100 protein-coding genes and 1 riboswitch (1 of these 101 running past the window's edge) are annotated in these 115,343 nt (G+C 39.2%); of the genes, 6 read left to right on the top strand and 94 right to left on the bottom strand.

Annotated features, from left to right (window positions below; genetic code table 11):
• Both ffh and ylxM read right to left on the bottom strand, forming a co-directional pair.
• A protein-coding gene (gene ffh, locus DW000_RS07130) for a signal recognition particle protein (protein WP_024060991.1) crosses the window boundary here: on the bottom strand, positions 1–359 show its 5' end (the start). The gene continues 994 nt to the left of window position 1, outside the view; the window shows 359 of its 1,353 coding nt (coding positions 1–359); it begins with the start codon at positions 357–359; its stop codon lies beyond the left edge, outside the window.
• Entirely contained in the window at positions 349–684 is a 336-nt protein-coding gene (gene ylxM, locus DW000_RS07125; RefSeq protein WP_004695559.1) for a YlxM family DNA-binding protein, read from the bottom strand. The genes ffh and ylxM overlap by 11 nt, the downstream gene beginning before the upstream one ends.
• A gap of 327 nt (positions 685–1,011) precedes the next feature.
• On the opposite strand from ylxM, the gene DW000_RS07120 reads away from it, so the two are divergent.
• Positions 1,012–2,337, top strand: a complete 1,326-nt coding sequence (locus tag DW000_RS07120; protein ID WP_060919895.1) for an FAD-containing oxidoreductase — start codon at positions 1,012–1,014, stop codon at positions 2,335–2,337.
• A 188-nt stretch (positions 2,338–2,525) separates the two neighbouring features.
• On the opposite strand, the gene DW000_RS07115 is transcribed toward DW000_RS07120, so the two are convergent.
• Both DW000_RS07115 and DW000_RS07110 read right to left on the bottom strand, forming a co-directional pair.
• Positions 2,526–3,053, bottom strand: a complete 528-nt coding sequence (locus tag DW000_RS07115; protein WP_008603416.1) for an ECF transporter S component — start codon at positions 3,051–3,053, stop codon at positions 2,526–2,528.
• Between the two features lie 207 nt (positions 3,054–3,260).
• Positions 3,261–5,435 carry a heavy metal translocating P-type ATPase gene (locus tag DW000_RS07110; RefSeq protein WP_120055757.1) on the bottom strand — a complete coding sequence of 725 codons (2,175 nt, stop codon included), beginning with the start codon at positions 5,433–5,435 and terminating at the stop codon, positions 3,261–3,263.
• 411 nt (positions 5,436–5,846) lie between these two features.
• Here DW000_RS07110 and DW000_RS07105 point away from each other — a divergent pair, with 411 nt between their 5' ends.
• A complete protein-coding gene (locus tag DW000_RS07105) occupies positions 5,847–6,500 on the top strand; it encodes a YigZ family protein (RefSeq protein WP_120055755.1) in 654 nt (217 codons plus the stop codon).
• Between the two features lie 23 nt (positions 6,501–6,523).
• Here DW000_RS07105 and DW000_RS07100 read toward each other — a convergent pair whose 3' ends face one another.
• Entirely contained in the window at positions 6,524–6,709 is a 186-nt protein-coding gene (locus tag DW000_RS07100; protein WP_004695548.1) for a hypothetical protein, read from the bottom strand.
• A gap of 195 nt (positions 6,710–6,904) precedes the next feature.
• Between DW000_RS07100 and DW000_RS07095 the strand changes: the two genes are divergently transcribed.
• On the top strand, positions 6,905–7,795 hold the full coding sequence (locus tag DW000_RS07095) for a LysR family transcriptional regulator (RefSeq protein ID WP_004695545.1): 891 nt from the start codon (positions 6,905–6,907) through the stop codon (positions 7,793–7,795).
• 188 nt (positions 7,796–7,983) lie between these two features.
• Here DW000_RS07095 and DW000_RS07090 read toward each other — a convergent pair whose 3' ends face one another.
• The 61 genes from DW000_RS07090 to DW000_RS06790 all read right to left on the bottom strand — a co-directional run bounded on the left by DW000_RS07090 (position 7,984) and on the right by DW000_RS06790 (position 81,623).
• Positions 7,984–8,934, bottom strand: a complete 951-nt coding sequence (locus DW000_RS07090) for a dihydroorotate dehydrogenase (RefSeq protein ID WP_008715749.1) — start codon at positions 8,932–8,934, stop codon at positions 7,984–7,986.
• Entirely contained in the window at positions 8,934–9,701 is a 768-nt protein-coding gene (locus tag DW000_RS07085; RefSeq protein WP_008715751.1) for a dihydroorotate dehydrogenase electron transfer subunit, read from the bottom strand. Before DW000_RS07085 ends, DW000_RS07090 begins: the two co-directional genes overlap by 1 nt.
• Positions 9,702–9,705: 4 nt before the next feature.
• Positions 9,706–12,906, bottom strand: a complete 3,201-nt coding sequence (gene carB / locus DW000_RS07080; protein ID WP_120055753.1) for a carbamoyl-phosphate synthase large subunit — start codon at positions 12,904–12,906, stop codon at positions 9,706–9,708.
• A 1-nt stretch (position 12,907) separates the two neighbouring features.
• The gene (carA, locus tag DW000_RS07075) at positions 12,908–13,975 is read right to left on the bottom strand and encodes a glutamine-hydrolyzing carbamoyl-phosphate synthase small subunit (RefSeq protein WP_120055751.1); all 1,068 of its coding nucleotides are present in this window, start codon (positions 13,973–13,975) and stop codon (positions 12,908–12,910) included.
• Positions 13,975–15,261, bottom strand: a complete 1,287-nt coding sequence (locus tag DW000_RS07070) for a dihydroorotase (protein ID WP_004695537.1) — start codon at positions 15,259–15,261, stop codon at positions 13,975–13,977. The genes carA and DW000_RS07070 overlap by 1 nt, the downstream gene beginning before the upstream one ends.
• Positions 15,245–16,195 (bottom strand): aspartate carbamoyltransferase catalytic subunit, encoded by a 951-nt coding sequence (locus tag DW000_RS07065; protein ID WP_004695535.1) that lies wholly within the window; start codon positions 16,193–16,195, stop codon positions 15,245–15,247. The genes DW000_RS07070 and DW000_RS07065 overlap by 17 nt, the downstream gene beginning before the upstream one ends.
• Before the next feature lie 352 nt (positions 16,196–16,547).
• Positions 16,548–19,595: an ATPase gene (locus DW000_RS07060; protein ID WP_120055749.1), complete on the bottom strand. Its 3,048-nt coding sequence runs from the start codon at positions 19,593–19,595 to the stop codon at positions 16,548–16,550.
• A 12-nt stretch (positions 19,596–19,607) separates the two neighbouring features.
• Positions 19,608–20,555: a DNA-binding protein WhiA gene (whiA, locus tag DW000_RS07055; RefSeq protein ID WP_120055747.1), complete on the bottom strand. Its 948-nt coding sequence runs from the start codon at positions 20,553–20,555 to the stop codon at positions 19,608–19,610.
• Positions 20,556–20,570: 15 nt separating this feature from the next.
• Positions 20,571–21,920, bottom strand: a complete 1,350-nt coding sequence (locus tag DW000_RS07050; protein WP_120055745.1) for a gluconeogenesis factor YvcK family protein — start codon at positions 21,918–21,920, stop codon at positions 20,571–20,573.
• A 12-nt stretch (positions 21,921–21,932) separates the two neighbouring features.
• Positions 21,933–22,847, bottom strand: coding sequence for an RNase adapter RapZ (rapZ, locus tag DW000_RS07045; protein WP_004695526.1), 915 nt, complete (start codon positions 22,845–22,847; stop codon positions 21,933–21,935).
• A gap of 12 nt (positions 22,848–22,859) precedes the next feature.
• Positions 22,860–23,672, bottom strand: coding sequence for a Cof-type HAD-IIB family hydrolase (locus DW000_RS07040; protein ID WP_004698428.1), 813 nt, complete (start codon positions 23,670–23,672; stop codon positions 22,860–22,862).
• Positions 23,673–23,958: 286 nt separating this feature from the next.
• Positions 23,959–25,200: a putative porin gene (locus DW000_RS07035; RefSeq protein WP_004698453.1), complete on the bottom strand. Its 1,242-nt coding sequence runs from the start codon at positions 25,198–25,200 to the stop codon at positions 23,959–23,961.
• 622 nt (positions 25,201–25,822) lie between these two features.
• Positions 25,823–27,103, bottom strand: a complete 1,281-nt coding sequence (locus DW000_RS07030; RefSeq protein WP_120055743.1) for an S-layer homology domain-containing protein — start codon at positions 27,101–27,103, stop codon at positions 25,823–25,825.
• 578 nt (positions 27,104–27,681) lie between these two features.
• A complete protein-coding gene (lepB, locus tag DW000_RS07025) occupies positions 27,682–28,266 on the bottom strand; it encodes a signal peptidase I (RefSeq protein WP_024061006.1) in 585 nt (194 codons plus the stop codon).
• Between the two features lie 9 nt (positions 28,267–28,275).
• Positions 28,276–29,145: a YitT family protein gene (locus tag DW000_RS07020; RefSeq protein ID WP_004695514.1), complete on the bottom strand. Its 870-nt coding sequence runs from the start codon at positions 29,143–29,145 to the stop codon at positions 28,276–28,278.
• Positions 29,135–29,662 carry a hypothetical protein gene (locus DW000_RS07015; protein ID WP_105087076.1) on the bottom strand — a complete coding sequence of 176 codons (528 nt, stop codon included), beginning with the start codon at positions 29,660–29,662 and terminating at the stop codon, positions 29,135–29,137. Before DW000_RS07015 ends, DW000_RS07020 begins: the two co-directional genes overlap by 11 nt.
• A 117-nt stretch (positions 29,663–29,779) precedes the next feature.
• Positions 29,780–30,994 (bottom strand): DUF3084 domain-containing protein, encoded by a 1,215-nt coding sequence (locus DW000_RS07010; protein ID WP_004695510.1) that lies wholly within the window; start codon positions 30,992–30,994, stop codon positions 29,780–29,782.
• A gap of 33 nt (positions 30,995–31,027) precedes the next feature.
• A complete protein-coding gene (locus DW000_RS07005; RefSeq protein ID WP_105087056.1) occupies positions 31,028–32,119 on the bottom strand; it encodes an LptF/LptG family permease in 1,092 nt (363 codons plus the stop codon).
• A gap of 8 nt (positions 32,120–32,127) precedes the next feature.
• Positions 32,128–32,847, bottom strand: coding sequence for an LPS export ABC transporter ATP-binding protein (gene lptB / locus DW000_RS07000; protein WP_120055741.1), 720 nt, complete (start codon positions 32,845–32,847; stop codon positions 32,128–32,130).
• A 9-nt stretch (positions 32,848–32,856) separates the two neighbouring features.
• Positions 32,857–33,579, bottom strand: coding sequence for an LptA/OstA family protein (locus DW000_RS06995; RefSeq protein ID WP_004695505.1), 723 nt, complete (start codon positions 33,577–33,579; stop codon positions 32,857–32,859).
• Between the two features lie 12 nt (positions 33,580–33,591).
• The gene (lptC, locus tag DW000_RS06990; RefSeq protein WP_021147890.1) at positions 33,592–34,128 is read right to left on the bottom strand and encodes an LPS export ABC transporter periplasmic protein LptC; all 537 of its coding nucleotides are present in this window, start codon (positions 34,126–34,128) and stop codon (positions 33,592–33,594) included.
• A complete protein-coding gene (locus DW000_RS06985) occupies positions 34,115–35,047 on the bottom strand; it encodes a lysophospholipid acyltransferase family protein (protein WP_004695502.1) in 933 nt (310 codons plus the stop codon). Before DW000_RS06985 ends, lptC begins: the two co-directional genes overlap by 14 nt.
• Positions 35,048–35,061: 14 nt before the next feature.
• Positions 35,062–35,583 (bottom strand): HAD hydrolase family protein, encoded by a 522-nt coding sequence (locus tag DW000_RS06980; RefSeq protein WP_120055739.1) that lies wholly within the window; start codon positions 35,581–35,583, stop codon positions 35,062–35,064.
• Positions 35,583–36,554, bottom strand: coding sequence for a KpsF/GutQ family sugar-phosphate isomerase (locus DW000_RS06975; RefSeq protein WP_004695498.1), 972 nt, complete (start codon positions 36,552–36,554; stop codon positions 35,583–35,585). Before DW000_RS06975 ends, DW000_RS06980 begins: the two co-directional genes overlap by 1 nt.
• Before the next feature lie 11 nt (positions 36,555–36,565).
• Positions 36,566–37,384 carry a 3-deoxy-8-phosphooctulonate synthase gene (kdsA, locus tag DW000_RS06970; protein ID WP_004695496.1) on the bottom strand — a complete coding sequence of 273 codons (819 nt, stop codon included), beginning with the start codon at positions 37,382–37,384 and terminating at the stop codon, positions 36,566–36,568.
• A complete protein-coding gene (kdsB, locus tag DW000_RS06965; protein WP_120055738.1) occupies positions 37,385–38,116 on the bottom strand; it encodes a 3-deoxy-manno-octulosonate cytidylyltransferase in 732 nt (243 codons plus the stop codon).
• Between the two features lie 44 nt (positions 38,117–38,160).
• The gene (gene lpxK, locus DW000_RS06960; RefSeq protein WP_120055736.1) at positions 38,161–39,273 is read right to left on the bottom strand and encodes a tetraacyldisaccharide 4'-kinase; all 1,113 of its coding nucleotides are present in this window, start codon (positions 39,271–39,273) and stop codon (positions 38,161–38,163) included.
• Between the two features lie 54 nt (positions 39,274–39,327).
• Positions 39,328–40,632 carry a 3-deoxy-D-manno-octulosonic acid transferase gene (locus DW000_RS06955; RefSeq protein WP_118091616.1) on the bottom strand — a complete coding sequence of 435 codons (1,305 nt, stop codon included), beginning with the start codon at positions 40,630–40,632 and terminating at the stop codon, positions 39,328–39,330.
• Positions 40,633–40,634: 2 nt separating this feature from the next.
• Positions 40,635–42,365 (bottom strand): ABC transporter ATP-binding protein, encoded by a 1,731-nt coding sequence (locus tag DW000_RS06950; protein WP_024061012.1) that lies wholly within the window; start codon positions 42,363–42,365, stop codon positions 40,635–40,637.
• A complete protein-coding gene (gene lpxB / locus DW000_RS06945; RefSeq protein WP_021147885.1) occupies positions 42,358–43,500 on the bottom strand; it encodes a lipid-A-disaccharide synthase in 1,143 nt (380 codons plus the stop codon). The genes DW000_RS06950 and lpxB overlap by 8 nt, the downstream gene beginning before the upstream one ends.
• Entirely contained in the window at positions 43,500–44,336 is an 837-nt protein-coding gene (gene lpxI / locus DW000_RS06940) for a UDP-2,3-diacylglucosamine diphosphatase LpxI (RefSeq protein ID WP_004695483.1), read from the bottom strand. Before lpxI ends, lpxB begins: the two co-directional genes overlap by 1 nt.
• A 330-nt stretch (positions 44,337–44,666) precedes the next feature.
• Positions 44,667–45,479, bottom strand: coding sequence for an acyl-ACP--UDP-N-acetylglucosamine O-acyltransferase (lpxA, locus tag DW000_RS06935; protein WP_004695481.1), 813 nt, complete (start codon positions 45,477–45,479; stop codon positions 44,667–44,669).
• 20 nt (positions 45,480–45,499) lie between these two features.
• Positions 45,500–45,925: a 3-hydroxyacyl-ACP dehydratase FabZ gene (gene fabZ, locus DW000_RS06930; RefSeq protein ID WP_004695477.1), complete on the bottom strand. Its 426-nt coding sequence runs from the start codon at positions 45,923–45,925 to the stop codon at positions 45,500–45,502.
• Positions 45,922–46,761 (bottom strand): UDP-3-O-acyl-N-acetylglucosamine deacetylase, encoded by an 840-nt coding sequence (gene lpxC / locus DW000_RS06925; RefSeq protein WP_120055734.1) that lies wholly within the window; start codon positions 46,759–46,761, stop codon positions 45,922–45,924. The genes fabZ and lpxC overlap by 4 nt, the downstream gene beginning before the upstream one ends.
• 263 nt (positions 46,762–47,024) lie before the next feature.
• The gene (locus tag DW000_RS06920; RefSeq protein ID WP_120055732.1) at positions 47,025–47,927 is read right to left on the bottom strand and encodes a lysophospholipid acyltransferase family protein; all 903 of its coding nucleotides are present in this window, start codon (positions 47,925–47,927) and stop codon (positions 47,025–47,027) included.
• A gap of 6 nt (positions 47,928–47,933) precedes the next feature.
• Positions 47,934–48,965 (bottom strand): UDP-3-O-(3-hydroxymyristoyl)glucosamine N-acyltransferase, encoded by a 1,032-nt coding sequence (lpxD, locus tag DW000_RS06915; RefSeq protein WP_004695469.1) that lies wholly within the window; start codon positions 48,963–48,965, stop codon positions 47,934–47,936.
• A gap of 31 nt (positions 48,966–48,996) precedes the next feature.
• Positions 48,997–49,524, bottom strand: coding sequence for an OmpH family outer membrane protein (locus DW000_RS06910; RefSeq protein ID WP_004695467.1), 528 nt, complete (start codon positions 49,522–49,524; stop codon positions 48,997–48,999).
• 11 nt (positions 49,525–49,535) lie between these two features.
• Entirely contained in the window at positions 49,536–50,507 is a 972-nt protein-coding gene (locus DW000_RS06905) for a hypothetical protein (RefSeq protein ID WP_004695466.1), read from the bottom strand.
• A 29-nt stretch (positions 50,508–50,536) separates the two neighbouring features.
• The gene (locus DW000_RS06900; protein WP_004695463.1) at positions 50,537–51,025 is read right to left on the bottom strand and encodes an OmpH family outer membrane protein; all 489 of its coding nucleotides are present in this window, start codon (positions 51,023–51,025) and stop codon (positions 50,537–50,539) included.
• Positions 51,026–51,131: 106 nt separating this feature from the next.
• A complete protein-coding gene (locus DW000_RS06895; RefSeq protein WP_038125908.1) occupies positions 51,132–53,300 on the bottom strand; it encodes a BamA/TamA family outer membrane protein in 2,169 nt (722 codons plus the stop codon).
• A 176-nt stretch (positions 53,301–53,476) separates the two neighbouring features.
• Positions 53,477–57,766 carry a translocation/assembly module TamB domain-containing protein gene (locus DW000_RS06890; protein ID WP_038125909.1) on the bottom strand — a complete coding sequence of 1,430 codons (4,290 nt, stop codon included), beginning with the start codon at positions 57,764–57,766 and terminating at the stop codon, positions 53,477–53,479.
• A gap of 179 nt (positions 57,767–57,945) precedes the next feature.
• A complete protein-coding gene (locus DW000_RS06885; protein ID WP_038125910.1) occupies positions 57,946–59,406 on the bottom strand; it encodes a TolC family protein in 1,461 nt (486 codons plus the stop codon).
• Positions 59,407–59,448: 42 nt separating this feature from the next.
• Positions 59,449–60,708, bottom strand: a complete 1,260-nt coding sequence (locus DW000_RS06880; RefSeq protein WP_008603460.1) for an MlaD family protein — start codon at positions 60,706–60,708, stop codon at positions 59,449–59,451.
• Positions 60,708–61,466, bottom strand: a complete 759-nt coding sequence (locus tag DW000_RS06875) for an ABC transporter ATP-binding protein (RefSeq protein WP_004695454.1) — start codon at positions 61,464–61,466, stop codon at positions 60,708–60,710. The genes DW000_RS06880 and DW000_RS06875 overlap by 1 nt, the downstream gene beginning before the upstream one ends.
• 21 nt (positions 61,467–61,487) lie before the next feature.
• Complete coding sequence (locus DW000_RS06870) at positions 61,488–62,249, bottom strand: ABC transporter permease (protein WP_004695453.1); 762 nt, start codon at positions 62,247–62,249, stop codon at positions 61,488–61,490.
• Positions 62,250–62,279: 30 nt separating this feature from the next.
• On the bottom strand, positions 62,280–64,262 hold the full coding sequence (locus tag DW000_RS06865) for a SpoIVB peptidase S55 domain-containing protein (RefSeq protein WP_008715799.1): 1,983 nt from the start codon (positions 64,260–64,262) through the stop codon (positions 62,280–62,282).
• Positions 64,263–64,274: 12 nt separating this feature from the next.
• A complete protein-coding gene (locus DW000_RS06860) occupies positions 64,275–64,559 on the bottom strand; it encodes a biotin/lipoyl-containing protein (protein ID WP_004695449.1) in 285 nt (94 codons plus the stop codon).
• Positions 64,560–64,647: 88 nt separating this feature from the next.
• Positions 64,648–65,988: a phosphodiester glycosidase family protein gene (locus DW000_RS06855; protein WP_008715801.1), complete on the bottom strand. Its 1,341-nt coding sequence runs from the start codon at positions 65,986–65,988 to the stop codon at positions 64,648–64,650.
• A gap of 227 nt (positions 65,989–66,215) precedes the next feature.
• On the bottom strand, positions 66,216–67,601 hold the full coding sequence (locus DW000_RS06850; RefSeq protein WP_038125913.1) for a rod shape-determining protein: 1,386 nt from the start codon (positions 67,599–67,601) through the stop codon (positions 66,216–66,218).
• Positions 67,582–68,847, bottom strand: a complete 1,266-nt coding sequence (murA, locus tag DW000_RS06845) for a UDP-N-acetylglucosamine 1-carboxyvinyltransferase (RefSeq protein ID WP_004695444.1) — start codon at positions 68,845–68,847, stop codon at positions 67,582–67,584. Before murA ends, DW000_RS06850 begins: the two co-directional genes overlap by 20 nt.
• 201 nt (positions 68,848–69,048) lie before the next feature.
• On the bottom strand, positions 69,049–70,011 hold the full coding sequence (gene glpX, locus DW000_RS06840) for a class II fructose-bisphosphatase (RefSeq protein ID WP_004695442.1): 963 nt from the start codon (positions 70,009–70,011) through the stop codon (positions 69,049–69,051).
• A gap of 59 nt (positions 70,012–70,070) precedes the next feature.
• Positions 70,071–70,715 carry a fructose-6-phosphate aldolase gene (fsa, locus tag DW000_RS06835; RefSeq protein WP_008715804.1) on the bottom strand — a complete coding sequence of 215 codons (645 nt, stop codon included), beginning with the start codon at positions 70,713–70,715 and terminating at the stop codon, positions 70,071–70,073.
• A 13-nt stretch (positions 70,716–70,728) separates the two neighbouring features.
• Positions 70,729–72,009, bottom strand: a complete 1,281-nt coding sequence (gene serS / locus DW000_RS06830) for a serine--tRNA ligase (RefSeq protein ID WP_008715806.1) — start codon at positions 72,007–72,009, stop codon at positions 70,729–70,731.
• A 125-nt stretch (positions 72,010–72,134) separates the two neighbouring features.
• Positions 72,135–73,088 carry a cation diffusion facilitator family transporter gene (locus tag DW000_RS06825; protein WP_004695437.1) on the bottom strand — a complete coding sequence of 318 codons (954 nt, stop codon included), beginning with the start codon at positions 73,086–73,088 and terminating at the stop codon, positions 72,135–72,137.
• A 242-nt stretch (positions 73,089–73,330) separates the two neighbouring features.
• Positions 73,331–74,611 carry a guanine deaminase gene (guaD, locus tag DW000_RS06820; protein ID WP_120055730.1) on the bottom strand — a complete coding sequence of 427 codons (1,281 nt, stop codon included), beginning with the start codon at positions 74,609–74,611 and terminating at the stop codon, positions 73,331–73,333.
• 101 nt (positions 74,612–74,712) lie between these two features.
• Positions 74,713–76,056, bottom strand: a complete 1,344-nt coding sequence (locus DW000_RS06815) for an NCS2 family permease (RefSeq protein WP_120055728.1) — start codon at positions 76,054–76,056, stop codon at positions 74,713–74,715.
• 61 nt (positions 76,057–76,117) lie between these two features.
• Positions 76,118–76,216: riboswitch (purine riboswitch) on the bottom strand.
• 430 nt (positions 76,217–76,646) lie between these two features.
• Positions 76,647–78,164, bottom strand: a complete 1,518-nt coding sequence (lysS, locus tag DW000_RS06810) for a lysine--tRNA ligase (protein WP_120055726.1) — start codon at positions 78,162–78,164, stop codon at positions 76,647–76,649.
• 29 nt (positions 78,165–78,193) lie between these two features.
• The gene (greA, locus tag DW000_RS06805) at positions 78,194–78,667 is read right to left on the bottom strand and encodes a transcription elongation factor GreA (protein WP_004695428.1); all 474 of its coding nucleotides are present in this window, start codon (positions 78,665–78,667) and stop codon (positions 78,194–78,196) included.
• A 123-nt stretch (positions 78,668–78,790) separates the two neighbouring features.
• Complete coding sequence (gene dusB / locus DW000_RS06800; protein WP_120055724.1) at positions 78,791–79,777, bottom strand: tRNA dihydrouridine synthase DusB; 987 nt, start codon at positions 79,775–79,777, stop codon at positions 78,791–78,793.
• Between the two features lie 94 nt (positions 79,778–79,871).
• On the bottom strand, positions 79,872–80,639 hold the full coding sequence (locus DW000_RS06795) for a type III pantothenate kinase (protein ID WP_004695423.1): 768 nt from the start codon (positions 80,637–80,639) through the stop codon (positions 79,872–79,874).
• 9 nt (positions 80,640–80,648) lie between these two features.
• Positions 80,649–81,623: a biotin--[acetyl-CoA-carboxylase] ligase gene (locus DW000_RS06790; RefSeq protein WP_120055722.1), complete on the bottom strand. Its 975-nt coding sequence runs from the start codon at positions 81,621–81,623 to the stop codon at positions 80,649–80,651.
• A 172-nt stretch (positions 81,624–81,795) separates the two neighbouring features.
• Here DW000_RS06790 and DW000_RS06785 point away from each other — a divergent pair, with 172 nt between their 5' ends.
• On the top strand, positions 81,796–83,139 hold the full coding sequence (locus DW000_RS06785; protein WP_004695419.1) for a threonine/serine exporter family protein: 1,344 nt from the start codon (positions 81,796–81,798) through the stop codon (positions 83,137–83,139).
• Between the two features lie 53 nt (positions 83,140–83,192).
• Here DW000_RS06785 and ftsH read toward each other — a convergent pair whose 3' ends face one another.
• From ftsH to DW000_RS06680, 21 genes are all read right to left on the bottom strand, one after another.
• Positions 83,193–85,121 (bottom strand): ATP-dependent zinc metalloprotease FtsH, encoded by a 1,929-nt coding sequence (gene ftsH, locus DW000_RS06780; protein ID WP_004695418.1) that lies wholly within the window; start codon positions 85,119–85,121, stop codon positions 83,193–83,195.
• 88 nt (positions 85,122–85,209) lie between these two features.
• Entirely contained in the window at positions 85,210–85,755 is a 546-nt protein-coding gene (gene hpt, locus DW000_RS06775; RefSeq protein WP_004698467.1) for a hypoxanthine phosphoribosyltransferase, read from the bottom strand.
• A gap of 23 nt (positions 85,756–85,778) precedes the next feature.
• The gene (gene tilS / locus DW000_RS06770; protein ID WP_120055720.1) at positions 85,779–86,777 is read right to left on the bottom strand and encodes a tRNA lysidine(34) synthetase TilS; all 999 of its coding nucleotides are present in this window, start codon (positions 86,775–86,777) and stop codon (positions 85,779–85,781) included.
• Positions 86,746–87,642: a phosphatase gene (locus DW000_RS06765; protein ID WP_120055718.1), complete on the bottom strand. Its 897-nt coding sequence runs from the start codon at positions 87,640–87,642 to the stop codon at positions 86,746–86,748. The genes tilS and DW000_RS06765 overlap by 32 nt, the downstream gene beginning before the upstream one ends.
• A 97-nt stretch (positions 87,643–87,739) precedes the next feature.
• Positions 87,740–88,141, bottom strand: a complete 402-nt coding sequence (locus DW000_RS06760; RefSeq protein WP_004695410.1) for a S1 RNA-binding domain-containing protein — start codon at positions 88,139–88,141, stop codon at positions 87,740–87,742.
• Between the two features lie 69 nt (positions 88,142–88,210).
• Positions 88,211–88,543, bottom strand: coding sequence for a septum formation initiator family protein (locus DW000_RS06755; RefSeq protein ID WP_004698500.1), 333 nt, complete (start codon positions 88,541–88,543; stop codon positions 88,211–88,213).
• 177 nt (positions 88,544–88,720) lie between these two features.
• Positions 88,721–89,668: an L-lactate dehydrogenase gene (locus DW000_RS06750; protein WP_120055716.1), complete on the bottom strand. Its 948-nt coding sequence runs from the start codon at positions 89,666–89,668 to the stop codon at positions 88,721–88,723.
• A 94-nt stretch (positions 89,669–89,762) separates the two neighbouring features.
• Entirely contained in the window at positions 89,763–90,578 is an 816-nt protein-coding gene (locus DW000_RS06745) for a hypothetical protein (RefSeq protein ID WP_024060959.1), read from the bottom strand.
• A gap of 101 nt (positions 90,579–90,679) precedes the next feature.
• Positions 90,680–91,150 carry a 2-amino-4-hydroxy-6-hydroxymethyldihydropteridine diphosphokinase gene (gene folK / locus DW000_RS06740; protein ID WP_004698513.1) on the bottom strand — a complete coding sequence of 157 codons (471 nt, stop codon included), beginning with the start codon at positions 91,148–91,150 and terminating at the stop codon, positions 90,680–90,682.
• Positions 91,150–91,512, bottom strand: coding sequence for a dihydroneopterin aldolase (gene folB / locus DW000_RS06735; RefSeq protein ID WP_004698484.1), 363 nt, complete (start codon positions 91,510–91,512; stop codon positions 91,150–91,152). Before folB ends, folK begins: the two co-directional genes overlap by 1 nt.
• Positions 91,512–92,345: a dihydropteroate synthase gene (gene folP / locus DW000_RS06730; protein WP_120055714.1), complete on the bottom strand. Its 834-nt coding sequence runs from the start codon at positions 92,343–92,345 to the stop codon at positions 91,512–91,514. The genes folB and folP overlap by 1 nt, the downstream gene beginning before the upstream one ends.
• The gene (gene folE, locus DW000_RS06725) at positions 92,338–92,907 is read right to left on the bottom strand and encodes a GTP cyclohydrolase I (protein ID WP_120055712.1); all 570 of its coding nucleotides are present in this window, start codon (positions 92,905–92,907) and stop codon (positions 92,338–92,340) included. The genes folP and folE overlap by 8 nt, the downstream gene beginning before the upstream one ends.
• An 8-nt stretch (positions 92,908–92,915) precedes the next feature.
• Positions 92,916–94,472, bottom strand: a complete 1,557-nt coding sequence (locus tag DW000_RS06720; RefSeq protein ID WP_120055710.1) for an ABC-F family ATP-binding cassette domain-containing protein — start codon at positions 94,470–94,472, stop codon at positions 92,916–92,918.
• Positions 94,473–94,582: 110 nt separating this feature from the next.
• A complete protein-coding gene (locus DW000_RS06715; RefSeq protein ID WP_008603490.1) occupies positions 94,583–95,722 on the bottom strand; it encodes an amidohydrolase in 1,140 nt (379 codons plus the stop codon).
• Positions 95,723–95,848: 126 nt separating this feature from the next.
• Positions 95,849–96,787 (bottom strand): LD-carboxypeptidase, encoded by a 939-nt coding sequence (locus tag DW000_RS06710; protein WP_120055708.1) that lies wholly within the window; start codon positions 96,785–96,787, stop codon positions 95,849–95,851.
• 121 nt (positions 96,788–96,908) lie between these two features.
• A complete protein-coding gene (locus tag DW000_RS06705) occupies positions 96,909–98,510 on the bottom strand; it encodes a peptide ABC transporter substrate-binding protein (RefSeq protein WP_120055706.1) in 1,602 nt (533 codons plus the stop codon).
• Positions 98,507–99,325, bottom strand: coding sequence for a serine hydrolase (locus tag DW000_RS06700; protein ID WP_004695383.1), 819 nt, complete (start codon positions 99,323–99,325; stop codon positions 98,507–98,509). Before DW000_RS06700 ends, DW000_RS06705 begins: the two co-directional genes overlap by 4 nt.
• A gap of 12 nt (positions 99,326–99,337) precedes the next feature.
• Positions 99,338–100,285, bottom strand: coding sequence for an oligopeptide/dipeptide ABC transporter ATP-binding protein (locus DW000_RS06695; protein ID WP_004695381.1), 948 nt, complete (start codon positions 100,283–100,285; stop codon positions 99,338–99,340).
• Positions 100,285–101,265, bottom strand: a complete 981-nt coding sequence (locus DW000_RS06690) for an ABC transporter ATP-binding protein (RefSeq protein WP_008603495.1) — start codon at positions 101,263–101,265, stop codon at positions 100,285–100,287. Before DW000_RS06690 ends, DW000_RS06695 begins: the two co-directional genes overlap by 1 nt.
• The gene (locus DW000_RS06685; RefSeq protein ID WP_008603497.1) at positions 101,265–102,164 is read right to left on the bottom strand and encodes an ABC transporter permease; all 900 of its coding nucleotides are present in this window, start codon (positions 102,162–102,164) and stop codon (positions 101,265–101,267) included. The genes DW000_RS06690 and DW000_RS06685 overlap by 1 nt, the downstream gene beginning before the upstream one ends.
• A complete protein-coding gene (locus DW000_RS06680) occupies positions 102,157–103,089 on the bottom strand; it encodes an ABC transporter permease (RefSeq protein WP_004695374.1) in 933 nt (310 codons plus the stop codon). Before DW000_RS06680 ends, DW000_RS06685 begins: the two co-directional genes overlap by 8 nt.
• A 135-nt stretch (positions 103,090–103,224) precedes the next feature.
• Between DW000_RS06680 and DW000_RS06675 the strand changes: the two genes are divergently transcribed.
• Both DW000_RS06675 and DW000_RS06670 read left to right on the top strand, forming a co-directional pair.
• Positions 103,225–104,058, top strand: a complete 834-nt coding sequence (locus tag DW000_RS06675) for a pyridoxamine kinase (protein WP_021147854.1) — start codon at positions 103,225–103,227, stop codon at positions 104,056–104,058.
• A 21-nt stretch (positions 104,059–104,079) separates the two neighbouring features.
• Entirely contained in the window at positions 104,080–104,664 is a 585-nt protein-coding gene (locus DW000_RS06670; protein WP_004695370.1) for a DUF805 domain-containing protein, read from the top strand.
• A 129-nt stretch (positions 104,665–104,793) separates the two neighbouring features.
• On the opposite strand, the gene DW000_RS06665 is transcribed toward DW000_RS06670, so the two are convergent.
• The 7 genes from DW000_RS06665 to DW000_RS06635 all read right to left on the bottom strand — a co-directional run bounded on the left by DW000_RS06665 (position 104,794) and on the right by DW000_RS06635 (position 114,521).
• Positions 104,794–105,963, bottom strand: coding sequence for a hypothetical protein (locus DW000_RS06665; RefSeq protein ID WP_004695368.1), 1,170 nt, complete (start codon positions 105,961–105,963; stop codon positions 104,794–104,796).
• Positions 105,964–106,235: 272 nt separating this feature from the next.
• The gene (gene cydD, locus DW000_RS06660; protein WP_120055704.1) at positions 106,236–109,823 is read right to left on the bottom strand and encodes a thiol reductant ABC exporter subunit CydD; all 3,588 of its coding nucleotides are present in this window, start codon (positions 109,821–109,823) and stop codon (positions 106,236–106,238) included.
• A 200-nt stretch (positions 109,824–110,023) separates the two neighbouring features.
• A complete protein-coding gene (cydB, locus tag DW000_RS06655; protein ID WP_004695365.1) occupies positions 110,024–111,043 on the bottom strand; it encodes a cytochrome d ubiquinol oxidase subunit II in 1,020 nt (339 codons plus the stop codon).
• On the bottom strand, positions 111,034–112,422 hold the full coding sequence (locus tag DW000_RS06650; protein ID WP_120055702.1) for a cytochrome ubiquinol oxidase subunit I: 1,389 nt from the start codon (positions 112,420–112,422) through the stop codon (positions 111,034–111,036). Before DW000_RS06650 ends, cydB begins: the two co-directional genes overlap by 10 nt.
• Positions 112,423–112,506: 84 nt before the next feature.
• Positions 112,507–112,938, bottom strand: a complete 432-nt coding sequence (locus DW000_RS06645) for an Rrf2 family transcriptional regulator (RefSeq protein WP_004695360.1) — start codon at positions 112,936–112,938, stop codon at positions 112,507–112,509.
• Positions 112,939–113,157: 219 nt separating this feature from the next.
• Positions 113,158–113,652 (bottom strand): MogA/MoaB family molybdenum cofactor biosynthesis protein, encoded by a 495-nt coding sequence (locus tag DW000_RS06640; protein WP_120055700.1) that lies wholly within the window; start codon positions 113,650–113,652, stop codon positions 113,158–113,160.
• An 8-nt stretch (positions 113,653–113,660) separates the two neighbouring features.
• Positions 113,661–114,521 carry a polysaccharide deacetylase family protein gene (locus DW000_RS06635; protein WP_120055698.1) on the bottom strand — a complete coding sequence of 287 codons (861 nt, stop codon included), beginning with the start codon at positions 114,519–114,521 and terminating at the stop codon, positions 113,661–113,663.
• Positions 114,522–115,343 lie beyond the last annotated feature (822 nt).

The raw sequence follows: 115,343 nt of genomic DNA, 5'->3' as shown, positions 1-115,343 counted from the left end.
TTACCAGCTGTTGTAGTCTTACCAGCGCCTTGTAAACCAACGAGCATAATAATTGTTGGTGGCTTGCTAGAAATCATGATACGACTTTGCGTACCACCCAAGAGAGCCGTTAACTCATCATTTACGATTTTAATAACCGTTTGGGCTGGATTCAAGGACCCGAACACCTCTTCACCAAGGGCCTTTTCCTTAATGGACTTAACAAAGTCCTTTGCTACCATAAAGTTAACGTCCGCTTCTAATAAAGCTGTACGTACCTGACGCAACGCAAGATTGACATCATCTTCTGTAATTTTGCCCTTCCCTTTTAAGGATTGAAAGGCTTCTTGCAGTTTTTCTGACAAGCTATCAAATGCCATAATATCCCTCCATTTGCGCCAATACTTGTTGCACCTTGGTTTCGGCTAACACCTCTTTAGGCAATGTTGCTTTCAACTGTGAAAGCAAGCCTTCCCGTTGTTCATATTGTGCCACCAAGTGCAATTTAGATTCGTAATCATTTAAAATGTGTCGAGCACGCTGTAAGTTATCGTGTACAGCCTGTCGTGATACGCCTAATTCCTCAGCAATCTCGCCAAGGGACATATCATCTTCGTGGTGAAGTTGTAAGGACATGCGTTGCTTGTCCGTCAACAATGGCCCATAGAAATCTAAGAGCAAACTGATGAGTACTCGTTCTTCCATTTCGCCACCTCCATCACTGTCAAGTCATATTACTTTACATATACTACCGTACATAAAGAAATGTGTCAAGTAGAAATACTTAACACACTTAATTTATTGCTATAATACATATAAATCACAGTTATACAAGCTATCTCATCCCCTTAAATGAACCAAAAACCATAAACTAATTAACTACCTTAACATAATCATTCTAGACAAATTTAATTCATAATCAATGATAATTATTTCTAATTTCTAATTTCTAATTTCTACTTTTATATCTATAATAATATGCTATAATATCAATATCTAATATTTTCAATATAAAAAAACAGGAGGTATTATATGAATACCAAACAATATGACATTATCGTCTTAGGTTTCGGCAAGGCTGGTAAAACATTAGCCGCAAAATTTGGCTCTATGGGCAAATCCGTAGCCATGATTGAAGAAAATCCACTAATGTACGGTGGTACATGTATTAATATCGCATGTATCCCTACTAAGACGATGATCATTGCCGCATCAAAAGGCTTATCATACGATCAAGTATTAAACCAACGTGAAGTTGTTACATCTCGCTTACGCAATAAAAACTTCGGTATGTTAGATACAAATGAACATGTCGATGTCTATACTGGGCATGGTGCATTTATTAGCAATAAAGAAATCGCCGTTACCGCTGGCGAGGATAAGATTATATTATCTGCTGACACTATCGTTATAAACACTGGTGCTGTAGCGATTAAACCTAATATTTCTGGCATTGATACGGCTATAGGTTTCTATAATAGTACAGAAATTCAACAATTACCTACTCAACCTAGTACATTAGGTGTTATCGGCGCTGGTCCTATCGGTCTTGAATTTGCCAGCCTATATGCAAAACTTGGTGCTAAGGTAACTGTATTCAACATCGAATCTAGCATCTTAAAACGCGAAGAACCTATCGTTCAAGAACTAGCTAACGAGTACTTAACTGAACAAGGCATTACCATTCTTAATAATGTAACATTAGAATCTGTATCCAATGATGGAGACAAACCAGTTATCACCGCTAATAATCAAAACTACACTTTTGATGCTGTTCTATACGCTACAGGTCGCAAAGCCAATACGGCTAATATTGGTTTAGAACATACGGACATCGCTACTAACGAACGCGGTGCTATTGTAGTTAATGATACTTGTGAAAGCTCCGTCCCTGGTGTATACGCAGTCGGTGATGTAAACGGTGGTCCTCAATTCACATATATATCTCTTGATGACTTCCGTATCGTATTTGGCGCACTTACTGGTAACAGCCAGTATACCTTAAAAGATCGTAAAAATATTCCTTATACTACCTTCTTAACACCTCCACTTTCTCGTGTAGGTCTTACAGAAGAAGATGCAATCAACCAAGGATATACGGTTAAAACGAAAGAAATGCTCGTAGCTACCATGCCTAGAGCACATGTAAACGACTATTTAAAAGGCGCCTTTAAAATTGTTGTGGATGCGGATAACGACTTAATCCTGGGCGCTACACTCTATTCCCAAGGCGCAGAAGAATTGATTAACTTAATTAAAATGGCTATGGATAATAACATTCCATATACATATTTCAAAAATCAAATCTTCACACACCCTACAATGGCAGAAAACTTAAACGACCTTTGTAATTTCTAATAATTTAATAGCTAATACAATCACTAATTATAAAATAATAACCTAACCAAAAAGCCTTTAGACGCTAAACTAATTTAGCAACTAAAGGCTTTTGTATTTATCGATATGATAGTTTATTTATCAATGTATCAGATTATTATAGCTTTTTTAGCAGTGCCTAACTAAAACATGCTAAGACATTGTAGCAATTAATTTTTAGTAAACAATCTGCGCACTATCGTTTGTAATTTAGGGGTTAATACAATAGCAACCACAATTCCTGCGGCACTTGTAATCAAAGAGTATTGAATTTTACTAGCCGCCACGACCGCACTTTCAAGAACGAACCACCACGCAAGGAAGTAGCCAAAAGCGGTCCAAACAGCACCAATAATAAGGGCTACTAAAATACGACCAAAGGATGCAGTTGGTTTTGTAATAGAGGGTGGCAAATAGCCTGCAGTCATACCACCTACGATAAGTCCTGCAATTCCTTTAATAAAGAAAGAGAATACGATGTACTGTGTATGACCACCAAAGAGATCAAATAGTGCAGATCCAATTGCCGCACCCAAGCCTCCATATAATCCACCAAAAAGTATAGATGTTGTAAAGAGTGCAGCCGATCCTAAATGAACCATAGCGCCACCTGGTATTTCAATGCGAATTGTAGTAGCCACTGCACATAACGCGGCAATAAAACCAATATAGACAATGTCTCGAGTACTTAATTTCATAATCATGAACCTCTCTTTTAAATCAATTACTATATTCAGTATAACAAATCATAAGCCGTCTAAAAACACCATTATCGTAGGAATTAAATATTCATTTCACGTCTCAATATAAGATATAAATATATACTTAACTATATGTCTGTAGATATAATAAAGCACCTATACCTCTGTATAGGTGCTTTATAGTATTCAATTATATGTATAATCTTAAATTTTAGCTCGTTTCAAACGAAGTGAATTACTTACAACTGTAACAGAGCTAAATGCCATCGCTGTACCAGCAATCATAGGATTTAACGCACCAATAGCGGCCAAAGGAATGCCAATACAGTTAAAGATCAATGCCCAAAATAGGTTTTGTTTAATATTGGTCATTGTCTTACGGCTGAGTCGTACTGCTTGTACCAAGGTATGTAAATCATTTCGTACAAGGACGATGTCGGCTGCTTCTACCGCAATATCTGTACCACTGCCAATAGCAAAACCAATATCTGCCGTAACGAGAGCAGGAGCATCATTGATACCGTCACCAACCATCCCCACTACAAGACCTTTATCTTGTAATTCTTTTACCTTACTAGCCTTGTCTTGAGGCAATACTTCAGCTATAACATGAGTAATACCTGCTTGCTTAGCAATATATTGAGCAGTTCGACGATTATCACCTGTAAGCATCCATACATCAATACCTTGAGCATGTAACTCTTTTACAACCTCAATAGTTTCTGGACGTAATTCGTCTTCTACAGCCCACAAAGCACTAACAACGCCATCTACAGCTAGAACAGATACGGAAGCACCTTGTTCTTCAAATTGTAAAATATCTTCTTGAACCGCTGTTAAATCATAACCTAGTTCATTCATCCAACGACTGTGCCCAAGTTGTACGGATACGCCTTGGTATGCACCTTGTAACCCTTTACCTGGTACATCAGCAAAACTTTCAAGTTCAACAGCTTTACCTTTATAGCCATGATCTTCACCATAGTAAACCATGGCCTTTGCAATCGGATGAGATGTACCACTTTCAAGAGCCATCATAATAGACATATTAGTACTTTCATCACCATTATAATTTTTGAAAGCCGTCACATCCAATACACCCTGTGTAAGGGTACCGGTTTTATCCATAACAATGGCATCGAGTTTACCCGCTTTTTCAAGATATTCTGCACTCTTGATGAGCACACCGTGTTCCGCACCAAGGCCAGACCCAACCATGATAGATGTTGGTGTAGCAAGGCCAAGCGCACAAGGACATGCGATAACCAGTACCGCTGTTGCATTAATGAGAGCAACGTTAATAGAATCTCCCATAATGAAGTACCACACAAGACCTGTCAAAACAGCAAGGCCAATAACGGTCGGTACAAAATATTGAGCCACGATATCTGCAATACGTTGAATACTAGCCTTGGAGGTTTGTGCCTCTTCTACAACCTTGATAATTTGAGACAACATCGTATCGGAACCGATACGCTTGGCTTCCATGGTAAAAGCACCACTTAGGTTTATAGTAGCACCAATAACTTCAGAACCAACTTGTTTTTCTACCGGTAAGCTTTCACCGGTCAGCATAGCCTCATCTACTGTGGAATATCCCTCAGTAATCGTGCCATCAACGGGGATCTTTTCACCTGCACGAACTTGTAAAATATCACCGGCTACCACCTTAGATGTAGGGATATCAATAAATTCTCCATCACGCAACACATGAGCCGTTGCAGGTTGTAAGGCAATCAATTTTTGAAGTGCTTCGGAGGTACGGCCTTTTGCAATCTCTTCTAAGAGTTTACCAAGAAGGATAAAGGTAATGAGCCACGCAGAGGTTTCAAAATATATTCCATGAGGGCCTAATTCAGGGTGAAATTGCCAGTTATAGATACTGAATAGATAAGCTACCGTCGTGCCCATTACTACGAGTACATCCATCGTAAGCGCCCCATTTTTCACTGCACTCCAGGCGCTCTTATAGAACATGAGACCAGGACCAAACTGAGCAATAGTAGCAAGAACAAACTCTACCCATACAGGCAATGCCTGAATACCAAATCGATGTAAGGTCATATTAATCATCATCGGTACCGCCATACAAGCAGCAATAATAAGTCGTATAATATGAGGTTTTAAGTTAACCTTTTCTATTTCTTGCTTTGTTTCGTCTGCTTCTGCAGCACCAAAGCCGATATTCGTAATGGCATCAATTATCTGTTGTGAATCTACAGCAGCCCCGTCTTTATATTCAACGCTCCCCTTTCGAGTTAAGAGGTTAACCTTAACAGATTCTACGCCATCAAGTTTAGAAACAACATTTTCAACACGTTTTACACAGGCTGCACAGTGCATACCTGTAATATCAAATTCTTGTTTTTTTACGCTCATATTCACAGGCCTTTCTACTCTGTAGATACATATATCTTATCTTACAACTTACTATATTATTACAAATCCGTACTATATTTTGTATCTATATACTTAAATATACGTCTAAACATCGGTCTATAAAAATGATATATACCTTATTGTAAATAAAATAGCCATAAACAGGTTCACTAAGAATATTTAATATACTCTAAAACTTCAATATTGAACATATTTCATGAGTAACTACTCATATATCTATATTTAATAATAACATAAATTCTCATTACGTCAATATCCTACCAAATATAGAGGGTTATTTCATTTTTACAAGGGAATTAACCTCTTTTACCTATACATAGCCTTCATAAATAGATTATAATAAAGTGATGATGAATAAACATAAACTTTGATTCCAAAGGAGGTGAATATATGTCTGAATCAATAAGCCCTACGGTGGAATTTATTTCTCTAGCAAAAGAATTTCGCCATGAATATGTTGTTGAAAAATCACGGTTTATAACAACTGTATATCCTTGCAAGACTAAAGAGGAAGCCCAAACCTTTATAAGCCGCATCAATAAAGAATTCTGGGATGCGCGCCATAACTGTACAGCCTATGCATTAGGCCCACAGCAAGAACAACAACGATCTTCCGATAATGGAGAACCATCAGGTACAGCAGGTAAACCAATGCTAGAAGTACTCAAAAAGACTGGCATTACCAATGTAGCCGTCGTCGTAACGCGTTATTTTGGAGGTATTAAATTGGGCGCTGGTGGCTTGATTCGGGCCTATTCACACTCTGTTGCGGAAACCTTACGTCTTGCCCCTAAAGAACTACATACAACACGAACCCGAGTACAAGCAAAGATTGACTATTCGCTGTATGGAGCAGTAGAAAGATATTTACAGGACGAAAATTTACATTATGAAGCAAGCTTTGGTGAATATGTAGACATTACAATTCTAATACCACCTACTGATGTAGAGCGCATACAAAAAGCGCTCCAAGACATAAGTCATGGAGCTGCTACTTGTACTGTATTAGATTCTATTGAGGTGGTACTACCACTAGATAACTAATCTAGTTAGTAGATTCCAAACTTTTAATTGCCGTTATTAACTAAACCGGCTATGCCTTGACCGAGTTCACGACGTTTTTCCTTAGTCATAGGATAAGGCCATACTCGTTCTAATTGTTTTTTCCGGCTAATTTTATTACGAGCCGTCATTAATCTACGTGCTTCCCAATTACGAATTGCTTGACCTAAGGTTCTTTTTACCACGCCCATAGTAGTACCTACTTTCTTAACTCTTGTTGTATATCAAAATTTGTGATAAGTATAGAAAGATATTTTAAAACTCAATTTACTTTCTATTACTTTGTTGAATTTAGTATATATAGCATTTTATTAAATGTGAAATGACCGTTACTTAGTTCGTTATAATTTTTATTTATCATATTATGTGTATAATAGGGAGATTCTATGGATACATCTTACTACCACAATTTTATTACCCTTGTTCAAACGGGCAATATGACACAGGCCGCAGAGATTCTTCATATTACACAACCAGCGTTAAGTAAGCAGTTGAAATATTTAGAGGCTGAATTTGGGGCTCAATTAATCAACATTAAACGCGGCCAACGAGGATCAAACTTGCAATTAACAGATGCTGGTAAAATCTTCTACGAAAAAGCACAACAACTCTGCTCTATTGAAGAATCTACATATAATGCTGTACAACAATTGAATTCACGCATTGAAGGTACTTTACGTATTGCGACGTCTGCATCTCGTTCAACGCCAATCGTACAGCAATATTTACCAGCTTTTTCCATGAAATATCCATCTGTCCATTTTGAAATTTATGAAGGACTTATGACAAATGTAGTGACCCAACTCATCAACGGTAGCGCCGAATTAGGTATCGCCAATATTCAAATGGTAGATATCGATAAATTCGATATCCTGCTTACCCAAGAAGAGCATTTATACGCTATTTTCCGTCGTGATGTATTCTGGACAGATCGTGAGCATGATACCATCACGTGGGAAGACATAAAAAAATGTCCTCTATCCCTTTCTGGTGGCTCTGTTCGAATGATTATGCAATCTAGCTTAACAGATATGGAGCAACTTAATGCGGTAGCTATAACTACAACAAAAAGCTCAGCTATTGAGTGGGCCTCTTCTGGTCGTACAGTTTCTTTAGTCCCAATGGACGCTAAGGAACTCATTAATCATCGCAAAATGGCCCGCATCAAATTGCCAGAATTCTCGGGGGATTTCAAAAAAGCTTTTATCACACTTAAAGGCCATGCACTTTCCCCAGTAGCACAGCAATTTATTGACTTTTACAAAGCCTATGTATAATCATATTTGTACATACTATTACCATACTATGACATTAACAGCTCATATGATTGGTACCTATTTGATTATAGATGCCAATACAATACATAAGAAAAGACCTAGTACAATTTGTACTAGGTCTTTTTGTATCAGATCTTACATTACGGCAATGCTTATGGTTGCTTAAGTTCACCGTAGATATGATTTTATTAAGCTTGATGAACAGCACCTACAATATCAGTGATGCTGTTAAGATTATATTGTTCTACATATTCGCTCATTTCACGGGTAATACGTGAAATTGCTGTTGGATCTACCATCGTAGCTGTACCAACTTGAACGGCTTGCGCCCCTGCCATCATAAATTCGATAGCATCTGTGCCAGTCATGATACCACCAAGACCAATAATAGGAATAGTTACCCCTTTATAAACTTGATGAACCATGCGAAGAGCCACAGGCTTTACGGCTGGGCCTGATAATCCACCGTAAGTATTACCCAATACAGGCTTACGACGGTGAATATCTATAGCCATGCCCAACAAGGTATTAATTAGACTTACCCCATTGCCACCGCCTGCTTCAACGGCTTTTGCGATTTCTACAATGTCTGTTACATTTGGTGAAAGCTTAACGATAACAGGTTTATCCGTTACCTTACGAACCGCTTTAGTTACTGATTCAACGACCTTTGGATCTACACCAAAGGCCATGCCTTCACATTCTACATTTGGGCAAGATACGTTTACTTCTAATCCTGCAATACCATCTACAGATAACGTCTCTGCCATCCAAGTAAACTCATCAATTGTGCCCGCAGACATATTGGCTAATAAAGGTACATCATATTTCTTAATATCCGGCAGAATTTCTTTAACAAAATGTTCAGCCCCAGGATTTTCAAGGCCAATACAGTTCAATACGCCAGATGGTGTTTCTGCAATGCGAGTACCAGGATTGCCATGACGACCTTTAGGTGTTAATCCTTTTACAGAAATAGCACCTACTTCATTACTAAGGTCTAAATAACCAGCATACTCAGGGCCATTACCAAAGGTACCAGATGCAGCGATAATAGGATTTTTCATCTTAATCCCGCAGTAATCGATGGCGAGCTTTGGATTAGGCGTAACGGTGTTATTTAAATCGCGTTCACGCATTAAAAGAACACCTCCTCAGCTGGGAATACAGGACCATCTTTACAAACTTTATAACGTTTGCCACCGGCACCATCACAAGCGCAACCTAAGCAACCGCCCGTACCACATCCCATGCGCTCTTCTAAAGATACTTGGCATGGCACATTGAGTTCTTTAGCCACTTGTGCTACGCCTTTCATCATAGGCATAGGACCACAAGTCATAACAGAGGTAAACGAATTAGCATTAATTAGGTCAGGCATGATTGCTGTAGGGAAGCCTTTTGTACCTACGCTACCATCATCAGTAGTGATGTGGACTTGAACAGGCGTATCTTTAAATAAATCAGCCCAGAAGGTTTCGCTTTCATTTCTAAAACCAAGAATAACTTGTGCTTCTTCATCTTTTTGCAAATGGGATGCGATACATAGCATCGGTGCAATACCAACGCCACCGCCAACGAGAAGCATATTATTAGATGTTACAAACGGTTCGCCCAAAGGACCTAAACAATCTAATGTATCACCAGGCACGAGACGTGTCATAATTTCAGTCCCCTTGCCTACGACGCGATACAAAAGGGTAATCGTACCCTTTCGGGCATCAAATCCAGCATAGCTAATAGGGCGGCGCAACAATGGTGCCGTAGAATCCGCTACGCGAACATTACAAAACTGTCCTACCTTTGCTTCTGCTGCTTGTTTTGGTGCGTGAACATCCATAATCCACACATCAGAGCCTATTTGCTCATTGCGAACGACTTCGCCCTGTTCTACATAGCCACTCATGATTTTACTCCAATTCAAAATCTTGTAATGCTTCTACAGTGTAGTTCGCATCATCTTTACGATTCGCCACAACACGCAATACTTCCCGTGCTGTATCGAGACTTGTTAAGCATGGTGTACCCATTTCTACAGCAAGACGACGCAATTGGAAGCCTTCGCGTTCAGGTCGTTTACCTGCAGTCAATGTATTAAGTACAAGATCGACTTTGTCTTGACGAATGTGGTCAGCACAGTTATCATCGCCTTCAGAGATTTTGTTAACTACCTTGCAGTCAACGCCATGTTCCTTGAAGTATTTACCAGTACCACCAGTTGCTTCAATGTGATAACCCAAATCAATAAAGCCTTTTGCTAATTGACTAGCTTCCTCTTTATCGCGGTCTGCAACAGTCATAAGGATTGTACCATCCTCTGGGATACGCATGTTGGCACCATTGATAGCTTTGAATAAAGCTTCAGAATATGTGCGACCAATCCCCATAACCTCACCAGTAGACTTCATTTCAGGTCCAAGAGCGATTTCTACAAGGCCCATTTTAGAGAAGGAGAATACAGGTGCTTTTACAGCTACATATGGTTTATTAGGTACAAGACCAAGTGGTAAGCTTAAGTCTTTTAAGCTTTCACCAAGGGCAATGCGTGTTGCACATTCTACCATATTGATACCTGTAACCTTAGAAATGAATGGTACAGTACGGCTAGAACGAGGGTTAACTTCGATAACGTTAAGTTCACCATCAGCCACGATATATTGAATATTAAGTACACCTTTAACATTAAGGCCTACTGCAATACGACGTGTATAATCAACGATTTGATCAATCAATTCTTGGCTCAAATGTTGAGCTGGATAAACAGCCATGGAGTCACCAGAGTGAACACCGGCGCGTTCGATTTGTTCCATAATACCAGGGATACATACATCGGTACCGTCAGAAATAGCGTCAACCTCTACCTCCATACCAACCATGTAACGGTCGATAAGAACAGGATGCTCCTTAGATGCTACTACGGCTTCCTTCATGTATACATCAAGCTCTTTATCGTTGTATACGATTTCCATCGCACGACCGCCCAATACATAAGAAGGGCGAACGATTAACGGGTATTTCAACTTTTTAGCTGCTTCTTGTGCTTCTTCATCAGAGGTTACCAAAGCACCTACTGGGCGAGGGATACCAAGCTTCGCCAACAATTCATCAAAGCGTTCACGGTCTTCCGCCATATCGATGCTATCTACGGATGTACCGAGGATTTTGACGCCACGTTCTGCCAATGGGCCTGCCAAATTGATAGCCGTTTGACCACCAAATTGAGCAATGACGCCAGCTGGCTGTTCTTTATTGATAATTTCCATTACATCGTCCACAGTCAATGGCTCAAAGTATAAAGAGTCAGAAATATCAAAGTCAGTAGACACTGTTTCTGGGTTGTTATTAATCATAATAGATTGATAACCCGCTTTACGAAGGGCCCATGAGGAATGTACGGAGCAGTAATCGAACTCTACGCCTTGACCAATACGAATCGGGCCAGAACCAAGTACCACTACGGATTTTTCGCCTAGTGGTTTAACTTCGTCTTCTTGTGCATAAGCACTGTAATAGTACGGTGTTTTAGATTCAAATTCAGCCGCACATGTATCTACGTATTTATATGTTGGAAGAATATTCCATTCTTTACGTTTTGCACGAACATCTTCTACAGTTGTATTAGCATAACGAGCGATAACAGAATCAGTGAAGGAATAACGTTTTGCTTTGCGCAATACATCCTCTGTTAAACCTTGCTCAGCCAATGCTTTTTCCACAGTAACAATGTTTTTGATTTTTTCAATAAAGAATGTATCAATTTTTGTAATATAGTGGATTTTTTCTACACTGATTCCCTTGCGAAGTGCTTCTGCTACAACATAGATACGTTCATCATCTACTAAATGTAAACGTTCGATCAATTGTTCCATAGACTCATGAGCGATTTTCTTAAGCTCAATATGGTCTAAACCAATTTCCAAGGAACGAATTGCTTTAAGTAAGGAGCCTTCCAAAGAACGGTCAATAGCCATAACTTCGCCAGTGGCTTTCATTTGTGTGCCCAAGGTACGATCTGCCAAGTTGAATTTTTCAAAAGGCCAGCGTGGGAACTTAGTTACTACATAGTCAAGAGTCGGCTCAAAGCATGCTTTAGTTTCACCGGTTACAGCATTTGTAATTTGATCCAATGTCATGCCTACTGCAATTTTTGCTGCTACCTTCGCAATTGGGTACCCAGTTGCTTTAGATGCCAATGCAGAGGAACGAGATACGCGAGGGTTTACTTCGATAACAATATATTCGTTGCTATTTGGATTCAAAGCGTATTGTACGTTACAACCGCCTTCGATTTTTAAATAACGGATAATCTCTACAGATGCGGTACGCAGCATTTGGTATTGAATATCGTTCAAGGTTTGGCTTGGTGCCACAACGATAGAATCCCCAGTATGCACACCAACAGGGTCAATATTTTCCATATTACATACGATGATGCAGTTATCTGCACTATCGCGCATTACTTCGTATTCAATCTCTTTCCAGCCTGCAACGGAACGTTCTGCTAGAATTTGGTGAATTGGTGAAAGTTTCAAACCACGACGTGTGATTTCATACATTTCATCTTCATTATGGGCAATACCTCCACCAGTACCGCCTAATGTGTATGCAGGACGGATGATAATAGGATACCCAATACGATTAGCAAAGGCTACTGCTTCTTCAAGATCGTTAAAGATATCGGATTCAGGAACCGGTTGGTTGATTTCCTTCATCGCTTCTTTGAAAAGCTCACGGTCTTCCGCTTGTTTAATGGCTTCAAGAGTTGTACCAAGAAGTTTTACACCATATTCTTCTAATACGCCAGCTTCAGACAATTGTACCGCCATATTAAGACCTACTTGACCACCTAATGTAGCCAACAAGCCCCAAGGGCGTTCTTTTTTTATAACTTCTGTTACGAATTCAAGACTAATCGGTTCTACATATACGCGGTCTGCAATATCTGTATCAGTCATAATAGTAGCAGGGTTGGAGTTAACCAATACTACTTTATAACCCTCTTCTCGAAGGGAACGGCATGCTTGTGTACCAGCATAATCAAACTCTGCAGCTTGACCGATAATAATTGGACCAGAACCAATTACAAGTACTTTTTTTGCTTCTGAGGTCATATTATTTTCCCTTTCTCATTAAGTCTTCAAATTCGTCAAATAAATATAGGTTATCAGTAGGTCCTGGGGATGCTTCTGGATGGTATTGTACGGAGAAGATTGGCAATTCTTTATGACGCATACCTTCTACGGTACCATCATTTACACTACGATGTGTAATTTCTACGAAATCTGGCAAAGAAGTATCATCTACCGCATAACCATGGTTTTGAGATGTAATATATACCCGACCAGTACGTAAATCTTGTACAGGATGGTTAGAACCACGGTGACCAAATTTCAATTTGAATGTGGTACCACCATAAGCTTGTGCCAATACTTGATGCCCCATACAGATGCCAAAGATTGGTTTCTTACCAAACATTTTCTTTACTTCTTCTACTGCATAGCCAAGATCTTGAGGGTCTCCAGGGCCATTAGATAAAAAAATACCATCTGGATTTGCTGCCAACACATCTTCAGCCTTAGCATCTGCAGGAAATACAGTAAGACGACAGCCTGCAGCTTCTAGAGAGCGAAGGATATTTTCCTTTACACCATAATCCATTACCGCTACGTGGAATTCAGCATTTTTATCGCCACGCATACCTTGCCATTTTGTAGTTACACGCATAACTTGATCTGTTGGCAAGTCTTGTTTAAACAATTTTTGAATATCCTCCATAGGGTAATCAGAGCATACGAGTACGCCCTTCATTACACCATGGTTACGAAGAACACGTGTAATCGCACGTGTATCTACATCATAAAGGCAAGGGATGCCGTGCAAACGAAGATACTCACTAAATAACCCCTCATTTTGCCAGTTAGATGGAAAGTCACATAGTTCACCTACAATAAAACCTTTACAATATGGCTTAGGACCTTGAGTGATAGAATTTAAAGTACCATAATTACCAATTAAAGGATAGGTTAATGTAATAATTTGATCCGCATAGGATGGGTCAGTCAAGATTTCTTGATACCCGGTCATACCTGTGTTAAATACAACTTCACCTACCGTTGGGGCGCCACCTAATAAGGAACCTTCAAACACGGAACCATCTTCAAGAACTAACTTGCCTTTCATTATAAGACTACGCCCTCCTTCATAACAATTTTGCCATCAACTACTGTAAGTTTAGCTTTACCTGTAACAGTCATACCATCAAATGGGCTAACTTTACCTTTTGTATAGAATTTATTTCGATCTACTGTCCATTCTTCAGTCGTGGAGAATACGGTAATATCTGCTGGCTTGCCAACTTCAAGAACACCTGCATCAAGGTGCATCAACTCAGCTGGTCGAGTACTCATATAGTACACAACTTGATCGATGCTTAGTTTATCAGGACCATATGCATTGGTAATAACCGCCGCCAAAGATGTTTCGAGGCCACTGAAACCATTTGGTGCACAGCAGAATTCATGGTCTTTTTCTTCATATGCATGTGGTGCATGGTCTGTAATAATCGCATCGATTGTACCATCTTTCAAGCCTTCTAATAATGCTTGGCGATGATCTTCAGAGCGAATTGGAGGAGCCATTTTGAATGCTGGGTTATATTCGCGTAGGTATTCATCTGTGAAAGATAAATGTTGGCTTGTAACTTCACATGTTACATTAAGGCCTTTAGCCTTCGCACGGCGCACCATATCTACAGTATTTTTACTACTTACGTGGGCGATATGGATATGACCACCTGTCATTTCAGATAACAAGATATCACGAGCAACAGCCAAATCTTCAGCTACTGCAGGACGACCAATAACACCTAATTCATAAGAAACGATACCTTCATGCATATGGCCATTTTTAGTCAATGTAATATCTTCTGCATGGTCGATAACCATCTTATTAAACATGGAGGAGTATTCTAAGGCACGACGCATAAATGCAGCATTTTCTACATAGTGACCATCATCGGAGAAAGCGACTACACCAGCTTCTGCCATATCGCCCATTTCAGCAAGTTCCTTACCTTCAAGACCTTTGGATACAGCACCAATAAATTCTACTTTCACAACGCCAGTGAGTTCAGCCTGTTTTTGTAAACCTCTTACAAGTGCAGCATTATCTACAACTGGGTTAGTATTAGCCATAGTGACAACACGTGTGAAACCACCTGCAGCAGCCGCTTGTGTACCAGAGTGGAAATCTTCTTTAGCTTCTTGGCCTGGTTCACGCAAATGTGTGTGAATATCGATAAGGCCAGGTGCTACGATAAGCCCTGTTGCATCATAAACTTCAGCACCTTCAGCACTCAAGTTTTGACCGATGGCTGCAATTTTACCATCTTTTACGAGAACATCTGCTACTTCGTTTTGTTTTTTTGCCGGATTAACTACCGTACCATTTTTAATAAGCAAGCTCACTACCGTCACCTCCGATAATAGTTAAGTACAATACAGCCATACGTACAGCTACGCCATTACGTACCTGTTCTTGAATTACGGATTGATCAGAATATGCTACATCTGGTGCAATTTCAAGGCCGCGGTTCATAGGACCTGGATGCATTACCATTACATCATCTTTAGCTAATTTTAATACATCATTGTTAATACCAAAGATACGAGCATATTCTCTATTTGTAGGATACAATGCAGAATGAATGCGTTCTAATTGAATGCGAAGTACGTTAACTACATCTGCATCAGCCACTGCTTCACGAATATCATGGTGTACGGTAACACCTAATTTTTCAAATTCTGGATATACCATTGTACGAGGACCAGCTAGATGTACATCAGCCCCCATTTTTGTAAGGCCATAAATGTTGGAGCGTGCTACGCGACTATGCATTATATCCCCAAGGATAACCACCTTTAGGCCTTCAATAGATTTCTTTTTCTCTAAGATAGAATACATATCTAGTAATGCTTGTGTTGGATGCTCATGAGCGCCATCGCCTGCGTTAATGATAATAGGATCTACGGCTTTCGTAGCATATAAAGGTGCACCTTCTGCGCTGTGTCGCATTACGATAGCATCTGTGCCCATGTAGGACATAGTTAACAATGTATCGCGGAAGCTTTCACCTTTACCCATGGAAGATCCACTAGGAGAAAGATTGATCACGTCAGCCCCTAAGTATTTGCCGGCTAACTCAAAGGAACTACGGGTACGAGTACTTGGCTCCATAAAAAGGTTAATAATGGATTTCCCCTTTAAAAGTGGAACCTTCTTGTCATCAGAAAGAACAATCTTCTTCATTTTCTTTGCCACATCTAAAATCAATTTGATTTCTTCAGGTGACACATTTTGCAAACCCAATAAATCTTTGCCTTTTAGGCTAACTTGTCCCATGATTTCCTCCTAACTCACGTAACAAAAAAGACCTTTTGCCCAGGGCAAAAGGTCAAATAGTTTGCACAAAGAAGCCCCTATGGGCACTTCAACTATATTCCTTTCTCAGCCTCTCTGGACTAAATTAAAAGGTATTGTATTATGCAATGGTCTCTCGTACCATATATGCATTTTCTTTATTTATTGTACTGAATCCACCTTTGAAAGTCAATGTAAAACACAAAATTCATATGGATTTTAAAAAGAGGACAAGCATATAAAATTGCTTATCCTCTCTATATTTAAACAGCTATTAAGCCACTACCATATCTTAAACTTTAATCTAACATTTCTTTTTTAGAAATTAAGAACCTTAACCTAGTGGATATAGTCTTGGTGGATTTTCTTCATCATTTTGCTGTTCATTTTGTGTAGTATACGGCATTTGATCTTGTTGCGACTCATTCGCTACAGGATTTATCTGCACATTTTGCTGATTTGGCAACAATTGAGGCTGACGTTGCTCACGACGACGTGTATTTTGGGATGCCGTCGGTCTAGGTTTTGTTAACTCATCAATGGATACAGCATTTGGAATAGTTACATTTGATGTATCCCCATGAATATCATCAAGTTCACTGAAGGAAGGAGTCCTCTTAGATGCTTGAGCAGCCTTACGTTCGGCTTCAAGTTGTTGACGGGCAAGTTCTGCACGACGACGAGCGCTTTCTTGTTGATCTCGAACACGTTGAATAGCTTCAGCACGCTCTTTTGCTTTACGCTCTATTTCAGCTTGAGCCAACGCTTGTTGACGAGCAGCTTCAGCTTTACGTTCGGCCTCTAGTTGCGCTTTATATCGTTCCTCAGCAAGGCGTCGTGCCTCGGCTGCTTGACGTTCTGCTTCAGCTCGTTCTGCAGCAAGTCGCTCTTGCTCTGCCTTACGAGCTTCCGCCGCTATGCGAGCCGCCTCTGCTTTACGAGCCTCTTCGGCACGTCTTGCTTCTTCTATGCGACGAGCTTCTTCGGCTCTACGCACTTCTTCGGCACGTTTAGCCTCTGCAGCAATACGAGCTTCTTCAGCACGGCGCGCTGCTTCGAGTCGTTCCTGTTCAGCTCTACGTTGTGCCTCAAGTCTAGCTGCTTCTGCTTTACGAGCTTCTTCTGCTCTACGTGCTTCTGCTTCTAAACGAGCTTGTTCAGCTTTACGCGCCGCTTCAATTCTCGCAGCTTCAGCTTTGCGTGCTTCCTCTGCTCGTTTTGCTTCTGCTGCTACACGAGCGGCCTCAGCTTTACGTTCCGCTTCAATTCGAGCTTCTTCTGCTCTACGCGCTTCCTCCGCACGACGAGCCTCTTCTGCTTTTCTTGCTGCTTCCATTTGTTGTGCTTCCAAAGCAGCCTTAGCCTCTGCCGCTCTACGAGCATCTTCTTGACGCTTCGCTTCAAGAGCGGCTTGCTCAGCAGCACGTTGTGCTTCTAAAGCAGCTTTCGCTTCTGCTGCTTTACGAGCTTCTTCGGCACGTCTTGCTTCCAATGCTTCCTGCTCAGCTTTACGTTGTGCTTCTAAACGAGCTCTAGCCTCAGCAGCCAAGCGTTCCTCTTCGGCCTTTTTGGCCTCTAAAGCAGCTTTTTCTGCTGCTCTTTGCGCTTCAAAGCGTGCCTTAGCTTCGGCCGCTTTTCTTTCTTCCTCCGCTTTGCGTGCAGCCTCAATACGAGCAGCTTCAATTCTACTTTCTTCTTCAAGACGTTTTGCTTCCGCTGCTAGTCGAGCTTCTTCTGCTTTACGAGCCGCCTCTAGCCGATCTGCTTCCGCTTTTCTCGCTGCCTCGATACGTGCCATTTCAGCTTTACGAGCCGCTTCCGCCTTGCGAGCTTCCTCTGCTTTACGCTCTGCTTCGGCTTTTTCAGCCATCTTACGCTCAATTTCAGCATGCTTGGCCTCTGCAGCCTTTCGCAACATTTCGGCTTTTTCTGCAGCTAGTCGAGCCTCTTCAGCTTTTTTACGAGCTAATGCTTCTTTCTCATCTTTTGCCTTTTTAAGTTGTGCTTCTTTTTTTACATCTGCTACAGCTTTATCGCTCAACTTTTTAGTTTCTTCATGAGCAATTGTTTCTGCCCGCTTAGCTGGACTTTCAATAGTAGATTTTTTAGTATCTACTGCTCCTTTATCTCCATCTTTACCACCTACAGGGCCTACAGGTATTTGTGTGCCTCCTTGAGTTGGATGCCCTAAAATGTCTTTAACATCTTTCGGCACATTAACAGCAATAGTTTGATGTTTTTGTGGATTTGCAAGAGATTCAGGAATTAACAAGAAACGAATTGGCAAATTCGATGCACCGGCTGGCATAAAGTTTAATGTTAATAAATCGCCCGCATTATAATTCCCTAATAGACGACTATCTAATATAGTACCTTCCCCTAATGCGGAAATACCATCTTCACCACCAATGTGATAAGTTCGTGTATCGGTCTGTCCCCGTCTAGCACCTTGTTGATGCAATGCTTTTACCATAAAGGAACCAGAATAAGGTCCCCCAAGAGGGTTAAAATACAGTCTAAACGGTTCATTCCCCTTTGTAGGAATTTTTAACGTATACGATACGCCATAGTTACCACGGTCACGAACAAATGCTTTATTTTGCATTTCGTCTACACCATTGATAAACGTATCCTCTCGGTCATTACCAATTTCTACAAAGGCACCGCCTAAAGCGGTGTCGAATGGTGTAGTAACCTCCATATTACGTTTAGCACCAGTATAAGTACCGCGTAATTGTATTTCATCAATAGGAAGATTTTTCACCCAATGTGACGCATCAACAGGGTCCATACCCATAGGCAACATCATGACACGCGCAAATATAGGCCCTTCTGTTTTAATATCTACAATACCCGTAAATAATGCATCTCGATTTACCGGTGTATTTTCTAAGTCACTAAAGATTAATTGACGCCCTTGTGGTGGGATGCTAAGAGAGTATAACGGTCTTGCATCTGGGCTTTCATTAAGAGGTTGCTCCAAATCCTTTCGCGACAAATCACGACCTGCTGCAAAATAGTCAGGTGTAGCTACAGATTTTAATTGTCTCATGACATGTACTGAAGTTGGATAAGCCGTTTGGTTTTCTAAGACGATAGCAATCTTGTGAGGTAGATCCATTTCATTTACATGATAGAAATAGATACGCCCATTGCCATTAATTGTACCTGCACTTAACGTACCTCCTACAGGTCCTACATATTCAGGACTATCCGATAGGAGCAATGTATCCGTTTGAGACACCAAAGATGGTGGTAACGGAGAAAACTGAAAATATCCAATTGATTGTAAATCTATATCACGAGCTTCTACATGGCCTGTAAGGGCAGCCATGGCAGCCATAGCCGCAGCTACACAATATCTTGATTTATAGGAAAACATATATTATTACCTCTATATTTCTTCGAGCCCCAACGGGTCATACGTAAGTGCTAATGCTTCAATCTTCTTTAGTCGATGGCCAATTCCAGATTTAGATAGTTCCCCCTCCATCAACTCTTCAAGCTCTTTTAAACTCGCTTCAGGATTCTCCCACCGAAGTCTTGCAACGACGCGCAACTTTTCAGGTAATTCTTCAATACCGATTTCTCTATCAATAATACGGATTGCTTTTACCTGACGAACTGCTGCATCCACAACCTTCTGTAAATTTGCCGTCTCACAGTTGACTTGACGATTAATTTGATTCCGTACGGTTTTCATAATCCGCACGTTTTCAAATTCCATAAGCGCCGATTGAGCACCCATGATTTGCAAACAATTTGTTACTGCATCCCCTTCTTTAAGATATACTACATACTCGTCCTTCCGCTCCGTTAGACCAGCGTGAATGTGAAAGAGTCGTAATACATGAATAATTTCCCTCGCAAAAGTCTCATTCCCCGTCATAAACTCAAGATGGTAATCACTTTGTGGTTTATTAACAGAGCCTCCCCCTAAAAAAGCTCCCCTTAAAAAGGCACGTCGTGCTTCCATTGATTTGAGCCAACTACGAGGGATTTGTTCGCTCACAGGCCATAAAGCAAGATCCTCTAGAGCCTGTCTGCCCTCTACAGAGGGTTCTACAGATAGCGTATACATATTTTTTTTACGCAAGTTTAAACCTTGTCGTACTAAAACATTTGTAGGTAATTCGTATTGCTTTTTCAAAATACCAAGCAAACGACGAGCTACTGCATTATTAGCCGTAGCTAAACGAATGCCGACGGCACCTTTCATCCCCAAAATGATAGATCCGCCCATACGCAATAAGCAAGACGCTTCAATTTTCATGGCCACATCCGCATCACTAGAGGCTTCATATTGGCATAATTCATTTTTTACATCTTCTGCAAATGACATGGGCATCCCTTCTCATTAATGATCATCTCGTTGAAGATAATACTCTAAGATATGCGGTTCAGTGTTAGATTGCATAGCATGAATAATATCCATAATAACTTTACCTAGCCGTTCAGGATCGTGAACAGCTGGTTTTTGAGGGCTAATTAAGGTAGCTCGTATAGTGCGGATTCCTTTGGCTTGTAACTTTTTAGTATCTAATACCAATGGTTCAGATCCTACAGCACTATATTGTTCAACCATTTGAATTGGCAACGGACCATCATTGGCAAGCACAGTATCTATAATTCCTTCTCCGCCATGAGCAATTAAAGCCTCTACATGGTCATTTAATGTGTAGCCTGTGGTTTCACCTGGTTGTGTCATAACATTAGCAATATAGATTTTATTAGCCTTACTAGCACGTACATGAGAGGCCAACTTATCAGTTAGTAAATTTGGGATAATACTTGTATATAGACTACCAGGACCTAAAATAATCACATCTGCTTCATCAATGGCACGTAATGCAGCCCCCTCTGGCTTAGGCAATGCTGGATCACTATAGATATGACGAATTCGTTTACCCGAGTGTGGTATATTACTTTCACCTTCTACAATAGTGCCATCTGTCATCTCTGCACGCAATTTAATGAACTCTGTAGAGGAAGGAATTACACGACCACGGACACGCAACAATTTACTAGCCGCTTCAAGAGCTTCTTCAATATCTCCATCATAAACTTGAGCAAGCGCAGTGATAAAGAGATTACCAAAACTGTGCCCAGAAAGCTCATTTTCACCATCGAAACGATAACGGAATAAGTTCTCCATTACTCCTTCTTGTTCAGCTAATGATACTAAACAGTTTCGCAAATCACCAGGAGCTATCATTTGAAAGTCTTCTCGCAAGCGACCAGAAGAACCTCCATCATCAGCGACAGTTACAATCGCAGATAGGTTTGATGTATGTGATTTTAAACCACGCAATAAATTTGATAAGCCCGTACCACCACCGATTACTACAATTTTTGGGCCCTTATCGAGTCGGATATTTTGAAAAATAATATCCGATACCTTGCTGTCAGGATTAGGTAGTACCGCACGAATAATCGTTTTAATAACTTTACTCGTACCGATGAGCATTAATACAGCACCAATCGATAATACTACAGTCCCTACAGCAATGAGTACATTATAATTGTAAAAGCCCGTCATATTATAGGAAAAGGCAAGTACAATATCTTCAAGAACCGCAAGCCATTGATAGTTAAAAATCAAAGAAATACCAATAATTAAAAGACCTACACCACAACTAAATAGGGCAAGCCAACGTTTTATATTTAGACCCGGAATTAGCCACCGGAACCATCCTTTTCGCAACATAATCCCCCCTACCTAGTTATCAAGTGTTATAATTTCATGAGGATTATAATCTTCTTCTACATTATTTTTCATCATATCTCTATGTTCAACAGTTACACGATATCCTTTTTCTAACAAGTGGGAGTATAGAGCCTCTGCCATAGCTACAGATCTATGCATACCACCTGTGCAACCTACTGCCACAATAAACTGAGATTTCCCTTCTTGTTCATAATTTGGTACAAGGAAGTCCATGGTATCAAAGTAACGTTTTTTAAATTCCTCGGTTACTTCAAAGGAATGGATATATTCATTCACTGCTTTCACACGACCTGTTTTATGACGAAACTCAGGAATATAAAATGGATTAGGTAGAAAACGAACATCCCATACCATATCTGCATCGAGAGGAATACCATACTTAAAACCAAAGCTCACTACAGTAATCGCCATACCATGAGCTTCATCAACTTGAGCAAAGCGCGTTTTTAAATACTCTTTCAAGCTAGCCGTCTTCATATTAGTGGTATCAATAATAAAATCTGCTTTATGGCGCACAGAGTTAAGAATTTGGCGTTCTTTTTTTAGCCCTGTTGTAATTAGCCCATTAGGAGCCAATGGATGACTCCGTCGACTTTCCTTATATCGACGAATCAAAGTCTCATCTGTAGCATCCATAAATACAATTTCAAAATCTACCTTCATATCTTTTAATGTATCTAAAGATGAAGAAAGAGCTTCAAAAAATTCGCCCCCCCGAATATCTACAACAAGAGCAACGCGATTAGTCCGTTCTCCACCTTGTCGGCAAATTTCACTTAATTTAGGAATCAGCACAGGGGGAATATTATCAATACATAAATACCCCATATCTTCTAAAGCTTGCAATACTTGAGTTTTGCCGGCACCTGACATACCTGTAACTATTAACAAACGAAATGCTTCCATAGTTTTACTCCATTATAAAAGATTATCTTTAATCCAATGGGCTACTCCATCGTCATTATGATGGCCACAAATTGTATGAGCCACAGATTTTACATGATCTGTAGCGTTTTCAACAGCTACAGAGTAACCTGTTTTACGTAGCATAGAAATATCATTTTCTGCATTACCAAAAGAAACGATATGTTCTAAACTAATATGATTATCTAAAGCTAGTTGTGTCAAAGCACGCCCCTTTGACACATTAAGGGCAACGATTTCTAAAAAGTCTTTTTGGCTACGAACTAGATTAACCAAATCGCCCACTTCAGGAGTCAAAGTATCAATAATTTGATCAATCCCCTCTACTGTATCAATAGCGATTAGCTTATTTGGTTCAGACTCTAAAGTATATAACCCATCACCTAAAAACTCTGCTTTCGCTCCCGTTTGAACTTCATAGAGATCGGACTGCCATGTTTTATGATGACATAGCAAATGATCATCTATATAGGATTGTATATGCCAATCATATTGTTTTGCTAATTCATAAATACGCTGTACAGCCTCAACAGAAACGGTCTGCTCAAATAGTTTACACCCTGTTTCTAATTCTTGAATGAGTCCTCCAGAGAACAAAATCATGGGTACATTACCAAGCTTTAAAGCAGAACCAATAGGCTTTGCCGTTTGATACATCCGTCCCGTAGCAATGGTAACAACGATGCCCCTTTGCTGTAAACGATGTAACACATCTACTGTATAGTCAGATACAGTATTATCACTGCGTACCAAGGTTTCATCACAATCAATGGCAACCATTTTAATATGAGAAAAAGAAGGATTCATGTTTGCCTCCTTTATAAAAATTTTAAATACTCTTTATTATACCATTAATAGTGGCTATATAGATAGAAATTAGCGGTAAGAACTCTAATAATGATTAGAAAGTATAGTCATAAAACTTTCATTAAATGCAAAATCCTCTATTATCAATTAATTATTATTTCTTAATCAATTGTATAATATTAATAAAACACTATAATAAACACTTCATATAATTTTCATTTAACTTTATATTAAACACAAAAAAGAGACTCCCGAAGAAGTCTCTTTCATATAATTAACTATCAAATTAGAATTTGTAGTTAAGGTCTGCACGGTAAAAGTCACCTTTGTCAGTACCATCTTGAGTTTTCCAGTCGAAACCATAGTTAGCAGATAAACCAACGTTATTTTGCAATGCATAGTCAACGGAAGCCATCCAACCTTTAGCATCTGTAGTGTAGAATTGATTATAAGTAGTATCTACAATTGGTGCATTTTTCTTTTGGTTGAAGTATTGACCTTTTACGCCCCAAGTACCTGCTTTTTTGATGTCGTAGTTACCAAAGCCAAGACCTGCAGTCCAAGCTTGAGAGTCGTCTACATGGGAATCTTTCAACCATTCGCCACCAACCCAAACTTTGTCGAAGTTAGCATCAGCATTGAAGCCATAGATGTTTTTGTAACCATTATCAGTATCTTGATTTACACGGTCGTAGAAACCGCCTACCATAGTGTGTTTACCTACTTTACCAGTTAAACCAATATATGTGTTAGTTACATTTTGATCTTTTGTTAATTCGTTACCATTGGTATTATTGGCAACAATTCTACCATTATCACCGGATACCATGTAACCGTATGCAGCTTGTACATTAATTTTATCGTTGCCAACATTCAATTGAGCACCGTCGAATGTGCCGTCGAACATCAAGCCGCCACCGAAGGATTGACCGAAACGACCAGCTTTAGCGGATACGCGTTCGCCGAATTTATGGTTTACATAAGCGCGGTCAATTGTAGCATCTGCTTTATCTTCATTTTCAGAATTGCCTAATTCGAAGTTACCAGAAGTCAAACGAACTACAGCGTCTGTACGATCGTTTACTTTTGCGTTGAATTGTACACGTGCACGAGCGTCAAATTTGGATTTAGCATGTTCAGCATCTTTGTAACGAAGACGAGCATCACCAGTAACTTTTACATTACCAACGCGGTCTTCCAAGCGAGCTACACGAACGCCCAAGTTGTTCAATTCGTTGGAGAATTCATCAGCCAAACGGTTGATCATAGCTTGTTGTTCAGCGTTAGCGCGGTCTTGATTAGCCATAGCTTTAGCTACCATTTGAGCCATTTCGTAACGAGTGATGTTATTTTGGCCTTTGAAAGTACCATCTGGGTAACCATTGATAACACCAGCGTTAGCCAATTGAGAAACTGCTTGGTATGCCCAAGAATCTGGAGTTACGTCGGAGAATGGGTTAGCTGCGAATGCAGTAGTTACACCCAATACTGCTGTTGCTGCAAAGATTGCTGCGAATTGTTTTTTCATAGTTAAATTCCTTCTTTCTGAAAAAAATAGAAAATAAAATGTTACAAGTCATAACATTCACATTCTACTCAGTTCTTCAGATTAAGAATCTTTGGGAGTGTCCACGTTTCCTCGCCACATTCTACATCGAAGTTCTTCATTTCATGTGTTTGCTACTTCTCGTACGGTGATATTAGCATAACCATTTTTTCATGTAAACCCTTTTTTCTCATTTCCGTTCTCATCCATTAAAAACTTTTAACTGAAAATGCTTACTATATTAGATTTTATCTAGTTTCGTAGATTCATTTTTTTATCACAAAAAAATTTAAATTTTTGTACTTTCCTATTAATCGAGAATTATCATCATAATTACTATTAACTTTAGCTTATAAATAGTATAATCTTTAATAAAATATATAATAATTCTATATACAAGATTTATTATATGCATCTAATGATATTAAAGTAGTATTGCTATATAACTACGTAAATGATTAGATAAAAAAATATATATTTATGTTACTATATATATTACTATATGTATTACTATATATATACTATTATACACAAAATTAAATGTATAAGATTTTATTCAAACAAAAAAAGACTTCCGAAGAAGTCTTTTTTGTTTGTGAGGGAATTAGAATTTGTAATTTAATTCTGCACGGTAGAAATCGGAAAGATCATTACCGCTTTGGTCTTTAGAGTTGAAACCATAACCAGCGGATAAACCTACGTTATCTTGTACTGCGTAATCTACGCTAGCCATGTAACCTTTGTAACCATTAGATGTATTTGTTAAATCATATGCTTGATCCCAAGTGGAGCTTACGATTGGTGCATTAGCTTTTTGGTTGAAGTATTGACCTTTCACATCCCATGTACCTTTTTTAGCGATGTCGTAGTTACCATAGCCAAGACCTGCTGTCCAAGCTTGAGAATTATTTACGTTGGAAGCTTTCAACCATTCACCACCAGCCCACAATTTATTTTTATGGAAGTCCGCATTGAAACCGTAAACATTTTGATGATTTTGAGGAGTAGCAACAGCTTTACCATCTGCAACGTTATAACGACTCAAGTTGCCGCTAGATAATCTGGAGTAGAAACCACCAACGGAGGATTCTTTACCAACTTTACCTTTTAAGCCTACATAAGATACAGATGGGTTATCAGATTTGGAGTTGCCATCAGCAGCACCATCAATCATGTAACCATACGCACCTTGTACTTGAACTTTATCATTACCTACATTCAATTGTGCACCGTCAAATGTATCATCGTACATCAAACCGCCACCAATTGTTTGTTGGAAACGACCAGCTTTAGCAGATACGTTGCTACCAAATTTGTGATCTACGTAAGCACGATCGATTGTTGCTTGAGAACCTTTAGTAGAGTCACCAAATTCGTAATTACCTTTTACACGAACAACTGCTTGTGTTTTATCATTTACATTAGCATTGAATTGTACACGTGCACGGCCGTCAGTTAAGGATTTACTATTAGCTTTGTAAACACCTTTGTCTTCAGAACCTTGGTAACGGATACGAGCATCGCCAGTTACCTTTACATTACCTACACGGTCTTCCAAGCGAGATACTCGAACGCCGAGGTTGTTCAACTCGTTAGAGAACTCATCTGCCAAGCGGTTAATCATAGCTTGTTGTTCAGCGTTAGCACGGTCTTGGTTCGCCATAGCTTTAGCTACCATTTGAGCCATTTCATAACGAGTGATGTTGTTTTGACCTTTGAAAGTGCCATCTGGATAACCATTAACGATACCAGCTTGTGCCAATTGGGATACTGCTTGGTATGCCCAGCTGTCTGGAGTTACATCGGAGAATGGATTTGCAGCAAATGCTGTTGTTACACCTAACACTGCTGTTGCTGCTAACATTGTTGCGAATTGTTTTTTCATAATGAATTCCTTCTTTCTTATAAATAAGAATTTATATTTGCAGAAGACGTTCACTACATAAGTAGTATCACTATGAAAGATGTATTAGGAGTGTCCATGTTTCCTCAACTAAATTATCTATCTTAGCTCCACTTCTTTGTAGCGTAGCCTTTCTGTTGATGTGAATATACCACCACCCCAAAACTTTGTAAAGCATTTTACACAACTAAATCTTATGAAATTTCTTTCATGAATAAAAATTATCCTCAAAACATAGATTTTTACTGTATTTTTAAAAATTTAATTTTACAAAATTTCATTTTATAGACTAAAAAAATAGATAATTTTATTATCTACATCCATAAAATTAATAATTATTAATTATTAAATATAAATCATTTAATAATTATAACTAATTTATATGTTTGAATTGTTTATTTTCTATAAGATTACTAAGTGATATATTTAGATTCAACCTAGCCGTCTCGGTATATTTTATTTAGTATACATTTCACAAGATACAACGTAACTTAATCCTTCTTAACTTATAAAAAAGCCTATCTACGATGAAAAACATCATAGATAGGCTTTCACGATTATTAAATTGCGTAAGAAACAAATCCTAAAATATGATCAACAGGAACTGGGCCGATAAACCGACTATCACTAGAATGATTGCGATTATCCCCCATCACAAATACATGACCTTCAGGAACTGTTACAGGTGTAGAACGAGTATAATTCATTTTTGTATCTTTTGTATATGGCTCTTGTAATTTCTCTCCGTTACGCCATACATACCCATCCTTAAACTCTAGTACATCACCAGGTCTACCTATTACACGTTTTACCCATACATCATTTGTTTGAGCTGATTTATTGAAAACAGATGCATAGTTCATCAATGGTTCTTTTACATCATCCACCCATGTACGAGCACGATTAACACGACTATCAATAATAACAATTTGTCCATATTCGGGCATATCATTCATTATATGATGCCATTTGGTAACAATCAAATATTGTCCATTGTGTAATGTATCATCCATTGATTCCCCAGATACTCTAGTAGGTTGAATCAAGAAAATATGAATTACCATAGCAATGATTAATGCCAATGCAATAGCATAAATCCAGTCTAATATCTCTTTTACTATTGTATTACCTAACTTATTACTCATAGTTTCCTCTTAATGACCACCTTTCGTAAATCTCCCACCAAAGACATCATGTACGTCTTGGATTGTAATAAATGCTGTAGGATCTACTTCATAAACGGTATCCTTTAATCTTGTAATTTCTAGCCGCGTTACCACAGAATACAATACATGTTTCGGTTGTTTTAAATACCCGCCTTCGCCGTACATAATAGTAACACCACGATTAAGATTAGCATTTAAGGCATCTGCAATATCTTTAGAGTTATCCGCATCAGTAATAATCATAACGCCTTTAGATTCTTCAAGACCTGTAATTGTTACGTCAATCATCTTATAAGCAATGAAATAAGCAATTAATGAATACATTGCACTATTCCAACTATAGACAAAGCCTGCCGCCCCAAGAATGACCAAGTTCATAGCCATTACGATTTCACCTACGGAGAAGGTAGACTTCTTATCCCAAATAATAGCTACAATTTCAGAACCGTCTAATGAACCGCCATTACGAATGATAAGACCTACCCCAATACCTAAGATTATACCACCAAAGATAGATCCTAAGAATGGATCTGTCGTAATCGGTGTAAAATCATGAGCAAAGTTAGAAAATATAGCCATCCAGACAATGGAGAACAATGTAGATAAGGTAAAGCCTTTACCGATTGCTCTATAGCCTAAATACAAGAATGGTAAATTGATAAGTACTACGAAAATACTAAAAGATATACCAGATAGTTCCGCAGCCATCAATGAAATACCAACTACACCACCATCGATGATGCTGTTGGGTACTAAAAATAAATCTAAGCCCACCGTATAGATGAAGGCCCCTAAAATCATCATTACACAACGCATAATAAGGTTTGACCAGTTACGCGTTGAAGTTTCATTCGTCATGATTATCTCCTTTTCCGTATAACTGCTCCATAGCATGTAATCTTTTCTCTTCTAACTCACTTGAACTCATAGTTTCTTCTTTGATTGCCGCTTCGTTCTGAGCTAATTGCTTCGTATAGCGTAAGCCAATAACGAGAGCCGTCAAATCATCTACAGGTTCTGGTGGAAATTGCATAGATGTAGGAATAATCTTACGCCACCCTGTAGGAGGATTATATTGCCAATATAATTTACGGGCTTCCTCTGTACTGTGAGATTCATCGATTAAACTAGTTGTAATCTTGTGATTGCGTCCAATTTGTTGAAGAGAAGGATACAAATGTTTATGATTTGTACCATTTCCACAAACGATATGAACGATACCATAATATTCAGTTAAAACACGCTCAATATCTTCATTGAAGGTATTTGAAGAAATAATTTTACGGTATATCATCTCACCGGAAGGTGAGACTATAGCTATACCAGTTTTCTCATTTCCTGGATCTACTGCTAAAATATATGTATTTTCAGTCATTTGATTATCCCCTTTATAAGTACAGTAGTTATATTTTAACATAAAAAGAAGGTCTTATGTTAAAAATTACATAAGACCTTCTTTTGTAATGTATGAAACCAACATACCTTCATCATATTAATTAGTTTGTATTTTTGCCTTATCATTAAAATCTGGCATTTGAGTAATACGCAACTTGAGATGAACAGGACCAGATGAATATGTATCGCCATCACTATAAGCTTCCACATGAACCTTACCACGCATAGTGCTTATTCTCTTAATGGCTGTAAACAAATCATCACCAGGTATCGTTCCAATATCACCTGATAAGGAATCAGGAATAATCCCCTTTGCCTTAGCACGCTCATTAACTTGTTTCAAGAATTGAAGCATAGAAGATTGAGCATTAGTCCCCCCATCAATTACTGTAGAGTGAATTACCTCTCCATTTTTATAGATAAATTGTTGTGGATATACTTGAATAACGGCAACTGCAGGTTCACCTGAAATAATATTTCCTGCAGCCACAACTTGAACCACCATAGGGGTTTTGGAATTGATTAACTTTTGAGTAGCTACCTCAACATTTTGTCGATCTACATACACAACGGATTGACCATTATCCTCTATACCTAATCGGCGCAAAACAAGTTTATTTGTATCATCGATAATATGTTTAATAGCATTATTACTATCTTCTTCACTTAAACCAGGTCGTACAACAGCTTGTGCTAATAGCTGATCTACTTGGAAAAGAATGGTTCCTTCCCGTAAATGAATGATGCCATTTTGCAATTGTTCTTGTGTATTTTGTAGATTCTTAATATGGGCTTCCATCTTAGCACGTGTTGCTTCAAGCTCAGCTACCTTTTGAGATACCTCTGCATAAGAGGCTTGTAAAGATGCCAGCTCAGCTTCTGTTGCATCTTTAGCAGCTTGTGCACTCGCCAATTCAGCTTTTGTAGCCTCAACTTCACGGCGAATTTGTTCGATCTCAGCCATCCGCTCTTCAAGCTCTTGTTTATTTTGTTCTAACAAAGCCTGTCCACGAATCAGTTCTTGCGTCTTTGCAGCGACCTCATTATTCAACTGCTTCATATCAGCTCGCAACTGATCCATACCGAACAATGCGGTTCTTACACTTTGAGACGTAAAGGTTAATACTCCAACCGTAGCTGCTGCAACTAAAAGGCCTGTCACAATAGTGACTATAATAGATGTGTGCTTAGGTCGTAATCCAAAGAGGGACATACGACGTTTACCAATTTTAGTGCCCAGCTTATCCCCCATGTAAGCAATGAGACCACCCATAAGAGCGATAATTATTAAGATTTTGACACCTACTAACATCATGTCCCTCCTTTCTCCTAAGAATACAATCTGTTATTTCGATACGCGCCAATTCAAATACAATCCTGCAATAATACCTAATGTATCCGGTATTAATGCAGCCAATATGGTTGGCAATGCTCCACCTTTCCCTAATGCACCAGCAAAGGTCATCACCCCATAATAAATAAAGATGATGAGAATACTAATACCAAAGCCGATAGATGAACTAGAGCGTTGTTTTTGAAGGCCTAAAGGTGCACCTACGAGAGCAAATACAAAACTTGCCAACGGAATTGTGAAGCGTTGGTACATTTCCATTTCAAGTTTATTAGCATTAGTATAAGCAGCCTTATAAGCTCTGATTTGGTGACGTAACTCCTTAATCGTCAATTCCTCAGGCTTACGTTGATCTTGTTGAATATCTTTTGGAGCAGACTTAATCGGCAAGGATTGCTCCTTAAATTTCATGGTACGTTCAACACCATTACCAGCTGATAAATCATAGATGATACCATTCTGCATCACCCAATATTGACCATTCCAAATAGCCGTATCTGCATTTTCAACTTGTTGTAACTTGCCACCCTCCCCAAATTGTTGAACCGTAATCATGGACAACTGTTTGGTTTCAGCATCATAGCTCTTAGCATACATCAATGTGCCTAGCTCATCACCATTCATCGTTTTTAACACGATATGATTTTGTGTTTGAGGTGATGCATTTTTCATGATTTGTTCGCGCACAATCGTTTGATACATATGATTTGTACGAGGCACAACAAATTCATTAAATGCTACAGCCCCAATGGAAATGATGAGTGCAATAATATATACGGGCATGGCCAAGCGTAAAAAGCTTAGTCCACCAGCACGCATAACAACGATTTCACTAGTGCTACTCAAACGACTAAAGGTCATAAGAGAAGCCAATAAAACCGACATTGGGAATGTTAAGATAACAATACTTGGTAAAGCCAAGACAAATGCTTGCATGACAAGCAACAATGGCGCTCCATATTCAGTAATATATTGAGCAATCCTAAACAATGTGCCTGTACCAATAAAAATACTAGTAAAAGCAAAAACCCCAAATAGGAATGGGCCTACAAAGGCTTTTAAAATATATTTATCTAATAATCTCATAGCCCCTCCTATAATTTAAAGTTATCCCCTAAATAATGTTCACGAGCGATTGGATCATTCGCAATTTCATCAGGGGTACCCTCTAGGAGGATTTTACCACTACTCAAAATATAAGCCTTATCTACAATCCCCAATGTTTCACGAACATTATGGTCTGTAATCAAGATACCAATACCTCGATTCTTGACGTGCAAGATAATTTGTTGAATGTCAGCAACCGCAATTGGATCGACACCTGCAAAAGGTTCATCAAGAAGGATGAAATTAGGCTCTAAGGCGAGGCAACGCGCAATTTCTACTCGACGTCGTTCACCACCAGATAATTGCATCCCCATACGGTCACGGACATGTCCAATATGAAATTCTTCAATCAATGATTCCACGATAGCTTCAATCTCATCAGGCTTTTTTGCCGTAATCTGTAGCATGGCACGAATGTTATCTTCTACAGACAAGGAACGAAAGATTGATGCCTCTTGTGGTAGGTATCCAATCCCTTCAGCAGCCCGTTTATACATAGGAATATTTGTAATATCCTTGCCATCAACGGTAATGATGCCAGAGCTCGGTCTTTCAATGCCTACAATCATATAAAATGACGTAGTTTTACCAGCCCCATTAGGACCCAATAGACCTACAACTTGGCCTTTATCAACGCGAAGACTCACCCCATCTACTACATTGCGTCCGCTAAAGGTTTTAACTAAGTTTTTGGTTTCAATATACATATATTATCCTTATTTATTCGGAACAATGACAAGTGTGCTACGTCCACCTAATGTTTCAGCAGAATCATCAGCTAAACGAATTTTCAGTTCCGGTGCATTCAGTACATTACCATTTTGAACGGCATGCGCAGAACCAGATAAGAGTACAACCCCATCATTTTGGTTTGGTGTTTGCGTATATGTAGCTCGGTCAGCAGAACCAGATACGTTTCGTTCAGGATTAGAGAAAGTAACATTACCTTGCGCTACAGCACGAACTTCCTTCATCCAGCCTTCTACCTTATCACCTGTCAAGGTTGTCCCTTCAGCAATCAAACGGGCATTACCTGTTACAAGACCGTATTCAGAATCAGTACTATACTCAACACTGTCACCAAATATTTGGCGATCAGCACGTTGTAAATGAACGCTACCATTAGCAGTGAATTTATTATTATTGTAACTGTGAACCGTTTGAGCAGACATGGCCATATCAGAACCAATCATAGATACACCACCATCAAGATTTGCTTCTTGAGTTTTTGTATTGTACCAACCCTTGGCACCAGTCATAGTTTTATCCGCTTGGGTAATAACAACATTACCTGTTGCATCTGCACGACCTGAATTGCCATCATAAGACAATGTATCAGCACTGATAGTCAACGGATCATTTGCTGCCCAAACTGTAACAGATGCGGTCATGAGTACAGCTAATATAGCCATACCAATCTGTTTTTTCTTATTCATCATATTTCCTCTCAATTACTTCTTTGTTAATTTCGCATGTCCAATGGCTTTAATAATTTTTAAGGACATATTGCCCTCAAGTTTGTCACCTGTAAGGGTTACATCCTTGCTGTTATAAGTGAAAGCCGTTTTAGATGTCAATGTTTTCGTTTTGTTATCAAAATGAAGGGCCTCAGTTTTAAATTCTGCACCCTCCGTATTAGTAGCAGTAACGCCTTGATCAATATCAAGAGAGTTTCGATCCCCCGTCAGTACAGCATGAGGAGCTGTAATCGTAGTAGTCACATCATCTTGATAGAACAGACCTTTCAAATTGGTCAGAACGATAGCTTTTGTACGCGGGTCATATTCAATCTTCTCAGCCGATAATGCCCATACTAGCTTGCCATCCTTTTCCTCTTGCAAGTCCGCACCTTGGAAATTAACGAGTTGTCCACTTTGATTTTGAGTGGAAGTAGCCTCATTAGAGTCTTTCATAATAAATACAATAAGACCGATTAGAGCTAATACTATAGCGACCACAATGGCAATTAACTTTTTATTGTTTTTCATGTGCTCTCTCCCGTATAGCTATCTTCTTATCGTAATCAATAATTTGATCCATCTTAGTCATCCAACGATGCTGGAACCAAAGCCACTCATCTGGATGTTCACGAATAAAGTCTTCTGTAACACGTACACAGGCTTCAGTTAGACGATACATATCAACATCTTCATCACCAGTTTCCTCATAATGTAATGCCGGCAAGATATGAACGATATGTCCTCCTTCAGGCTTACGAGATGCAAAAATAGGTACTACAGGGGAGCCAAATTTCTTTGCAAATGTGGCTGGTCCCATAACAGCTGATGAATCTTGTCCCAAAAACGGAACTGGTAAACCATTTATATATCCATCTTGGTCAGCTAAGAATCCAAGAAGTTTTTTCTTTTTTAAAGCCTTAGCAGCAGAAACGATTTCGTTACCACCACTAGCAAATACGTCAAGCCCCACCATCTCACGATATTCATTCATAAGGCGTGTGAATTGAGCATTAGGTTGTTTCTTAACAATTGTAGTGGAAGGGTATCCATGAGCCGCCATAGCAGCCCCCATCCATTCCCAGTTGCCTACATGACCTGTAAGAACGATAACCCCCTTATCTTCAGCAATGGCCTTTTCTAAATGTTCAACACCACGCATCTCTATATGTTTATTGATAAAGGATTTCGTCAGGTTTGGCATGTACAATACTTCCATAACACTGCGACCGAGATTCTTGAACAACTTATTAATTAATTGTTCCGCCTCTTGATCATTCATGTTCATGCCAATTTTAATATTATTTATGCCTCTAAGCTTTTGCTTCTTCGCTATTAGCCCATATACAGGACCTAAACAAGCGCCTATGAGCAAAATGAGCTTGTATGGTAGTCGACAAACAAGCCAACTAATGCCTTTAACTAAATGGTATTGCCATTCGTTATTCATTCTGCCCACCTCCTTTATTGTCCATGAGCATGGGCCTCTCGCGCATAATCTGCAACAACAGAATCCCATAAACCTTGATTCTTCAAGATATATTCTACAGCCTCTCTAACGGCACCATGACCACCATTTGCGTTAGAAATAAATTTAGCTAATGATTTAACCTCTAATACCGCATTGTTTGGTGCCATCGGCAAACCTACGAGTTGAAGAGCTCCTAAATCATTAAGATCATCCCCCATGTAAGCAACCGAAGCTAAGTCGATTTGATGTTTTTTACAAAGAGCTCTTAATCCTTCAGTTTTATTAGCATGCCCCATAAGAAGTTCATCAAAGTGCAATTCCTTTGCACGACGCTCTACCATCGGAGATACGCGAGCCGTAATAATTGCTAACTTTATCCCTGATTTACGAGCCGCAGTCAAGCCTAAACCATCTTTTACAGAAAAGGCTTTGAGCTCTTCTCCAGTCGATGTATAAATTAGAGTGCCATCTGATAAAACTCCATCAACATCGAGAACAATCCATTGAATATTCATTATACAATGCCTCTACGCAATAAATCGGTAATGTGAACAATGCCAAGACATACATTATTAGTATCAACCACTGGTAATACGGTGATAGGGCGAGGTTGATTTTTCTCCATTAAATGAAGCGCTTCTGCGGCCAATTTATCCTTGGTAATCGTACGCGGCATAGACGTCATCATATCCTCTACGGGCCATTCTAAAAAATTGCTACCAGAATCAAGTCCACGTCGAACATCACCATCAGTCACTAGACCTAACAAATGTCCTTCTTCATCAATTACATTTGTAGCACCTAACCCTTTTTCTGTCATTACAAAGAGTGCATCACGAACGGTAGCCCCTTTAAATACTGTTGGATTATCCTCGCCACCATGCATGATATTTTCTACAGTCAACAATAATTTGCGACCTAAGGAACCACCTGGATGGAATACAGCAAAGTTTTCTGGAGTAAAATGATGGCGTTCCAATAAACATACTGCTAACGCATCACCTAGTGCTAGGGCAACAGTAGTACTTGTAGTAGGTGCTAAACCTAATGGGCAAGCTTCTCGTTCTACCTCTGCCAACAATACAATATCAGAATTTTTTGCTAATGTAGACTCTGGTTTCCCTACAACACAGATTAATTTAGCCCCTATGCGGCGCAGAGACGGCAAAATACTTATAATTTCTCCTGTTTCACCACTATTAGAAAAGGCTAACACTACATCATCTTCAGTAATCATACCAAGATCACCATGCACGCCTTCACCAGGATGCATAAAAAGTGCCGGTGTCCCTGTACTAGCCAAGGTAGCCGCAATTTTACGACCAATATGACCAGATTTTCCCATTCCTGTACATACTACACGGCCCTTACAAGCCAAAATCATATTTACAGCATTTACAAAATTGTGATCCAAACGAGAACTTAATTCTTCAATAGCACGAGCTTCCTCATGAAGCACCTGTGCCGCTTGTTCTAAAATAGTCACAAATACCGCCCCTAACCTTTTACGATTTTATCAATAGCTACTAAATCACGAAGCACATCTTCGAATTGATCCAAATACAACATATTAGGACCATCAGACAATGCTTCCTCAGGATTATCGTGCACTTCAAAGAATAGTCCATCTACACCACTAGCCACAGCCGCACGTGCCAAATTTGGTACAAATTCACGGTTACCACTAGATTTAGTCCCTGCACCACCTGGTAATTGAACGCTATGAGTAGCATCAAAGATTACCGGATAGTCGAAAGAACGCATAATTGGGAACGATCTCATGTCAACTACGAGGTTGTTATAACCAAAACTAAAACCACGTTCGGTAAGCATAAGATTTTCATTACCTGTTTCTTTCATTTTATTAAGAACATTTTCCATGTCCTTAGGAGCCATGAATTGACCTTTTTTAACATTTACGCATTTACCAGTTTTAGCAGCGCCGTAAACAAGATCAGTTTGACGGCATAAAAAAGCTGGAATTTGTAGAATATCTAATACTTCAGCTGCAGGTTCAATTTGCTCGATAGAATGAATGTCACTGACAACGGGCACATTGAGTTCCTTCTTAATAGAAGCAAGCATTTTTAACCCTTCCTCAAGACCTGGTCCACGGAAGGAGTTAAAGCTAGAGCGATTAGCTTTATCAAAGGAAGCTTTAAAAATATAAGGAACACCTAAACGTTCGCATATCTCTTTTGCTCGTTTACCGATAGCTAATGTGCGGTCATAGTCCTCAATAACACATGGACCTGCAAGGACAAATAAACCCTTGCCGCCACCCACAGTAATATCTTTAATTTGAACTGTTTTCATTTATTTCTCCTCTTGCTCGTAAATTGCATTAACACGAGCTAAGTCTTCAGGTGTATCAACACCGATAAATCGTTTATTTGTTAGAATAACACGAATTGTATAACCGTTTTCTAGAGCACGTAATTGTTCTAGAGATTCTGTTTGCTCCGCCGGAGTTGGCTCCATCTTAGCATAGTTTAATAAGAACTCTCTACGATATGCATAGATGCCAATATGTTTTAGTGGCAGACGCACAAAGTCATGGCGAGGATATGGGATTAAAGATCTAGAAAAATACATCGCATCATTACGATTATTTAAAATGACCTTTACCGCTGATGGCTCCTCGTACTCTTCCTCTAATAAAGGAGTAGCTACTGTGGCCATCTGCAAGTTTGGATCTTCCTCAAATAGACGTGCCAAGTCATCAATAAGATTTGGATCAATCATCGGTTCATCACCTTGGACATTGATAACAACATCTAAGTCTGTATAATGACTAGCAACCTCTGCTAATCGATCCGTCCCTGTAGGGTGATTAGGATCTGTCATCATAACAGTTCCCCCAAACTGTTGTACTGCAGAATATACGCGGTTATCATCAGTGGCTACAATTGTACATACGGTCTTTGTAGCTTGTGATACCCTTGCATAAACCCGTTCAATCATAGGTTTACCTGCAATATCAGCTAATGGTTTGCCCGGTAATCTTGTAGAACCATAACGCGCAGGAATAACACATCCAAACTTCACGATAAAACCCCATTTCTGTTATTCGTGTATCTTATTATTATACACTAAATCTCTAAATTTTCTATGAATTCTTGTTTTCCAGAAACAAACTCAATCCCTATAGATAGCACCAGAATCGGTATTTCCAAGTCTTCAATTGCATGCAACTGACTTAACTTAACTGCATCCTTTTCTGTAATGCAAATAGCATCAGCTTGATGAGCAAATGCTTGTTTCCAAATCTCAACTACATCATCATTTGAAAAGTCATGATGATCTCCAAATGGCAAGGTATGAACAACGTTATACCCTACATCAGTTAACGTTTGTGTAAAGGATTGAGGGTTTCCAATTCCACTTACAGCCATAATGCGTTGTTCCTTGTAAGCATCTACAGAAGCCCCAACAGAACCATTAGCCCACTCATCTAAGGTGTACATAAATTGCGGTTTATGGGTTGTTTCATAGACAGGTATATTGGGAATCATCTGAGTTAATCGCTTTCGAATGCCGGATACAATACCTGGTGCTACTTGATCAACCTTAGTAAGAACGATAATATCCGCGCGCTGTAAACCACTAAGGGGTTCACGTAATAGTCCCCGTGGCAACACATGTTCATAGCCAAACGGATTGGATGCATCAATTAGTACAATATCAATATCTCTTGCTAGTGCACGATGTTGAAATCCATCATCCATAATAAGACAATCGGCACCTAGCTCATTAATAGCGATTTCTGCAGATTTGGAACGTTCACGTCCAATAATTACATTGGATTTTTGTAAAACCTTAGCCAGTAACCAAGCCTCATCACCACTGATAGATGGCTCTACAAGCATTGTTCCGTCTTTAGAAATAATAATATTTTTGTTATTATCTTCTGCACGGTACCCACGACTAAGAACAGTAGGATGAAGGCCCTTCTGAGTAAGCACATCACAAATAAATCGCACCATCGGTGTTTTTCCAGTACCACCAGCCGTAATGTTGCCAACGCTGATTACAGGCACTGTAACTTTCGTAACGCCTTTACCCTCATCAAATCGAGCATTGCGTATTGATACAGCTTTCTCATAACCTTTACTCAAAAGGCCTAAACTGGAGCGAGCTATATCACCTAATACGGATTGATCTTCACCACTAACGATGGATTTGAATAATGCTTCCCCACTCATAGGTGACGCCTCCTATTATGTAATACAGTAAACTAATCTACAAATTTAGTCTTACTACGGAATAATTTGATGTTTCTCAAATAGCAAACGCAACTCTTGTGTATTACGTCGCGTAGCACCACGATTTTCTTTAATGATATCCATGCAATTTTGCCCCATCTTTTTAGCCAAGTCTCTATCATTACATAACCGCAAGACCATAGCGGTTAACTCTTTTCCATTCTTCACTTGCTCACAAGCATTTCGAGAGTTTAATAAGGCGAAAATTTCTTTAAAGTTAAACATATGAGGCCCAACCAAAATTGGCTTACCATGTGCAGCTGGTTCCAAAATATTATGGCCTCCAGTTTTAACAAGGGAACCACCAACAAAGATAATATCGCCTAAGCTATACAGTCGTCCAAGTTCACCAATGGTATCTAAAACAACAACGGGAATGCCTTCGTGAACAGGCTCCTTCATATCGCTACGACAAATAGCACTCAATTCATAACGCTTTGCAATATTTTGCACATCATGACCGCGATAAATCTCACGAGGTGCAATCAATAAACGAGCTTGTGGATACTCTTTCAATACTTGCTTGAAGGTTTCAAAAATAGCCTCTTCTTCACCTTTGTGAGTACTACCTGCAATAATGATAGGATGATTATTCCCAAAGCCAAATTCATCGAGAAGAGCTTGTTTTTCTTCATATGATACGGTGGCATATGTTTGATCGTATTTCATATTACCTGTTACGGTAATATCAGGTGTATGAGCACCTAAACTTTCAATATACGCCGCATCAAATTTGGACTGCATGCAAAAACGCTCAATAGAACGTAACATTTCACGTGTAAAAGCACTGATATACTTATAACGTTTCATACTGCGATCTGAAATGCGTCCATTAACCATCATAACTGGAATATTTTCCGATTCGGCGATACGTAAGAAGTTTGGCCAGATTTCAGTTTCTACAAGTAAAATAGTAATCGGCTTAATAATATGTAAAATTTTACGAGTTAAATATGGTAAATCAAGGGGAAAGAAAATAATTCCTTCTGCTTCAGGAATGATACGATGAGCCATAGCATGACCAGTAGCAGTAACTACAGACACAACTACAACAGCTTCTGGAAACTCCTTTTTGACTTCTTTTACCAATGGACTGGTAGCCACAATTTCCCCTACAGAAGCGGCGTGAATCCAAATAGCACGACGCCCTTCAATTTTCTTTAATAGTGAAGCTGGCATATAGCCTGCACTCTGTTTGATACGCTCATAAAATCCATCTTCAAAGGCAAGTCGGTATAAAATAACCGGAATCAAGCCAATCCAATAGAATATGAGCAATACGTTATATATCCAGTACATGGTTATCCTTTATTGGAGAATTGAACGGAATAAAGATGGTTGTACAATCCGCCGTCAATAGCTAATAGCTCTTGGTGAGTCCCCTGCTCTACCAAGCGGCCTTGATTGAGTACAACAATTTGATGAGCATTTTGAACAGTGCTCAATCGATGGGCAATAACAAATGCCGTACGCCCTTTCATAAGGCGATCTAACGCCTCTTGTACAAGTTTTTCACTCTCTGTATCTAAAGCAGATGTAGCTTCATCTAGAATTAAAATACGAGGGTCTTTTAAAATAGCGCGTGCGATGGCAACGCGTTGACGTTGTCCACCAGATAATGAACTGCCTCGTTCGCCTACAATTGTATCGAGACCATCAGGCATCTTCTCAACGAACTCAAGTACGTTAGCCGCTTTAGCCGCTTCATACACGTCTTCATCAGTAGCATCTAAACGGCCATACAAGATATTCTCTTTAATTGTAGCATTGAATAATACGGTTTCCTGTGGTACAAGACCAATTTGTTCACGCAAGGATTTAAAAGTAACATCTTTTATATCGTAACCATCAATTGTAATAGAACCACCTGTTACATCATAGAAACGAGGTAGTAAGTTCGCGAGAGTTGTCTTACCTGCACCAGATGGACCAACGAGGGCCACACTTTCACCAGCCTTAACAGACAAGGTAAAATGTTCTAAGGCAGCCTTTTCTCCATCATAGGAGAAAGAAACATCATTAAACTCCACATTGCCGGTAATAGCAGGCAATGTAATAGCATCAGGTTTCTCCACAACATCTGTTTTAGTATCTAAAATTTCAAATACACGATCAGCAGCAGCCAACGCCTTTTGAATATTACCATATACTTGACTCAAACGTTTTACGGGATTCGACAAGTTAATAGCATAAATCAAGAAGGCAATCAAAGAACCTGCAGTAATAGCACCTGTTACTACGGAGTAACCACCGTACCAAAGGATGACCGCTACAGCGATTGCCGCAGAAAACTCAACCATTGGGCTTAACAAGCTAGTCAATTTAGTAGCTTTGATAACTGCTTTAAAATTGCGATCATTTTCATCTTCAAAGCGCTTACGCTCAAAATCTTCACGAGCAAAGGATTTTACAACGCGAACTGCACTAATTACCTCTTGTAAAAGTGCCGTAATATCAGCTACACGCCCTTGGACATCATGCCCCGCCACGCGAAGCTTCTTACCAAAAACATTGATAATCACTAAAACTACGGGAACCGTAATAAAAGTAACTAACGTCAATTTCCAGTCAATGAGAAGCATGGACACCAAGGAACCGATAAGTGTTACAGATTCAGTGATAAAAGAAATCAAGTTATCTACCACGGCCGTTTGCAATGCAGCTACGTCATTTGTAAGATTACTCATGATAACGCCCGTCTTACGACGATCGAAATAGGATAAGCTTAATTTTTGTAGATGATTAAAAATAGCCTCGCGTACATCGATAATCACGCGCTGTCCGATGTAGGACATGTTATAAGTTTGACCATAGGTAGCAAAGCCACGAATTAGGAAAATGAGTATAATAGCACCTACAATGAGGTTCAACATAAACATATTCTTTTCATCTAATACTTGGTCTACTACATTCTTAATTAGCCAAGGTACTACCAAATAGGCAGCAGCAGCGACAATCATGCAGAACACTGCAAAAAGCATTCGCTTATAATAAGGCTTTACAAAGTATAAGAGCCTAGAATAACTATTCATTACATTTCTCCTTACCGAGATTATATACAAGATGTGCTACCCGTTTTACTGCACCCGGCTCACCTAATTTATGACGTACTTCGCGCAATTCACTGCGCATAGCTTCATTTTTGTCTACATCTCTGAGCAATGGTTCTACCAAAGACACAATTGCGTCTGGAGTGACAGCATCTTGTAATAATTCGGGAATGACTTCTTTACCCGCTACAATATTAGGCAAGCCCACATGTGTTACATTCACAACCATCTTACCAATACCATACGTAATTGGAGATACACGATACAATAATACCGTTGGCAATTCCATCATCGCCGTTTCTAATGTAGCCGTTCCTGATGCAGCAAGGCACACATCACAAATCTGCATCAAGTCATATGTATGGTCTTCCGTAATCGTAACAGGCACCTTATGAGAATCGATAAACGCTTCTAGCTCACTTCGATCAATTGTATGTGCTCGAGGCAAGAAGAATTGAATATCGTCATGCTTCGCCATCAATTGCTCACCACTTTTTAACATCGTATCAAGTAAGGATAAAACCTCTTGTTTACGACTGCCAGGCATGAGCAATACCTTTTTAGCCTCTTTGCGAGCCCCAAAGTATGCTTCGGCCGCATCCTTAGTCATCGTAGGATGTACGATGTCGAGTAAAGGATGCCCTACAAAATCTACATTACATTTATACTTGCGATATGCTTCAGCTTCAAATGGAAAGATAGATGCTACCTTAGTTACATACTTACGGATTGTATTACCTCGACTACTATGCCATGCCCAAATCGTTGGAGCAATATAATACAAAACAGGAATCCCCAGTTCATGAGCCACCGCAGCTAATTTCATATTAAAACCTGGGTAATCTACACAAACGAGAATATCCGGTTTCTCCTTCATCATGACGCGTTTCAAATACGTGCGCAACTTAAAGAATTTTGGCAATGATTTCACAATCTCTACAATACCAATGACACCAAGATTCTTAATATCATACACGATACGAACACCAGCACGCTCCATCAAGGTGCCACCCATACCAAACATTTCTACAGAAGGATCTATTTCTCTCAATGCATTGGCTACACTTGCCGCATGAGTATCGCCGGAAGCTTCACCGGCGGAAAACATGACTTTCATTATGCATCCTTTCTGGAATTTACAAATTCTTGGTCAACAGCACAGATAACAATACCATGACGATCTGCCATATCAAGCACGTCTTGTTGTTGTACGAAAATAGTCTTTTCCGCTTCTACAGCTAGTACCTTACAACCACTATCAATCATAGACATGAGCGTTTTTATGCCTACTGCCGGCACATCAAAGCGTACATCTTGATTTGGTTTTTCGGTTTTAACAACAACCGCATCCCCACGGCCGAGCTCGCCACCTCGTAAAATACACTTATCAGTACCTTCAATAGCTTCAATAGCCATGGCCGCCTTATGCTTAACAACAACAGTTTGACCTATATCAAGGGCACCCATTTGTTTAGCTAGTTCAAAACCAAAACAAATATCAGCCCATTGCTCATCTGTAGGTTGTGCTTTTGAAAGCACTCCAACCTTTGGCATAAATGGTTTTAAGTATACGGTTTGATCTAATACTTTAAAGCCTTCTCGCTCTATTTCATCAACGATGGCAAGCATAATCGTATCATCTTTACGATTTTTAAGACGCTTTAAAACACCTAATGTTTTTAAATCAGGAAACGTAAGACCTTTAAAAAGAATCTCTTTAGTAACTTTCCCAAGCATGGTTAACTCTTCAACCTCTTCTTTTTTCAAGGTTTTGAAGATTTTACCTAGTTTAGCAACACCAATATCGTAGAAAGCATCAGCCTCAGCCTTTAGAGCCGGGTCTATATCAGGTACCACACCGATAACAACCACCTCGTGGCCCAATACATGAGCGGCACGCATGAATTCTACAGGCAAAACACCTATGCCCGCAATTAATCCTACCTTTGCCAAGACTATACCTCCTAGATGGCCTCACGGCCTATATATCAATTAGTAATTTCAAGTTCCCTATGAAAAGGCCTAAAAATAGACATAATCATATACAATATATTGTACTATAAATAGCTACTTTTTACCATTAAAAAGCCATGGTTTATGCCCTTTTCTTCATCATTTTATTATAATTCCCTTATTCCTTTTAAGCACTAAAAAATCTACGATTATATCTATCAAAACTTTTCTATAAATATAAAAATATAATGTAAATTAATCATTGATATAAAACTCAACTAGTAATAATGCACACAAAAAGACCTCGTACATTGTACGAGGTCCTCATAATTAGTCGCGACGAGTACGCATAATTCCCCTATCAGCATTGCGTAGGAAGCGTAATAAATTTTCAATTTCTACGGAAGAATCCAATTGTAATTCCATTTCTTCAATCGCCTTAGATAAGCTGAATCCAGAACGATAAATAATACGGAATGCCTGTTTCAAATCACGTCGTACATCTTCGGAAATTCCTGCACGAGATAAGCCTACAGAGTTTAGACCGATAACACGTGCCGGTTGACCATCAGCAATTACGTAAGGTGGGATATCTTGTACCACCTTAGCCATCCCGCCAACCATTGCATTACGACCGATTTTAACAAATTGATGAATACCTGCAAGGCCGCCAATAACCACGCGATCTTCAACGATAGCGTGCCCTGCAAGACCAGCACAATTACTCATTATTACATTATTACCAACGATACAGTTATGAGCCACATGTGTACAGGCTTGAAGTAAACAATTATTGCCTACACGTGTTTCTTCACCTTCACCAGTAGCGCGGCTAATAGTTACGAATTCACGAATAACCGTTTCATCGCCAATATTACAATAGCTTTTTTCGCCTTTAAATTTTAAATCTTGCGGTTCCAACCCAATAGATGCGTTAGGATAAATTTCACAACGCTTACCAATGGTTGTCCAACCACCAATTACAACATGTGCACCGATTTGTGTGCCATCGCCAATCTCGACATGTTCGCCGATAACAGCGCCAGGACCTACGATTACATCTTTGCCCAATTTAGCATTTGGATGGACTATGGCTGTACTATGGATGTTGGATTCCGCATTTTCCATGCCTACAACTATCACTACAATCACTCCTCATTCTATTATACAAGGGCAAACATGTATTCACCGCTAGCGCACAATTTGTCGCCAACATAGGCACGGCCTTCAACCTTGCCCATTTTACCTTTAATTTTAACAATATCTACCTCCATGCGAACTTGATCGCCAGGTTTTACAGGATGGCGGAAACGCACTTTATCAATACCTGTAAACATAGGAGTAAGACCACGATTTTCCTCAGGGTACAATAATGCAATACCACCGACTTGAGCAATAGCTTCAGTCAATAATACACCTGGCATAACGGGGTTCCCTGGAAAGTGACCTTGGAAGAACAATTCGTTAAATGTAGCATTTTTAATACCCACAGCACGTTTCATAGGTTCTAACTCAACAATACGATCAACCAAAAGCATTGGGTAACGATGAGGTAAAATTTCTAAAATATCTTCGTGATTAAGAATCATGGCTGTGTCTCCCTTATTTCTTCCATTATACTGCGAGCCAATCTTGAATTTAATTCATGACTCGATTTCAAAGCAATTACATGGCCTTCAATCGGTCCTAACAAGAATAAATCCCCTATAACATCTAATGCTTTATGGCGAACTAATTCATCCTCAAAGCGTGGTATAGATAGACATTTCTCATCATCATAGACTAATGCATTATCTAGGCTACCGCCTTTTGCAAGCCCCATGGCCTGTAATTGTTCCAATTCCTTCATAAATCCGATAGTCCTAGCCGGTCCAATGTGTGCTTTGAAATACTCAGGCGATACTTCAAAATCACATTGTTGCGTACCAAGTAACGGATGGCTGTTAATTGATGTAAAAGTCATGCGATAGCCAGCATATGGCAAAATCACAATAAAACGATCCCCATCATAAACAGCATGAGATCGAGTCACTTTGTATATATGACGCGATGCTATTTGTTCTTCAATGCCAGCCTCTTCAATAAGATTGACAAAAATAGCACTACTACCATCACCTACAGGAGGTTCTGGAGAATCCATTTCAATATAACAGTTATCAATATTCATAGCACTGAACGCTGCCATCACATGTTCAACAGTAAATACCTTTGCTTCACCATTTTCCAGCGTGGTAGCGCGCATAGTGTTCGTCACATTATCAATGTGTGCTCGCACAGAAGGATGCCCTTCAATGTCCGTGCGGACAAACACAATTCCTGTATCTTCAGGTGCAGGCTTAAAAACCATATGTACTGGTTCACCGCTATGAAGGCCAATCCCTTGATATGAAACAGCCTTTTTTATTGTTTGTTGTGGCTTACTCATAAGAATGTCCTTTCATAATCCGAATTCACGTTTACTATACACCAATATGTATTATACCCTATTTGCATAGGCGTTACAAGAAATTTACCATATATTACGCTAATTGGAAAGACTATTCTTAGTCTTTAAAATTTTAATAGATTATTTTTAAACACTAAGTTATAAGTTATAAAATAAAAAGAGATTTCATCCATGCTAGTAGGAATCAGTTTCATCTTGAAGATTCCACAATCGCATAAACAAAATCTCTTTAAAATTATTAACTATTGAAAAACATCAGGTGGTGTATCTATTTGTTCACCATAAAAACGACGAGTCCATTTCCAACGGTTATGAAGCCAGAACCAATCTTCAGGATATCGTCGAATATAATCTTCAATAAACTCATTTAGACGAGTTGTTGTTACCGCTATATCACGCTTTTTATCATCTGTACGTTCCACATAAATTGGTGGATGTGCTTCAATCTCATATTTCTCAGAAAACGGGCTATAGTGTATGGTTACAAAAATAATAGGCACATCTTGCATACGAGCCAGTACAGCTGGCCCCGCAGCCGTCAATGTTTCATAGCCAAAGAATGGTGCAAGAACGCCATCATCACCAGGGTCCTGATCCATAATAAGGCCTAAAAATGCACCTTTTTTTAGTTCATTAATCATTTCACGAACACCTGTTTTATAGGTCACATGTTGATGCATAATCCGACGATATTCATTGATAAACTTATCGGCATCACCATTCTGTTTCATAGCCACAGAAATCAGCGGATATCCTTCAGAAGCAAGAACGCCACCTAAAAGTTCCCAGTTACCACTATGAACAGCAGCTAAAATTGCACCTCGACCATTTTCTAAGGCATCATCTAAGTACTCTCGATTAATAAACTCCACCATATCTTTGTATGCGCCATCTTTAATTTCAGGATAGCGCAATACATCAATAATCATACGGCCAAAGCGTGTAGTACTAGCTTTCGCAATACGTCGAGCTTCTTTAGGATCATCTGTAATATTACAGAATAAAATTTGGCCTATCGCCAAGCGCTTGCGTTTAGGTGGCACCACTAACCACGCAATTTCACCAAGCAATGTACCAATAGCATATTGCAAACCTTTAGGTAATAAGCAAATAAAGGCACTAAAGATTTTCATAAACCTATACATGGATTATTAGCTCTCCTTAAGCTGTGCTTTCAAAGCGTCAATTTCTTTTTGTAATTGTTTTACAGTTTTCACCATTTCTGGCAAACGATTCTCGTAAGCAGCCAATTTTAGCCACTCTTTATGAGGTCTCATTGGATACCCAGCCATAACAGAATTAGAAGGCACATTGCCAGTAATTCCTGTTTTACCTGCAAATTGTACATTATCTCCAATTGTAATATGACCTGTACAGCCTGTTTGTCCTGCAAAGATTACATGGTTACCACATTTTGTACTACCTGCAATCCCAACCTGTGCGATTAAGAAACAATCTTCTCCAATCTCAACATTGTGGCCAAGGTGAACAAGATTGTCAATTTTGGTACCGCGGCGTACCAAGGTAGATCCCATTGTAGCATTGTCGATAGTAGTGCAAGAGCCAATTTCTACATCATCTTCAAGAATAACATTGCCTACTTGAGGAATATGCGTATGAATACCATTTTCTGTGGCAAAACCAAAACCTTCACCACCGATAACTGCTTTAGCACGCAATACAACGCGTTTACCCAAAATACAGTTCTCATGTACGATAGCACCCGCATAGATGTCAGAATCTTCCCCAATTCGTACATTATGACCAATATATACATAAGGTCGAATCGTTACATTATCACCGATAACAGCATTATCATTAATAACACAATAGGCACCAATAGCTACATTTTTACCAAGTGTAACATTCTTGCCAATAATAGCAGTACTATGCACTTCACGGGGAACTACAACAGGTGGATGGAATACTTCTAGCACTTGGGCAAATGCAGATTTTGCATTATCAACTACGATTTGCGCCATCGGTGCATTTTTTACTTCTGATTCAACGATAACAGCACCCGCTTGGCATAACGCAATATGTTCAACATATTCACCAATTGCAAAAGTTATGGATTGTTTTACCGCTTGTTCAAAGCTACGTGTCTCAGTAATGACAATAGACTCATCCCCTATAAGTTGACCGCCTACTAAATTTGCGAGTTCCTGTAAAGTTTTTTCCAAGGCAAACTCCTCCCCCTGTGGTAATCCTCAATTATTGTGCAGCTTCAGTTGTACTTGTTGTAGCTTGATCTGCTTGCTGTGCATTTTGCTGAGCATCTTGTTGCTCTTGAGCTTTAGCTGCGTTTTCAACTTCTTTGATTTGATCGTCAGAAGCCTTACCCATTTTTGTGATCAAATCATCGGTTACATCAGAGCCACCACCAACAACAGCGCCTTTTTCAATAATAACATCAAGTTTTTTTTCTTTCACAAGTTCATTGATTTTTTGTTCTTGATATTGACGGTATTCTTGTGCTTTTGCATTTGCAAAGGCATTTAATTCTTGATTCGCTTGGTTAAATACATTTTGTTTAGATGCTTCATCAGCAGCAGCAATTTTAGCATCTAATTCCGCTTTTTTAGCGTTAATCTCTTTAGTAATTTCAATACCTTTTTCAGTACTATTTGCTACTTTCACGCTATCCACATAGCCAACATTGTTAGAACCACAACCACCTAAGATAGCCATAGAAGCTACTAAAGCTGCACTTAATACTAAAGATTTAATACGTTTATTCATAATATAACTCCTTATTGAACTCGATAGGACGCCTTCACTGCATCAGTAATATCAAGCCCTTTAATATTACCACCATCATCGATGATGACTAAATCTAAATGTTGTTCCTCAGCAATAATTGTTACACGCATACGAACATCTTCTAAAATAGCCTCATGAAGTGCACTCACTTCAGCTTCTTTATCTGAAAGTTTTTTTGCCCATGTATCATTCCACTCTTGCGCCACAGGCAGATTATTATTAGCAATGATGGCTTGTGCTTGTTGTTGCATCATGGAGTCACGTTTCTCAGCTAATTCCTTCTGTAGGGATGCAGCGTATTGATTGAGCTCTTCCTGCCCTTTTTGTTGCATTGGAGCAAGCTCAGCCTGTACCTTTGCTTTAATTGAATCCACATCGAAATCCGACGGTTTTCTCTTAGCTAATAATTCTTTTAATCTTTCTTCTTTTTTAGCCTTTTCAGCCATAGCCGCCGCCCTTTGTGCATCATCTATATATACACGTGCATCATAGGCATATAAGTCTAATTGAAGGTTTACGATTTCCAGATCATATTCATTAGTACTAACCTTTAACTCAGCTAAATACTTTTGAGTCAATTCATTGCGCTTCGAATTTAATTGCTGATTTAGTTCATTTTCTTTTGTTGCAATACGAGTTTGCAATTCTACCGTAAGAGCATCTGACAAGGTTGAATCCAGTGCAAGTGTTTTCAACTGTTCATCTTGTGTCTCTGACTTGGCATTTAAGGCTTGTTGTTCAAGTTCATATTGACGTTGTAAAAGTTCCAGTTCATTCTTGGCTTGTTTATAATCCGCATAGGATGGATTAAACTCTAGTACATCATCAATGCGTACAACACCTATTGACATGCCATCAGGACCCTGTTGGCGATTTGTTACAAAGCCATAGGCCCAAACCATAGCACTTATTGCAGCAACGAGAAATATGACTAGTCCTATATATCGTTGTTTCCCGTTCATTGTCGTTCTCCCTTACATAGAACTACAGTTTATTTTTTTGCATCAGTAGCTAGTTTTTTCAATACTTGATCTGTAATGTCAACACCGCCATATAGTACAGTATCTTTAGTCATAACAACGCTAAGACCCTTAGCATCACCAACTGCTTTTGCAGCCTCCATAGCTTTATCTTGAACGGATTTAGCAATTTCTTGATCTTTTTTTGCTAGGTTTTGACGCGCTTCTTCAGCGATTTTTTGTTTAGTAGCATCATCTTGTGCTGCATCAATTTTAGCTTGCGTTTCTTGTTGTAATTGGCTTTGATAGCTCATATATTCTTGAGCTGCAGAGATATAAATTGGATTATCTTGAGACAACATACGAGATGTATCAATAACCCCAATAGTACTAGTCCCACTATTACTACTAGGCGAAGCCATTTGCGTATAAGCTAACGCACCAATACCAACAATAAAAATTGCAGCAATGACGATGGAAAAAATCTTTACATTCGCCTTGTTGTTCATCATTCGCATCATAATAGAGTGCCCTCATTTCTTTAAATCACTGCATCAAAGGATGCCATATAGAGATATTGGTGAAAGCCTCTTTAAAAAGAGGCCTTCACCATATACATTTACTATATTAGAATTGTGTACCGAAGCTGAAGTGGAATTTATTTTTGTGTTTACCCACGCCATAGTCAAGTTTAACTGGACCAATTGGAGTCGTAATACGAACACCAGCACCAACGCCATAGTTAAAGGTTTTCTTGCTATTATACCATGTAACATTTGGTGCATCCCATGCATCACCGATATCAGTAAACAATACGCCACTAACCTTTTTAACGATTGGGAAACGGAATTCCAATGTAGCATTGTACATATACTTGCCACGGAATTGATCATCTTCATAACCACGTAAGGAATCAGCACCACCCAATGTGAACAATTGGCTATAAGGAGCATCACCTTGAATAAAGCCACCACGTGCACGGAATGCCAATACATTCTTAGCACCAAGTTTTTTATACATGCGTGCTTCAGCTGTGAATTTATAGAAGTCGAAGTCACCGCCTAAACCATGACCAGCCCATTGTGTAGTATAGGAAATACGACGACCACGAGTTGGTTCATAGATATTATCACGAGAATCGTATACTTTTTGCCATGTTACGGAGTTAATGCGACCGAAGTTATTTTTTACATAGTTGTCAGATGCAAAGTTATAGGAACCATTATCCCAGTTTGTACCTTTACCCGCATTTTTATCATAACGGAAACCAGAGCTATCATCATCATCCCATTTATAAGTATCTTTACGAGATTCTAATGTCAAGTAATCACGAGTATATTCCCCAGTTTGACGACCGAAGGAAATATTGAAACCACGAGATTTCTTATTGTATTCTGCTACTTCACTACCATCTTCATTGTAATCTGTGTATTCATCTTCGCGGTTGAAGAAGGAGAAGCCAAGGGATGTACCTTTGCTATCAATCCAAGGTTTCAAATAGGAGATTTGGTAGTTCTTATATTTTTTCTTACCACCGATTTCCCAGTGAACTTTAAATTTATCGCCAGTACCACGTAAATTATCTTCACCAAATTCAACAATACCCATCAATCCATCAGATTTAGAGTAACCAGCGCCTAATGTGATGGTACCAGTCTTATGTTCCAATACATCGATTTCAATAATTACATTATTTGGATCTTGTTCACCTGGCAACATACGAACGTTTACGTCATCAAAGAAACCTAAGTTATATACGCGTTCTACAGAACGACGTACCAAGAATTTATTAAAAGGTTTTCCTTTCTTTTGAACAAATTCACGAGTAATAACTTTATTGCGGGTTTTCTTGTTACCTGCTGGAATGATATCTTCTACGACACCTTCAACAATGTGTATATGAAGTATGCCTTGGTCATCTACACGGATACCATCAACGTGTGCTAACATATAGCCATCGCGAGCATATGCAGCATTAATGCCTTGAACTTTTTGCCCTACGGATACAGAGTTAAGAACTTGACCTGGTTGAATATCCATGAACTTAGTCAATACTTCGGAGGAATATACAGTATTACCTTCAAAGGAAACGCCAGTAGTAACTGGATTTACTGTTACGGCAAAGTCCAATTTTACGCCTTCAGGCACGGAAGTAAATACAGGATTTACTTCGGAGAAGTAACCAGTATTACCAAGATTAGTTACATCTTTAAATACGCCATCAACAGATACGGTATCGCCAACTTTTTCAGTTAAAATTGGCAACAAATTTGCTTGCTGTTCAGCTGTAACGCCAGATATAGATAAACCGGTAATCAATTTACCTACGTAAGGATTAACAGATTCAGCACTAGCAGATGTGACATATTGTGCTTCTACTGTTGTAACAGCTTGAGTTTGGCCATTTTCAGCAGCCTTATCAAGATCAGTACCACCAGTAGTTTTAGATACCATTTTTACTTGTTTATCATCAGTTTTTAAAGCAGCATTATTGACTGTAACAGTTCCATCAGAACCTTTTACTACAGTGCCGTCACTAGATATAGTCGTATCACCACGAGCAGCTAAGATAGCTGCATCAGTTTCATCTTGTATAGTTGTAGTAGTTGCATCAGCATTATAAACAGCTTGTGTAGTAGCTGCATCATTTGCTGTAGCAGCATTAGTCGTCGTTGTGCTATTTAAATCTGGAGTATAGCCAGCTTGTACCTCAGCAGCAAATACACTGCCTGTCCCCATGACAGCAGTCAACACGGACGCTGCAAGCATACTTTTATAAGCTTTTGGTTTAAACATAAATTCCTCCTAGAACTCATCCCCATAAAGAGTTTACATCTTATTTATAAAGACTAATAAATCTTTATCATTATAGCATAAATTGCTTGGAATGAGTACTATATTAAACAAATTTTATGAAATTAATATGACTAGAATGTGCATACCTAAGGGGTTTACACATTCTAGCCATACTCTTAAAAGCTACGTGTCCAACGACCACCTATATAATTGTTCCCTTTTGATGTATGCCATCCCGTGAACTTAAGGTTTCGTTTAACAGAATATTCTATACCATATTTATTTTGTTTGTTATTAATACCTTGAGAATAAGTCAACATGACTCTCGGTAATACATATTTACCGATTTCAATATTATAATTACTTGCCGTATCCCTATTGGTTGGCTCATCGGGATCAATTGACCCTGTTGTAATATTGATGCGGTCTAACCCAAGTGTATTTTGTAATGCATCTTGTACATAGCCAAAAGCAAACATTTGAAGCCCTGCTGTAGCCACGGCATTCACATCTTCATTTGTCAAAGTACTACTATTTGAATCTGCACCGCGGCCGAAGGTCAACATGGAAATGATTTGCTTTCTAGACAATGTAGGATTAGAGGACAATGATAAGTCCATATGATCCACTGTCCCTTTTACGCCAAGCATAATAGTGTAATTACTTACATTTGTTTCAGCCTCTAATTGTAAGTTTGGTAAATAAGAGCCACCTACGAAATGGGCATTCCCTTTTGTAATATTAAATACATGGCTCAAATACTTAAACGTGCCATTTCTAACATCAAATTGACCACTAGCAGTTGGATTTTGTAAAGATCCACCAAAATGAACATCGCCACTGATAAACATGTTGTATAAGGTGCGATCATATAAACGTACACCTTTACCCGCATGAACAGTAACATCCACCCCCATATCTTTGGTACTTTCACTAGATTGTAAGGAAAGAGGAATTTTGAATTGAATCTTTTCAAGATTTAAAGTACCAATAAGGGTCGGCAATCCATCTCGGTCAGCAATATAAAGTTCACCATTCAACGGTCCTCTTACATATTCACTGCGAACCTCTAAGTCTTCTAGCTGAACTGCCGCCTTGTAATTAGTAAGAGTATGTCCAGACCAATTTACTTTAGCAGCCAAACCAGCTGAGCCTTTGCCCATATTAATACGGGATTGGAAATCACCTTGTTGACCAGAGAAAATTAAGTCACCATCAATACCAGTAATTTGATTTTCTACACTTGCTAATTTCATCGTACCATTACGTACCGATACAGTACCATATGCTTCAGGCTGATCAATAGTGCCTGTAATGTGAACCGTGCCTTTTAACGGACCTGTTGCCTCCTTAACACTAGTTGTAAGAAGAGGGATAACAGCCATATCTGCTTCGTTAAAATCAATAGTTACATCCATAGATTTGCTATCATTTGCTGGAATATACCCAGACGTAAAGATTGCCGCTAATGGAATCTTACCATAGACGCTAAGTTTATACCCACTTTTGGCACCTTGAATTCGTTGAATCTGAATAACTTGATCTTGCATTGTAGCCAATACAAAACCTTCATCAATACCAACACCATTAAAGGACCCCGACTCTACAGCACCGGATAATTCTACTTTAGGATTCTTAGTTTCCCCAGTGATATTTACAACGCCAGTCACCCAACCAGTAGCTTGAATATCCTTACCCATAAGTGGCAAGAACGGTACTATATCAACATCCTTTAATGCAACCTGTAAGTCCGCTTGACCATCAAGATCCATCGTACCGCCTATTGCAATGAGACCTTCATCAACAGGCAGTTTCAAAGTTGTAACTTTGAATTTACGATTAGCAAGACTTGCATCGATAGTTGCATCACCAACAATCTTTTCATCAATACTTACATCATTAATCTTGCCTGTTACATTAACGCTTGGATTGTCGCGTGTACCTCCGATTTCAACAGAACCATTTAATTTGCCATCAATGTGTTCATTGGACCGGTCTAGCAAGGTTAGCAAATTCTTTACGCTACCATTAGTAACATCTAATACACCAAATAGTTGTCTACTATCATCAAACTTCATACCACCTTTAGCAGTGTAGCGACCACCATCGGCTTCAGCAAAGGTGAAATCTTGCACATTTACAACCGATTTATCTGCATAAACACGACCATGAATATCGTTCAATAATTCCCCATTAACTGATAAGGCATCGGATGAAATATAGCCATTGAATTGAGGGTTATCCACAGATCCAGTAATTTGTCCTCGACCAGATAGCAAACCATCAACTTTGTAATCCGTATTAATGAGCAATCTGCCCATATCAATTTTTTTGCCTTCAAAATCAATATTAATTGCTTCTTTAGATACTGTACCGCCACCTGTGATAGTTGCACCATAACCTTCAATATCAAATCTATAAAGCTCTAATGTATCATTCTGATAGTTATATTTTGCAAACGCATTGGTCACGAGTTTGCCATAAGCAGAACCATCCCACAAATGAGCACGACCTTCTATAATCGGATTTGCAGCCGTCCCTGTAATATGATTGTCTGTTTCAAACCAACCTGTAATAGGAACATCTGTAACAGTACGAATCACATTTTCAATACGAGCAGCCCGAGCCTTGGCATTTAGATCTAACACATCTGTATTAAGATTATACCAACCATTAACATCATAGCCCCCATCGCCATCACCAATATGTCCATTGGTGATAGTGAGAATATGGTTATCTAGCTTAATATCTCCATGGATATTATTGAATCGAGCCCCTTTATAATGTACCTCTTGCCCCCATACAGTGCCCATTACATTTGGATTATCCAATGTACCTTGTATCGCAAAAGAGGTATTCAAGGTGCCATCAACATCTTGACCAATAATAAGACTTAGTGCGGTCAATGGCAATGCATTACCGGAAATAGTGGCATCTATATTACCATTTTGGATATAGCCATATCCGCTTAGCGCCCCATCTCCTATAGTGCCTACAACGGTCATATTTGTACTATTATCAGCATGCGTAAAGTTAGCTTTTGCAGTATCAACTACAACACCGCGAATGCCTATTTGGCGACCTTTAACAGAGCCTACAACATCTGTAACTTGATTATTTTTTCCTAAGATACGCATCTCACCATCGATATTACCTGTAACCGGTGAGATCATATCTTTTGTGAAAGTGCCTAAAGGTAAATTTTGAATCTTTATAGTAGTATCAAAATCCCCTGTATCAACCACATATTGGCCCTTAACCTTTGCACTACCTTCGCCTACTGATAGGCGCACATCATCCGTACGAACTAAACCGTTATCATATACAATATCACCTTGTAAACGATCAATATAGTAACCATTATAAGAAATACCATCACTAGCAATCGTTGCATCTACACGTGGAGCTACTGTCGTGCCACCAATATGTGCACGCCCACCTACAATACCAGAAACACCGACGTCTGTTATCGCCTCTAAATCTACTTTATCGGCCACAACATTAAGATTTAAATACTCTTCATCTTTGCCTAGTGTAACTAAGCCATTGATCTTTGTTACTTGATCATTTACCCTCCAAGAACTACGACTAATAACGATTTGATCATTATTAAGCATAATGCGACCCGTGCCATCGGTAATATTATAAATTGTATTACCCCGTTTATAAGTGCCTGTTAAACCTTTAAAGCCTACATTACCACTCATAATGTATTTGCCATCTTCACTTTTAAGATTTAAATGTAAATCTTGTAACTTACCACTCGTTACAGATAGATCCTTACGAAGTGGAACAAAACTCATAATACCAGCAGTATCAATTTCATCAGCTTGTACAAAGAGATCAAAATTAGATACATTGTTCATATCAATTTTGCCATTCAAGGTAATTGCGGAACCATCTACATCAGCAGTAAAGGCACCTTTAGACATGCCACTCATATCAAGCGCCATAGTCCCATCAAGATTTTCTACATTCCTCTTTATTCCATCTTTAGTACGTAGCGCTACGCGACCATCATTAATAGTCACAGAGCCATCAAAAGTACCCGACTTATTTGGATCGGATGGTTTTACTAACTTAGTTATACTCCACGACCCATCAGCTAGTTGCCATATATGAAAATCTGGCGCCTCAACGATTACACTAGAAATAGCCGTAGCCCCTGATGTGTTGCCACCGACAATCTTCGGCAAAGAAGATAGTTTAACTCCTACAGCTACCTCTTGAGCAGTTCCAACTAAATGACCATCTCTATCTTTGATAGTCACATCTGTTAGAACAACATCACCATTCCAATTAATTCGGAGAGAATCATAGTCTATAGATCCGTTTATGACATTATTTACTTGTTCTTTAACCATAGGTGCAATGTAAGTTTGAGCCATAGGATTGATGCTGGCACCAACAATACTAGACAAACCTAAAATCGCTGCACCGATAAGGAGCCACTTTTTACGGGTCATAATGATACTCCCATACACATTATGAATAATATAAATATATATACTAATCTTACCACAGACACAGTAATAACTATAGTATTTTCAGAGTGAATTTTATAAAACCTATCAAGAACACTCATTGTCTATAATGTCCATTACAAGAAAAAAAGACGACCGAAGTCGTCTTTTTAAAGATCATATTATTGATTGCCGCCTAGTTTTGACAATTGTTCAACAGCACCACTATTAGCGATAACTTCAGCACCTTGACCTACAGGTGTAGACAATGGAACGCCTGTTAATTGTTCAAGAGCCGCAATGCTAATATTGTAATTATAAAGAGCTTCTACATAGTTATTACGAGCTGTTGTCAACTTAGTTTCTGCATCAAGTACATCAAGGTTCGTACCAACACCTGCACGGTAACGAAGCGTAGCAATACGGAAACTTTCTTGACCTTGTGCGACTGCAGTTTGTGTACTTTGGATTGTTTGTTCAGCAGCTCGTAAATTCAAGTATGCTTTTTGTACGGCTAACAATACAGCATCAACAGTTGCCAAATTAGCTTCTTTTGCTTGTTCAAGTTGTGCATTTGCTTTTTTAATAGCATTTTGTGTTGCACCACCATCCCATAAGTTCCAAGTAGCACTAGCACCAACACTCCAGGACTTTGTACTTGTACCAAAGTAACCATCTGGATCACCATAGCCACGACCAGCTTTTACAGCAACCGTAGGCAAATAACCCGCCTTAGCAGATTTTACAGCTTCTTCCGCAGATTTTACATCAAGAGCTGATTTAACAAGAGCGGAACGATGAAGCATAGCATATGCTTTCGCTTGCTCCAAGGTTACATTATATGGTTTATATTGTAAATCATGCTCTGCTGTAGTAATAGCCGTTTGTGCAGGGTATGCAATAACTTGATTTAAGTTCGCCTCTGCTAAATTTGCAGCATTTTGCGCTTTTACAAGAGATGTTTGAGAATCATCAAGATTTGTTTTAGCGGCCAATACATCGGAGCTCGCCACTAAACCAACATTATACTGTGCCTCTACATTGGTTACATGACCTTGATAATCTTTAACAGCTTGTTGTGCTACATCTACCATATTACGGCTCATAATCAATGTATAATAACCGTTAAGAGCATCATATTTTGATTGTTGTAAAGCCTCTTCATAGCTAGCACCAGTACCTTCACGAGTATAACGTGCAGAATCAATGCTTGCATCGAGTTGTGGATTGAATACAGGCGCACTAATGGAGAAGTTATGACTACCAGATTTGCCACTACCTGTGTCACCGCCCGTTTTTTGAGCACTCCAACCATAACTAACACTTGGATTCTTACCAGCTGCTACTTGGCTTACTGCAGATTTAGCAGCTTCATAACCCCATTTAGTTTGCTTAGCTGTACGATTATTAGCTAATGCTAAATCAACCGTACGGGCTTCGTTTAAAGCTAATGTACGTTCATAGGTTTTACTGTCTAAAACAGATTTTTCTGCTAATTGCTTTTGTGTTAATTGAATAGCTTCTTTTTGATATTTGCTTAATTGGTCTCCGTTGTTAACGGATGTAGTTACTACATCAGCGGCGAATGCACCAGTAGTAACTAAAGAAAGCATTACACCTAAGGAAAGAACCTTTTTATTCATAATATGTACCTCCATACTCATATAGAGTAAATGTGTTAGTCATTAGAATACTTGTTTAATACCGAAATAGGTACCTCCATTCGTAGAACTGAACGGTCTGGTCATTTGAATAACGCCATAGGTATCTTTATGCAAACGTATATCACTACGAATACGATATTTACGATGATTAAGGTCATATAGCGCGGCTGATAAGGACACTGGACCACGGAGGTTATAATCCACCCCAAGACCCAATTCACTTTCAAAAATACCACCACGCACCAACCATTTAGAACTGATAAATCGACCTGCATTCAGATCAAAAGTAGTATCATCACCTATATTAGAAAGGCCAATTTCAGCCATTCCTTTATTGTTAAAGGCACGTACTCTACCATTGACACGGAATTCATTATCCGTTGTGTTATACAACAAATCTACAGATGGTTCAATCTTGGTAGATGACTTTTTTTCAGTCATACCAACCTCTACACTCTTTCCATTTACATCCGTTTGGTACGCCTTTCCGCCCATCAGTTTATTGATGCGAGCTGAAATCTGTGCCGTATTATGTAAAGTCTCCTTAATATTTTCTTGTGCTTTAGGATCTGTTACAGTTGATTCCATGGTACGAGCCATATTATCTACACGATCAGTAGTTTGTTTTAAATTAGTTAAAATAGCACGCATATCATTGCCTGCATTACCATCAGCATTAAACTGTTGTGCTGCTTGATTTAGCTGAGCCGTTACATCCGCCATATTTTGTGTAATAGCTACCGCATTATCAGCCATCACAGCTGTAGATTGCAAAGAATATTTAAGTGCACTTTGAGTTGCAGGATCACCAATAATACTATTAATAGACTGTAGCATCTTCTCAGTACCATCCATTAATTTTTGTGCACTCTGCATGGCCTTATCCACAGCATCAACGCCTTCACCTTTAACGGAGTCACCATCTTGTAAATATACTTTAGACTGTCCTGGTGAAATTTGAATAAATTTATCACCTAAAAAACCATCTGACCCCAAGGAAAAGATTGAGTCACTTGGAATCTGCGTTTTTTCATCAAGTTTCATCTTAACCACAACGCCACGCGGTGTAATTTCAATATCAGAAACAGTCCCGATGGCCACGCCGGAAAATTTAACCTGATTCCCATTTTTTAGGCCATTTACTTGAGTGAAATCACCTGTAATTGTCATTTGCGGTTTAGCCCAAATATCGATACGGCCTACAAATAGTATGCCTGCAATAAATAGAACTATACCTATTATTGTAAAAGCCCCTACCTTGGCCTCCATCGTCCACTTCATTATATATCTCCCATCGCAGATTCGTTAATCGGCTCTGCTTCACCATGAATAAATTGTTGTACCTTCTTATTTGTAGAATTCTTAAATTCTATTGTATCAGAAATTTCTACAAAATGCCCCTGATCGAGTAAAGCTATGCGGTCAGCAACATAAAATGCTGACTGCATATCATGTGTTACCACGATAGAAGTACAACCAAGCCGATTCTGCATCCCCTTAATTAGCATACTAATCGTACCTGATGTAATAGGATCTAACCCTGATGAAGGTTCATCATAAAGAATTAAACTCGGATCTAGTGCTATAGCACGAGCTAAGCTAACCCGCTTTTTCATACCACCAGATAACTCATTAGGCATATAGGACTCATATCCCTTTAAACCAACCCAATCAAGTCTTTCTGCCACAATGCGTTTGATTTCGTCATCCTTTAACTTCGTATGTTGACGCAAACCAAAAGCTACGTTCTCACCTACCGACATAGAATCAAACAAAGCTGAATATTGGAATACCATCCCCATTTTTCTTCGTACCGTATTAAATTCATCTTCAGATAATGTAGTTATATCTGTGCCATCTACGATAATCTGCCCTGATGTAGGACGTTGTAAACCTATTAATAAGCGAAGTAATGTACTTTTACCACTACCACTGCCGCCTAATATAACTAACGTCTCCCCATCATTAATAGTGAGATTAACAGAGTCTAAAATCACACGTGACTCGTAGGCAACTACAACATTGCGTAGTTCAATCATAAATCCCTCTAAAAATATCCACTAAAATAACAATGTAGATAAAAAGTAATTTAATACAAATACTAGAATAATACTAGTTACTACAGAACTAGTAGTGGAAAAACCAACAGCTTCTGCGCCCATTTTAGTTTCCATGCCCTTATAAGCACCTACCAATGCAATGACAGCACCAAACACACTAGACTTTATAAGTCCTAAGGTGAAATCTGAAATGGTAGAAAACATTTGAATAGAATCTAAATATGTACTAGGCGCCAAACCCTTGATAACAGTGGCTACAAAGTAACCACCGGCAATACCGATAACAACACCATAAAATGCCAAAATTGGCACCATAATCATACACGCTACTACACGTGGTACCACGAGGTAACCAACAGGATCAACAGCCATAACACGTAGGGCATCAATTTGTTCTGTTACCTTCATTGTACCAATTTCAGCCGTGATAGCTGCGCCAACACGGCCGGCTAATACTACACCAACTAAGATAGGACCCAATTCACGGCCCATAGCTACAGCCATAAGGCCACCTACTGTACTTTGAGCACCATAGGTAATGAGTACATCTGTAATCTGTAAGGTCATAACGGCACCAGCAAAGAGTAGAGTTAAGCTAATAATAGGCAAGGAGTCTACCCCTAAGTGAGCCATCTGTTGAAATACATGCCACAGATTAATCATTTTTAATTGTTTTATTGTTTGCCACACTAATAATGTAGCACTACCCATCTGCGATAAGCCGTTTATGACGACTCGACCTATCGATTCTAGCCAACTCAACAGTCTATCCCTTTCCCTTACAGTTTCAACTTATTCAGCTGTATTTGTTCCACCAGCATTAGCCTCATCTTTTTTATTGGTTTCTTTCGACTCTTTTTTAGAATCCTTTTTAGACTCAGCTTTATCCGTTTTATCTTTTTTAGATTGATCTTCCAATTCTAACTTGCGTTCCATCTTAATCTGATGTTTCGCTTCTTTGACACGTTTTGCTAATTCTTTATCCCGATCAGCGGGCTTCATTACATGAATCGTAAATTGACCATCACCTTGCACAATGTACTCAGTATCAACAGCAGTCTTTTCAGGTTTCTTTTCATCATCCTTACTAGAACTCAAATCTTCTTGACCTGTTTTTTTCTTTACATCCCCTGGCATAGGTTTTGATTCCACATCTTTAAGCTTAGCCTTTTTAACAGATTGAGAGCCATCTTCATCAACTAAGCTGATACCATCTTCCAAAAATTCTACAACGATTTGATTATTTGTATCTGTCTTTTGAATTTCATCATAAAGCTCATCAAAATCTTTATGAACTTTCAAACGGCGTAAAATTTCATCTGTTAAATTATATTTCTGTTTTTCCAATACGTATGGTAATGGAATCTCGCCACCGCCACGCACCTCTAAGGTATACTTACCAATAGCTTGATCTTCAGGTACCTTAAAGAAAATTTGTTTAATAACCTTTTCACCGCGGAACGGCTCTAATGTTACATCTACTACGATAGTATCCCCAGGAGAAACTACAGTAGACGAAGCAGAAGCATCGATAAGCTTTGCTGTTTTCTTATCTTGCGTTACGTTTGTTTCAACCGAAATATCCGAAATTTCATAGTTGATGAATCGATTGTTCATAAGAACATCAATGACATTATAAAATTCATCAACTGCTTTTTCACTAATAGAATCAGAGCTGTAGAACATATTTGTCCGCGTTAATGGCTTATGTTCTTTCCCTTTTGGCGTAATAGTATAAGAAATTGTAGCCGTACCAGAGCCACTGCGATCCAATGTTTTATTCAACATATTGTATAAGGCTGTAGCTGCTAAAGTTGGTGTCATTTCACCATCTTCAATAACCTTGACGGAACTAGTTCTATCACGGCCCATATCAATATCCTTTAAATGGAATCGCAATGGAATACCTGGCGAAATCACGCCTGATACACCTGCAATACCGGCACCTCTATCTTCGGTAACAGAGCCAATCTCTTTACCCATAGAGCCAAGCTTAAAGGCAGCATTATAGCTTTTTACAACGGTAAAGATACTTGCATTGTGCATAAAATAGTTAGAAGAACCATGTTTTAAGAATGGATGACCAAAGGCAACAACCTTTTCACCATCTACATGAGTAACAGTACCAATAGCGCCCAATTTAAGGTCACCATCAACTAGCAAAGCCGCTACTGAGCCACCAGCTTCTAAAGGTTTTGCAATTTCATCACCACTAGCACTTGCGGTGTCATATGTTTCATATTTATATTGTGGTAACTTCGATTTAAAGTATTCCATTGATGCCGCATCGAAGCCATATGCCATAAGTGGAGTACCTAAAGGAATCAATTGTGTATCATCCCAAGGTTTAGATAAGTTTTTCTCATATGGTATATTCCATAGTTTGACCATATCCTCAATAGGAGTAATCATACCTATCGTACCATCCGCAAACCCCCAGCCATAAGCAACAGCCCCAACGAGTTTACCATTTATATATACAGGGCTACCACTCATACCATGCGCAATGCCACCAGTTTGATCCATAACGGGGCCGGAAAACTTGGCTAAAATAAGATGACCAGATGGTCCCTTATCCTTCATGACACCCAGTACCTTTACATCAAAGGTGGAAATAGTATCCCCTACGATTACAGTTTTTGCAATACCTTCCATACCTGTTGTTACATCATTGACAGGCATAAAATCAATAGCCTGTGCAGTTGTAAGTGAAGTACAGAAGAAAAGCGCCAGTATCGCTTTTCTATACCAACGCCAAGAATGAGAAAACTTCATTCCTTCTCTCCTTTATTTACTTTCTACAGTGACAACGATTTGATCACGAGAAACGTCTGAACCCACTGTAACATTAACCGCCGTTACAGTACCAGTTACAGTAGATTTAGCAGCAGCCATAGGACCAGCCAATGTCTCTACAGTCACCAATGTTTGGCCTTCTGTTACAGAAGTACCAACAGAAACTGTAGAAGCAACTTTACCTGTTAATACACTTTGGTATGATACAGGGGCCGCCATTACAGAGCTAACACTTAAAATACCTAATGCAGCTAAAGCTAACACTACTCTTTTCATAACGATCCCTCCTTTTACAAAATTAGTTATGTATTTATAGTATACTAAATTATTAGTAATATTTCAAACAAAATTGTATGCAACGAATCTATTTTATGATTACTATATCCTCATAACTCATAGGTGCAGAAGATTTGTGTACATAATCATCATTGATAACTATATCAATGCTACCTTGATTTGATAATTCAGCGCCATCAACAACACCTAATTTAGACAATAACTGAGCTCCTTCTTTTTGAGTCACACCTACAGATTGAAGTTCGGATTTATCAACTGTTAGCACAACTAAATCATGTTCCTTTGTGGTTCCAATGAAACTACGACCTTTGTTATTAGATTCATCAGCTCCTACATAGCGACCGCCTTTCATCACCATAGTGCCCACTTCTAAACTAGCTCCACCGGTAGTACTAACTTGAGCAAGTTCTTCTCTATTTTGAATCGTAATAGGTGTTCCAACTTTTAATTTACGTAAAGCACTTCCAGATTCGCCATGACCAGACAATACGTATTGGTTTTCCCCAATTTTAGAATTTCCCTTTTGTTTACTAATAACCTTGCCATTAGCTACAGTCACTTCATAACCATATTCATTGGTCTTTGTAGAAGGACCATAAGTTGACGTATAAAGGGTCAATGCATTCTCTTTACGAACCGTATCAACGGAGGTGATTACAAAACTCTCATTCTTTGTTTTAGCTTGAAGCAAAGGTTTTTTCTCTTCTATAAAGTATCCTCTATTAGGCGTATATCGTAACGTACCACGATTAGAAATACGCTCTAAATCAATGGCTCCATCACTCGCCACTGAGTAAGGTCGTTCAAAACTGCCCCCTTTTACCTTTGCTCCAATGATAGCTGTATGAGCTTGAGTGACAGAAGATAATGGTTTACCTTCTGGAACATGCGCCACCACCATAGGTGAATCATTATCTACGGTCAATGCAAAGGCTTGAATTTTCCCTTCAGCTACGGTGTTATTAATTTTGCTATACGTTACAGATTTATTTACATCTTTTGTAGTCTGTTGCGCATAGCCAGAAAATAAATCCACTACTATACGCGAAGGCTTTTCTAATGCAAACTCATGATGTTGTACATCCTTATTCGCTGTTAATGTTACTCGTAAGGCCCCATTAACCGGTTGTAAACCAATGCCTTTAAGAACTCCCGTTTTTTTATCATTTTGTGATATGGGGCCAGTTAAACCATTTGTAGTACCCCCTAAGTTCAATGTAAGAGCATGTGTTTCTTCATTATAGGATTGAGTCCAAGATACAGGCATTTCAGATACATCTAAAACAATTCGGCTTGTACCTTCATGATTAGATACGCGCACCCCTGTTAAATTACCGGCCTCAGCATGAGGAACGGTACTACCCAGTAGACCTAAAACAGCAAAAGTCATATACAGATATCGTTTCATCTTTAATTCCTCTATAGCTACAAACCATAATAATGGCCTTATATCATTACATCAATTTTACGCAATATACTTTTACTATAGTATACAGCATAAAGATGAAAAATTCAAAAAATAAACGAAAAACGAAGTTACAGTCTAAAGATACTCCATACATAAAATAGAATAACTGTAGACCATAACCTCGTCAATTTAAGCTTACTTCATCATGATATATTATTGTAACTATATTATTGTAACTCATCTAATGTATCACGAAGCTGTGACATTTCATCTAAAGCCTTTGCAACACCTTTAATTACTGCATATCTTGGAGATTCTACAAGGTATGCCGCGATTCCAATAGAACGTGTAATAACACGGTCTAATCCATCGATGAGCGCGCCACCACCAGTAAGAATGATACCATGATCATTGATAGCGGCCACAAGTTCCGGTGGAGTTTTTTCTAAAATGGACTTAACGCCTTCCAAAACATTCATCACTTGTGCTTCTAGAGCACGTTGAATCTCTAAAGAATTCACCGCAACCATCTTTGGTAATCCAGAACTTGCATCTCGTCCTCGTACCTCAATCGTACGCTCCTTTGCACGACGATCCACAGTCCCTACAGAAATTTTAATTTTCTCTGCCGTTAGCGGACCAATAACGAGGCGCTTCTTACGGCGGATATAACGGATAATAGATTCGTTAAAAGAATCTCCACCGATGCGAAGTGATTCACTTACAACCACACCCGTATCACAAAGAACGGCAATATCCGTAGTGCCACCGCCAACATCGACAACCATCGCCCCTACGTGCTTAGCATCATTGAGACCAGTCCCCATAGCAGCAGCCAATGGCTCTTCAATAAGGACCGTCTTTTTTGCACCGGTTCTGAGTAAGGCCTCTAAAATGGCGCGTTTCTCTACAGGTGTAATGCCTGATGGCACACATACGATAATACGCGTCTTCATCAATCTAGAAGCAGGTACAACGGAGCGAATAAAGTACTTCAACATGAATTCTGTCATATCATAATCTGCAATAACGCCCGCTTGAACTGGACGGATGACGGAAATCCCTTTTGGAGTGCGGCCTACCATAGAACGTGCAGCCTCACCTAAAGCAAGAATATCACCGGTTTTATCATCCCGTGCAATATACGCAGGTTCATCTAATACCAAGCCTTTACCCTTCGCAAAAATGAGGATATTTGCAGTCCCTAAATCAATTCCCAAATCGAAGTTTAAGGATCGATTCAAACGACTCATAAAATCTCCAACTTGCTCAGGTCGAACTAAACGTTTTAATGTCATGGCTGGCGTTGTTTTAGCAATCGCTACAGTCTCACGACTACGTCGTTCAGCACGGCGCATTTTTGTAACTTTAATCATGGTCTCGCGCATATTGGAGGCCAAATGATTAGCTTGCTTTGCCACGCCATTTGAAAGCTTAGTAGACTTACGTTTTGTCCTTCTCAATGGTTTACGTGTAGTACTCGCTTTCGAATTCTCAACCTTTGCAGCACCTAAGTTCTGTTGCTCGTTGTATAAAGCCGGCCCTTTAGAGCGCCGGCTTCTTTTCTTTTTATTTTGTTTTGGCTGTGTACTCTTATTCGTCAACCCGAACAATATCAGCACCTAACCTTTGCAATTTACCTACAAAATCATCATAACCTCGGTCAATATGATGTAAACGACCGACTTCTGTTCTACCTTCCGCAGTCAATGCAGCGCATACCAGCGCCGCTCCAGCACGCAGGTCAGTAGCATTCACTATAGCCCCATGTAAGCTTGGCATACCTTCGACAATAGCTTGACGATTATCGATGTCAATATGCGCCCCCATTTTACGAAGTTCAGCAACATGCATAAAACGATTTTCAAATACAGTTTCTGTTACTGTACTAGTGCCTTCCGCAATCGTGGTAAGAGCCATGAATTGAGCTTGCATATCTGTTGGGAATCCAGGGTATGGCAAGGTTTTAATATCGACAGCTTTAATGCCTTTACCACTACTGATAACGCGAATGCCGTCGATTTCTTCCTCTACTGTTACACCAGCTTCCTTTAATTTAGCCACTACTGGTTTTAGATGTTCTGGCAATGCATTTTCTACGAATACATCACCACCTGCCATAGCAGCAGCGATTAAATATGTACCAGCTTCAATGCGATCAGGAATAACTGTATGAATAGCACCGTGTAATTGAGGTACACCTTCAATACGAATCACATTTGTACCAGCTCCGCGAATATTAGCACCCATAGCATTTAAGAATGTAGCTAAATCAACAATTTCAGGCTCTTCTGCAGCATTTTCGATAACGGTTTTACCTTCCGCCATAGAAGCAGCCATAATTACATTCTCTGTAGCCCCCACACTTGGGAAATCCAAATAAATTTGAGTCCCTTTAAGTCCTTCCGGAGCATGAGCATATACATAATCTTCAGTAATTTCAATTTTTGCACCTAATGCTTCAAATGCTTTTAAATGAAGATCAATGGGACGTGCACCGATAGCACATCCACCAGGCATTGAGATTTTAGCCTCCCCTTTACGAGCCAAAAGTGGACCCATGACAAGAAAGGATGCACGCATTTTACGCACAAGTTCATAAGGAGCTTCCGTAGCAGTCAATGTAGAAGCATCGAAAACAATTTCACCATCTGCATTATTACGAGTGATTTTAACCCCCAAAGACTCGATAACTTGGCAAATCGTGCCTACATCTTCTAAATTTGGAATTTCAAGCAATTTACTAGGCGTTGATGCTAGCAAAGTACCGGCAATAATAGGGAGTACTGCATTTTTAGCACTACTAACACGTACACGTCCTTCCAATCGATTGCCACCTTGAATGATTAACTTTTCCAACAGAATTCCTCCTACACTTTATATCGTTCATCTTGTATAAGCTACAAGACCTTGTATTTATAACGTCATATACTAAATGTTATTATACTATTTTTCGATATATCTCATCAAGAGAATGAGAGAAAATACAAAGAAAAAAAAGCCCTGAATATATCTCAAAAATTTGTGCCAAATTTTTGAGTATATTTCAGGGCTTTATTCTTATTTAGCTTTTAATGTTTTAAGTTTATGATCCATATGCACTGTATCAAGGAAACGAACCGTACCAGTTTTAGACCGCATCACAATAGTATGTGTACGCGCACCACCTGGGAAATATTGAATTGGATTTAATAAGTTACCACGTGTAATGGCAGTAGCCGCAAAAATAACATCATCAGTACGAACTAAATCATTTAATGTGAGCACTTGGTTTACATCGGCAATGCCCATTTCATGGCAACGACGAATTTCTTCTTCCGTTTCTGGTTTTAAGCGAGCTTGCATATCGCCGCCTACACATTTTAAGGCTGCAGCCGCTAATACACCTTCAGGTGCACCACCAGTACCTACAACCATGTGCACCCCAGAACCTTCGATACAACATTCCATAGCTGGATTAACATCACCATCAGAAATGAGCATAATACGAGCCCCTACTTCACGAGCCTCTTTCATCAAGCCTTGATGACGCTCACGATCAAGCATAACCAACGTGATTTCATCTACATTACGTTCCATTTTAGCCGCTACATTTTTGATATTTTCGGTCAAAGATTTCGTAATATCGATAGCACCTGCACCTCGAGGACCAACACAAAGTTTCTCCATGTACATATCCGGTGCATGTAACAAGCCACCTTTTTCTGCAATCGCCATAACTGCAATAGCACCATTTTGACCTTTAGCAATCAAGTTTGTCCCTTCAATAGGATCAACAGCGATATCTACTTCTGGTCCGCCAGCACCTACGTGTTCTCCGATATAAAGCATAGGAGCTTCATCAATTTCGCCTTCTCCGATAACCACAGTACCAGAAATGCGAACAGAATCAAACGCTTGACGCATAGCATCTACAGCAAGACCATCGGCTGCATCCTTTTGCCCACGGCCAAGCAAACGACCGCTACGCAAAGCTGCGGCTTCAACGACACGAGCAAATTCCAAAGATAATGTACGATCCATAATGGGCCTCCTTATAAGTCCTCTATGTATTGATATGACTCTTACCTAGAGTCTCTAACTTATTGATTAGCTTGTTTCCAATCTTCCATAAATTTTGCAAGTCCTGCATCAGTCAACGGATGTTTCATAGCTTGCATGAGTACTTTAAATGGAACAGTTGCAATATGAGCACCTGCTTTAGCACATTGAATAATATGCAGCGGAGTTCTCACACTTGCAGCAATAATTTCAGTTTCAATTTCATGAATAGCGAAAATATCTGTAATATCTTGAATCAATGTAAGACCATCCATGCTGATATCATCAATACGACCCACAAATGGACTCACATAACTTGCACCTGCACGAGCAGCTAATAAGGCTTGGTTTGCAGAAAAAATCAAAGTCACATTCGTTTTAATGCCTTCTTTGCTCAAAATAGCAACGGCTTTAAGACCTTCTGGAGTCATAGGAACTTTAATAACCACATTAGAGCCTAATTTCACAAGGTCATGTGCTTCCGCCACCATGCCTTCAGCATCAGAGGAAATAACCTCTGCGCTAACAGGTCCATCAACAAGGTTTGCAATTTCAGAAATAACTTGTTTCAAATCGCGTTTAGCTTTCACGATAAGCGATGGGTTTGTAGTTACGCCATCAATAAAACCAAAATCATAGGCCTCTTTAATCTCATCAAATTCTGCTGTATCAATAAAGAATCTCATAAAATGCCCCCTCTTATTTAGCCGGTGAAATCACTTCAACGCCACCCATGTATGGCACGAGAACTTTTGGAATTACAACGGACCCATCGGCTTGTTGATAGTTTTCCAAGATAGCAGCTACCGTACGCCCTACTGCAAGGCCAGATCCATTTAATGTATGAACAAATTCCGGTTTACCCTTAGGTCCACGACGGAATTTAATATTAGCACGACGAGCTTGGAAATCAGTCATATTAGAGCAAGAGGAAATTTCTCTATACTTGCCTTGTGCAGGCATCCACACCTCTACATCATAGGTTTTAGCAGAACCAAAGCCCATATCACCTGTGCACAGAGTGATAACACGGAACGGTAATTCTAATAAGCGCAATACTTCTTCTGCATTATCTGTTAATGTTTCTAATTCTTTGAAAGAATCTTCTGGTTTAGCTAATTTAACCATTTCAACTTTGTTAAATTGATGTTGTCGAATAAGGCCACGAGTATCACGCCCCGCGGAACCCGCTTCAGCACGGAAACATGCGGTGAATGCAGTATAGTATTTAGGCAATTCCTCTTCGCTAAAAATTTCACCACCGTGATAATTAGTCAATGTAACCTCAGCAGTTGGAATCAAGAAATATTCCGTTCCCTCTACATGGTACATATCTTCAGCAAATTTAGGCAATTGCCCAGTGCCCGTCAAAGTTTCACGTGTTACCATATATGGCGTCATCATTTCAGTATAGCCATGTTTATCTACATGAAGATCCACCATGAAGTTGATAAGAGCGCGTTCCAAACGAGCCCCTAACCCCTTATACACAGTAAAGCGAGCTCCACTCATTTTGCCTGCACGATTGAAATCAAGGATATCGAGGCTTTCACCTAAATCCCAATGAGCCTGTACATCAAAATTAAATTGACGTGGTTCGCCCCATTTGCGTTGCTCCACATTTTCATCTTCATCGGCCCCTACAGGAACAGATGCATCACACATATTTGGCAACATCAATGCCGCATCGCGCAATTTTGTTTCCACTTCGCGAATACGGTTATCAAACTCAGCAATCTCATCGCCTACTTTTTTCATTTCTGCGATTTTTTCATCAGCATTTTCTTTGTTGCGTTTTAATTTGCTAATTTCTTCTGTTACAGAATTGCGAAGCGCTTTTAATTCTTCTACTCGACCGATCAATTGACGACGTTCATCATAAGCGGATACAAAGGTTTTCAGATCGCCTTTTGTATGACGATTATCTAAATTTTGTTGCACTAAATCAATATTTTCACGGACAAATTTTAAATCTAACATACTATAAACCTCATTTTCCAACTATGTTACGCACAATATATTCAATACGTTTAAGTATACCATATATTGGTGTATTTATCATTAAATTATGTGCTATATACTAGACTTCTCACCAATATTTTATATTATTCATCCTCTTCTTCATCTAGCAAATAATCTTTTGCCATCCATTTACGCGTGCCTGTAAAAGAAATGGTCACCCATTTTTCCGTTGGGTTACCGCCGATTTCTTGGTCAATTTCATTGCGAATAGCATCAATTTCAGCAATGGTTTGATATGGAAAACTTTTAGGAACTAAAATATCAATTTCAATGATTCGAGTATTGCCATATACTTGCACGCTCGTCACATAATCTTTAAAATTATACTTTTCCATAAATCGATCCATAATTTCTTGCACTTCATTATGCAATGAAGTTGGTGCCCATCCTAATATTTGTTTCATGGATGGCACAATGATACGAAATGCAGAGGGTATCATCTGTACCGCTAAAATAATTAATACAATAGGGTCAATATAAGTAGCCCATCTAGCATATTCAGTACTTTCTAGCATAGTAGCTACAACGAAACTAATCAAGATAGCCGCTTCTAACAAAGCATCGACATACCAGCTTACATTATCAAATTTAATCAAGTTAGACTGCAAACTTTTATTAATACGACGTACATAAAGATAGTAAGCAGTATCCGCAACAGTAAAGAATATAGCATAGAAAATAGCTGGCCCGAAGTCTACGTGACGTCCACCAGACAAAAGATCTGTAATCCCACTAGATAAGGCATAAATTACTATGAGAAGAATAAAAAAGCCCTCCACGGCGAGCACCAGAGGTTCAAATTGCCAAAAACCGAATTGGAATCGCTTACTCGTTTCTCTAGCAACTAACTTAGCTGTCATAAGCATCATAATCTTAATAACAACATCAACGAAGGAGAATACCCCATCTAACAACACTGCACTAGATCCCGTTACAATCCCCATCACAGTGCCGCTCACCGCAACTAGCGCCATCAAAGCAACAGATTGCATTAATAGCTTTTGTTCAATAGAGCGTCTTGCTCCTAATATATCCATTAAGACCCCCACTTTCTTAATTTGTACATTTTTTTATTATACACCAAGTGAATTGATGAGCAAAATCGCCCTGTTCAGTAATATAAACAGGAAAGCTATAAAACCTACCATAAATCATAATCCAAAGTTTATCTAACACCTCGGTCAGTTTCTAAAAGAAGCACCGAAAAGCAGCTAGTTTGAAGGGTATACAAACTAGCTGCTTTAAATATATCAATATTTTTTTCTGTAAGATATAAACTTTACCCTTTTGGACTCGGAACTACGCGACCAGCCACATAGCGTTCAATAATATGGCGATCATCCCCTACATATAGCCAGCGCTCTAAACGCTCTTCCAAAGAACGTTCATTTAGGTCGAATAGGGACGTATCATCGATAATAAGGGCATCTAATTCATAGCCTTTTTCAAAGCTTCCAACGTGGCCAAAAAATTGTCCACCACCCTTGGTAGCCATATAGAAGGCTTCACTCAAGGTAAGAGGTGCATAGTTTGGGTCTACTTCAGCCCATTTCATTTTCGATAGACCAATAGCTTCAGTAAGGACCTTTGCCATCGATACAATATGTCCACCAGAAATATCGGAGCCTAAACCAATTGGTATATTCCGCTCAATCAGCTTACGAATCGGTGCAATTCCGCTAGAAAGATTTACATTCGAATATGGACAATGAGATACCATAGTCTGCGTTTCAGCCATGCGATCCATTTCTACATCGCTCAAATGAATGCAATGGGCCATTACAGTTGGCACGGTACCCATCAAATGATGTTCATAGTACACATCTGTATAGTTTGACGACTCAGGATGTAACGATGCGACCCAATCAATTTCGCCGTGATTTTCCGACAAATGAGATTGAACAGGAACATCGTATTCTTTCGCTAATTTAGCAAGTCCTGTCATGAGTTCACTCGTACAAGATGGTACAAAGCGCGGTGTAATAATAGGTTTAACTAAAGGTCCAAATTGAGCTGACGCATCTAACCATACTTTAGTATCAGCTAAGGATTGATTCGTTTCTTCAATCAAAAATTCCGGACTATTACGGTCCATGTTTACCTTGCCCACATAAGCTGACAATCCTGCTTTTTGTAAAAGCTCCATCAACACCAATGTACTGTCTTTATGGATTGTGCCAAACAAAATACTTCTCGTCGTACCATTGCGCCATAAATCGTGAACAAAGGCACCATATACTAGACGAGCATAGTCAGGATCAATAAATTTTGCCTCTTCAGGAAATGTATAAGTTTCAAGCCATGGTAACAGTTCCTTATCCATACCAAGTCCACGATTACAATATTGTGGTGCATGCGCATGGGTATCCACAAAACCAGGAATAATGAGATTATCACCGTAATCAACAACATCATACTCTGTATAAACTGTAGGAATACTTTCACCACAATGAACAACCACCCCATCTACAGCAATAACATAACCCTGTTGAATAGATACAAGTGCTGATGGATTCGGTGTATATAATATATTTCCTTTTAAAATAATCGTTGAATTCATATAACCTCCTCGCGTGATTAGAGCCCTAAAGTACTGCGCCCATATACTACGCTAGATTTTCGTTTAATAGACTATGCTATATGATTCATAGTATATGCTATTTAAATAGCAAAGTGAATGATGAACGCCACAGTCATGATGTACATAATAGGATGAATTTCATGATGACGACCTGTTGCCAATTTAATTAATGTATAAGAAATAAAACCAAAGGATAAACCTTGAGCAATACTAAATGTTAATGGCATAAGAAGAATTGTTAAGAACGCAGGCAATGCTTCCGTGAAATCAGTAAAATCAATATGCGTTACCTCACTCATCATAAATACGCCAATAGTAATCAGTACAGGTGCAGTCGCTTGTACCGGTACCAATAAGAACAATGGTGCAAAGAATAAAGATACCAAGTATAAAAGGCCAGTTACTACTGCCGTAAGACCTGTGCGACCACCATCAGCAACGGCTGCCGCACTTTCAATATAAGAAGTAACTGTAGAGGTACCTACAACGGCACCTGCTGCGGCACCAATAGACGTACATAGCAAGGCACGATTCAAACCTTCAAATTTCCCTTCTTCATTTACTAAGTTTGCTTTTCTCGTTACACCAATCAATGTACCGATATTATCGAACATATCCACAATAGTAATGGAGAAGATAATGGAGAAAAAGCCATACCCAATAGCACTCATTACATCAAGTTGACCAAATGTGTCTACTGGAAATGGTGGTACCAAGTTAAAGATATCCGAACTAGATATAGGAACCTTAGTCAAACCTAACACCATAGCCAAAATCGTAGTGAAGGCCATACCAATTAACAATCCACCCTTAACCTGCTTAGCTAATAAAATACTTGTAATAAACAAGCCTAACAATGTTAATAGTACTGCAGGATCTTTCATGTTCCCAAGGGTTACAAATGTAGCATTATCAGAAATAATTATATGAGCATTTTTAAAGCCAATGAAGGCAACGAATAAACCAATACCTACGCCAATAGAGGTTTTCAGCACTTGTGGAATACCATCTACTATTTTATTAAGAACTTTAGTAACTGTTAAAATAACAAAAACTGTACCGGAAATAAAAACGGCACCTAATGCAGTTTGCCAACTAAGGCCCATAGCACCACAAATGGTATACGAGAAAAATGCACTTAGGCCAAGTCCAGGGGCTACGATAACCGGAACATTAGCAACAAAACCTATTAGCATTGTCGCAAAGGCAGTTGTTAAAATTACAGCCGCTACAGCACTACCATGAGGCATTCCTGATACAGATAATAGATTGGGTATTACTGCCAGAATGTATACTGATGCAATAAACATTGTAATACCCGCAAAAATCTCAGTCGTTACTGATGTTCCATGTTTGGTTAACTTGAAAAACCGATCAAGACAACCATTGGCTTGATTACCTCTTTCATAATCCATTGAACTCATCGCACTTACCTCCTAAACTTTTAGAAATATAAATTTAGTTAAATAAAAAACGGCTACAAGAGCATCATAAATAAGCTCTTGTAGCCGTAAATCTCGGTTCACGCTAGAGAGACTTGACCCATCCCGTCAAGGTTATACAAGGTATGTAGTAGTTCTATACAGTTAATCTATATCATCACATTCAGATTCGATAAAGTAAAGATAAATAAGAAAAACTTTATATGCATGAATTTATATCATATATATTATGTAAATACCACATCTCACACTTAGTATAAAATTATTTTTATACAATGTCAATAACAATTGATGAATAATCATAAACTATTCTTTTATCCTAGAAATTATTTTCTATAGACTTTATATCGTTAATTTTTTTATATACTTATAGACTGGTACAGGAGCTCAACATATTAACCACTCCATTAATCCATCGTATAAAATTACATATAGCATTCATGTTTCAATACATATTTAAAGGCAGTATCGTAGTAACAGGTTTAAAATGATATTTATATGATACTAACTATTTCATAAATATATAAAAAGCTCCCTACTCAAAGAATAGGGAGCCTTAATAGTGTCGATTATTATTCTGCTTCTTCAGCTTCAAAATGCTTAGGAGCTTCTGGTTTCATCAACGGGAACAATAATACATCTCGAATAGATGCAGAGTCTGTTAAGAACATAACAAGACGGTCGATACCAACACCAAGACCAGCTGTTGGAGGCAAGCCGTACTCAAGAGCAGTAACGAAATCCTCATCCATACGATGAGCTTCATCGTCACCCGCTTCACGTTCTTTCAATTGATCCAAGAAACGTTGTTTTTGGTCGATTGGATCATTTAACTCGGAGAAGCCATTTGCCAATTCACGACCATAGATGAAAGCTTCAAAACGTTCTGTAGCCAATGGATTTTCACGACTTGCTTTAGCAAGTGGAGAAATCTCTTTAGGATGACCATATACAATAGTTGGCTGAATCAAGTTTTCTTCTACATAATCTTCAAAGCAAAGATTTAAGATTTTACCAATACCATCATTTTCTGTGTATTCTACATTTAAGCGATCAGCAATAGCACGAGCTTCTTCTATAGTTGTGACTGCATCAAAATCTTCACCAGTGTATTTTTTTACACCTTCAGCCATTGTGATACGATTCCAAGGAGGAGTCAAATTAATTTCTGTGCCTTGGTATGTAATTTCTTGTGTACCAAGTACTTCTTGAGCACAGTAGGACACAAGATTTTCTGTTAAGCGAATCGCATCCTCTACATCGCCATAGGCTTGGTACGATTCGATAGTAGTAAATTCTGGATTATGACGATTATCGATACCTTCGTTACGGAAGCAACGGTTCATTTCGAACACGCGGTCCATACCACCAACGATTAAACGTTTGAGATACAATTCTGGTGCAATACGCATGTAAATATCGATATCAAGCGCATTATGGTGAGTGATAAATGGACGTGCAGCAGCCCCACCAGGGATAGCATGCATCATCGGTGTTTCCACTTCCATGAAGCCATCATGCATCATGTATTCGCGAATCTTAGCAACGATTTGAGAGCGTTTTACAAATGTATCACGCACTTCAGGATTTACAATCAAATCAACATAGCGTTGACGGTAACGAAGTTCTGTATCCTTTAATCCATGCCATTTTTCTGGTAATGGACGTAAAGACTTAGATAACAATGTTAATTTGTTAACTTTAATGGTAACTTCACCGGTATGAGTTTTAAATACGTGACCTTCTACGCCGATGATATCACCGATATCAAGCATTTTAACGTATTTATAAGCATCTTCGCCCAATACATCTTTACGGAAGTATACTTGAATATCACCTGATTTATCACGAATATTCGCAAATGCCGTTTTACCATGGGAACGGATTGTCATCAAACGACCTGCAATAACTACAGGCTGGCCATCATATTTCAAGAAGAAATCTTCTTTAATATCTTTTGCGTAATCTTTTACGACAAAACGTTGGCCAAATGGGTAAATACCATCAGCTTCATATTCGGCTAATTTATCGCGGCGAATTTGCATTTGCTCATTCAGCTCTTCTTGTACATTTTTAATTTCTTCACTCATGTTATCGCCTCTTTGTCGGTAATTGTAAATTATTGGATTGCTAACACTTTGAATGTTACAGGACCATCTGGTGTGGAAACCTCTACTTCATCGCCCTTACGTTTTCCCAAAATAGCTTTACCTACAGGAGATTCATTAGAGATACGATTGTTAAATGGATCCGCTTCAGAGGAACCAACGATAACATATTCCAATTCATCGTTGTACATAGTGTCAAGTACAGTAACTTTACTACCTACAGATACAACGTCACCTTTTACAGATTCATCGATGATCTTCGCAGTGTTAATCTTATTCTCTAACTCTACAATATGACCTTCAATAAAAGCTTGTTCATTTTTTGCATCATCATATTCAGAGTTTTCACTGATATCGCCATATTCAATAGCAGTTTTAATACGTTCAGATACTTCAATACGGCGTACAGATTTATAGTACGCTAATTCTTCTTCTAACTTCTTTAAACCTTCGGCGGTGAGTAATGTTTCTTTTACGTCTGCCATGGGTACCCCACTCTTTCTACATATAAATAATAAGAAAAAGTGTCATAATAAGATGACACCTTATCTTTTGTTTCTAAATTATCTCAACCATTATATAAAAATACTATTCATTTGTCAATCTGACTAACCTTCAGACAATATTTTGCGATACGTTTCTAGTTCATTGTGAAAGCTCGTTACAGTATGAATTGTATTCACTCGATTGCGCCAATATGCAGATTCTGGTAATCCCTTCATATACCAACCCGCATGAGTTCGTATCTCCTTAACAGCCATACCTTCACCCTTGTATTGGCATAACAGGTCAAAATGCTTTAATAACATATCTAGACGCTCTATATCGGTCGGTGCAGGTAACACTTCACCAGTAGCTAGATAGTGGTGAATACGATCAAAGATCCAAGGGTTCCCTTGTGCCCCACGACCTATCATTACAGCGTCACAGCCTGTTTCATCAAGCATTTGCTTAGCATCTTCAGGCTCCACAATATCACCATTGCCAAGTACAGGTACAGATACCGCTTCTTTCACAGCCTTAATATAAGACCAGTCCGCATGTCCACTATACATTTGCTCCTTTGTACGCCCATGTACGGCAATAGCAGCCACACCTGTAGACTCAATGCGTTTTGCAAAATCCACGACATTAATAGAGTCACTATCCCAACCGATACGCATTTTTACAGTAACAGGTACATCAACAGCCTCAACAGCAGCTTCTGCAACACGCGCCGCTAGATCAGGATTTTTCATAAGTGCCGAACCATCGCCAGAGGTAACTACCTTTTTTACAGGACAGCCCATGTTTATATCTACAATATCGGCACCCGCATCGGCCACAACCTTAGCCCCCAAAGCGATTGCTTCTGGATTAGAGCCAAAAATTTGCATGGATACAGGACGTTCTGCCTCTTCAATACGCAATAATTCATGAGTACGTTCATTCTTATATTTAATGCCCATAGCACTGACCATTTCGGTACATACCAAGGCTGCACCATGTTCTTTAGCCAGTAGTCGATACGCAATATCGCTAACCCCTGCCATAGGCGCTAATATGGCTTGACCATCAATTTTGACAGCCCCAATTTGCCACAGTTTATTATTCATATAATTCTATTTCCCTTAATAAAAAAGGTACAGCATAAGCTGTACCCGAATGTACACTACTTCGTTACCTATACGTAACTATATTATAGTAGCATTATTTATTTCTTTCGTAAATAAGGCGTAAACCTTCTAATGTAAGCATAGGTTCTACATGGTCAATGCAGTCTGTAGCACTGCTAATAAGCTGTGCCAAACCACCTGTAGCCACTACAGTTACATGATTTCCCATTTCCGCTTTCATACGAGACACGAGACCTTCTACTTGACCTACATAACCGTAGAACATACCAGATTGCATAGAAGACACCGTATTTCGGCAAATGACTTGCCCTGGGTCTCTCACATCGATACGAGGTAATTTGGCCGCCCGTTGGAATAAAGCCTCTGCAGAAATTGTTACTCCTGGAGTAATAACCCCGCCCATATAATCGCCATTACCTTGTACCGCACAATAAGTTGTAGCCGTACCAAAATCGATGATAATTAAATCGCCCTTATAAAGCTCATGTGCTGCTACAGCATTTACAATACGGTCAGCCCCTACTTCACGAGGATTATCATACTTAATAGCGATGCCAGTTTTAGTACCTGGACCTACAATAAGAGGATTTACATTAAAGTAGCGCAAACACACGCGCTCTAATGTAGGCATTAATGGTGGTACAACCGAGGAAATAATGATAGCATTAATATCTTTTACATCAACCTTACGGTCGTGAAAGAATAAGTTCATCATCAGCATGCCATATTCATCGGTGGTACGGACCCGATCTGTGGAAATACGCCAGTGACCCACAAGTTCTGTCTTGTCGTATACACCGAGAACAATATTGGTGTTTCCCACATCAATTACTAATAACATTAATGCCTCCTATTTACGCGGACGAATTGATACGTCCCCTGCCACAATACGTTTAATTGTCCCATCTGAGATTCTTACTAATAAATTACCATCTTCATCAATATCTGTAGCTACCCCTTCATAGGTATTGCCAGGAGCACGCACTTCAATTTCTTCACCGAGCGTAACAGATAATTGCCGCCATTCATTAAGGGTTTCTTCAAAGCCGCTATCGAGCACTTCATAATATTGATGTTCTAATTCTTCTAATATAAGTCTAAATGCTTCTGTGCGCTCAATATCAATATCTTCCATCGCAAGGGATGTAGCAATTAATTTCAACTCTTCTGGTAATTCTTCTTGTTTTATTTTTACGTTGACCCCAATGCCCATTACAATATGAGAAATTTCTTCCATAGAACCAGACATTTCTGTCAAAATACCTACTAGCTTACGACCATTCACAAGAATATCATTAGGCCACTTTATCCCCGCATCGGTGAGCCCCATCTTATGAAATGCCTTTGTCAAAGCTACAGCAGCCATCAAAGTACACTTTGGAGCCTCTACAGGTGGAAAATCAGGCCGTAAAATCAAGCTAAACCACAAGCCTTTGCCAAATGGAGAATACCAACCGCGAGATAAACGCCCACGACCAGCAGCCTGTTCCTCAGTAACCACAACCGTACCTTCTTCTGCACCTTGTTGAGCTAAACGACGAGCTTCTAAGTTCGTAGACTCCGTGGTATCCATATAAACATATCGTTTACCAAATACATCTGTTTTTAAGATTTGTTTCATTGCCAAGGGGCTCAACAAATCAGGTTCTTCCAATAATCGATACCCTCTCTTGGTATAAGATTCAATTTTGTAGCCTTTTTGACGTAACGCCTTGATATGTTTCCAAATAGCTGTGCGCGAAACATGGCAGGCTTCGGACATATCTTGTCCCGATACGAAACTACCTTGGTTTTGTCTCAAGAATTCTAGCACTTCATCACGCATAGTTTAGAGCCCCTTTCTTTGTCAACCTAGGTTTACAATTCGATTTTACAAGTGTACCTTGTAAAATGCAAGGATTATTTAAAATAATTAATGTTATAATGTATATAGTTATAAAGGTATACATAAAAAAATAGATAACAATAATGCTATCTATTATCCTTCGGAGAGATATATGAAACAGTTTACATTAGAAGAGAAAAATCAAGTTTTAGAGAACCCTTTTATCCATATTCATCGAAAACTGGATGTATTACTCAATATAGGGAAGTTACTAATGGAATGTGGGGCAAATACAAATCGAATCATTGAGGAAATGCTAAAAGCCGCAACATTTATGGGAATTCCTCATGATTACTTAAATATCCATATTTCATATACCACTATTATGGTCAATCTATTACACAAAGAGCGATCCATAACGGTCTTCAGAAAAACACCGGTTCATATTCCGAATATGGCTATGATCAATGCCGTATCAAAGCTCACATGGCGCGCCTTTGAGCGACATTACTCACTAACGACCTATGAACGACTAATTGCAAAACTGGATACAACTATACCGACGTATCCAAACTGGATAAAAGGACTAGCTTGTGCACTAGGTTCGGCAGGTCTTGCATACCTTTACAGTGGCGATATTATCGCATTCATCGTTACCATCATATGTTCTAGTATTGGTTATTTTACGCGCACCCTATCAGGCAGATTAGGGCTTAATGAATATGTAGGAATCGCATTAGGCGGATTTGGTGCCATGATATCGGCTTACGCTTTTTATAGTCATGTAAATAATGAATCCTTACTATATGTACTCGTTTGCTGTACCTTGTTCATGATTCCTGGGGTACCATTGATCAATTGTGTCATCGATATCATTAATAATCATATTTTATCGGGTATGACACGCGCTATTAGAACATTACTGATCGTGGGTAGCATGACTTTAGGTATGGCCATGGCACTCTACTTTAGCCCTGCACCAGCATTTAATTTTGTTGATATTAAACCTCATGTTATTTCCATTGAGCAAGTTATCGGTTCTTTTACAGCTGCAGCTGCTTTTGCGGTACTTTTTAATGCTCCTGTCAGACTATTAGTATCCATTGGTATTGGTGGCGTACTATGTGTATGTATTCGCAATATACTATCCGTAGAATTAGGATTTTCTACACCAGGTGCTACCTTTATTGGTGCTGCCATTATGAGTATTATTTTTGTAAAAGTTTCTACTTGGTTAAAAACATCTAGCACTATCATTATCGTGCCGTCTGCCATCGCATTAATGCCCGGTATACTGTACTACCGATTTCTCTTCGACATGTTACACATCAATGCATTAAATGATGCTAGTCTAATCCTTATGATACAAAATGGTGTAACTGGCACATTTACAACTATAGCTATAGCAATCGGTGTAGCTATACCAAATGTTTTGGCACAAAAATATTTGCAAAAACTAAAAGAACAACGCATGACAGAACTTCTTGCCACACGTCATATAAACGATGGACAGTAAAAAAGAGCTAGCCTTCTAAAAAGGCTAGCTCTTTTTCATTTGGACAAAATCCATTATTTAATTTCATTAGATGATGCTTCACTAGGATCTGCTACAGTACTAGTTATTTCTTTAGCATCAACACTCTCTGGTACTACGCTACCTTCTACTTCAGAAGCTACTTTAGGCTCCTCAGCTTCAGGTTCTTTTGTTGTACCATATTTGTAAAGATTATCTACCGCTTTCGCATCGATTGTTTCCTCTTCTAACAAAGCATTTGCCATGTCATGTAAGAATTTTTCATTATCGCTAAGAAGTTTTGTTACATCTTTATAAGCTTCTTCTACGATACGATGAATTTCAGAGTCGATTTTCGCAGCAATTTCTTCACTATAGTTGCGCTCATGGCCTAGGTTTTTTCCTAAGAAGATTTGTTCTTGTTGTTCACCAAACACGATAGGACCAAGCTCATCGCTCATCCCCCAACGCGTTACCATAGCGCGAGCAGTATTAGTTACACTTTGAAGGTCCCCAGAAGCGCCTGTACTGATTTCATCTAAAATCAAGGCTTCTGCAATTCGACCACCAAGAGCAACTCGAATATCTGCTAATAATTGAGATTTTGTTTTGTAGTTTTGTTCCTCAGTAGGAAGCATCATAGTGTAGCCACCAGCTGCACCACGAGGAATAATCGTTACTTTATGAACAGGATCTGCATGAGGCAATAGATGTGCCACGATAGCATGACCAGATTCATGGTATGCTGTCAATTTACGATCCTTATCGCTCACAATATGACTGCGGCGTTCAGGTCCCATACTAACTTTTTCACTGGCTTCTTCAACTTCAGCCATAGTAATTACTTTTTTGTTAAGACGAGCCGCCAAAAGAGCTGCTTCATTTAACAAATTGCTCAAGTCTGCACCAGTAAAGCCTGGAGTTTTCTTCGCAATTATTTTCAAGTCTACATCATCAGCCAAAGGCTTATTACGAGCATGAACTTTCAAAATTGCTTCACGGCCGCGTAGATCTGGACGACCTACAATAACTTGACGGTCAAAACGACCTGGACGTAAAAGTGCAGGATCTAGAATATCTGGGCGGTTTGTTGCAGCGATAGTAATAATACCTTCGTTGGCACCAAAGCCATCCATTTCAACGAGCAATTGGTTTAATGTTTGTTCACGTTCATCGTGACCACCACCAAGGCCGGCACCACGTTGGCGACCAACCGCATCAATTTCGTCTATAAAGATGATACATGGGGCGTTCTTTTTCGCTTGTGTGAAAAGATCACGCACACGAGAAGCACCAACACCAACGAACATCTCTACAAAGTCAGAACCAGAAATCGTAAAGAATGGTACCCCTGCTTCACCAGCAACAGCTTTAGCAAGTAATGTTTTGCCTGTACCTGGAGGTCCTGCCAATAATACACCTTTCGGAATTTTAGCACCGATAGTTGTAAATTTGCCTGGATCCTTTAAGAACTCTACTACTTCTTCTAATTCTTGTTTTGCTTCTTCAGCGCCAGCTACATCTTTGAAGCTAACCTTTACATTGCCTTCACCCATCAATTTAGCACGGCTTTTACCAAAGTTCATCACTCGGCCACCGCCACCTTGCGTTTGTTGCATGATGAAGAAGAATAATACTACCAAGATGATAATCGGAATAGCAGAACCTAACAAGCTCATCCACCAAGCAGGTTGCTCAGGTGGAGCTGCAGTAATTTCTACACCATTATCTTGTAAAGTTTTGATTAATGTTTCATCAGTTGGCGCATAAGAATTGAATTCTGTTCCATTTTTTAGTTTACCTTTAATACCATGATCATTGGTAATCGTTACGGACTCAACCTTTTTCTGTTGTACTTGTTGAATAAATCCTGTATAACTGAGTTCAGATTTATTCGCACTTTGACCAGAGAAAGCGTCAATGGCGATAACGAAAGCGGCAATGATAAGTAAATAAAGGACGATATTTTTTGTAAATCGACCCAAAATATTACCCCTTTCAATAATAGTTTAGTGGCATAAACGAATTGAGTACATCTCGTTGAGAGATGCACTCATATATTATATCATATTTTTAATCTTGATACATTTCTTCCTTTAAAATACCTATATAAGGTAAGTGTCGATATTTTTCTGCATAGTCTAAACCATAGCCGATAACAAAGTAGTCAGGAATGACAAAGCCTACATAGTCTACTTCTACATCCATTTTACGGCGTTCAGGCTTATTCAATAACGCTGCAAGGCGTACACTTTTAGCTCCACGGGCATGTAAATTTTCTAGCAAGTAATGTAATGTTGTACCCGTATCTACAATATCTTCTACAACGAGTACATGCTTTCCTTCTACAGAGCGATCCAAATCTTTTAAAATTCGAACTACCCCTGTACTTGTTGTACCGCTGCCATAGCTAGAGCAAGAAATAAAATCGAAGCTTACATCCACATTCTCATCGATAGAACGAGCTAAATCTGTAAAAAAAACGATAGCACCTTTCAATACCCCTACGAGAACTACGGATTCCCCTTTATAGTCAGCACTGATTTGACGACCTAATTCAGCCACACGAGCCTTTAATTGTTCCTCTGTATATAAAATATCTTTTGCATCTTGATGCATCTATATGACCTCCGCAATTCATATTAATGTTTGCAATATACTTTTATTGTATCACATTGAGCACTTACTTTTATACTTTTAATATTGAAAGTTTTCCCTTCCCCAGTGTTAACAATATCGAGTAATTGCTCTTGATGAGCAGTGGTAAGCTTGATTTCAGGATCAAAGATGCTCACCAGTCTTTGCCACAATCGACGTTGGATAGACAACGGCTTCTTACGTAACCCCCTACGAGATATAAACGCGCCCTCATCAGAGATAGTTACTAACTCATCAAACGCCATATCCGTTAAATTAGAAATAAGAGAAATGTCTTCGCGTACAGAAGCCCCTAGCCTTACTATAGCATCGATAACGATAGGATTAATGGCTTTTAACTCAGGTATAATGCAATGACGAATTCTATTTCTTTGATATCGTACATCCTCATTTGTACTATCTATACAGTAAGAAATATCTTTCTCTTTTAAATATAGAAGTAATTCTTCTTTTGTGACATCTAACAGAGGTCTTACTACTGGAACAGTATAATCATTACTAACAACGGCCATGCCTGTCAAACCATTAAGTCCAGTCCCTCTAATAAGATGTGCTAAAATTGATTCTGCTTGGTCATCTTTATGATGAGCTACTGCAATATAGTCATACCCCTCAGACTGTGCTATACCGGTTAGCCATTGATACCGAACGTGGCGACCTATAGTTTCCTCTGATAGCTTTTGCTCTTTACTCAATTTCGGCACATCAAAGATAGCCGTATAAAATGGCAATCCTAGTATTTCCACTTGATTTCGCAACCATAAGACCTCATCCTTGCTTTCAGGACGAATACAATGATCTACAATTGCCACTCCAAGCTCATACTCCGTGTGGCGATGTGTAGCAATATCTTGCAACAAATGCAATAAGGCCATCGAATCAGGGCCTCCAGAGCAAGCTACCAAGATACGACTATTCTCAGGAAAAAGATTATGTAATTTTAAAGTGTGATTAACAGTTCGAATGAGTGCTTTCACATTCACGGGCCATCGCCTCCATACCATCTTGGTCGCTCACAAATACATGAGGGACCTCATAGGAATCCATAAAGGACGTTAAAATCTCCGCCCCAGCAACGATGATGTCGGCACGCCCAGCAGGTAAACCTTTTACTTGTATTCTCTCGTCACGACTCATATACCGCAATTTCATAATAATGCCTTCCACCGTTTCACGGCTCAATTTATGACCTTGTACCTTTGTGCCATCATAATGATCTAAACCTAAATCAATAGCAGCCAAGGTTGTTAGGGTTCCTCCAATACCGATAAATTCACCAAATTCACCTTCAATCATCATCGGATCCCAAAGAAAACGGGTTTCCTCCCACACTCGTTGAGGCCCTTCGTCAGATATAGATTGAAGGCGTACCGCTCCCACAGGATAAGAACGGCTCCAGTACACTCCATCCTTGTTACCTAATGCAAGTTCTGTACTACCTCCACCAATATCAATGGTCGTATAATGACGTCCATCCTCTAATTGATTTCCTAAAGCGCCATAAAAGCCATACATGGCCTCTTCAGCACCAGATAAAATTCGCCACTCCATAGGACAGTATGTATTAATACGTTCCATAAATGCAAGTCCATTAGCCGCTTCACGAACAGCGCTCGTCGCAAAACCAAAGCAATAGTCAGCACCGTATTCATTTGCTATTTTTTGTATATCCGTAAAGGCTTGATAGGATGCTTCCATGGATTCATCTCGCAAGGTACCATCTGTATTTCGTTGACCTAAACGAGTAGTCCACAACTGCTTAGGCTCATAACGCCACTCGTTATTCTCATAGGTAGCCAATAATAAGCGCACCGAATTAGAGCCAATATCGATAATTGCTAACTTCATAATTGCTCCTTACATATAAATAGATTTTTCCTAATACTATTATAGCGTTAATACTCTATACATAAGTAAAGAGATGGCTAGATGCCATCTCTCACTATTAATCTCGACGACCACCTCGGCCTCCGCGTTTTCCTTCGGTATTACGTTTTAAATCGTGTAATCGTTCATTGCTATCGCGCAAGAATGATTTCATCTTCGCTTCGAAAGACTCTATGCTTTGTTTCGATTGAACACGATGAGGACGTTTTTCTTCGTCCATCCCCTCTTTAGGTTGTGTTTGACGAATGGAAAGTCCTATTTTATTACCATCAATAGATAAAACCTTAACCTTTACTGGATCCTCAACCTTTAAAAGGGTATTAATATCTTCGATATACCCATGAGCTACTTCAGAAATATGAACTAACCCTGTTTGCTTTTCTCCTAAATCAACAAATACGCCGAATTTTGTAATACCTGATACGGTACCATCAATAATGTTACCAACTTCGATTGCCATGCAACCTCCTAATTAATGCGGAAACCTTAAACTACAAACTGATGCAAAGAAAAAATAATAGAATACACTCTATTTTACATACGGTACTTCACCAGGCTTTACCAATCCTAACTCCTCACGAGCAACCCCTTCTATGGTCTTTGGATCTTGTAACCTAGCCTTTTCCTGTTCTAACTCTTCATTTCGCTGCTGTAACTCTTGCAATTGTTGCTCTATATGTTGTTTTTCTTGATATACAGCCACCAAGCGATAAGCCTGCCCTAACAGTAACAGCACCATAATCCCTATGCCAATTCGCTTGATCCACATGAGGATAATACGCTGATCCTGTGCTTTGCGATTAGGACGAACCCGTTTGCGTGGCCTTTTTGGGCGTTGTACATCCATAGTGTCCTGAGTCATAATGTCCCCCAAATATTCATCATCTGTATACTGTCATTTTTAGATTATACCACATAACAGAGCTTGGGACTAAAGAAAATTACAGATATTTCTCATTAAGAACGGTAACATAAATCCGTATAAATTTAAAACTCCATATGCGATGTAAACTTTCTATATACAAAAGTAAACATCCACTTACATAGCCTCAGCCTTTGCAACATGTTCACGAATGACAGCACAAGAAGCTTTAAATAAGGCTAGCTCTTCATTAGTTAGTTGCAGTTCAAAAACATCTTCTATGCCATCTTTACCAATAACAGCAGGAGTAGATGCAAATATTCCTTCTTCTCCATATTGTCCATTTAAATAACAGGAGCAAGGCAATACCTTCTTTTCATCATGGAATACGGCGCGAATCAATTCTGTGGTAGCACTCGCAATACCAAACTCCGTAGAGCCTTTACCAGCTAGTACATGATAGCCACCAATTTTAACATCATCTAGTACTTTTGTATGGTCAAGTTTAGGAAATCTATGAGGTAGCTCTCGATATAATTCTAAAAGTGGTTTACCTTGTACACAGACATGGGACCACGGCACCATGGCACTACCTCCATGTTCACCTAAACAGTAGGCCGTAATAGAGCGATTACTAATAGTAAAGATATGAGCTAATTCTTTTTGTAATCTAGCTGAGTCTAGCGCTGTTCCCGTTGAAATGATACGTTTAGGATTCCACTCAAGATGTTTACATAAATAAGTGGCTACTACATCAGCAGGATTAGAAATTGAAATGATAAAGCCTTTGAAGCAAGATTGCTTGATACGTGGAATAACATCTTTAAGTACAGCTATGGTTTCACCAAGACTCTCAAGGCGATCCTGATACAAATTCGGCAAAGGCCCCGCACTAAAAACGAGGATATCACAATCTCCACATTCTTCAATAGGACCTGATGTAGCAGTTACTTGATGTGGAATATAGCTAACGGCATCATTAATATCCATAGCTTGCGCCTGAGCTTTTTTCTCGTCAATATCCATCAAATATAATTCATCAACTTCACCTTGCAAGGCTAAAGAAAATGCCACATGAGAGCCTACATGTCCAGTACCAATAATACCTACCTTGCGTAACTTCATAAGAGCCTCCATACCTTAGCATAAAACGATAACATATCCTCAAATGCCAATCATTTAAATCACGTATATCCGTATATGATTTACCTTAATAGAATCATAACTCATTTAAATTCATCTCATCCAAATTGAGTGGGAACAAATCTTTTTCTTCCATCGCTTGAGGAGATTTTTCTAAATATTGTTTACGCATAGACCATAAGATATCCAAATCTTTAGGATCTAATTTGGATAATGCATATATCATAATAAAATCAGAACCATAATGTCCACGTAAACTATCAGGCACCCCCTTAGAGCCTTCACCACTAATGCGATTATTAAAAAAGCCTTGGATACGACGATTATCTAAATCTATAATAATAAAACCTGATCCATCATACACATATAATGTATGATTAACACGTTTTAATGCACGTACTGTATTCGTAATAAAATACTGGTCCTTCAAATCAATGAGAGACGACTCATAACCAGAATGGTAAAAGTCACCATAATAATGGGCCCCTCCATCGGTAGAGTCCAACAAACTTTTAAATTCGTCTTGCTCATCATTACTGAAGTCAGACAATGCTTTTACCTTTGTTATATTCCGTAAACCTCGTTGGTAATCACCCGATTTAGGAGGTTCTATATGTTGCCCTCTAAAGGTAATGGGCATCAAGCGAAGTGTATTATCAGATAAATTATAAATCCCTAGTCCTTCATAACCTAAGAAATACACTTGCGATCCACTGGTCTTCATAGCTAATATTCGTTTTGAAATAATGGCATCACTAGAATTAACCAGTGTATGCGCTTCTGGATCAATACGTACTGTTTTGCTATCATAATTTGCCCCTACAGCAAGCCAGTAAGATATGCCCATTATAATAAGTGCCAGTACAAATAATCCAATACGTTTTATATTCATCTACACTCTCCATGACTCCCCAATCATAAAACGTAAGAGCATGCGTACAATCTGTATCATGTTTACAATGTATCTAACATTAGCTTATATACGATTCTAGCCTATACCTCCAATTGAGATAATCGGTCGGCAACCTTAACCCCTTTATATGTGAAAGTTGGTAACAGCTGAGATAGCGGTTCTAGTACAAAATTACGATTCCAAAAATGAGGATGCGGTATCACAAGACTTTCATCACACAGAGAAATCATTTTCCCCTCTGTATCGTACACTAAAATAATATCCAAATCTAATGTGCGAGGGCCCCAATGAATCAATCGTTTTCGTCCAGCCGCCTGCTCTAATTGCTGAATAAGGCTGAGCATTTGATGTGGTTCTAGAGTGCTTTCACAAGACCATACGCCATTAACAAAGGTATCTTGTTCCGTATATCCCCACGGCTCAGTTTCAATAAGAGAAGAAGTGACTAGCTTAGAAATTGCCCCATGTTGTTGTAAGGATTGAAAAGCAGAATTGATGTAGTCACTCTTGTCCCCTATATTCGAGCCTACACTGATGTAATAGGTATACATCAAATTTGTCCTCTTGTAGTGATAACCTCAACATAATCCAAAATGCCTGAAATCGGTACAGATGGTTTACGCACCGTTACAGAGAGACCTACAATACCTTGATAATGTTGGTACAAGGAATCGGCGATAAGCGCCCCTAATCGTTCTAAAAGATTGTACTTTTCACCAGTCATAATTGATTCTACAATTTCATATACCTCTACATAATTGATTGAGTCCTCTAATTGATCACTTTGACCGGCCTTTGTAAGATCAGTTATTATTTCTACATCTACAAAAAATCGTTGCCCTTGTTCTTGCTCAGATGCCAAATTTCCGTGGTATCCGTAGAATGCCATATTTTTTAAAACGATTCTATCCATTATTCACCTCGTAACAAGCCGTCTGCTACAGCTAAGGCGCGTTTGTGCATTTTCACATTGTGAACACGCACCATGTCAACGCCTTGGAATACACCTGTAATACAAGCAGCTACCGTACCTTCATCGCGATCTTCTGGAGGCAATCCGCCTAACATAGATCCGATGAAACGCTTGCGGCTTGGAGCAAGTAAAACAGGATATTCGTAAGCCGTTAACTCACCCAAGCGTTGCATAACTTCAATATTTTGTTCTTCAGTTTTACCAAAGCCAATACCTGGGTCAAGCCAGATTTGTTGTGGCGTTACCCCCTCTTTCAACGCTTTATCGATAGCACAGAAGAAGAATGCTTTCATATCTTCAATGATATCACCATAATTTGTATCATTACTATTATGCATGATGATAACAGGTACCTTATATTTAGCCACTACTGCGGCCATGTCAGGGTCATAATGTAAGCCCCATACATCATTTAGAATATGTGCCCCTTTTGAGAAGGCATATTCTGCGGTTTTAGCATGATATGTATCGATAGACACAGGAACTGTAGAGGCCTGTAAGACAGGCTCTATTAATAGAGATAAGCGTTCTATTTCCTCGTCTGCGGTCAAAGGTGTAGAACCAGGGCGTGTAGATTCAACGCCTAAATCGATAATATCTGCACCATCTTCAATCATTTGTTTTACATGAGCAATAGCTGTTTCTGGTGTATTAAATTTTCCCCCATCAGAGAAGGAGTCAGGTGTACCATTCAGTATACCCATGATAAGGGTACGATCACACAAAGATAAGCTTTTGCCATCATTCCATGTATAATTTCTACGTTTAAACATTTACCTGTCCTCCGCCTAACATTGCCAACGCTTCATCTCTTAATGTGCCCTTTTCGGCTAATACGCCTCGGCTTTCTAATGTAATAACCTTTGAATCTTGCTGCATGGTCCCTTTGATGAGCATACACAACTGAGTCGATGTAATGCGTACAAATACGCCATGAGCAAATAAATCATTCATAATCGCATCAGCTAATTCAGATGCTAACCGCTCTTGTAATTGCGGTCTACGGCTGAGGATATTCACGATATCTTGAAACTTACTAAGTCCTGCCACACATCCATCCTTAGGTTGGTACACGATATCTACGGTACCAAAAAAAGGCAATAAATGATGCTCACACATGGAGTAAAACGGAATCCCTGTAACTGCTACGAGACCTTTATAGTCTGTACTAAAAGTCTCTCCCCATGCAGCTTTCGTGTCTAATCCTACACCGCTGAATAATTCACTATATAATTCTGTTACACGACTTGGTGTCTTTTCTAACTCTGGTGCCTCTGTATCAACAGATAAAGCCTCTAAGAATTGCTTTATCCCGTCATTTGCACGTTGATTCATCGGTCCTCCTAAACAATCTTTGTCGTCCAATCTTCAATATTCCAAATATCCGTAACCCAATCTTGATAGAATTCAGGCTCGTGACTTACCAATATAATTGTACCTTTAAAATCACGTAGTGCACGGCTCAGTTCTTCTTTTGCATATATGTCTAAATGGTTAGTCGGTTCGTCTAGGACCAACACATTGTACTTATTCTGCATGAGCTTACATAGGCGAACCTTCGCATTCTCACCACCTGAAAGTACGCGCATTTGAGACGTAATATGTTCATTTGTAAGGCCACAACGAGCTAATGCTGCACGCACCTCTGCATTTGTCATCGCCGGATATTCATTCCAAATATAATCTAACGCTGTTTCGGAATTAGATGGCGTATCCTCTTGGGCAAAATAGCCAACTTGTAAGAATTCACCTTTTACCAACTCACCACTAACAGGCTTTAATAGACCTAAAGTAGTCTTCAACAACGTTGTTTTACCTAAACCATTGACACCGCGAATAGCAATTTTTTTGTTTCTTTCAATTTGAAAGTCTACTGGTCTTGTTAATGGTTCATCATAACCTAATTGCAATCCAAAAGCCTCTACAATAAAGCGACTTGGCGTACGTCCTTCTTTAAAGCCAAAGCTAGGTTTAATATACTCTTTTGGCTTTTCTAGAATTTCCATCTTTTCTAAGCGCTTTGCTCGAGAATTTGCCATACCACGTGTTGCAACGCGCGCTTTATTGCACTGAATAAAGTCTTCCATACGCTCAATCTCTTGCTGTTGACGTTCATACGCCTTAGCTGCTTGCGCTTTTTTCACCTCGTAAGCAGCTTGGAACTGATGATAATCACCAGTATAACGCGTAAGCACCGCTTGTTCGATATGGTAAATAACATTAACTACGGAGTTTAAAAACTCCATATCATGAGAAATCAAGATGAATGCATTTTCGTAATTTTGCAAATAGTTTTGCAACCATTGAATATGCTCTACATCAAGATAGTTCGTAGGTTCATCCAACAATAGAATAGTCGGTTTCTCTAGTAAAAGCTTTGTGAGCAAAACCTTTGTACGTTGACCACCACTGAGTTCTGTTACATCTCGGTCCAAACCGATATCCACAAGGCCCAAGCCTGCAGCCGTACGCTCAATAACCGCATCAATTTCATAGAACCCACGTTGCTCTAGAATTTCTTGCCACTCCCCAACTTGCTCGAGAAGCTTATTCATTTCATCTTCGGATACATCGCCCATGCGATTATACGCATCATTAATGTTTTGCTCCATGACGAACAAATCATCAAAAGCGCGTTGTAATACATCGCGGATGGTCATACCTTTCTCAAGAACAGCATGTTGATCCAAGTAACCAACAGTTACCTGATTGGACCATTCAATTTTTCCTTCATCAGGTGGCAGTTTGCCTGTAATGATATTAAGAAACGTAGATTTACCTTCACCATTTGCACCAATGAGGCCTACATGTTCACCTTTTAGCAAGCGGAATGATGCATCATCTAAAATTTGTCGCGCTCCAAAACCATGAGTTACATTTGAAACGGTTAAAACACTCATATCTATCTCCACCGGAATAAAAGCCGTCTTGTTGAAGACGGCTTATTTCATACTTACTTAAATATTATATCTATTGTACCTTTTTGACCTCTATATGTCAAAAATTGAACTTACTTACACATCGCATAACGCAAGGCTACAACAGCCATAATCTTAGCACCCTTAATCGCTTGGTCTAACCCATAGTCAGATCCAGCAGCACAAGTAAATTCTGGCGTATGCGCTTCTAAACCTAATCCAATCTGCAAGGTAGGCTGTGCTGTTGGTACTTCGTAAGACACATTACCTACATCAGTGCTACCATCCGCCTCATCATCAGGCAATATTCGTGGGCTTTCACCAAATTCAGTCATCACATCTTTAAAGAGATTTAATAACTGTTTATCTTGACGCATATCCTTAAAGAGTGGCTCATAGTGATGCATCTCAACTTGAGCTCCATAGGATGAACCGATTTCTTGGGCTGCCTCTTTAATAGCCGGCAAAATAATACCTTCTAAATCATCCACTGTACTACCACGAACAGTCATACGAATCGTAGCTTTTGGTGTAACCACATTTGGTGCCGTACCTGCCTCTGTAAAGATGGCACCTACAATAGCACCTTTAGGAAAGGTCTTTTTTAAATCTTTTACCCTTTGATATAAGTCTACCGCACAATCTAAGGCATTGATTCCTGAATCTGTTAAGGATGCAATATGACAAGAACGTCCATGGAACGTAACCTCTAGAGGATGTGTCGCCAAGGATGTACCTCCCACCTCATTTTCTCCACCTGGATGAATGATAAGTGCTGCCTCATAGCCTTTAAAAAGACCGGCTTCTGCCATATATACCTTACCACCGATAGTTTCCTCTGCAGGGCACCCAAAGAATGTTGTACCCCAATCCTGTGGTGCACTTTGACTAAAAGCAACAGCAGCACCTAAGCTCATCATAGCAATAAGGTTATGACCACAGCCGTGGCCTAGTTCCGGTAACGCATCATATTCACCTAAGAAGGCTATTTTATGCCGTGCAGTACCGTTATAGTCGCCCCGTAACGCTGTTTGTAACTCTGGCCGATTAGTTAGACTTACATGAGATATAAAATTATGTGTTTCTAAGAATTGGTGAATTACCTTTACTGCTTTATGCTCATTCAAGCCCAATTCAGGATTATCGTGTAAATATATGGAAACTGCACGCAATTCCCGTGCCATACTATCTATGATGGCACAGGCGCGAGCCTCTCGTTCTTGTAGTGTCATAACTCCCCTTGTTATTATCTAATATCTTATTACCTATTATTTTATTACCTAATATCACGGTAACTACTATTTTTATCTAATATCTATTTGTCTATTAAGTAAAATCGTTCATCCAAAAGCTCTTAACTATTTCGTATAAGGATGAACGATGATGGTATTAGAAATATATCTAAAGCTAATCGTCGCTCCTAGCGGTAATGTTTGATGTGGCGACCCATGTCCCGTTGGCACATAGCATACAAAAGGATCTGGTAATTTTGGATTTCTATTTTCCTCCATATAGCGCAATGCTTCATAACCTAAATCGTAATCACGCTCATCTTCATCTCCTTCACAATCTGTAAAGGTACCAATGACTAAGCCTTTAATACGGCTCAACAAACCGCTGAGTCGAAATTGTTGTAACATGCGATCCAGCTTATAAGGAGCCTCCCCGACATCTTCAATAAATAGTAAGGTATCTTCCCATGATTCATTCTCTAAAAAATAAGGCGTTCCCGATAACATGGATAACATCGTCATATTACCACCTCGTAAAATACCCTCACCGAGTTCTGTGCCAATCGCACCTCGGGGAGGCTCTAGCAAGGGTTCTATAACTTTTAATTTGCCTTCTAAAGCATTAAATAGCGTATCAATATCTGACTTACGGTCTAATTTAAAATCTACCCCCATAGGTCCATGATACGTAATGAGGCGGCTGTATCGATTAATAGCCATATGAAGTGCTGTACAATCACTATATCCAACAAAAGCCTTCCGATACTTACGAATCGCTTTATAATCTAATAAGTCTAAATAGCGCATCGTGCCATAACCACCGCGCAAAGCAAGAACCGTATCACAAGGAGCCGCAGTCATCATGTACTGAAATTCTACGGCTTGCTCCTCAGGCGTGCCTCCATATAGCCCCTTTCTCCTTGCACTTTCACCTACAAGCACCTTATAGCCTTTAGCCTTACAAATTTCTTCTATTCTATGTAAATCTTCATCGCTAGCACTAGCAGGTGCCATAATACCTATGGTCATCCCCGGTGCCAAACGTTTTGGTTCAATCCAGTCCATATATCCTCAGAAAATACCTGTTAACTTATAATATATTAATAATCCCATGCAACAAAAGACTAATATATTAATATTCCCATACAACAAAAGACGTACACAAGGTGTACGTCTTAAGTGTATCTTATTTGTATGCTTTTTTAAAGTCAACAAGTCCCAATGTGGTCCAGAAATAATTTTGAATTGTTCCATTTGTCACATATGGTTGTGTTGTAAAGTACAACGGCATAACAAGAGATTCATCAAAAATCATCTTTTCTGCTTCATGCATCAACGCATCACGAGCCGCCCCATTTGGAGTTGTACGAATACGTGCAATCAACTCATTATACTCATCACTATGATACTGACCATCGTTATCTTCAGCAGAGAATACCTCTAAAAAGTTTTGTGGATCGCTATAATCGGCAACCCAAGAAGCGCGAGCTACTTGGTACTTGCCAGCTTCACGGTCTGCCAAGAATACCTTTGTCTCTTGATTTTGTAAGCGTACATCTGCGCCAAATGCATTTATCCATGCATCTTGAATCGCTTCTGCAATAGCTTTATGTAATTCACTTGTATTATACAAAATCGTAATTTGCGGCAATGGACGATTCTTACCATAGCCAGCCTTTTTCAGGATTTCCTTGGCTTGCTCTACATCTTCGTATACGAGATAGCTACCAGCTTCACGGAAGTCTTCACGACCATTACTTTCAAGCATACCATATGGTACGAATGCATAAGCTGGTTCTTTACCGCCTCTAACAATATTATTAACAATATTAGCACGGTTGATAACCATAGAAAAGGCTTTACGCACATCTGGATCTGTGAAAGGTTCTGCTTTAACATTGAATACGTAATAATAGTTACCAAGCATAGGTCCAATATGTAATAGGCCGGCTTCTTCTAGACGTTTTTGATCCGCTACAGGAGGCTCAACCGTCATATCAGCTTCGCCACCTTCAACTAAGGTAAGGCGTGTACTTTGAGACTCACTAATAGGCCAATTCATTTTCTCTGTCTTCACAGATTCTGCATCCCAATAGTTTGGATTCTTAATGAAATCCATTTCCCCATTATGCTTCCAAGAAAATAAACGATATGGACCATTAGATACTATTGTTTCCGCATTAGCCGCCCAGTTTTCGTGAGCTTCTACTGCTTTTTTACTCACTGGATAATAGCTATGAGACGCTAATAATTTCAAGAAATAAGCCGTTGGATTTTCTAAGGTAACTACCAATGTATCCTCATCAATAGCTTTAACCCCAACATCTTCAGCTGCAGCTTTCCCCGTATTAAAAGCTTCACCATTTTCCAATACATATAACATATATGCATTATCCGCATGGACTTCAGGGTCTAATACGCGCTTCCAAGCGTATTCAAAGTCATAAGCCGTTAAAGGCTCTCCATTGGACCATTTTAAATTAGGTCGTAAATGGAAGGTATACTCACGACCATCATCGGAGATGTCCCAATTTTTAGCAAGTGCTGCTTCAGGTTCACTTTCATCATTCAAACGAACTAGACCATCGAATAATTGAAGTTGAACCGTAGCCTCCGGAGAGGTAGTAGACTTTGCGGGATCCAATGTGGATGGTTCCTGCTCAATAACATAGCGGATTGTGTGTTCATCGATTGGTTGAACACCACGAGGGTACCCAAATACGAATAAGAGTACGCTCACCCCTAGAGCGAGGACCATGAGTTTTAACAAGTTTCGTTTATCCATCATGGCAATGCTTCCTCTACAAATTCTTTCATGATGCGCCCAACTTGAGCGCCTAACTCTTTACCTCGGTCATTATCAATATCGCTCATTAAAAGGATAAAACAAAAATGACCCCTAAATGTTTCTATTACACCCCCATCATGTTCTACACGATCAAGGGATCCTGTTTTATGGTGAAAGCGTATGCCTTCTCCCCAGTAAAATGGTAAGATATCACGGAATTGTTGGCGACCTAAGATATTCCACATTTCTCTGCCATAAGCATCTCTATCACGACATTCAAAAATGTGTTTATACAAACGAGCTAACGACATAGCTGTAATGTGATTATCACGACCTTCAGCTAGGGCGTTAAAGTCCATCATCATACGATTAAGCTCCATCTCATCCACACCAAGCTTTTCTGCACGAGCATTGATATTTTCCATGCCGAGCACTGTGATGAGTAGATTTGTTGCGATATTATCACTAAGAACCATCATGAGACGGCATAACTCAAGATATGTAAAACTATGTTTACCAACTAACTCTTGTAGTGCGCCGCCACCTTCAACGCGTGGAGTTCTAGATAAAGGAACTGTATCATTAATGTCCAATTGCTCCGTACGAGCTAAATGAAAGACATATTCCATGATAAGTACCTTAATTAAACTCGCACTAGAATGTACAGTATTTTCACCTCTAGCTGCGATGAGTGTTGGTTCCTCTTCATCATCGAATTGTAGCACCGCATAAGATATATTCCCTGCTGGTGCCAATTCTTTAATGACTGTATCTAGTTGATGTTCCAAGGACTTGCCAACAATTAGTTTTTCCATACTATTCTCCCATTATATGTGCCAGCATGCGATGCGGCGATCTGCCCAATCTCGAAGTGGCGGACGTTCTGTAAAACAACGACCTTCCGCTTCTGGACATCGACCACTAAACAGACACCCTTTTGGTGGGTCTAATGGATTTGGTGGATCCCCTTTAAGCGGTGCCCCAATTGGTGCATGTGGCATAACTGGACCATTTAAGGCCGTCAATGCACGGGTATACGGATGCTGAGGGAATTCATATAAGTCCAATGCAGGACCTTCTTCCATGACGGCACCTAAATACATAACAACCATGCGATGACTAATGTAGCGCACCATATTTAAATCATGAGAAATAAAGAGGTACGAAATACCATGTTGTTCTTGTAACCGTTCTAGTAATGTCATAATTTGCACTTGGATAGATACATCTAACGCAGAAATCGGCTCATCACAGATGATACATTGAGGCTCCATAATAAGAGCCCGTGCAATGCCGATACGTTGACGTTGCCCACCAGATAGTTCATGAGCATAACGCTCACCAAATGACATATTTAAGCCAACTTGGTCAAGCACCTCTTTTACACGAATCACGCGATCTCGAGGTGTATACTTTGGATCCAGTTCTAAAGGCTCCTCTAAAATCGCATTAACCGTAAGCCGCGGATTAAGGGATGCATAAGGATTTTGAAATACCATTTGCATCACCGGGTGAACAGACTCTCTATCCACATAAGGGTTGATATGTCGACCATTCATATAAATAGAACCAGATGTAGCTTGATATAAACCCATCAAAGTGTAACCAAATGTAGATTTACCACATCCAGATTCACCTACGATACCTAGGGTTTCCCCTGGTGATTGATATAGACTCACGCCTTGTACGGCATGTACCGTTTGTTTTGGCTTAAATAAGCCGCCTGACAGGGTGAACTCTTTAACGAGATTGTCAGTCTCCCATACGTAACTCATTAAAGTCCCTCCAACTTAGCTAACCAACATGTAAACTGGTGACTTTCACCAACATTTGTAACCATCGGAACCCGACTACCACAGATTCGCATAGCCCATTTACAACGAGGATTAAATGCGCATCCACGAGGTAAATCAAATAGATCAGGTGGTTGACCTTCAACAGCCTTCAATTCGCCGTGCCATTTACCTTGAGGCAATGCAAGCAACAGCCCCAAAGTATATGGATGACGAGGCTCGCTAAAAATACCATCTACTGTAGCAGACTCAACACATTTACCTGCGTACATAACCATAACCCGATCACAAATTTGAGCAATAACACGTAGGTTATGAGAGATAAAGATAATCCCTATGCCAGCCTCTACGGCTAATGTTTGCATAAGGCGCAAAATTTGTGCCTCTGTAGTAATATCAAGAGCTGTTGTGGGCTCATCACAAATTAAAATCTTGGGACGACCGGCCACTGCCATAGCAATACATACGCGTTGGCGCATTCCACCGCTCAACTCATGAGGATATTGAGATAACCGGCGTTCCGGTGTAGACAGCCCCATCTTCTTCAATAAATCGATGGCAATGGCCCTTTCATCGTAATCTTCACCATACGCATTTGTACGACGGATAACCTCATACATTTGCTCTCCAATGGTCATGATAGGATTCAAGGAGGTCATAGGATCTTGGAACACCATGGCAACCGTCGTACCACGAAGTTCATTCCAATCATCTTCAGTAAATCCTAAACAATCATGACCATCAATCATGAATGTATCCGCTTTAATTTTAGTTTTACCATATGGCAATAAGCCCATTAAAGAGTTAACTAAAACGGATTTACCACACCCAGATTCCCCGACTATACCTAAAATCTCACCAGGGTATAAAGAAATATCTTGATTGCGAATAACTCGCAACGGACCTTGGAAGGTATTGATGGTAATAGATACATTACGTACATCAACAATAGCATTATTCATTATCTATCTCCTTCCTTAGGGTCTAATACATTACGTAAACCGTCGCCAAAAAATGCGAAACCAAGCATGGTAATACTAATAGCAACAGCTGGGAAAATCAATTGGAACGGATAAGAGCGCATGCTACTAATACCTTCAGAAGCTAGTACGCCCCAGCTCGCCATAGGTGCATTTACACCTAAGCCGATAAAACTAAGAAATGCTTCTGTAAAAATAGCCTCAGGAATGGCCAATGTTAAAGTAATAATGATCGGTCCTACACAGTTTGGTAAAATATGACGTAATAAAATTCGACGCTTAGGAATACCCATAGCTTCTGCTGCAATGATGTATTCTTCGTTTTTAACTTTCAAAATTTGGCTGCGTACGATACGGGCCATATTAAGCCAATACGCAATCCCCAACGCTACAAAAATAGAGATTAGCCCAGGTCCAAGTACAACCATCAATAAGATTACGTATAGTAAAAGTGGAATACCATACAAAACATCTACGATCCCCATCATGATACGGTCTACCTTGCCACCTATATAACCCGCAATGCCGCCATAGGCAACGCCAATCACAAGATTAATAAAAGCTGCTACAAAACCAATGGTTAAGGAAATACGAGCGCCGTACATAACACGTGTATAGATATCACGGCCCAATGTATCCGTACCAAACCAATGGCTAAAGCTTGGACTTTGGTTCGCATCAATTAAGGATTGGTCCGCATAGGTATAAGGTGAAATAAGTGGACCTAGAATAGCAAGCACCATCATCACAATAATGATGGTTGCACCAACTACAGCTAAACGATTTACCTTAAATCGTTCCCATTTACTAGGACGTTTTATAAAGCTAGTAATCTCTTCTTGAGGGGCTCGTTCAATAGGTAAAAAGTCTTCCTTATTCATCTGTCCCCTCCTCCGTTGTAACTCGTGGATCGATTAATGGATAAATCATGTCCACCAAAATATTAAGAAATACTACAAGCGCACTATAGAAAATCGTAATACCAAGAATAACCGTATAGTCTCGGTTATAAATAGATGTTACAAAATACTGACCTAGACCAGGAATCGCAAAAATTGTTTCTACGATAAAGCTGCCTGTTAACAAACTAGCTGCCAATGGACCTAAGTACGTAATAACTGGCAAAATTGCATTGCCAAGGGCATGACGTGTCAAAATGGTCCAAGAACCTAGACCTTTTGCGCGAGCTGTACGAATGTATTCTTGTTGATACACGTCAAGTAAACCACTGCGCGTTAAACGAGCAATAAATGCCATCGGTTGCGCTGCTAATGTCAACACAGGTAACACCATGTAAGAGGGGCCACGCCATAAGGCTACCGGGAACCATCCCAATTCAAAGCCTACTATGTACACAAGAACAGCACCGATAATAAATGTTGGTACCGAAATCCCTATTGTAGATAATACAGTTACCGCATAATCTACAATGCTATTAGGTCTCATGGCACTAATCGCACCAGCTGTAATACCACCAACTATAGCTACCATTAAAGATAATAAACCAAGCTGTGCGGAAATTGGGAATGCATCACCAATTATATCGTTTACACTACGGCCTTCATATTTAAATGATGGGCCCAAGTCACCTGTAATGACGCCACCTAAATAATCTCCATACTGTTTCCATACAGGATCATCGAGATGATATTTAGCCTCGATACTTGCTTTCACCTGAGGCGGTAATTTCTTTTCTGTTGTAAAAGGCCCACCAGGTATCGCATGCATTAATGCAAATGTTACGGTAATGATGACCCATAAGATTATGATTGCGCCACCTAGGCGTCGAAATACATACCTCGTCATTGTCACTTTCCTCCATAAAAAGTCTATTCGTTTTATTATACTACATTATGAAGTTAATTTCATGATTAACATCATTACATTTACAGAAAGGCTCACATAACGTACAATAAAATATATGATTATTTGGAGGTGTCTATGATAGCAGTACCTAGAGTTTTAACAATTCAAGACATGAGCTCTATCGGACGCTGTGCCCTTACCGTTATGATTCCTATCATCAGTGCCATGCGCTGTCAGGCGGTTCCTTTGGCGACAGCGGTACTAAGCAATCACTTAGAGTATCCACACTATGAATTCGTTGATTTATCTGCTCATATGAGAGATTTTATGGACTGCTGGGATAAAAACGAAATTGACTTTCACGCTATCGTAAGTGGATTCTTGGCATCACCAGAACAAATTCACCTTGTTGAAGAAGCAATCGATCGATTTGCCTCTAATGGTCAGATGGTTATCGTCGATCCCGCAATGGCCGATGATGGTCGCCTCTATTCCATTTATACTCCTGATATGGTTGTAGCTATGCGCCAACTTGTATCTAAGGCCCACATCGTAAAGCCAAACTATACTGAGGCATGCTTCTTATTAGATATTCCATTCTCAACAAATCCTATTAGCGAAGATGAATTACGTGAGCGATGTAAACAATTACATCACATGGGCCCTGAAATGGTTATCATGACCAGCGTCCCATCGAAAACACATGCTGTTATTGCGGTCTATGATGGACCTACAGACTTTTTAAAAACATACTCTATACCTCTGGTTCCTGTAAAAGCTACAGGGACAGGAGATATTTTTACTGCTGTATTATCTGGTGCTGTAATGAGGGGATATTCTCCTTATGATGCGGCAGAACTGGCAATGAATTTTACTACCAACGCGATTCAAGCAACATTAGATACAGTACAATCGCTAAAACATGGAGTCGCATTTGAGTTAGTTTTGCCAGAATTAACTCAACTATAAGCTATAAATAAAGGGGAACTTATGGATTTACTTTATGTTGTATTAAGAACACTGCTCATATGTACCATCGGTTTACTCATTGCATTCCAAGGACGTCGCATGGGTTTATCGATTTTTAACTTAACGGGACGGTTAAATCGACTACAATTTATCATATGCTTCATCGCTTTAATGATTTTATTTCATATTGTCCACTACATCGATAACATATTCTTGGACTTTGTTGTATCACTACCAGCATATTGGTTGACTAGGGTCATTATTTGGCTCTTATTGGCAACCCTCTTTCCTTTATCTTGTGTCTTATTTGGCCGTCGTATTCACGACATCGGCTTCAATGCATGGGCAGGAATCCTCTGGTCGGTAATCATGATTTTCATCAATACCTACTCTGCCGTATCTCCATTCAATTACATGCTAGAGCTTTTTATATGGCTCATCGGCTTCCTATTCTGGGTATTGCCAGGACAACCTGAGCCTAATCAATATGGCAACCCTCCATTTATGACTGTAAATCGGACAGTTTATGAACCAATACAGACTCCTATATCTAACAAAAAACAAGAAGGTCGAAAAACAGTTCGTAAGCGACGCAAAAAGCGATAATTAAAAATTAACACCCTACAATAAAAAACGTATCTCTATAAGTAATATATACCTTCTTTACTGGACAACCAGTAAAGAGAGTACATATCAAAGAGATACGTTTTTATTATGTCTTCTGTTTTTACAATATTAGTTCATTAACAACATCAACTCAATCAAAGTACAACCTATATATGCAATAATAAACTTAACCTTTTGTTTACGCGCTCTATCATCATCTGCAATTTTAAGTCGATTTGCAAGGAATCGTTTATCTCGAATTTGCAACAAAAGGTGTTTAATTCGCTCTTGGCTTTCATTAGCAGTATACTCATCACAATCAGCTGTCAATGTAGCTTGTTGCATGAAGATGCGTCGGTGTAGTTTACGCATTTGAATTTTAATATTGTTATGTACAAATGCACTTTGCCACTGTTTGCGAGAATCAAAATACATGTACAAATACCGAGGAATATTCATAACCAAGAAGGAAATGATAAAAATCCCTAAGGAAATTAAAAAGTATGTAGAGAATGAAAATTCCAATGTTTCTGTTGGTAAGTAGTGATGCAAGATAATAAATGTAATCCATACACCTATTGGCAATAAAAGAACCGCTGCAATATCGATAGAACGAAGCCAGCTAGTACGAGTTGGCACATCAGGTACTGTAAAAGTATCTACAGGATCATGGAATGCATAGTAATCCAACTGTAACACAGATTGACTGGTACGCGGGTTACCCAAGAGAACGGGTCCATTACTACCAATATGGCGCTCAGGCATGGGTATAAATTTCTTCACTTGTGTATTAGGTAATAAGTCAAACTGAATTATACCCTTCTTCTCAAAGCGTACAGTAGATCCTTTTTCACCTAATGCAATAGGGTTAAAGAAAATACCGAAGAGACTTAGACACCAGTTACCCAACAAGTGTAAAATAGAGTTCAAAATAAACCCACCTGTATCTATATTATTTGTATCTAAACGAATGGCAAAGGATGATGAATAATCATCGAACCATAAATCCTCTAAGGTGAATTCCACATTAATCACATTCCCCCATTTTGTAATAATGGATAGGAATATTTGATTGTTTGGTTCAAATTCAAATGTTACAGCATAAAAGAACCAATGATTACGAAGAGCGGCACGCAACATGCGATTAACCATATCTTCTTCTATATATAATAAGCGATGGTCAAACAAATCTTGTTCTAAAGGTGCTTTTTCTAATACGGGCGCCTTATCCACCACCGCATCTCGATCAGATAATGCTTCATCCACCAAAGCTCGTAATTTGGTGAAGATTTTAGTCATAACCCCTCCAAGGGTGAAATAATAGCTCTTAACACAAAAATTATACCATATATTGCATGATTTATCGATAAAAGTATACTACATATACTATTAAATATAAATATAATTAAAGCCCCTTTTTGCATAGTAAAAGGGGCCTTATTAATGTAGTTAAACATTAGTCATATTATAATTTAATATTCATAATAGATCTTAAATTGCAACGTAATATTAAACATTGTTCAAATCTATAATTAAGCATTAATAATAGATACTTTAAATGATATTTAGTTTTATTGAATACTTGCCATGGATAAATAACAGTATTCATAGAAACGACCTTTAAGCGCCATTAGCTCTTCATACGTTCCATCTTCAACAATTTGCCCTTTATCCATAAATAAAATCCGGTCCATTTGTTCTAAACCTTCCAATTGATGCGTAATATATAGACATGTCCTACCCTCTACATAATGCATCAAGTCACGATGTAAAGCTTTTCTTGTTACTTGATCCAAGCCTTCTAAAGGTTCATCTAATAAAACGATTTTAGGATTCCGCAAGAACAATCTAGCTAATGCAACTCTTTGACGTTCACCACCACTCAAACCTTGCCCTCCACTCCCTACAATCGTATTCATACCTTCTGGTAATTTTTCAACTACCGATCGCAATGATGCACGGTTAATAGCTTGATCTAAATCCGCCATAGAAGCTTCAGGTCTTGCAAGGCGTATATTATCCTTAAAGGAAGCATTAAAAATATACGTATCTTGAGTTATAGTCCCCAATGCATTACGCCAAGTATCAATTGAAATATCTTTCAACTCCACCGAGCCTATACGAATGGATCCACCATAATCATATAACCTCTCAAGCATATTAAATAATGTCGTCTTGCCAGACCCACTAGCACCAACGATAGCAATGGATTTCCCTTGCTGAATATGTAGTCTGAGATTCTCATAAATATGGCGATATTCATCATAACCAAAGGATACATCTGTAAAAATAATATCATCATTAGGGTTAAATGATTTTGGTGATATAGGTTCTACAATAGATATCGGTTCATTACTGAGAGCCATGAGACGACTTGTAGCAACTTTACTTTCTGCACCATGATGAACAGCAGCAATCATAGGCTGTAACGCTTCAAACCAAGCCTGTGTGCCAATGGCAGCCACCGCTACCATAACACTAGCCCAAGCACCTGTTAACGCATTAGAAGCCATAATAGCTACAATAACTACAGTTAACTGAACGCCGCCCATGAATAGTGTATTACCCATATTCATGCCTCGCTCAATAGTACCTTTTTGAGCATCTACATTGCGCATCATATGCTGAATACGCTTATATACCATGTCTTCATTGCCATAACTAATCACATCTTCCAAACTATCCATAGTATCACTTAAAAGCGCTTTATAATCGCCTTGTTGGGGCCCAATCGTACGTAAAGATTCTTTATTATACGAATAAACAACCAAAGGTACTATTACACCTAATACGAAGGCCGACAAAAGAATAGGTATAATCAAACTATTGTCAATTGTAGAAACTCCATATGCAATCAATATAGTCAAGGCAACGGCTGCTACGGGTGGAATCAAAGTGCGCAAGTAGAAGAATTGTAATACCTCTATATCCCCCATGATGCGTCCCAACATATCACCTGCCCCAAACCGTTTGAGTATAGCAGGTGCCAATGGTTCCAAATGAGCATAAAACCACAAGCGCAAGCCATAGAGTCCTTGGAATGCCATGCGATGAGATGTATAGCGCTCAAAATAACGACATACAGCACGACTAACACCGAAGAATCGAACTCCTACGATTGCAAGACTTAAATAAGTAAGTCCTGGTTGCAGTGCGGCAGATGCCAATAGCCAAGAGGATACTGTCAAAAGCCCAACATTCATAAACACTGTTAAGAATGTAAATAGCAAGGCCAATACTAATGACCACTTAGCGGGACTCAATACAGAAAACAACAATTTCCAACCTTGTAAGCCCATATTAGAACCTTTTGCATTATCTTTAAAGGTCTCAGTATATTTAACAAATTTAACAAAATGCTCTGTACTATTGATAGGTGTATCTACGACCAATGTATTCTCTGAATCAAATTGTTTTCCAATATACAATGGTTCTTCAAGAGTTGCTGATAATTGCCCTAAGCCAGATGTAACAAGGTCTTTAAAATACCCCTCTTCTTCAAGTAGGTCATGATAAGAACCTTCTTGAAGAATTGATCCATTTTTCAAGACATATAGCTTAGATGCCCAATGCATAGTTTGTAATCGATGCCCAATAATGATGGCAACCTTATTTTCCATCAAACGCTGAATAGCTGTACTTATAATAGCTTCTGTTTTTACATCTAGATGTGCTGTCACTTCATCAAGAATCAATACTTGACCCTTCCGGAGGAATGCACGAGCTAAAGCAATACGTTGCCGCTCGCCTCCACTAAGACCTAACCCACCTTCACCGATAACCGCATCAAGCCCATCTTGTTCTCGATTAATAACATCTAATAGCTGAACTTCTTTGCACGCATCAAGAATCTCTGCATCACTTACATCCATACCAAAGGATAAGACCTCTCGCAAGGACCCTTTCATAATATGTGGATGTTGAGATACATAGATAATTTGCTGACGCCACCAGTTGATATCTAAATCACATATATCAATGCCATCGATAGTAACTGTTCCTTTCGGAGCCTGTAAAAACCCTCCAACAATATGGGCCATAGTAGATTTACCAGCTCCGCTTTCACCAACGAGCATAATAGGTGCATTACGTTCAGCCTGCAGCGTAATGTGGTGTACCCCATTCTCACTATTTTTATAGGTGAAAGTTAAATCTTTAATTGCAATTTCCTGTATAGGCTTATCAAGTTTAGACTCACCACCTACTGGTAAATAAGGTGGACGCTGCATGAATTCTTCATACTTCAGAATAGATGTTTTCCCTGCCATCCCTGTGTGGAAAGCTGCCCCCAATTGTCTAAATGGAGTATAGAACTCCGGCGCTAACAACAAAATAAAGAAGGCTGAAAAGAATGTGACTTCACCATCTAATAAGGTTAGACCTAAATATACCGCAATCAGAGCAGTACTAATTGTACTCACTAATTCAAGTACTAATGCAGATAAAAAGGCTACGCGCAACACGCGTAAAGTGGAATCTTTAAACTCTTGAGATAATCGACCAATAACCTTAATTTGATCCTTTGCACGGCCAAAGAGCTTTAGCGTAGTAATCCCTTGTAGTACATCTAAAAAATGCCCCGATAAGAAGCTCATACGTTCCCATTGTTCCTTATTTAATCGATCAGCTTGCTTCCCAATCAAGATCATAAAAAATGGAATTAAAGGCACCGTAACAATCAAAATAATACCAATTATTGGTAATGTATTTACAATGGAAATCCCCATAATAAGAGGAATCATAATAGCATATAAAATCTGCGGAATGTAACGTGCTATGTAAGCATCTACTTGTTCTAAACCATCGGTAAGCATATGGATGACATCGCCATGACGTTCCTTATGCTGTATACCGAGCTTAAACATATGCTCCAAAGAGCGTTCTCTAAAGGATGCTTTTACAGCACTCCCCAAATGATTTGCTACCGCCTCTTGAACATAATGAGCCACCAATCTCATAATAATAGCAATAAACAAATAAATAATGGTGTTCGTTTCGTCAGCTAGTGTATGCTCCAAAAATATAAGATTATTTATTAAGGTTCCAAAGAACCAGGCTTGCCCAACAATGGACAGACTTTCTACTAAACAGGTTAAGCCGAGTAGCACAAGCTGTCCTTTATGTTCTAGCAGCGCTTTAAATGCGGTACGCTGTATCATACTATCCTCTACGGTAAATCTATTTAAATATATAAACTCAAACAAATTTAAATCCCTATTACTAAGCCTACAAGAGTTCAAGCGAATCTAAATTTATCAATATTATATTCATCTTACCATAAAAAAGAGGCGTGCCGCTACGGCACGCCTCACATTAAGACCTAATTTTTACAACTTACATAAGTTGTAAAGCTATGCTATTAATAGTGTAAATCTTTTTCTGTTACACGATGACGGAATGTCCAATATACCCAAGATTGGTAAACCAAAATAATTGGCACAAATACGAAGGCTACACAAGTCATCAAAGTCAACGTATAAGTAGAGTTAGCTGCATTAGTAATAGTCAAGCTCCACTCAGGATTCAAAGAAGAAACCATGATGCGAGGGAACAAACCTGCAAAGTATGCAGCTGTTACAGAAATAACAGATAAACAACTGAATAAGAAACCCCATTTTGTATTTCGAGTGCGTGCTGCCCCCCAAGAAATGAGGAAGGACACGATAGCTAATGCAAAGCAAACTATAGCTAATACAGAATTAAACAAATCTGTATACACGTAAGTTGCACCTACCAATGCCAATGCACCGATAGCTGTAGGAACACCTACTACCAAAGATGCCGCACGAGCGCGCTCAGAAACAGCACCAGCTGTTTTAATAGAAGTAAATAAGCCACCATGGTATGTAAATACCAAAATAAACGCAATACCACAAAGTATGGTGTATGGACTTAATAAATCAGAAAAAGTACCAACATATGTCATACTTGCATCAATTGGAGTACCTTGAATCAAGTTACCTACTGTAACACCCCACAATAATGCAGGAATCAAGGAACCAAAGAAGATGCAGTAGTCGAATGTTTTACGCCATAACAAATTAGGGCTCTTAGAACGGAATTCAAAGGATACACCACGAATAATAAGAGCTGCAAGCATCAAGAATAGAGCCAAGTAGAATCCACTAAATAATGTAGCATACACGTGAGGGAAGGATGCGAATAATGCCCCTCCGGCAGTAATCATCCAAACCTCATTACCATCCCACACAGGACCTAAGGCATTGATCATTTGTCGACGTTCAACGTCAGTTTTACCAATGAATGGCAACAAAATACCAGTACCATAGTCAAAACCTTCTAATAAGAAGAAGCCAGCGAATAGTACAGTAATTAAGATAAACCATACCACTTCAAGGTTATTAAAAATTAATTCCATAATCTTGCCTCCTCTTTTTCAACTACATCATGAGATGGATTTCCATCTGGACCTTTTTTAATGTGTTCTACAGCAAGGTAGATAGCCGCGATAGCAGCCACGATATACACAAGTGTAAAGCCGATGATTGTAGTCATAATTTCTGGAGCCGTTACGGATTTAGACGCACCATCTGCAGTCAATTGCAAACCATATACAAGCCATGGTTGACGACCTGCTTCCGCTACAAACCAACCAGTGGAGTGAGCGATGAATGGCAATGGCAACATCCAGAACATAATTTTTAAGAATGTACGATTTTCAACAAGCTTGTCTTTTGCATTTAGGATAAGACCTACAAAGGCAACAAGTAACATAAGAGAACCGGATGCTACCATGACACGGAATGTCCAGAAGATTGCTGGAACATCTGGAATATAGTTGCCAGGGCCATATTGAGCCTCCGATTTTGCTTGAAGGTCTTTGATACCTTCTACCTTACCAGACGTAAAGGAGTTTTGAGTCAAGAAGGATAAACCACCAGGAATTTCAAGAGCACCTGTATTCTTTTGTGCTTTAGTATCAATATTAGCTACCAAAGAGAATGGCGCTGGATCTTGTGTTTCCCACAACGCTTCCATAGCAGCCATTTTCATAGGTTGTACTTTTGTGATGTATTGACCTTGATGATGACCAGCTAATGCACCTAAAGTACCAAATACAAGGGCGATAACCATGCCCCATTTAGCGGAGCGGCGGTAGAACTCTGTCGCATTATTACGCAATAAGTGCCATGCACTGATTGCCATAATAATTACACCAGCTGTTAATAAACCATTCAATACGATATGGAAAAATTGTCCAGGTACATAGCCATTTTGAACGATGGTCAGGAAATTTTCCATCTCTGCACGGCCATTGCGTAATACAAAGCCTACAGGATGTTGCATAAAGGAGTTTGCTACGAGAATCCAGAACGCAGATAAGTTAGTACCTAACGCTACAAATGTAGCTACAAGGGCGTGAACACATTTGTGTAAGCGGTCCCAACCGAAAATCCAAACGCCCATGAATGTAGATTCCAAGAAAAATGCCATTAATGCTTCAAGGGCCAATGGGGCACCAAAAATGTCACCCATAAAACGAGAATATTCTGCCCAGTTCATACCGAAATGGAATTCCTGAACAATACCAGTCACCACACCCATGGCAAAGTTAATTAGGAACAATTTGCCCCAGAACTTAGCCATTTTTTTGTATACTTCTTTACCAGTTGACACATAGGTCCACTCTAAAGCAGCAACAATCACTGTCATGCCTAGTGTGAACGGCACAAATAACCAGTGATAGATAGATGTTAGCGCGAATTGCAATCGGGCTAAATCTACAGCTTCAAACATGTGTTTTCCTCCTTAGAATAAAATACTAACATCACTTGACGAGCTTTTACAAAAAACCTTGCATCATTGCGACTGTAAAAAAGCTCAAGCCTCAGCACCAATCAACTGTTCTCTTTGGGCAAGGGTCTTAAAATTAACCGCTTCCAACTGATTAATCAATTGATGCTGAATCACGCCCATTGCTTCATTTATAGCGCAATGTCCCTTACAAGACTTAGAGCAAGAACCTACATCATATAAACAACGTTGTAAATACGCATCCCCTTCTACTGCTCTAATTACATCAAGCAACGAAATCTCTTGAGGGCTTCGATTCAGGGCAAACCCGCCATCTACACCTCGGAAAGATTTCATAATTCCTGCTGCAATGAGACTACGCATAATCTTGAGCAAAAAGCGTTCTGGAATCAACTCTTGCTCAGCCAATACAGCACCAGTTATCTTCGAGCCCGAAGGTAGTAGCGCCATATGCAAGACCATGCGAAATGCATAATCCGTGGCCTGATTTAACTTCATAAAGTCTCCTTTCTCATGCACTCGGACAAACGTATTACTAAATCTAGTATAAATGAAATAAAACAATACTGCAATGGTATTGTTTTAAACAGAATAAATTAATTCACTTACTTCTCATGCTCATATTTTATGGATCAATTACCTACTTTTATATCCATCAAATATTGATTGTCATCATATATAAAAAGACTACTCTCAAAAGAACAGTCTCCATATATATTATTTTGTAATTTCTCGCACCAAATGGCCCATTTCAGGAATGATGAGTTTGCTCATCGCTAAGGTGACGGCCCCAACAGAGCCAGGAATAGAAAACATCAAAGTGTTATTCTTAACACCAGCTTCTGCACGAGATGCCATTGCTTTTGTTCCAATATCCTCCGTATAGGATAAATATCTAAAGATTTCACCAAAACCTGGAATATGCTTTTCATATAAGCTATTTACCGCCTCGATGGTAACATCTCTCATAGCAATACCAGTTCCCCCAGTAGATATAATGACATCAATAGACTCATCATTACACCATGGAGTCATAGCATTTATTATAGCCTCACAATCATCAATTACAATTTTTCGATCTGCTACAATATGATTTGCTGCTTCCAAAAATTCTTGAACCTTGTTGCCTCCTTTATCAGTTTCTAATGTACGAGTATCAGATACAGTTAATACTGCAACACATAATGGTCTTGCTACAACTTCGTAAGACATAGTTCCTCCTAAAATAAAGGCACAATAGACGCCAATATCGGCCATCCATTATCGCGTAATGTATCACGCAATGCCCATGTATACTTAATAAGCGGTGCACAATGTAGGCGCAACCAGAAAGATAAATACGGTGTATCTCCTTGGAATACAGCTAGTCGATCTAGAGCATATAAATTATCCCCTGGCTTTACTGTTCCTGGTTGAACTGTGAAAGCCATTTTATACCCAGACTGTTTAGTAACATATTGAACGAGCATATCATTAAAACCACCAGGATACGCCAAATAATTGATAGGTTCTCCTAAAATACCTTCCATAGATGTTTTACCACCGAGAATGGCATCAGGCAATTCTGTAGGATCCATATGAGTTAGTATCTTATGATGATTTGTATGCCCTTGAATATCAAATCCTGCCGTCTCCATTTGACGCATTTGTGCTGTATTTACAAAACCAGGCGTATTGGCTGCGTCACTAATCATGAACAAAGTAGCTTTCATATTATATGCTTTTAATATAGGCAATGCATGTTCATAATTATCTACATAACCATCGTCAAATGTTATTACTATAGGCTTCTCTGGTAACTCCGTACCATTTTGCAAATACTCATACAATTGATCCAATGATATCGTATGATATCCATGATTATGGAGGTATTCCATCTGCTCCTTAAACTGATCCACATGCAATGTTAAAGCAGAGTGTTTCTCATCATTTATTTGATGATAATTAAGTACCGGTACACCATATAACTTATAATTTGAAGACAGTCCCCACATAACTCCAATAGAAACCGCTAAAATTGCAATACATATTGCAATACAATATAACAACTTTTTAATACAGCTCTTGCCATATTTATACATATAAAATAATCACTCCCATCGACTTACATACATAATGAGAATACCACATATAAGTGGCTATTATCAAGAAAATCCCTCACAAGATTAATATAAAAACTGTTGATGCAATGAATCTGTCGTCGCTTAATTCTTATTACCTTTAACTTGCCCTACTTGCTTCCTCACTGTGGATTTCCCTTTACCGCTTCGCAGTTTGGTAAATCTTACGTTCGGAAAAAGGTGATGTGTGGGCCCCATACGTCGTTTAATCCTAATTACTTTTCGCTTGCCCTACTTGCTTCCTCACTGTGGATTTCCCTTCTCTGCTTCGCAGTTTGGTAAATCTTACGTTCGGAAGAAAGTGATGCAGTGAATCTGTCGTCACGTTGTTCCTCCATCTTCTACTGCCCTACTTTTCCCACGCCGTCTCTATTGATCAATACACATAGACAATACTTCTACAACCTTGGCTGAAAACGGCTCTAGAAGGAATTAGAATGTGCTCGTTAGAGCACAAAAATAGAGGGCCAACCCTTTATAGGGTTGACCCTCTATTTCGTTAATCAGCGAGTTCTTATGTACGGTTCTTTGCTCCAGGATACGGGGTGTTCGTCGCTGTGGAAGGACCTATGTAGCTGCGCTACATATCCATCTTACGCTCCGAACTAAGCGATGCAGTGAATCTGTCGTCGTTTCACTCCTCCATCTTCTACTGCCCTGCTTACCAGGTCCCCTGGGAGGATAGGAAGCCATACAAAAAAAAGACACACCCTCAGGTGTGCCTTTAATTAATCAGCGGCTTCCTATCCTCCCAGGCCGTCTCCAGCCAAGTACTTTCGGCGT

The sequence above is a fragment of the Veillonella sp. AF36-20BH genome (assembly GCF_003602765.1).
Classification (GTDB): domain Bacteria; phylum Bacillota; class Negativicutes; order Veillonellales; family Veillonellaceae; genus Veillonella; species Veillonella hominis.
The sequence above is the reverse complement of the archived record's forward strand: the minus strand, read 5'-3'. Positions and strand labels throughout refer to the sequence as shown.

Coding starts and splice junctions, on each gene's coding strand:
- fsa (WP_008715804.1), bottom strand. CDS start 70,715: ATGAGATTCTTTATTGATACAGCAGAATTTGATGAGATTAAAGAGGCC.
- DW000_RS06695 (WP_004695381.1), bottom strand. CDS start 100,285: ATGAGTTACGTATGGGAGACTGACAATCTCGTTAAAGAGTTCACCCTG.
- DW000_RS07105 (WP_120055755.1), top strand. CDS start 5,847: ATGTCTGAATCAATAAGCCCTACGGTGGAATTTATTTCTCTAGCAAAA.
- DW000_RS06745 (WP_024060959.1), bottom strand. CDS start 90,578: ATGAATATAAAACGTATTGGATTATTTGTACTGGCACTTATTATAATG.
- DW000_RS07115 (WP_008603416.1), bottom strand. CDS start 3,053: ATGAAATTAAGTACTCGAGACATTGTCTATATTGGTTTTATTGCCGCG.
- DW000_RS06765 (WP_120055718.1), bottom strand. CDS start 87,642: ATGAAGTTAGCAATTATCGATATTGGCTCTAATTCGGTGCGCTTATTA.
- DW000_RS06785 (WP_004695419.1), top strand. CDS start 81,796: ATGAAACAGTTTACATTAGAAGAGAAAAATCAAGTTTTAGAGAACCCT.
- DW000_RS06685 (WP_008603497.1), bottom strand. CDS start 102,164: ATGAATAAGGAAGACTTTTTACCTATTGAACGAGCCCCTCAAGAAGAG.
- DW000_RS06815 (WP_120055728.1), bottom strand. CDS start 76,056: ATGAGTTCAATGGATTATGAAAGAGGTAATCAAGCCAATGGTTGTCTT.
- DW000_RS07035 (WP_004698453.1), bottom strand. CDS start 25,200: ATGAAAAAACAATTCGCAGCAATCTTTGCAGCAACAGCAGTATTGGGT.
- lpxB (WP_021147885.1), bottom strand. CDS start 43,500: ATGAAAGTCATGTTTTCCGCCGGTGAAGCTTCCGGCGATACTCATGCG.
- DW000_RS06885 (WP_038125910.1), bottom strand. CDS start 59,406: ATGAATAAAAAGGTTCTTTCCTTAGGTGTAATGCTTTCTTTAGTTACT.
- DW000_RS06910 (WP_004695467.1), bottom strand. CDS start 49,524: ATGAATAAACGTATTAAATCTTTAGTATTAAGTGCAGCTTTAGTAGCT.
- folK (WP_004698513.1), bottom strand. CDS start 91,150: ATGTATACCTATTACATCAGTGTAGGCTCGAATATAGGGGACAAGAGT.
- DW000_RS06905 (WP_004695466.1), bottom strand. CDS start 50,507: ATGAACGGGAAACAACGATATATAGGACTAGTCATATTTCTCGTTGCT.
- DW000_RS06980 (WP_120055739.1), bottom strand. CDS start 35,583: ATGAATATTCAATGGATTGTTCTCGATGTTGATGGAGTTTTATCAGAT.
- glpX (WP_004695442.1), bottom strand. CDS start 70,011: ATGGATCGTACATTATCTTTGGAATTTGCTCGTGTCGTTGAAGCCGCA.
- greA (WP_004695428.1), bottom strand. CDS start 78,667: ATGGCAGACGTAAAAGAAACATTACTCACCGCCGAAGGTTTAAAGAAG.
- DW000_RS06670 (WP_004695370.1), top strand. CDS start 104,080: ATGGATTTACTTTATGTTGTATTAAGAACACTGCTCATATGTACCATC.
- serS (WP_008715806.1), bottom strand. CDS start 72,009: ATGTTAGATTTAAAATTTGTCCGTGAAAATATTGATTTAGTGCAACAA.
- DW000_RS07065 (WP_004695535.1), bottom strand. CDS start 16,195: ATGGGACAAGTTAGCCTAAAAGGCAAAGATTTATTGGGTTTGCAAAAT.
- DW000_RS06985 (WP_004695502.1), bottom strand. CDS start 35,047: ATGAATAACGAATGGCAATACCATTTAGTTAAAGGCATTAGTTGGCTT.
- DW000_RS06920 (WP_120055732.1), bottom strand. CDS start 47,927: ATGTATAGGTTTATGAAAATCTTTAGTGCCTTTATTTGCTTATTACCT.
- lepB (WP_024061006.1), bottom strand. CDS start 28,266: ATGAGTAATAAGTTAGGTAATACAATAGTAAAAGAGATATTAGACTGG.
- DW000_RS06900 (WP_004695463.1), bottom strand. CDS start 51,025: ATGATGCGAATGATGAACAACAAGGCGAATGTAAAGATTTTTTCCATC.
- DW000_RS06720 (WP_120055710.1), bottom strand. CDS start 94,472: ATGAGTGTTTTAACCGTTTCAAATGTAACTCATGGTTTTGGAGCGCGA.
- DW000_RS06875 (WP_004695454.1), bottom strand. CDS start 61,466: ATGATTGAACTACGCAATGTTGTAGTTGCCTACGAGTCACGTGTGATT.
- DW000_RS06645 (WP_004695360.1), bottom strand. CDS start 112,938: ATGAAGTTAAATCAGGCCACGGATTATGCATTTCGCATGGTCTTGCAT.
- kdsA (WP_004695496.1), bottom strand. CDS start 37,384: ATGAAAACAGTTCAAATTAAAGATATTACTGTGGGTGGCGGCAAGGGT.
- DW000_RS06950 (WP_024061012.1), bottom strand. CDS start 42,365: ATGAATAGTTATTCTAGGCTCTTATACTTTGTAAAGCCTTATTATAAG.
- DW000_RS06795 (WP_004695423.1), bottom strand. CDS start 80,639: ATGTTATTAGTAATTGATGTGGGAAACACCAATATTGTTCTCGGTGTA.
- DW000_RS07110 (WP_120055757.1), bottom strand. CDS start 5,435: ATGAGCGTAAAAAAACAAGAATTTGATATTACAGGTATGCACTGTGCA.
- cydB (WP_004695365.1), bottom strand. CDS start 111,043: ATGGAATTAATTTTTAATAACCTTGAAGTGGTATGGTTTATCTTAATT.
- dusB (WP_120055724.1), bottom strand. CDS start 79,777: ATGAATAATAAACTGTGGCAAATTGGGGCTGTCAAAATTGATGGTCAA.
- DW000_RS06640 (WP_120055700.1), bottom strand. CDS start 113,652: ATGTCTTACGAAGTTGTAGCAAGACCATTATGTGTTGCAGTATTAACT.
- DW000_RS07030 (WP_120055743.1), bottom strand. CDS start 27,103: ATGAAAAAACAATTCGCAACAATGTTAGCAGCAACAGCAGTGTTAGGT.
- hpt (WP_004698467.1), bottom strand. CDS start 85,755: ATGCATCAAGATGCAAAAGATATTTTATATACAGAGGAACAATTAAAG.
- DW000_RS07120 (WP_060919895.1), top strand. CDS start 1,012: ATGAATACCAAACAATATGACATTATCGTCTTAGGTTTCGGCAAGGCT.
- ylxM (WP_004695559.1), bottom strand. CDS start 684: ATGGAAGAACGAGTACTCATCAGTTTGCTCTTAGATTTCTATGGGCCA.
- DW000_RS06760 (WP_004695410.1), bottom strand. CDS start 88,141: ATGGCAATCGAAGTTGGTAACATTATTGATGGTACCGTATCAGGTATT.
- DW000_RS06955 (WP_118091616.1), bottom strand. CDS start 40,632: ATGTACTGGATATATAACGTATTGCTCATATTCTATTGGATTGGCTTG.
- DW000_RS06755 (WP_004698500.1), bottom strand. CDS start 88,543: ATGACTCAGGACACTATGGATGTACAACGCCCAAAAAGGCCACGCAAA.
- DW000_RS07090 (WP_008715749.1), bottom strand. CDS start 8,934: ATGCGTGAACGCGATTTAAATAACACCGTTACGCCTAATCCAAAGCTC.
- lptB (WP_120055741.1), bottom strand. CDS start 32,847: ATGTATATTGAAACCAAAAACTTAGTTAAAACCTTTAGCGGACGCAAT.
- carB (WP_120055753.1), bottom strand. CDS start 12,906: ATGACCTCAGAAGCAAAAAAAGTACTTGTAATTGGTTCTGGTCCAATT.
- folE (WP_120055712.1), bottom strand. CDS start 92,907: ATGAATCAACGTGCAAATGACGGGATAAAGCAATTCTTAGAGGCTTTA.
- carA (WP_120055751.1), bottom strand. CDS start 13,975: ATGAAAGGCAAGTTAGTTCTTGAAGATGGTTCCGTGTTTGAAGGTTCC.
- DW000_RS06865 (WP_008715799.1), bottom strand. CDS start 64,262: ATGAAGTTTTCTCATTCTTGGCGTTGGTATAGAAAAGCGATACTGGCG.
- DW000_RS07005 (WP_105087056.1), bottom strand. CDS start 32,119: ATGAGATTATTAGATAAATATATTTTAAAAGCCTTTGTAGGCCCATTC.
- DW000_RS07015 (WP_105087076.1), bottom strand. CDS start 29,662: ATGACTGAAAATACATATATTTTAGCAGTAGATCCAGGAAATGAGAAA.
- DW000_RS06995 (WP_004695505.1), bottom strand. CDS start 33,579: ATGATGAATAAGAAAAAACAGATTGGTATGGCTATATTAGCTGTACTC.
- DW000_RS07040 (WP_004698428.1), bottom strand. CDS start 23,672: ATGAATCCTTCTTTTTCTCATATTAAAATGGTTGCCATTGATTGTGAT.
- folB (WP_004698484.1), bottom strand. CDS start 91,512: ATGGATAGAATCGTTTTAAAAAATATGGCATTCTACGGATACCACGGA.
- DW000_RS06880 (WP_008603460.1), bottom strand. CDS start 60,708: ATGAAGTGGACGATGGAGGCCAAGGTAGGGGCTTTTACAATAATAGGT.
- DW000_RS06705 (WP_120055706.1), bottom strand. CDS start 98,510: ATGATGGATAAACGAAACTTGTTAAAACTCATGGTCCTCGCTCTAGGG.
- whiA (WP_120055747.1), bottom strand. CDS start 20,555: ATGTCATTTGCAGAAGATGTAAAAAATGAATTATGCCAATATGAAGCC.
- folP (WP_120055714.1), bottom strand. CDS start 92,345: ATGTTTAAACGTAGAAATTATACATGGAATGATGGCAAAAGCTTATCT.
- DW000_RS06710 (WP_120055708.1), bottom strand. CDS start 96,787: ATGGACTGGATTGAACCAAAACGTTTGGCACCGGGGATGACCATAGGT.
- lptC (WP_021147890.1), bottom strand. CDS start 34,128: ATGAAAAACAATAAAAAGTTAATTGCCATTGTGGTCGCTATAGTATTA.
- lysS (WP_120055726.1), bottom strand. CDS start 78,164: ATGAGTGAAGAAATTAAAAATGTACAAGAAGAGCTGAATGAGCAAATG.
- guaD (WP_120055730.1), bottom strand. CDS start 74,611: ATGAATTCAACGATTATTTTAAAAGGAAATATATTATATACACCGAAT.
- DW000_RS06715 (WP_008603490.1), bottom strand. CDS start 95,722: ATGACACTACAAGAACGAGAGGCTCGCGCCTGTGCCATCATAGATAGT.
- cydD (WP_120055704.1), bottom strand. CDS start 109,823: ATGATACAGCGTACCGCATTTAAAGCGCTGCTAGAACATAAAGGACAG.
- lpxC (WP_120055734.1), bottom strand. CDS start 46,761: ATGAGTAAGCCACAACAAACAATAAAAAAGGCTGTTTCATATCAAGGG.
- lpxK (WP_120055736.1), bottom strand. CDS start 39,273: ATGAGTGGGGAAGCATTATTCAAATCCATCGTTAGTGGTGAAGATCAA.
- DW000_RS06665 (WP_004695368.1), bottom strand. CDS start 105,963: ATGACTAAAATCTTCACCAAATTACGAGCTTTGGTGGATGAAGCATTA.
- DW000_RS07085 (WP_008715751.1), bottom strand. CDS start 9,701: ATGAGTGGCTATGTAGAACAGGGCGAAGTCGTTCGCAATGAGCAAATA.
- DW000_RS06860 (WP_004695449.1), bottom strand. CDS start 64,559: ATGAAAAGAGTAGTGTTAGCTTTAGCTGCATTAGGTATTTTAAGTGTT.
- DW000_RS07060 (WP_120055749.1), bottom strand. CDS start 19,595: ATGTTTTCCTATAAATCAAGATATTGTGTAGCTGCGGCTATGGCTGCC.
- fabZ (WP_004695477.1), bottom strand. CDS start 45,925: ATGATTCTTAATCACGAAGATATTTTAGAAATTTTACCTCATCGTTAC.
- DW000_RS06635 (WP_120055698.1), bottom strand. CDS start 114,521: ATGTATAAATATGGCAAGAGCTGTATTAAAAAGTTGTTATATTGTATT.
- DW000_RS07095 (WP_004695545.1), top strand. CDS start 6,905: ATGGATACATCTTACTACCACAATTTTATTACCCTTGTTCAAACGGGC.
- DW000_RS06680 (WP_004695374.1), bottom strand. CDS start 103,089: ATGACGAGGTATGTATTTCGACGCCTAGGTGGCGCAATCATAATCTTA.
- DW000_RS06890 (WP_038125909.1), bottom strand. CDS start 57,766: ATGACCCGTAAAAAGTGGCTCCTTATCGGTGCAGCGATTTTAGGTTTG.
- DW000_RS06650 (WP_120055702.1), bottom strand. CDS start 112,422: ATGTTTGAAGCTGTAGATTTAGCCCGATTGCAATTCGCGCTAACATCT.
- DW000_RS07020 (WP_004695514.1), bottom strand. CDS start 29,145: ATGACGAATGAAACTTCAACGCGTAACTGGTCAAACCTTATTATGCGT.
- DW000_RS07100 (WP_004695548.1), bottom strand. CDS start 6,709: ATGGGCGTGGTAAAAAGAACCTTAGGTCAAGCAATTCGTAATTGGGAA.
- DW000_RS06675 (WP_021147854.1), top strand. CDS start 103,225: ATGATAGCAGTACCTAGAGTTTTAACAATTCAAGACATGAGCTCTATC.
- DW000_RS06825 (WP_004695437.1), bottom strand. CDS start 73,088: ATGGATATATTAGGAGCAAGACGCTCTATTGAACAAAAGCTATTAATG.
- DW000_RS06855 (WP_008715801.1), bottom strand. CDS start 65,988: ATGAAACGATATCTGTATATGACTTTTGCTGTTTTAGGTCTACTGGGT.
- DW000_RS06700 (WP_004695383.1), bottom strand. CDS start 99,325: ATGGAAAAACTAATTGTTGGCAAGTCCTTGGAACATCAACTAGATACA.
- DW000_RS07010 (WP_004695510.1), bottom strand. CDS start 30,994: ATGTTAGTAGGTGTCAAAATCTTAATAATTATCGCTCTTATGGGTGGT.
- DW000_RS06790 (WP_120055722.1), bottom strand. CDS start 81,623: ATGCGTGATGAAGTGCTAGAATTCTTGAGACAAAACCAAGGTAGTTTC.
- rapZ (WP_004695526.1), bottom strand. CDS start 22,847: ATGGAAGCATTTCGTTTGTTAATAGTTACAGGTATGTCAGGTGCCGGC.
- DW000_RS06690 (WP_008603495.1), bottom strand. CDS start 101,265: ATGAATAATGCTATTGTTGATGTACGTAATGTATCTATTACCATCAAT.
- DW000_RS07050 (WP_120055745.1), bottom strand. CDS start 21,920: ATGTTGCGAAAAGGATGGTTCCGGTGGCTAATTCCGGGTCTAAATATA.
- DW000_RS06895 (WP_038125908.1), bottom strand. CDS start 53,300: ATGTTTAAACCAAAAGCTTATAAAAGTATGCTTGCAGCGTCCGTGTTG.
- DW000_RS06750 (WP_120055716.1), bottom strand. CDS start 89,668: ATGAAGTTACGCAAGGTAGGTATTATTGGTACTGGACATGTAGGCTCT.